104 protein-coding genes, 1 pseudogene and 1 other annotated feature are annotated in these 115,343 nt (G+C 43.5%); of the genes and pseudogenes, 27 read left to right on the top strand and 78 right to left on the bottom strand.

What is annotated here, in order from left to right; all coding sequences use genetic code 11:
* Positions 1-88: 88 nt before the first annotated feature.
* The 3 genes from AC3EBE_RS21900 to AC3EBE_RS21890 form a co-directional block, all read right to left on the bottom strand.
* Positions 89-223 carry a hypothetical protein gene (locus AC3EBE_RS21900; protein ID WP_488597144.1) on the bottom strand — a complete coding sequence of 45 codons (135 nt, stop codon included), beginning with the start codon at positions 221-223 and terminating at the stop codon, positions 89-91.
* Positions 224-256: 33 nt separating this feature from the next.
* Entirely contained in the window at positions 257-652 is a 396-nt protein-coding gene (gene spxA, locus AC3EBE_RS21895) for a transcriptional regulator SpxA (protein ID WP_207498861.1), read from the bottom strand.
* A 510-nt stretch (positions 653-1,162) separates the two neighbouring features.
* Positions 1,163-1,732: a GNAT family N-acetyltransferase gene (locus tag AC3EBE_RS21890; protein WP_488597143.1), complete on the bottom strand. Its 570-nt coding sequence runs from the start codon at positions 1,730-1,732 to the stop codon at positions 1,163-1,165.
* Between the two features lie 209 nt (positions 1,733-1,941).
* On the opposite strand from AC3EBE_RS21890, the gene AC3EBE_RS21885 reads away from it, so the two are divergent.
* Complete coding sequence (locus AC3EBE_RS21885; RefSeq protein WP_488597142.1) at positions 1,942-2,124, top strand: hypothetical protein; 183 nt, start codon at positions 1,942-1,944, stop codon at positions 2,122-2,124.
* Between the two features lie 114 nt (positions 2,125-2,238).
* On the opposite strand, the gene AC3EBE_RS21880 is transcribed toward AC3EBE_RS21885, so the two are convergent.
* The 6 genes from AC3EBE_RS21880 to AC3EBE_RS21855 form a co-directional block, all read right to left on the bottom strand.
* The gene (locus tag AC3EBE_RS21880; RefSeq protein ID WP_488597141.1) at positions 2,239-3,465 is read right to left on the bottom strand and encodes a putative glycoside hydrolase; all 1,227 of its coding nucleotides are present in this window, start codon (positions 3,463-3,465) and stop codon (positions 2,239-2,241) included.
* Between the two features lie 188 nt (positions 3,466-3,653).
* Positions 3,654-4,595, bottom strand: coding sequence for an ABC transporter ATP-binding protein (locus AC3EBE_RS21875; RefSeq protein WP_488597140.1), 942 nt, complete (start codon positions 4,593-4,595; stop codon positions 3,654-3,656).
* Between the two features lie 22 nt (positions 4,596-4,617).
* Positions 4,618-5,652 carry an ABC transporter ATP-binding protein gene (locus AC3EBE_RS21870; RefSeq protein ID WP_488597139.1) on the bottom strand — a complete coding sequence of 345 codons (1,035 nt, stop codon included), beginning with the start codon at positions 5,650-5,652 and terminating at the stop codon, positions 4,618-4,620.
* Positions 5,653-5,670: 18 nt separating this feature from the next.
* Positions 5,671-6,699, bottom strand: coding sequence for an oligopeptide ABC transporter permease (gene opp3C / locus AC3EBE_RS21865; protein ID WP_488597138.1), 1,029 nt, complete (start codon positions 6,697-6,699; stop codon positions 5,671-5,673).
* The gene (gene opp3b, locus AC3EBE_RS21860) at positions 6,699-7,628 is read right to left on the bottom strand and encodes an oligopeptide ABC transporter permease (protein WP_488597137.1); all 930 of its coding nucleotides are present in this window, start codon (positions 7,626-7,628) and stop codon (positions 6,699-6,701) included. Before opp3b ends, opp3C begins: the two co-directional genes overlap by 1 nt.
* Before the next feature lie 139 nt (positions 7,629-7,767).
* Positions 7,768-9,468, bottom strand: a complete 1,701-nt coding sequence (locus AC3EBE_RS21855) for a peptide ABC transporter substrate-binding protein (protein WP_488597136.1) — start codon at positions 9,466-9,468, stop codon at positions 7,768-7,770.
* A 365-nt stretch (positions 9,469-9,833) separates the two neighbouring features.
* Between AC3EBE_RS21855 and AC3EBE_RS21850 the strand changes: the two genes are divergently transcribed.
* Together AC3EBE_RS21850 and trpS are read left to right on the top strand one after the other, a co-directional pair.
* Entirely contained in the window at positions 9,834-10,106 is a 273-nt protein-coding gene (locus AC3EBE_RS21850; RefSeq protein WP_488597135.1) for a DUF3899 domain-containing protein, read from the top strand.
* A 74-nt stretch (positions 10,107-10,180) separates the two neighbouring features.
* Positions 10,181-10,404, top strand: a binding site (T-box leader).
* Positions 10,405-10,464: 60 nt separating this feature from the next.
* Positions 10,465-11,457 carry a tryptophan--tRNA ligase gene (gene trpS / locus AC3EBE_RS21845; RefSeq protein ID WP_488597134.1) on the top strand — a complete coding sequence of 331 codons (993 nt, stop codon included), beginning with the start codon at positions 10,465-10,467 and terminating at the stop codon, positions 11,455-11,457.
* A 511-nt stretch (positions 11,458-11,968) separates the two neighbouring features.
* Here the strand turns inward: trpS and AC3EBE_RS21840 are convergent.
* The 15 genes from AC3EBE_RS21840 to AC3EBE_RS21770 form a co-directional block, all read right to left on the bottom strand.
* Positions 11,969-12,715: a DUF3603 family protein gene (locus AC3EBE_RS21840; protein ID WP_488597133.1), complete on the bottom strand. Its 747-nt coding sequence runs from the start codon at positions 12,713-12,715 to the stop codon at positions 11,969-11,971.
* Positions 12,716-12,796: 81 nt separating this feature from the next.
* A complete protein-coding gene (locus AC3EBE_RS21835) occupies positions 12,797-13,012 on the bottom strand; it encodes a YuzI family membrane protein (protein WP_488597132.1) in 216 nt (71 codons plus the stop codon).
* Positions 13,013-13,697: 685 nt separating this feature from the next.
* A complete protein-coding gene (gene opp4C, locus AC3EBE_RS21830) occupies positions 13,698-14,606 on the bottom strand; it encodes an oligopeptide ABC transporter permease (protein ID WP_488597131.1) in 909 nt (302 codons plus the stop codon).
* An 11-nt stretch (positions 14,607-14,617) separates the two neighbouring features.
* Complete coding sequence (gene opp4B / locus AC3EBE_RS21825) at positions 14,618-15,583, bottom strand: oligopeptide ABC transporter permease (protein ID WP_488597130.1); 966 nt, start codon at positions 15,581-15,583, stop codon at positions 14,618-14,620.
* Between the two features lie 33 nt (positions 15,584-15,616).
* Entirely contained in the window at positions 15,617-17,332 is a 1,716-nt protein-coding gene (opp4A, locus tag AC3EBE_RS21820; RefSeq protein WP_488597129.1) for an oligopeptide ABC transporter substrate-binding protein, read from the bottom strand.
* A 46-nt stretch (positions 17,333-17,378) separates the two neighbouring features.
* Positions 17,379-18,365, bottom strand: a complete 987-nt coding sequence (locus AC3EBE_RS21815) for an ABC transporter ATP-binding protein (RefSeq protein WP_488597128.1) — start codon at positions 18,363-18,365, stop codon at positions 17,379-17,381.
* Entirely contained in the window at positions 18,365-19,387 is a 1,023-nt protein-coding gene (locus AC3EBE_RS21810) for an ABC transporter ATP-binding protein (RefSeq protein WP_488597127.1), read from the bottom strand. Before AC3EBE_RS21810 ends, AC3EBE_RS21815 begins: the two co-directional genes overlap by 1 nt.
* A 180-nt stretch (positions 19,388-19,567) precedes the next feature.
* Entirely contained in the window at positions 19,568-20,281 is a 714-nt protein-coding gene (locus AC3EBE_RS21805) for a DUF2268 domain-containing putative Zn-dependent protease (RefSeq protein WP_488597126.1), read from the bottom strand.
* 273 nt (positions 20,282-20,554) lie between these two features.
* The gene (gene opp4C / locus AC3EBE_RS21800) at positions 20,555-21,469 is read right to left on the bottom strand and encodes an oligopeptide ABC transporter permease (RefSeq protein ID WP_488597125.1); all 915 of its coding nucleotides are present in this window, start codon (positions 21,467-21,469) and stop codon (positions 20,555-20,557) included.
* Positions 21,470-21,481: 12 nt separating this feature from the next.
* On the bottom strand, positions 21,482-22,432 hold the full coding sequence (locus AC3EBE_RS21795) for an ABC transporter permease (protein WP_488597124.1): 951 nt from the start codon (positions 22,430-22,432) through the stop codon (positions 21,482-21,484).
* Between the two features lie 264 nt (positions 22,433-22,696).
* The gene (locus AC3EBE_RS21790) at positions 22,697-24,358 is read right to left on the bottom strand and encodes a peptide-binding protein (protein ID WP_488597123.1); all 1,662 of its coding nucleotides are present in this window, start codon (positions 24,356-24,358) and stop codon (positions 22,697-22,699) included.
* Positions 24,359-24,586: 228 nt separating this feature from the next.
* Positions 24,587-25,609 carry an ABC transporter ATP-binding protein gene (locus tag AC3EBE_RS21785; protein WP_488597122.1) on the bottom strand — a complete coding sequence of 341 codons (1,023 nt, stop codon included), beginning with the start codon at positions 25,607-25,609 and terminating at the stop codon, positions 24,587-24,589.
* A complete protein-coding gene (locus AC3EBE_RS21780; RefSeq protein ID WP_488597121.1) occupies positions 25,606-26,589 on the bottom strand; it encodes an ABC transporter ATP-binding protein in 984 nt (327 codons plus the stop codon). The genes AC3EBE_RS21785 and AC3EBE_RS21780 overlap by 4 nt, the downstream gene beginning before the upstream one ends.
* A gap of 225 nt (positions 26,590-26,814) precedes the next feature.
* Positions 26,815-28,056, bottom strand: a complete 1,242-nt coding sequence (gene fabF, locus AC3EBE_RS21775; RefSeq protein ID WP_488597120.1) for a beta-ketoacyl-ACP synthase II — start codon at positions 28,054-28,056, stop codon at positions 26,815-26,817.
* 106 nt (positions 28,057-28,162) lie between these two features.
* Positions 28,163-29,095, bottom strand: coding sequence for a beta-ketoacyl-ACP synthase III (locus AC3EBE_RS21770; RefSeq protein WP_488597119.1), 933 nt, complete (start codon positions 29,093-29,095; stop codon positions 28,163-28,165).
* A gap of 540 nt (positions 29,096-29,635) precedes the next feature.
* On the opposite strand from AC3EBE_RS21770, the gene AC3EBE_RS21765 reads away from it, so the two are divergent.
* Positions 29,636-29,950: a hypothetical protein gene (locus AC3EBE_RS21765; protein WP_488597118.1), complete on the top strand. Its 315-nt coding sequence runs from the start codon at positions 29,636-29,638 to the stop codon at positions 29,948-29,950.
* 28 nt (positions 29,951-29,978) lie between these two features.
* Here AC3EBE_RS21765 and AC3EBE_RS21760 read toward each other — a convergent pair whose 3' ends face one another.
* The 4 genes from AC3EBE_RS21760 to AC3EBE_RS21745 all read right to left on the bottom strand — a co-directional run bounded on the left by AC3EBE_RS21760 (position 29,979) and on the right by AC3EBE_RS21745 (position 32,868).
* Positions 29,979-30,167, bottom strand: coding sequence for a ComZ family protein (locus AC3EBE_RS21760; RefSeq protein ID WP_488597117.1), 189 nt, complete (start codon positions 30,165-30,167; stop codon positions 29,979-29,981).
* A 14-nt stretch (positions 30,168-30,181) separates the two neighbouring features.
* A complete protein-coding gene (locus AC3EBE_RS21755) occupies positions 30,182-31,132 on the bottom strand; it encodes a BMP family ABC transporter substrate-binding protein (RefSeq protein WP_488597116.1) in 951 nt (316 codons plus the stop codon).
* A gap of 136 nt (positions 31,133-31,268) precedes the next feature.
* On the bottom strand, positions 31,269-32,063 hold the full coding sequence (locus AC3EBE_RS21750) for a hypothetical protein (RefSeq protein WP_488597115.1): 795 nt from the start codon (positions 32,061-32,063) through the stop codon (positions 31,269-31,271).
* A gap of 67 nt (positions 32,064-32,130) precedes the next feature.
* On the bottom strand, positions 32,131-32,868 hold the full coding sequence (locus AC3EBE_RS21745) for an alpha/beta fold hydrolase (protein WP_488597114.1): 738 nt from the start codon (positions 32,866-32,868) through the stop codon (positions 32,131-32,133).
* Positions 32,869-33,094: 226 nt separating this feature from the next.
* Between AC3EBE_RS21745 and AC3EBE_RS21740 the strand changes: the two genes are divergently transcribed.
* Positions 33,095-33,286 carry a YjzD family protein gene (locus AC3EBE_RS21740; RefSeq protein ID WP_488597113.1) on the top strand — a complete coding sequence of 64 codons (192 nt, stop codon included), beginning with the start codon at positions 33,095-33,097 and terminating at the stop codon, positions 33,284-33,286.
* A gap of 68 nt (positions 33,287-33,354) precedes the next feature.
* Here AC3EBE_RS21740 and clpB read toward each other — a convergent pair whose 3' ends face one another.
* Entirely contained in the window at positions 33,355-35,961 is a 2,607-nt protein-coding gene (clpB, locus tag AC3EBE_RS21735; protein ID WP_488597112.1) for an ATP-dependent chaperone ClpB, read from the bottom strand.
* Positions 35,962-36,075: 114 nt separating this feature from the next.
* A complete protein-coding gene (locus AC3EBE_RS21730) occupies positions 36,076-36,255 on the bottom strand; it encodes a YjzC family protein (RefSeq protein WP_488597111.1) in 180 nt (59 codons plus the stop codon).
* 155 nt (positions 36,256-36,410) lie between these two features.
* Here AC3EBE_RS21730 and AC3EBE_RS21725 point away from each other — a divergent pair, with 155 nt between their 5' ends.
* On the top strand, positions 36,411-37,223 hold the full coding sequence (locus AC3EBE_RS21725; RefSeq protein ID WP_488597110.1) for an undecaprenyl-diphosphate phosphatase: 813 nt from the start codon (positions 36,411-36,413) through the stop codon (positions 37,221-37,223).
* 96 nt (positions 37,224-37,319) lie between these two features.
* Here AC3EBE_RS21725 and argF read toward each other — a convergent pair whose 3' ends face one another.
* The 7 genes from argF to argC form a co-directional block, all read right to left on the bottom strand.
* A complete protein-coding gene (gene argF, locus AC3EBE_RS21720; RefSeq protein WP_488597109.1) occupies positions 37,320-38,276 on the bottom strand; it encodes an ornithine carbamoyltransferase in 957 nt (318 codons plus the stop codon).
* Entirely contained in the window at positions 38,273-41,371 is a 3,099-nt protein-coding gene (carB, locus tag AC3EBE_RS21715; protein WP_488597108.1) for a carbamoyl-phosphate synthase (glutamine-hydrolyzing) large subunit, read from the bottom strand. The genes argF and carB overlap by 4 nt, the downstream gene beginning before the upstream one ends.
* Positions 41,364-42,443, bottom strand: coding sequence for a carbamoyl phosphate synthase small subunit (locus AC3EBE_RS21710; protein ID WP_488597107.1), 1,080 nt, complete (start codon positions 42,441-42,443; stop codon positions 41,364-41,366). The genes carB and AC3EBE_RS21710 overlap by 8 nt, the downstream gene beginning before the upstream one ends.
* A 74-nt stretch (positions 42,444-42,517) precedes the next feature.
* Positions 42,518-43,672: an acetylornithine transaminase gene (gene argD, locus AC3EBE_RS21705; RefSeq protein ID WP_488597106.1), complete on the bottom strand. Its 1,155-nt coding sequence runs from the start codon at positions 43,670-43,672 to the stop codon at positions 42,518-42,520.
* Complete coding sequence (argB, locus tag AC3EBE_RS21700; protein ID WP_488597231.1) at positions 43,669-44,433, bottom strand: acetylglutamate kinase; 765 nt, start codon at positions 44,431-44,433, stop codon at positions 43,669-43,671. Before argB ends, argD begins: the two co-directional genes overlap by 4 nt.
* Positions 44,434-44,455: 22 nt before the next feature.
* On the bottom strand, positions 44,456-45,691 hold the full coding sequence (gene argJ / locus AC3EBE_RS21695) for a bifunctional ornithine acetyltransferase/N-acetylglutamate synthase (protein WP_488597105.1): 1,236 nt from the start codon (positions 45,689-45,691) through the stop codon (positions 44,456-44,458).
* 11 nt (positions 45,692-45,702) lie between these two features.
* Positions 45,703-46,737 (bottom strand): N-acetyl-gamma-glutamyl-phosphate reductase, encoded by a 1,035-nt coding sequence (gene argC, locus AC3EBE_RS21690; RefSeq protein ID WP_488597230.1) that lies wholly within the window; start codon positions 46,735-46,737, stop codon positions 45,703-45,705.
* Positions 46,738-46,962: 225 nt separating this feature from the next.
* Between argC and AC3EBE_RS21685 the strand changes: the two genes are divergently transcribed.
* Positions 46,963-47,655 carry a Crp/Fnr family transcriptional regulator gene (locus AC3EBE_RS21685; protein ID WP_488597104.1) on the top strand — a complete coding sequence of 231 codons (693 nt, stop codon included), beginning with the start codon at positions 46,963-46,965 and terminating at the stop codon, positions 47,653-47,655.
* Positions 47,656-47,692: 37 nt separating this feature from the next.
* Here AC3EBE_RS21685 and AC3EBE_RS21680 read toward each other — a convergent pair whose 3' ends face one another.
* The 4 genes from AC3EBE_RS21680 to AC3EBE_RS21665 form a co-directional block, all read right to left on the bottom strand.
* Positions 47,693-48,406, bottom strand: a complete 714-nt coding sequence (locus tag AC3EBE_RS21680; RefSeq protein WP_488597103.1) for a YwiC-like family protein — start codon at positions 48,404-48,406, stop codon at positions 47,693-47,695.
* A gap of 159 nt (positions 48,407-48,565) precedes the next feature.
* Positions 48,566-48,994 carry a hypothetical protein gene (locus AC3EBE_RS21675; protein ID WP_488597102.1) on the bottom strand — a complete coding sequence of 143 codons (429 nt, stop codon included), beginning with the start codon at positions 48,992-48,994 and terminating at the stop codon, positions 48,566-48,568.
* A 160-nt stretch (positions 48,995-49,154) separates the two neighbouring features.
* A complete protein-coding gene (gene mobB / locus AC3EBE_RS21670; protein ID WP_488597101.1) occupies positions 49,155-49,694 on the bottom strand; it encodes a molybdopterin-guanine dinucleotide biosynthesis protein B in 540 nt (179 codons plus the stop codon).
* Positions 49,682-50,947, bottom strand: coding sequence for a molybdopterin molybdotransferase MoeA (locus AC3EBE_RS21665; protein WP_488597100.1), 1,266 nt, complete (start codon positions 50,945-50,947; stop codon positions 49,682-49,684). Before AC3EBE_RS21665 ends, mobB begins: the two co-directional genes overlap by 13 nt.
* A 276-nt stretch (positions 50,948-51,223) precedes the next feature.
* On the opposite strand from AC3EBE_RS21665, the gene ric reads away from it, so the two are divergent.
* A complete protein-coding gene (gene ric, locus AC3EBE_RS21660; RefSeq protein ID WP_488597099.1) occupies positions 51,224-51,922 on the top strand; it encodes an iron-sulfur cluster repair di-iron protein in 699 nt (232 codons plus the stop codon).
* Between the two features lie 108 nt (positions 51,923-52,030).
* On the opposite strand, the gene cls is transcribed toward ric, so the two are convergent.
* From cls to AC3EBE_RS21645, 3 genes are all read right to left on the bottom strand, one after another.
* A complete protein-coding gene (gene cls, locus AC3EBE_RS21655; protein ID WP_488597098.1) occupies positions 52,031-53,542 on the bottom strand; it encodes a cardiolipin synthase in 1,512 nt (503 codons plus the stop codon).
* Between the two features lie 208 nt (positions 53,543-53,750).
* A complete protein-coding gene (gene moaA, locus AC3EBE_RS21650; protein ID WP_488597097.1) occupies positions 53,751-54,767 on the bottom strand; it encodes a GTP 3',8-cyclase MoaA in 1,017 nt (338 codons plus the stop codon).
* A gap of 315 nt (positions 54,768-55,082) precedes the next feature.
* Positions 55,083-56,582: a nitrate/nitrite transporter gene (locus AC3EBE_RS21645; RefSeq protein WP_488597096.1), complete on the bottom strand. Its 1,500-nt coding sequence runs from the start codon at positions 56,580-56,582 to the stop codon at positions 55,083-55,085.
* Between the two features lie 375 nt (positions 56,583-56,957).
* Here AC3EBE_RS21645 and AC3EBE_RS21640 point away from each other — a divergent pair, with 375 nt between their 5' ends.
* Positions 56,958-57,656, top strand: a complete 699-nt coding sequence (locus tag AC3EBE_RS21640) for a Crp/Fnr family transcriptional regulator (RefSeq protein ID WP_488597095.1) — start codon at positions 56,958-56,960, stop codon at positions 57,654-57,656.
* 80 nt (positions 57,657-57,736) lie between these two features.
* Here AC3EBE_RS21640 and AC3EBE_RS21635 read toward each other — a convergent pair whose 3' ends face one another.
* The 3 genes from AC3EBE_RS21635 to AC3EBE_RS21625 form a co-directional block, all read right to left on the bottom strand.
* Complete coding sequence (locus AC3EBE_RS21635; protein ID WP_488597229.1) at positions 57,737-58,858, bottom strand: TIGR04053 family radical SAM/SPASM domain-containing protein; 1,122 nt, start codon at positions 58,856-58,858, stop codon at positions 57,737-57,739.
* Between the two features lie 334 nt (positions 58,859-59,192).
* The gene (locus tag AC3EBE_RS21630; RefSeq protein ID WP_488597094.1) at positions 59,193-59,504 is read right to left on the bottom strand and encodes a metal-sulfur cluster assembly factor; all 312 of its coding nucleotides are present in this window, start codon (positions 59,502-59,504) and stop codon (positions 59,193-59,195) included.
* Positions 59,505-59,578: 74 nt separating this feature from the next.
* Positions 59,579-60,346: a prolyl oligopeptidase family serine peptidase gene (locus AC3EBE_RS21625; protein ID WP_488597093.1), complete on the bottom strand. Its 768-nt coding sequence runs from the start codon at positions 60,344-60,346 to the stop codon at positions 59,579-59,581.
* Between the two features lie 229 nt (positions 60,347-60,575).
* Between AC3EBE_RS21625 and AC3EBE_RS21620 the strand changes: the two genes are divergently transcribed.
* The 3 genes from AC3EBE_RS21620 (at position 60,576) to AC3EBE_RS21610 (ending at position 62,037) form a co-directional block, all read left to right on the top strand.
* Positions 60,576-61,394, top strand: a complete 819-nt coding sequence (locus AC3EBE_RS21620; protein WP_488597092.1) for a Cof-type HAD-IIB family hydrolase — start codon at positions 60,576-60,578, stop codon at positions 61,392-61,394.
* A gap of 298 nt (positions 61,395-61,692) precedes the next feature.
* Positions 61,693-61,845, top strand: a complete 153-nt coding sequence (locus AC3EBE_RS21615; RefSeq protein WP_488597091.1) for a hypothetical protein — start codon at positions 61,693-61,695, stop codon at positions 61,843-61,845.
* Positions 61,846-62,037, top strand: coding sequence for a DUF3813 domain-containing protein (locus AC3EBE_RS21610; RefSeq protein ID WP_488597090.1), 192 nt, complete (start codon positions 61,846-61,848; stop codon positions 62,035-62,037).
* Between the two features lie 39 nt (positions 62,038-62,076).
* Here the strand turns inward: AC3EBE_RS21610 and AC3EBE_RS21605 are convergent, their stop codons facing one another.
* Entirely contained in the window at positions 62,077-62,868 is a 792-nt protein-coding gene (locus AC3EBE_RS21605) for a BsuPI-related putative proteinase inhibitor (protein ID WP_488597089.1), read from the bottom strand.
* Positions 62,869-62,890: 22 nt separating this feature from the next.
* Positions 62,891-63,733: a YitT family protein gene (locus AC3EBE_RS21600; RefSeq protein ID WP_488597088.1), complete on the bottom strand. Its 843-nt coding sequence runs from the start codon at positions 63,731-63,733 to the stop codon at positions 62,891-62,893.
* A gap of 130 nt (positions 63,734-63,863) precedes the next feature.
* On the opposite strand from AC3EBE_RS21600, the gene AC3EBE_RS21595 reads away from it, so the two are divergent.
* The gene (locus tag AC3EBE_RS21595; RefSeq protein WP_488597087.1) at positions 63,864-64,724 is read left to right on the top strand and encodes a DegV family protein; all 861 of its coding nucleotides are present in this window, start codon (positions 63,864-63,866) and stop codon (positions 64,722-64,724) included.
* 72 nt (positions 64,725-64,796) lie between these two features.
* Positions 64,797-64,928, top strand: coding sequence for a DUF3941 domain-containing protein (locus tag AC3EBE_RS21590; RefSeq protein WP_125478228.1), 132 nt, complete (start codon positions 64,797-64,799; stop codon positions 64,926-64,928).
* 28 nt (positions 64,929-64,956) lie between these two features.
* On the opposite strand, the gene AC3EBE_RS21585 is transcribed toward AC3EBE_RS21590, so the two are convergent.
* On the bottom strand, positions 64,957-65,820 hold the full coding sequence (locus AC3EBE_RS21585) for a CvfB family protein (protein WP_488597086.1): 864 nt from the start codon (positions 65,818-65,820) through the stop codon (positions 64,957-64,959).
* A 175-nt stretch (positions 65,821-65,995) separates the two neighbouring features.
* Here AC3EBE_RS21585 and AC3EBE_RS21580 point away from each other — a divergent pair, with 175 nt between their 5' ends.
* The 3 genes from AC3EBE_RS21580 to AC3EBE_RS21570 all read left to right on the top strand — a co-directional run bounded on the left by AC3EBE_RS21580 (position 65,996) and on the right by AC3EBE_RS21570 (position 70,056).
* A complete protein-coding gene (locus AC3EBE_RS21580) occupies positions 65,996-66,487 on the top strand; it encodes a YajQ family cyclic di-GMP-binding protein (RefSeq protein ID WP_488597085.1) in 492 nt (163 codons plus the stop codon).
* 271 nt (positions 66,488-66,758) lie between these two features.
* Positions 66,759-68,408 (top strand): CoA-disulfide reductase, encoded by a 1,650-nt coding sequence (locus tag AC3EBE_RS21575; protein ID WP_488597084.1) that lies wholly within the window; start codon positions 66,759-66,761, stop codon positions 68,406-68,408.
* A 781-nt stretch (positions 68,409-69,189) separates the two neighbouring features.
* Positions 69,190-70,056 (top strand): SDR family oxidoreductase, encoded by an 867-nt coding sequence (locus AC3EBE_RS21570; protein ID WP_488597083.1) that lies wholly within the window; start codon positions 69,190-69,192, stop codon positions 70,054-70,056.
* Positions 70,057-70,103: 47 nt separating this feature from the next.
* Here the strand turns inward: AC3EBE_RS21570 and AC3EBE_RS21565 are convergent, their stop codons facing one another.
* The 5 genes from AC3EBE_RS21565 to AC3EBE_RS21545 form a co-directional block, all read right to left on the bottom strand.
* Positions 70,104-71,147 carry a LacI family DNA-binding transcriptional regulator gene (locus AC3EBE_RS21565; protein WP_488597082.1) on the bottom strand — a complete coding sequence of 348 codons (1,044 nt, stop codon included), beginning with the start codon at positions 71,145-71,147 and terminating at the stop codon, positions 70,104-70,106.
* Between the two features lie 157 nt (positions 71,148-71,304).
* Complete coding sequence (locus AC3EBE_RS21560) at positions 71,305-72,837, bottom strand: alpha-amylase family glycosyl hydrolase (protein ID WP_488597081.1); 1,533 nt, start codon at positions 72,835-72,837, stop codon at positions 71,305-71,307.
* A gap of 71 nt (positions 72,838-72,908) precedes the next feature.
* The gene (locus tag AC3EBE_RS21555; protein WP_488597080.1) at positions 72,909-73,751 is read right to left on the bottom strand and encodes a sugar ABC transporter permease; all 843 of its coding nucleotides are present in this window, start codon (positions 73,749-73,751) and stop codon (positions 72,909-72,911) included.
* A gap of 1 nt (position 73,752) precedes the next feature.
* Complete coding sequence (locus AC3EBE_RS21550; RefSeq protein ID WP_488597079.1) at positions 73,753-75,036, bottom strand: ABC transporter permease subunit; 1,284 nt, start codon at positions 75,034-75,036, stop codon at positions 73,753-73,755.
* Between the two features lie 378 nt (positions 75,037-75,414).
* Entirely contained in the window at positions 75,415-76,692 is a 1,278-nt protein-coding gene (locus AC3EBE_RS21545; protein ID WP_488597078.1) for a sugar ABC transporter substrate-binding protein, read from the bottom strand.
* Between the two features lie 407 nt (positions 76,693-77,099).
* Between AC3EBE_RS21545 and AC3EBE_RS21540 the strand changes: the two genes are divergently transcribed.
* Both AC3EBE_RS21540 and AC3EBE_RS21535 read left to right on the top strand, forming a co-directional pair.
* Entirely contained in the window at positions 77,100-78,860 is a 1,761-nt protein-coding gene (locus AC3EBE_RS21540) for an alpha-glycosidase (protein WP_488597077.1), read from the top strand.
* Positions 78,861-79,062: 202 nt separating this feature from the next.
* Positions 79,063-80,421 (top strand): MATE family efflux transporter, encoded by a 1,359-nt coding sequence (locus AC3EBE_RS21535; RefSeq protein WP_488597076.1) that lies wholly within the window; start codon positions 79,063-79,065, stop codon positions 80,419-80,421.
* A 218-nt stretch (positions 80,422-80,639) separates the two neighbouring features.
* Here the strand turns inward: AC3EBE_RS21535 and asnB are convergent, their stop codons facing one another.
* Positions 80,640-82,487 (bottom strand): asparagine synthase (glutamine-hydrolyzing), encoded by a 1,848-nt coding sequence (gene asnB / locus AC3EBE_RS21530; protein ID WP_488597075.1) that lies wholly within the window; start codon positions 82,485-82,487, stop codon positions 80,640-80,642.
* Between the two features lie 283 nt (positions 82,488-82,770).
* Between asnB and AC3EBE_RS21525 the strand changes: the two genes are divergently transcribed.
* The gene (locus AC3EBE_RS21525; protein WP_488597074.1) at positions 82,771-83,331 is read left to right on the top strand and encodes a DUF2777 domain-containing protein; all 561 of its coding nucleotides are present in this window, start codon (positions 82,771-82,773) and stop codon (positions 83,329-83,331) included.
* Positions 83,332-83,431: 100 nt separating this feature from the next.
* On the opposite strand, the gene AC3EBE_RS21520 is transcribed toward AC3EBE_RS21525, so the two are convergent.
* From AC3EBE_RS21520 to AC3EBE_RS21495, 6 genes are all read right to left on the bottom strand, one after another.
* On the bottom strand, positions 83,432-85,474 hold the full coding sequence (locus tag AC3EBE_RS21520; protein ID WP_488597073.1) for a putative bifunctional diguanylate cyclase/phosphodiesterase: 2,043 nt from the start codon (positions 85,472-85,474) through the stop codon (positions 83,432-83,434).
* Between the two features lie 126 nt (positions 85,475-85,600).
* Positions 85,601-85,957, bottom strand: coding sequence for a YisL family protein (locus AC3EBE_RS21515; protein ID WP_488597072.1), 357 nt, complete (start codon positions 85,955-85,957; stop codon positions 85,601-85,603).
* Between the two features lie 141 nt (positions 85,958-86,098).
* A complete protein-coding gene (locus tag AC3EBE_RS21510; protein WP_488597071.1) occupies positions 86,099-87,007 on the bottom strand; it encodes a fumarylacetoacetate hydrolase family protein in 909 nt (302 codons plus the stop codon).
* 14 nt (positions 87,008-87,021) lie between these two features.
* Positions 87,022-87,540, bottom strand: a complete 519-nt coding sequence (locus AC3EBE_RS21505; RefSeq protein WP_488597070.1) for a DNA topology modulation protein — start codon at positions 87,538-87,540, stop codon at positions 87,022-87,024.
* Positions 87,537-88,724 carry a DUF418 domain-containing protein gene (locus tag AC3EBE_RS21500; RefSeq protein ID WP_488597069.1) on the bottom strand — a complete coding sequence of 396 codons (1,188 nt, stop codon included), beginning with the start codon at positions 88,722-88,724 and terminating at the stop codon, positions 87,537-87,539. Before AC3EBE_RS21500 ends, AC3EBE_RS21505 begins: the two co-directional genes overlap by 4 nt.
* Before the next feature lie 217 nt (positions 88,725-88,941).
* Positions 88,942-90,534 (bottom strand): long-chain-fatty-acid--CoA ligase, encoded by a 1,593-nt coding sequence (locus AC3EBE_RS21495; protein ID WP_488597068.1) that lies wholly within the window; start codon positions 90,532-90,534, stop codon positions 88,942-88,944.
* Positions 90,535-90,818: 284 nt separating this feature from the next.
* Here AC3EBE_RS21495 and AC3EBE_RS21490 point away from each other — a divergent pair, with 284 nt between their 5' ends.
* The 6 genes from AC3EBE_RS21490 to AC3EBE_RS21465 are packed head-to-tail and all read left to right on the top strand — an operon-like array spanning position 90,819 to position 92,773.
* Complete coding sequence (locus AC3EBE_RS21490) at positions 90,819-91,040, top strand: spore germination protein (protein ID WP_488597067.1); 222 nt, start codon at positions 90,819-90,821, stop codon at positions 91,038-91,040.
* Positions 91,041-91,054: 14 nt separating this feature from the next.
* The gene (locus AC3EBE_RS21485; protein ID WP_488597066.1) at positions 91,055-91,288 is read left to right on the top strand and encodes a spore germination protein GerPB; all 234 of its coding nucleotides are present in this window, start codon (positions 91,055-91,057) and stop codon (positions 91,286-91,288) included.
* A gap of 40 nt (positions 91,289-91,328) precedes the next feature.
* Positions 91,329-91,949: a spore germination protein GerPC gene (gene gerPC / locus AC3EBE_RS21480; RefSeq protein WP_488597065.1), complete on the top strand. Its 621-nt coding sequence runs from the start codon at positions 91,329-91,331 to the stop codon at positions 91,947-91,949.
* Positions 91,946-92,122, top strand: coding sequence for a spore gernimation protein GerPD (locus tag AC3EBE_RS21475; protein WP_488597064.1), 177 nt, complete (start codon positions 91,946-91,948; stop codon positions 92,120-92,122). The genes gerPC and AC3EBE_RS21475 overlap by 4 nt, the downstream gene beginning before the upstream one ends.
* Positions 92,123-92,127: 5 nt before the next feature.
* Positions 92,128-92,511, top strand: a complete 384-nt coding sequence (locus tag AC3EBE_RS21470) for a spore germination protein GerPE (RefSeq protein WP_488597063.1) — start codon at positions 92,128-92,130, stop codon at positions 92,509-92,511.
* Between the two features lie 43 nt (positions 92,512-92,554).
* Positions 92,555-92,773, top strand: coding sequence for a spore germination protein (locus tag AC3EBE_RS21465; protein WP_488597062.1), 219 nt, complete (start codon positions 92,555-92,557; stop codon positions 92,771-92,773).
* Here the strand turns inward: AC3EBE_RS21465 and AC3EBE_RS21460 are convergent.
* The 3 genes from AC3EBE_RS21460 to addB form a co-directional block, all read right to left on the bottom strand.
* On the bottom strand, positions 92,770-93,081 hold the full coding sequence (locus AC3EBE_RS21460; RefSeq protein ID WP_488597061.1) for an HNH endonuclease: 312 nt from the start codon (positions 93,079-93,081) through the stop codon (positions 92,770-92,772). The two genes, AC3EBE_RS21465 and AC3EBE_RS21460, sit on opposite strands and share 4 nt — an antisense overlap.
* A 99-nt stretch (positions 93,082-93,180) precedes the next feature.
* Positions 93,181-96,969 carry a helicase-exonuclease AddAB subunit AddA gene (gene addA, locus AC3EBE_RS21455; RefSeq protein WP_488597060.1) on the bottom strand — a complete coding sequence of 1,263 codons (3,789 nt, stop codon included), beginning with the start codon at positions 96,967-96,969 and terminating at the stop codon, positions 93,181-93,183.
* A complete protein-coding gene (gene addB, locus AC3EBE_RS21450) occupies positions 96,962-100,537 on the bottom strand; it encodes a helicase-exonuclease AddAB subunit AddB (protein ID WP_488597059.1) in 3,576 nt (1,191 codons plus the stop codon). The genes addA and addB overlap by 8 nt, the downstream gene beginning before the upstream one ends.
* Positions 100,538-100,787: 250 nt before the next feature.
* On the opposite strand from addB, the gene AC3EBE_RS21445 reads away from it, so the two are divergent.
* Positions 100,788-101,945, top strand: coding sequence for an MFS transporter (locus AC3EBE_RS21445; RefSeq protein ID WP_488597058.1), 1,158 nt, complete (start codon positions 100,788-100,790; stop codon positions 101,943-101,945).
* A gap of 226 nt (positions 101,946-102,171) precedes the next feature.
* On the opposite strand, the gene AC3EBE_RS21440 is transcribed toward AC3EBE_RS21445, so the two are convergent.
* The 13 genes and pseudogenes from AC3EBE_RS21440 to AC3EBE_RS21380 all read right to left on the bottom strand — a co-directional run bounded on the left by AC3EBE_RS21440 (position 102,172) and on the right by AC3EBE_RS21380 (position 114,942).
* Positions 102,172-103,692: a class I adenylate-forming enzyme family protein gene (locus AC3EBE_RS21440; protein ID WP_488597057.1), complete on the bottom strand. Its 1,521-nt coding sequence runs from the start codon at positions 103,690-103,692 to the stop codon at positions 102,172-102,174.
* Positions 103,693-103,956: 264 nt separating this feature from the next.
* Positions 103,957-105,921: a lipoteichoic acid synthase gene (gene ltaS / locus AC3EBE_RS21435; RefSeq protein WP_488597056.1), complete on the bottom strand. Its 1,965-nt coding sequence runs from the start codon at positions 105,919-105,921 to the stop codon at positions 103,957-103,959.
* A gap of 330 nt (positions 105,922-106,251) precedes the next feature.
* Positions 106,252-106,383, bottom strand: a pseudogene (locus AC3EBE_RS21430) (acetaldehyde dehydrogenase (acetylating)); the annotation flags it as partial.
* Positions 106,384-106,448: 65 nt separating this feature from the next.
* On the bottom strand, positions 106,449-106,775 hold the full coding sequence (locus tag AC3EBE_RS21425; RefSeq protein ID WP_488597055.1) for a hydrolase: 327 nt from the start codon (positions 106,773-106,775) through the stop codon (positions 106,449-106,451).
* A gap of 463 nt (positions 106,776-107,238) precedes the next feature.
* Positions 107,239-107,979, bottom strand: coding sequence for a 3-oxoacyl-ACP reductase FabG (gene fabG, locus AC3EBE_RS21420; protein WP_488597054.1), 741 nt, complete (start codon positions 107,977-107,979; stop codon positions 107,239-107,241).
* Between the two features lie 12 nt (positions 107,980-107,991).
* The gene (phaZ, locus tag AC3EBE_RS21415) at positions 107,992-108,903 is read right to left on the bottom strand and encodes an intracellular short-chain-length polyhydroxyalkanoate depolymerase (RefSeq protein WP_488597053.1); all 912 of its coding nucleotides are present in this window, start codon (positions 108,901-108,903) and stop codon (positions 107,992-107,994) included.
* Positions 108,903-109,919, bottom strand: a complete 1,017-nt coding sequence (locus AC3EBE_RS21410) for a 3-oxoacyl-ACP synthase (protein ID WP_488597052.1) — start codon at positions 109,917-109,919, stop codon at positions 108,903-108,905. The genes phaZ and AC3EBE_RS21410 overlap by 1 nt, the downstream gene beginning before the upstream one ends.
* 156 nt (positions 109,920-110,075) lie before the next feature.
* Positions 110,076-110,258 carry a hypothetical protein gene (locus AC3EBE_RS21405; RefSeq protein ID WP_488597051.1) on the bottom strand — a complete coding sequence of 61 codons (183 nt, stop codon included), beginning with the start codon at positions 110,256-110,258 and terminating at the stop codon, positions 110,076-110,078.
* Positions 110,255-111,265, bottom strand: a complete 1,011-nt coding sequence (locus AC3EBE_RS21400; protein ID WP_488597050.1) for a branched-chain amino acid ABC transporter permease — start codon at positions 111,263-111,265, stop codon at positions 110,255-110,257. Before AC3EBE_RS21400 ends, AC3EBE_RS21405 begins: the two co-directional genes overlap by 4 nt.
* Before the next feature lie 7 nt (positions 111,266-111,272).
* Positions 111,273-112,133, bottom strand: coding sequence for a branched-chain amino acid ABC transporter permease (locus AC3EBE_RS21395; protein WP_488597049.1), 861 nt, complete (start codon positions 112,131-112,133; stop codon positions 111,273-111,275).
* A gap of 18 nt (positions 112,134-112,151) precedes the next feature.
* Complete coding sequence (locus tag AC3EBE_RS21390; protein WP_488597048.1) at positions 112,152-112,859, bottom strand: ABC transporter ATP-binding protein; 708 nt, start codon at positions 112,857-112,859, stop codon at positions 112,152-112,154.
* The gene (locus AC3EBE_RS21385) at positions 112,837-113,610 is read right to left on the bottom strand and encodes an ABC transporter ATP-binding protein (RefSeq protein WP_488597047.1); all 774 of its coding nucleotides are present in this window, start codon (positions 113,608-113,610) and stop codon (positions 112,837-112,839) included. Before AC3EBE_RS21385 ends, AC3EBE_RS21390 begins: the two co-directional genes overlap by 23 nt.
* 84 nt (positions 113,611-113,694) lie before the next feature.
* Positions 113,695-114,942, bottom strand: a complete 1,248-nt coding sequence (locus tag AC3EBE_RS21380) for a substrate-binding domain-containing protein (RefSeq protein WP_488597046.1) — start codon at positions 114,940-114,942, stop codon at positions 113,695-113,697.
* Positions 114,943-115,343 lie beyond the last annotated feature (401 nt).

Raw genomic sequence — 115,343 nt, 5'->3', positions numbered from 1 at the left:
TTTTCGGGCCATTTCTTCCGGGGTCTCACCTGTCCCGCTTCATCCCGAAGTCTACGCGCCTGGAACGAAGAGCAACAGGGTTTAAAAATCAACATCCTGTTTTAATAAAGCCATTTGTAAACAAAGCTTTATTTTGACATTTCCAGACGCCTAGTATTTTCCATGAAGTTCCGGCAAGCCAAACTGCCTGCTTTTCATATATATTATTCTTACCTAAAGGCATAATAAAAAGCTCCCTAAAATAGGGAGCCCTGTTTTAATTGACAAGTCGCTGAGCTTCACGAAGCTGGAAAGTTCGTACTTTCCTAGGAAGGAATCGGCGAATTTCATCTTCATTATATCCAACCTGCAGGCGCTTTTCATCAATGATAATTGGCCGGCGCAGCAGACCTGGGTTTTCCTTGATTAATTCAAACAATTCTTGCAGCGGCATCGTTTCGAGATTTACATCAAGTTTTTGAAATGTTTTAGAACGTGTAGAAATGATCTCGTCTGTACCGTCTTCTGTCATTCGCAGAATTTCTTTTATTTCGTCAATCGATAAAGGCTCTGAGAAGATATTTCTTTCAGTATAAGGAATTTCATGTTCTTCAAGCCAGGACTTTGCTTTTCTGCAAGAAGTACAACTTGGTGAAGTGTATAAAGTGACCATTGGTTAATTCACACTCCCTTGGATTTACTTATATATTATTTGCTTGAAAAAGCGTATGTTTTCTTAAATAATAATAAGTATAATTTTGTAATTCATATTGTTAATTATACACCAATGCTACGATAAAAGGTATCCCTTTTAAAAAAATCTTGCGGGCAACTATGTAAGGTTTTTGTCCTCTATAATATATAACGAATCAAAATGCAAAAAGTTTCATTCATTTTATATTTTTTTCATCACCCTTGCCATAGCGTTATATAAAAATATTCGTATAATTCATCCGAATTTTGTCGGTAATTTGTAATTTATTATTATTTACCCGTTTCATAACCCTATAAACATTTATTAATAAATTTTTTAAATTCTCATTTGGATTATGAAAATGAAAACGCAACCAATGCATACTGAGCTTGGTTGCGAATCTTTGAGCTGCTTATTTGAATGTTGCCGCTTTGGATTTGTTTAACAGGAATGCCGATAACCGACATTGAATATAACAAGACCATTGGGTTAAATATCCGACAGCATATCGTCCCTTTTCTCTTCAAGAGTTAAAACTTCCTCAACAGGCTGATAGGATTCTCCATAGAATTTTCTATCCTTATATGTGTGGATCATGTTATAGGTTTTTTTCATTGCTTCGTACACAAGTTCTTCAGGTGCATGATCTGGCGCCCAGTACAGGATTTCCATTTCATTGATTTGCTTTGTCGCAAGTGAACGTCTGCGGTATCCGATTGTCCGGGCATGTTCAAACCCTTCACGTTTATAGAATTTGAGTCGTTTTTCTGTATCAGTATCTTCATAATTAATTGGCTCTACTTCAAGAATGATCGGCTTTCCTTTTTCCTTTAGCTTTTCAATCAATTTATGGCCAAGTCCCTGGCCGCGAGTTTCTTTAGCAACAAAGAGATAGTCGATAAACACAAAATCATCTGTCTCAACATACATCAATACATGTCCAGGTCCTTCATCCTTATGATAAATCTCAGACCTTTCTTTTAAAAGGGTCTCCATGTGTTCTCTGGATTTCATTTCTTCAATAGGGAAATATTGATTCAGTTTTTCATACCAATGCATTGCTTATCTCCTTTTCGATTTTTTTATCACCCGATAAGCACCCAGCTTTTCTTATATAAAACATGATAAAGACACTTCTCCTATTTTTTCTTTATAAAGTTCTTTTAATACACCGACAATTCTTTTAAAATATAGATGTATGGGGATCATGTATTTATATTTATCACCTTCATAGACATGAATGGTGAAAAAAAAGGTGGAGGTTTATCATGGGCGATTACATACTGGACTTAACGATCGTAACTCTGCTAGTGGTGGGAATAACTGCGACTATTGGTGTCATCACGAATGGAATTGGCACTAAATTCTTTGGCCGCAAAAACAGAACAGAATTTGTAGATCAGTCTGCCCGTATGCAAACAGGGTGGAAGAACGTAGGCGGCAAAAAGTAAAACGTTTTCCATGTAATATTATACATATCTAAACAGACATATCCTAATGATATGAAAAAAGGCGTGAAATGAGTTACTCATTTCACGCCTTTTTTTAATCATCCGCTTTTAATTTCAAGGAGTATAATCTACATTTTGTGTATATCGGTTACTTGCGTTCCAAAGAAGGTATTCGTTTATGCCTTGATCCTTCAATGCGCGGATTTGTTCCTCTACTTCTTTCTTGCCATACTTCAGGTAATTTCCACTGCCCAGCCAGGATGCGGTGAAATCCTGAAGCCATGGCCGTGAGACAGGGGGAGTCTTTAACTGCTCCAGCTTTGTCTTCTCAAGCTTTGCATATTCAGAAACCAGCCTGTACGGTTCTGTATCCGGCTTGGCAATGCCAAAATAGGATGTCCAATGACTAGGGTAAATCATGGAGGAAATCACATCGACATGTTCTGATATTTTCGAGAAATTTTGTCCAATACCCGGTGCTTCGGGCAATGTAGCAGTGTAGCCAAAAATATCGACAGAAACTTTTACACCATATGGCTTTAATTGTTCGCGGGCATACGAGACAAAATCAGTAACAGCCTTTACGCGTTTCTGAACATTGTCCATTTGTACATCCTTGTAATCACCCATAGAATATATCAATGAGGCATCTCTGTTTTCAAAGCCTTCGGGAAATCGTACATAATCAAATTGTATTTCCTGGAACCCCATTTTTGCTGCTTCTATCGCAATTTGGACATTGTAATCCCAAACTTCTTTTACGAATGGGTTTACAAAGGATTCCCCCCTGCCATTCTTCCAAACAGTGTTTCCTTCTTTATAAGACCACTCGGGCTTTTGATTCGCAAGAGCTGTATCCTTGAAAACTACTACTCTGGCAATTGGGTAAATCTGCTTCTGTTCCAGTGTCTTTAAAAGCTTTTGCGGATCCTTGATATAAGGCTTTCCAATATCTTTAAAAGCAGATTTTTCATCAGGTTTATATTTAAGATATCCATGATCGTCTTTTATATCGATTACCATTGCATTTAAGTCTGTCTCATCTATAAGCTTTGTCAGCTGTCTGAATTTTTCTCCTCCGGCTGAATGGCCCGTTACATAAATCCCTCTAACAGCATCTGGATACTCAAAATGGTATCCTGACTCAAATTTGAATCTAGGCATTTGCTCAGGTATTTCACGGACCAAAGACGAATGCACCCTTACCGGCAAATCCTCTGAACCATGAGCTTTCTCTTCTGCGTATGCTGCCGGATTTAATGGTGAAAAAGAGGCAGCAACTAAGGCTGCGGCTGTTATTTTTTTGAGCTGCACCGACCATCTCTCCTTATACCTTGACATGTCATTTCTAATTATATGAAACTTGGAATCCTATCTATGAATCTATTTTACCCACTTTCGACATATTTAGATATAATAGAATTATTTTTCTCTGCTGGAATTTAATTCCTAATCTATTTCCTGTTGTTTAACCATGATTTTGTCCAGCCTAAACAAAAAAACGATCTCAAGTAATGAGATCGTTAAGTTTATTTTACATATTGCTGCTGATACTGTTTCAATTCTTTCTCTGAACAATATACATAATGTCCAGGAGCAACTTCCCTCATCTTAACTTCTTCGTTATCAGCATATTGATGGACGTTCGGGTCGTAGGATTTACGACGGCGAGTCCTCTCTGATTCCGGATCCGGAAGAGGAATTGCTGATAATAATGATTGAGTGTAAGGATGCAGTGGATTGTTGTATAGATCATCAGCTGGTGCAAGTTCTACCAGCTTACCGAAGTACATGACCCCAATCCTGTCACTGATATATTTAACCATTGAAAGATCGTGTGCGATAAACAAGTATGTTAACCCTTTTTCACGCTGCAATGTCTTCATCAGATTGACAACCTGAGCCTGAATGGAAACATCAAGTGCTGAAATAGGTTCGTCTGCAATAATAAATTCTGGCTGTACAGCAAGTGCACGGGCAATTCCGATACGCTGTCTTTGTCCGCCGGAAAACTCGTGTGGGTAGCGGTTGGCATGCTCTCTATTTAAGCCAACAGTTTCAAGCAGTGAATAGACTTTTTCCATTCTTTCCTGCTTGCTTTTAGCCAGCCCATGGATGTCGATACCTTCTGCGATGACATCAGAAACTTTCATCCTTGGATTTAGTGATGCATATGGGTCCTGGAAGATCATTTGCATGCTTCTGTTGAATTTCTTCAGGTCTTTTTTGCTTTTCTTTCCGTGAACGCTCTCACCTTTGTAAAGTACTTCACCATCTGTTGCATCATATAATCTGATAATCGTTCTGCCTGTTGTTGACTTACCGCAGCCAGATTCTCCAACCAGGCCTAGTGTCTCCCCTTTATAAATATCAAAAGAGACTCCGTCAATAGCTCTGACTTCGTTTGCCTGCCCCATATTGAAGTATTGCTTCAGGTTTTTGATTTCAAGAAGCTTTTCTCTATTTTCCATTATGCCAGTCCTCCTCTTACCGTTATTTCACGCCTGTGAATTTACGCATTCTGCTCTTCACCGCTGCTGGCGGTTCTACCTTAGGAGCATCCGGATGCAACAGCCACGTAGCAGCATAATGTGTGTCAGAAACTTTGAACATTGGAGGCTGTTCTTCTAAGTCGATTTGCATTGCATATTCGTTACGCGGAGCAAATGCATCTCCTTTTGGCGGGTTCAATAGGTTTGGCGGTGTGCCAGGTATAGCATAAAGATCTTCTTCCTTCGCATCCAGGCTTGGCATTGAACTGATCAAACCCCATGTGTATGGATGCTGTGGATTGTAGAATACTTCATCAACTGTACCAATTTCGACGATCTTACCACCGTACATTACTGCCACACGGTCAGCAACGTTTGCAACAACGCCAAGGTCATGCGTGATAAATATAATGGATGTGTCGATTTTATTCTGCAGGTCCTTCATCAATTCAAGGATTTGGGCCTGGATTGTCACATCCAAAGCAGTTGTCGGCTCATCTGCAATCAATACCTTAGGATTACATGCCAATGCAATCGCAATAACAACCCTTTGTCTCATACCGCCTGAAAACTGGTGCGGATACTGATTGATGCGAATCTCCGGTTTTGGAATACCTACAAGCTTAAGCAATTGCAAAGCACGTTCTTTAGCAGCTGATTTGCTCATATTTTGATGCTTGATCAGCGGTTCCATGATTTGCTTTCCAACTTGCATTGTTGGGTTTAAGGATGTCATCGGATCCTGGAAAATCATCGAAATGTCTTTTCCACGAATTTTTTGCATTTGTCTGTCTGTCAGCTTAGTCAAGTCCTTGCCGTCAAATAGAATCTGTCCGCTTTTAATTTCCGAGTTTCCAGGAGGTAATAATCTCATGATTGCTTTAGTTGTTACTGATTTTCCAGAACCCGACTCACCTACGATCGCCAGGGTCTCTCCCTTTTTAAGTTCGAAATTCACACCGCGAATCGCCTTTACTTCCCCCGCGAATGTATGGAAAGAGATGTTTAAATCTTTAACCTCTAAAATATTTTCCATAATTATTCACCTACCCTTTTAATCGCGCATTTTTGGATCAAGCGCATCTCGTAATCCGTCTGCCAGCATGTTAAAGGTAATCATGATGATACTAATGACAATTGCTGGAATTATCATTTCGTGAGGATATAATCTCAACACTTTGAAGCCTTCATCAATCAATGTACCAAGAGATGCTAATGGATCCTGTAAACCAAGTCCGATAAAGCTCAAGAAAGCTTCGAAAAATACTGCGTTCGGAATGGTGAACATAGTGTTGATGATAATAACACCTGCAAGGTTTGGCAGCAAATGTTTTGAAATGATTTTGCCATTGCTGTTACCTAATGTTTTGGAAGCCAGAACAAATTCCTGTTCTTTAAGCTTCAGTACCTGTGCACGAACAACACGGGCCATACCAACCCAACCTGTAATCGTAAGCGCTACTGTGATGGAGATAATACCTGGCTTAAGCAATAGAATCATCAGAATTACCACAATCATCAGTGGGATGCCAACAAGAATTTCTGTGATCCTCTGCATGACGTTATCAAGCTTTCCGCCATAGTAACCAGAAATTGCGCCATATGCTACCCCAATGATCATATCAATCAGTGCAGCAAGGAAAGCAATATATAAAGAGATTTGTGTACCTTTCCAAACTCGGGTAAATTGGTCGCGGCCAAGTGCATCAGTACCGAACCAATAATACTCATCAACCTTCTTCTGTTCATACATGTTAATTTCTTTTCCTGCCCTATTGACAACAACACCGTCAAATGGAAGCCAGCTAATATTTTCAAGGACTGGAATTCTTGGCGGAAGGTGATTATGCCTTACATTCTGCGTATCAAATTCTTTACCGCTGATTAATGGCCCAATAAATGCCATGATGATGATGAGGGCCATGACAATCAAACTTACCAATGCTCCCTTGTTCTTGCGGACGCGCATCCAGGCATCCTGCCAAAAGGTCAAGCTCGGCTTATTAATTTCCTCACCTTTAGACGCATCAATTTCTGCAGGTCTAAAACGTTCTTTTGGAATTTTTGCTTCAAACTCAGCCATTACTTCTTACCTCCTGACAGCCTGATGCGTGGATCAATGATTCCATAAAGAATATCCACTACAAGGATGATGAAAACGAATAATGCTGCAAATAAAATGGTTGTTCCCATGATAACAGGGTAATCATTAACTGTAATCGATTTTACAAATTGTTCACCGAGACCAGGAATCGCAAAAATTTTCTCGATAACAAGAGAACCAGTCATCAATGAAATTGCTAATGGTCCGAGAACAGTCACCAGTGGAATCAGTGCGTTCCTCAATGCATGTTTGAATGCAATCTCAAAGAAGCTCGCTCCCTTTGCTTTCGCCAACGTAATATAATCAGAACTTAGTACTTCGATCATTTCAGTTCTCATAAATCGGGCTGCGATTGCGATTGGCAGCATGGATAAAGCAATGGTTGGCAGGATTGTATATTCAAATCCTCTCCAGAATAGTACCGGGAACCAGCCCAGCTTAACAGCCATATAATATTGAAGCACACCGGCGAATACAAAGTTAGGAATAGACTTACCGAGTACCGCTACAAAGGTAGAGCTATAATCCACCCAGGTATTTTGTCTCAAAGCAGCAAATATACCGAGCAGAACTCCGATTAACGTACCTACGACCATCGCCTGTGCACCTAATTGCATGGACGGACCAAGACGTTTAATCATAAGATCTGTTACAGGTGTATTGTTGAATTGGAATGAGATGCCTAGATCTCCTTGCAGCAGATTGCCAATATATTTTGCATATTGGACAGGGACCGGCTGATCCAATCCATACTTCGCTTTCATTATTTGCAATTGTGCAGGCGGCAATTTAGCTGCACTTGCAAATGGCGTACCCGGAATGATTTTCATTAGGAAAAAAGTAAGGGACGCGATAATGAATAGGGTTAAAAACATATAAAAAAACCTTTTAAGCAAGTATTTTCCCATATGTGTGCACCTCCTATATTATTTCAATTTTCCCTATTGTTCGACAAATGCCGTACAGGGAAAAAGAGAGTATATCTAGATATACTCTCTTTCTATCATCAGAATTATTACACTCTGAAATAAGAAACTGCTTCAGTTATTATTCACCTTCAATAGTTACCCATTGGAATGAGTAGTCAGGACCATAGTTATAGATCGCAAGACCTTTAACGTTTGGATTCAATAGGATGTTAGCAGCACGCTGGTAAACTGGAGCTAGACCGAAGTCTTCGCCAAGCATGATTCTTTCAGCTTCTTGCTGTGCTTCCCACTGAGCTTTTTCATCAGTTGCAAGTTTGCCTTGAGCATCCTTGATCAACTGATCGTATTTAGGGTTAGAGTAACCCATTCTGTTGCTTCCGCCGTTAGTGATCCAAAGGTCTGTGAATGATAATGCGTTACCATAGTCAGGACCCCATCCAGCGAATTGAAGATCGTAATCCATAGCGTTGTCACGCTCTAGACGTACTGCGAAAGGAACGCTTTCAAGCTTAACAGTTAAGCCAGGAAGGTTTGTTTCTAATTGGTTTTTGATGTAAGCATCAGTTTTCTTAGCTGCTTCAGTGTCTCCACCAAGGTAGCGAAGTTCTAACTTATCTACGCCAAGCTCCTTAAGACCAGCTTCCCAAGCTTTCTTAGCTTCTTCAGCATTGAAAGTTACGATGTCGCCGTTCTTTTCACGGAAATCTTCGCCATCAAGAGTTACGAAATCTTTTGGTACGAAATAGTTTGCAGCAACAGAACCGTTGTTCAGGATGCTAGCAGCAAGGTCTTCTTTGTTGAAGCCCATTGCGATTGCCTTACGGATGTTTACGTTAGCAAGAGCCTTGTTCTTTTGGTTCATCTTGATCCAGAATACAGTTGGCTCCATCCAGCTAAGCATACGATCGTCGCCTTCGTATTGAGGAACGATATCAGAAGAAAGCAATCCAGTCATGTCTGTTTCGCCAGCTTCGAATGCGTTTACAGCTGAGTTAGAATCTTTAACTACGTTTACAGTGATTTTTTCAAGTTTAACGCTGTCAGCATTGTAGTAGTTTTCGTTCTTTTCAAGTACCCACTCAGTAGCATCAGTTCCATCCCACTTAGTCATCTTGAAAGGACCGTTGTAAAGTAAGTTTTCAGCATTGCTTGCGAAAGCTTCGCCTTTTTCTTCAACAAACTTCTGGTTTTGCGGATAGAATGTTGGGAAAGCGAATAGGTCAGCCCAGTAAACAACTGGCTTGTCAAGTGTTACTTCCAAAGTCTTTTCGTCAATAGCTTTAACACCTAGTGTGTTAAGATCGTAAGGCTTGCCAGCAGCACCAGCTTCAGTGATTTCTGCAGCACCCTTGATTTTGCCACCCATCATGTACGGGCCGTATGGAGAAGCAGTCTTAGGATCGATTGCGCGCTGCCAAGCAAACACGAAATCTTGAGCTGTTACAGGCTCTCCGTTAGACCATTTTGAATCGCGAAGTTTGAAAGTATATACTGTCTTGTCTTCGCTGATTGTTGGTTCGCCATCAGCAAGAGCTGGAACTGGCTTGTGGTCTTGACCTAGACGGTATAGACCCTCACCTACGTTATTTATGTAAGTGAATGATGTAGATCCTTCAGCAAGAACAGTGTCCATTGTAGGGATCTCAGAAGAATCAAGCATTCTTAATTCTTGTGGTACGTTAGCAGCAGTGTCTTCGCCTTTAGTGCCATTGTCATCTTTAGGCGTTTCTCCAGCATCATTATTTCCGCTGCATGCAGTCAGAAATAGAGAGAATACTAGAGTAAGAACTAAAAGCAATGAAAATTTTGACTTTTTCAAAGTTATGCCCCCTCTTTTTTGTTGTTTTCTGAAAACTTTTTACATTCCCTATTATACATAGATTGAAATAAATGTTCAATATTTTTACGTGAAAAATTTACAACTTTGAAACAATAGTAATAAATTTCCTTAAGAATGTATGGTATAATGGTGACTTATAAGCCTTTAAGGCTTATTTATAAGCATTATTTTTTGTAATATTCAGGTGTTTTTTTTAGAATATTTTTGAAAATACCTTTTCTAAAATAATAATTTAGGGGAGAATTGGTAAAATGAGTAAGAGTGTTGGGAAAATTTTTTTGGGGTTTATAGCTTCTCAAATCATAGTTTTAGTAATTTCTCTTGCCTTTTCTCGAGAAATTTCATTGTTAAACTATATAAATATTTCTTTTTATATTGCAAGCTTTCTGCTTTTCACCTCATTGCTAGTTTTTACAGTCAACTCCGGATTCTTTGATGCGATTTCCTATTCCTTCCGAACAGTTTTCGCCGGTAAGGACGAGGAAGGCAAAAAGAAAGCATTTGATGAAGTTACTCCTCTTTCTGAACTGATTACATTCAACACGCACCCTTTTCTGATTGTAGGATTGCTTGACTTCATTGGCATGCTGGGAGCCCTTTATTATTATTATCTGTAAAATCTTAGCCAGTGTCTCTTGCATCCTGGCAGCGATTTGTTTATAATCATTTTTAATAAAATGGAAAATTGCATTCAAAGGCAATGACAAAGAATAGTACATCTGTTTAAGGCTTTCAGAGAGTTTGTGGGTGGTGAGAACAAACAGCCTGGCATTTGGAATGGACTTTTGAGCCCCTGTTTCGAACTTAAGTAGATCCAGGCGTATCCCTGCGTTAAAGGCAGCCATGCATCATGCATGGGCAGAGTGACTCAGCAGTGAGTAATTAGGGTGGCAACACGGACCATTCGTCCCTACAATTTCGTAGGGGCGGATGGTCTTTTTTATATACTTTTTTAAATAACAGGAGGAAAAATCAATGCAAACAATCTTTTCCGGCATCCAGCCAAGCGGGACTATTACCCTTGGTAATTATATTGGGGCCATGAAACAATTTACAGAATTACAGGATGAATACAGCTGCTACTTCTGTATTGTTGACCAGCATGCAATCACTGTCCCGCAGGAAAAGCAGCAGCTTAGAAAGAACATTAAGAGCCTTGCTGCTCTTTATATTGCCTCAGGAATTGACCCTGAAAAAGTAACACTTTTCATCCAATCAGAAGTTCCTGCCCATGCACAGGCTGGATGGATGATGCAATGTGTCGCTTATATTGGCGAACTGGAAAGAATGACTCAGTTCAAAGATAAATCTACTGGAAAAGAAGCTGTGTCTGCGGGACTTTTAACGTATCCTCCGCTAATGGCTGCGGACATACTGCTTTATGGAACCGATCTTGTACCTGTCGGCGAAGATCAGAAACAGCATTTGGAGCTTACCAGGGATCTCGCTGAACGCTTCAACAAAAAATACAACGAGATTTTTACTATCCCTGAGGTTCGGATCGCCAAGGTTGGGGCCAGAGTCATGTCCCTGCAGGATCCATTAAAGAAAATGAGCAAATCCGACCCGAATACAAAAGGATTCATCTCTATGCTCGATGAACCAAAGCAAATTGAAAAGAAAATTAAAAGTGCCGTCACTGACTCAGAAGGAATCGTGAAGTACGACAAAGAAAACAAGCCGGGTATTTCCAACTTGCTCTCCATTTACTCTATCCTCTCCGGAAGATCAGTTGCGGAACTGGAAGCCGAGTATGAAGGCAAAGGCTATGGGGATTTCAAGGGGGATCTCGCAAAGGTCGTTGTCGATGTAATTGAGCCGATCCAGAAAAGGTATTATGAATTGATCGATTCTCCTGAACTGGATGATATTCTTGACCGCGGTGCTGAAAAAGCGAACCGTGTCGCCGGCAAAATGCTTGGCAAAATGGAGAATGCGATGGGCTTAGGCCGAAAGAAAAGAAAGTAAATCCGTGAGGAGCTGAATTGGTTTCAGCTCCTTTTTTAAAGCGGAATCCCTTTCATACATTTATTAATGGGCATAATAAAAGAGATTATATAAAACAGCTCCTAGTTTGTTAATTTGCGTACAGCCTTTCTTTTTAGTTTTTAGGCTCTGGTATTTCATGGGTACATAAAATAGACGGACAATTTCCGTTTATTTTGTAAAACATCGTGATTTCAAGCGAAATAAGTGAAGTGTTTCCGCTTATATGATTAAAGTCTTTCATTATTAGGCACATTTAGAGGCAGTAACCGGATTATATCCGCTTATTTCAACCTCCTGTACCATTTTATAAATGATTGGCGGAATTTCTCCGGTTATTTTGGCTTCATGAGCACCACCTAAAACATTAACCTGAATAATACTACTGGATGGCAACTCACACTTTCTACTATAGTATTCGTAACAGACAAAGGCAGCGAGAGGATCTCGCTGCCCTTTGTTGAAAAACTGAGAGCTGATCAATCTCAGCTCCTTAGTTAACTTTAGGTCCATGCTCCATTTCCCATAGCTTTTCGAAAAATGCCTGGCCCTTTATTAAGTTTTCGCAGAATTTTTCATGTTTGTTTGACCATCCAAACTTTGTTTCTTCAAATAGCTGCTCCCAAACTTCATCAAAAGATAACCGCTGGATTTCTTCATAAAGTTCTGGTTTCCACTCAGTGAACCAGTAGCGCACTTCAGCGACGTTTTTAGAGGAATTAAGCTGGTCCATTGCCATGAACAATAGCTGCTTCAGCTGCCGTTCCTTCCTTGTAAGGCCCTTCATCAGGTCAGGAGAAGGTGACAATATGTGAAAATCCTTAAGTGCAGTCTGGTCATTGAAGCCATAGTGAATCGTTTCCTGGTTTTCAATCATTTCATACACCAGTTGTTCCTGCCTTGGAATCAGCCTGCTCTTCCTGATCGGGATATTGTATCCAATCGTGTCAACCGCCAGGATGCCTGTGCCATCTGAGACGACAAAGCAGTAATCAAGTTGAGTACGCTCATGATTTTTTCTTAAATATGCCTTTCGATAAATGTCATCCAGAAGCTGTTGAGGCAATTCTGATAAATCATTTTCGATATAATTAAATAGCACATGATCAATTTTCAGAAGCGGCACCTGGTCTAGAAGCTCAACTCCATCATCCTTCCGCCATTCGTGAAAATGGCAGACATTATAGCCGTTTTCTTCCCCTTCGAACCAGTTTACCCAGACATCATGAAGATACAACATGATTTATAACCCCTCACTTCAAGAAACTGTTTGTCCATCAGTATGGGCAGCACTAAGTAAAATTATTCCTTAAAAGGAAGATCAATTTTCTTCATTGTTATGTGGCCAATAGATACTAAGCCAGATGATACAGATGCCTGCTGGCAGGAGATAGCATTCTACTCTCTTAGAAATAAAGGAAAAGTATTCGCTGAAACCGTGACCTGCAGTAACCATATTTAAATATGCAATTGTGCTTATGCCACCAGATACAGCGATCCCAAAACCGATCACTAATACGGATAATCTAAACAGCATAAGGTTTGCTCTCTTCATCGTACAACTTATACACTGCCATCACCCCGGCCTGTCCATTTATATATATCTATATGTAAGAGGTTGGGTGAGCAGTACTGTGTATCTTTTATTAAGGCTCTTTTCTAATACTTTGTTGCTATTGTATATGCTTTTGAGAATCTCCTTCTAAATGGTTTTTAAAGAAGGCTTTGCAATAAAAGCTGTTGATTTCCGTTCCAGGCGCTTCGCTTTCCTTTGAAAAATTATAAAAAAGCCCAATTGCCGTCTTTTTCCAGAGCAAATTTTTCTTGGGGCGTGCGGTGAGCCTCCTCGCCGCTTTGCTCCTGCGGGGTAAAATGGCCCCTTCATTCCGGGCCATTTCTACCTAGGTCTCACCTGTCCCGCTTCATCCCGAAGGAGTCTGCGCGCCTGGAACGAAGAGCAACAGGATCTTAATTCAACATTGGTGCAAGCAATAATCTTTGCGAAAACAGCCCTTATTATAATGGTGTTTCAGGATATTACTCACTCAACAACAGAAATTAAAACTCAAGGATTCAGTAAAGATAAGAATCGAAGGTTGCAAGGCACAAAAAAAGGAAGAGTTACAACCTCTCCCCGTTAATTAATGAATAAATCACTCACCAAAAACATGGCGATCACCTTCAATCCAAAATAAAAAATCTACCTGTGTTTGGTAGATTTTTTAACGACGAGATCTTGGGTTTAGTGCATCCTTTAATCCTTCACCAATGAAGTTGATGGAAAGGATAGTCAATGTGATTGCAAGAGCTGGCGGAATCCAAATCCATGGTTTTCCTTGTAATACGTCTGGTTCATTTGCGAATGAAAGCATATTTCCCCAGCTTGGGATTTCAGCAGGTACACCGAAGCCCAGATAGCTTAACGCTGACTCCGACACAATCATACCAGCAAACAGGATCGTAGCTTGAACAATGATTGTTGAGAGTACGTTTGGCAATAAATGCTTGACGATTACTTTGAAAGGTGAGCAGCCAATTGAAATGGCAGCGAGAATGTATTCATTCTCTTTCTCTGCCAGGATCTTGCTTCGCACGATCCTCGCAACTCCTCCCCAACTAAGCAAGCTGATAACCATGATAAGGACAACAAGTCCGTTTAACTTACCATAGAAAATTGTACCTAACACGATAACAAATACAAGGAATGGGAAGTTAAGTACGAAATCTGTAAATCTCATTAACATGCTGTCTACTATGCCGCCGAAATAACCGGCCACTGAACCGACAACTGTCCCAAACAAAATGACGAAGAATGTACAGCTTAAACCAACAAGCAAGGAAATCCTGCCGCCGTAAAGAAGTCTCGTGAATACATCACGTCCGCTTTTGTCTGTTCCAAGCCAATGTTCAGAGGATGGTGGCAGTGACATTGAGCCAATATTGATTTTAGTAATATCAATTGTAGTTATATATGGAGCCAAAAATGAAATGATCGAAACGAAGATCAAAAAGATCAAGCTTGTCATCGCCAATTTGTTTGCCACAAATTTTTTGCGAGCGATGGCCCATGGAGACAAGCCTTTTTCTGGCTTCAGGTTAATCTGTGTATTTTTTGCTGTTGAAATTTCCATAGCCATCCTCCTTAATCAAGCCTGATCCTTGGATCAACGATTCCATAAAGTATATCTGCAACTAAGTTACCGAAAAGGGTCAAGAATGAGAACATCATCGTCAATGTCATCAGCACCGGATAATCTCTTTGAGATACCGAGTTCAGGAATAGTTGTCCAATTCCTGGGTATGTGAAAATTGTTTCAGTGATGATTGCTCCGCCTACCAGTGCCACGATATCGAATCCAAGGAAGGTAATCAGCGGGATCATTGAATTTCTTAAAATATGCTGATTGTAAATCTTACTTTCTGCAGTTCCTTTTGCTCTTGCTGTACGGACAAAGTCTTTTCGGCTGTTTTCTATAATGTCATTACGCAAAAACTGCGTATAGCTTGCAGTGCTCAATAATCCTAATACAATTGCAGGCAAGAATACGTGATGCAGCCTGCTGAACCAGTAAGCAGAAGTTCCTTCTGTAACGGAAATATCAACCGATCCGTTAGAAGGGAACCAGCCTAGAGTGAATGAGAAGAAATAAATTGCGAACACACCTGCAACGAATGCCGGCAGTGCCAGTCCTATATAGTTTGCTGTACTTATGGCATTATCACCAAGTGTATATGGCTTCCTGCCTGAGTAGATACCCATTGCGAATGCAAGGAGATAGGTTATCACAATACTTGAGAATCCTAGAAAAATAGTATTAGGCAAACGTTCTGCAATGATTTCGCTGGCAGGAATCTTATATCGGGTCGATTTTCCGAAATCACCCTGCATGAAATTCCCGATCCATCTGAAATATTGTTCGTGAATTGGATCATTATATCCGAGCTTCTCCCGCATCTCTTCTATGTATGCCGGATCCGTATTATTCGGATCGATTTCCCCACTGAGTGAGTCCCCTGGCATAAGTTTCGCCAGGGAAAACACTACAATAGAGATAAGGAAAAGCATAGGAATCATGCCGATGATGCGTCTTAGAGTGTACTTAAGCATATGCATTCTCCTTAACTGAATAAGTGGGTCTTATTATTGCTTGATCCACCATTCGTGAGATGAGTTAGCACCAGATACGTCAAATTTGACTCCTTGGACACGCTTAGAAACAGCCATAACTTCTTCTAGTTCAGCGATTGGAAGGGCTGGTACTTCTTCGTTCATGATCTTCTGCCAGTCAGCGTAAAGCTGCTTACGCTTGTCTGTGTCCGTTCCAACAACTTCGATATCTACAGCATCTTGAAGAAGCTGTTCAGCTTTTTCGTTTACGAAACGTGGGTAGTTCCATACAGATTCAACACCCCAAAGTGGTAGTGGATCTGGGTCAGCGCCAGTTCCCCAGCCGCCGTAGAATACTTCAAGAGCAGGATCGTCTTTTTCGATTTGATCGTAGTAAAGGTTTACGTCAGTCATTTGAAGCTCAGATTTCAAGCCAACTTCTTCCCAGTACTGAGTCAAAGCTTTTGCACGAGCTTCGAAAGTAGGGTTTCCTGTTGCATAGTGCGAGAATTTAACTACGAATTTTTCACCCTTAGGGTCTTCACGGAATCCGTCGCCGTCCTTGTCAACATAACCAGCTTTGTCTAATAGTTCTTTAGCTTTTTCTGGGTCATAAGAATATTGAACAGGCATATCTTTGTTATCAGCTGCAATCCAGTGAGCACTTGGAACTGGGCGATCTAGTGGCTTACCAAGGCCGCTGAAGAACGCTTTAACCCACTCATCACGGTTGATTGCATAAAGCATAGCTTGACGAAGTTCCTTGCTTGCATATTTTTCTTTGTCCATTACGTTTTTCTTGCCATCGTATTTACCTAATTTGAAACCAACATAGTAGTAAGATAAGCCAGGGAATCTTACAACATCTACATTATCAAGAGCTTCGATTTCTGGAAGAACTGTTGGGTGGAATGGAGTCATGTCAAGAGTTCCATTCTTAAGTTCTCCAGTAGTAAGAGAGCTGTCGATAACTTTAACAATAATCTTTTCAAGATGAGGCTTGCCTCTCCAGTAGTCTTCATTTCTAGTAAGCTCTACTGATTCACCAGGGACAACTTTAGTTACTTTGAATGGACCAGTTCCTACAGGCTTAGTGCGGACTTGCTCGGAAGCAGCCATATCCTTAGGAGCGATTCCTTCGAATTCTTTTCTTGAAAGCGGGTAAGACCAAACGTTTTCAAGGTTGTTAACGCGTGCTTTGTCGAAAGTGATTTTCAATGTGTAGTCATCTACAACTTCAAGACCAGAGATCTTGTCAGCTTTCTTTTCATTGAATTCTTTAACACCTACGATAGTGTTAACGTTAGACCAGCGCTGGTGTTCTCCACCAAGTGTAGCGATTGTTTCGATTGCGAATACCCAGTCATTAACTGTAAGTTCTTCGCCATTGTGCCATTTAACGCCTTTTTCGAATGTGAATGTGAAAGTCTTGTTATCATCAGTAGTCCAGCTAGCGATACCTGGTACTGCTTTAAGGTTTTCATCATAATCGATTAATGCGTCATCGAAGAAAGCGATGATGTCATCGTCTCCATCAGCATCGTAGAAGTTCCAGTTTAGAAGGCCTTTGAATTCAGAATCTAAAGCATAAACAAGTGTTCCGCCATCCTGTGGCTCGCCTTCTGCGGCTGTTTCTTTGTCATCATTTTTTGGATCTGTAGAAGTTTTCTTCTCTCCTCCGCTGCATGCAGCAAGGAACGTTGATAAAACCAAAACTAGCATAGCTAGCCAAAGCAATGGTTTCTTCATGATTTTCCCCCCGATTTTTGTTTTTATTTTTCAAAAAATTATTGCCCTAGTAAAGGTGGCAAGCAACCCGATGTCCTGGCTTCACCTCCTTTAAAGCTGGCTTTACTTGAGAACACTCTGCCATCGCAGCTGGACAGCGGGGATGGAATGGGCAGCCTGTTGGAGGGTTCATTGGACTTGGAACATCTCCCTCAAGTACGATCCTTTCCTTTTTCCTGCGCGGGTCCGGCATCGGAATAGCGGAAATCAAAGCCTGGGTATATGGGTGGAGCGGTTCAGCATACATGCTGCTGCGATCAGCAATTTCAACCATATTGCCGAGATACATTACACCGATCCGGTCACTCATATGCTTAACGACACTTAGGTCATGAGCGATGAATAAAAAGGTCAAATCAAATTCTTGTTGGAGCTTTTTCAATAGGTTCAAAACCTGTGACTGGACGGATACATCCAGTGCGGAAACTGGTTCATCTGCTATGATCAGCTTTGGTCTCAGCGCCAGGGCGCGGGCAATTCCGATCCTTTGCCGCTGTCCTCCGGAAAATTCATGTGCATATTTAAAGTAAGCATCCTCAGGAAGACCAACCTTTGTAAGCAAATCCATTACTTCATCTTTTAATTCCTTGCTGCTCAACTTTTTAAAGTTCTTTATTGGTTCAGCGACAATATCGCCTACCATTTGCATTGGATTCAAAGAAGCATATGGATCCTGGAACACCATTTGGATATCCTGGCGGATTTCCTGCAGTGATTTCCCTCTCAGTTTTGTGATGTCTTTTCCTTCAAAAAGAACTTCCCCATCCGTGGCATTCAGAAGACGGATGATTGTTCTTCCTGTAGTCGATTTTCCGCAGCCGGACTCACCAACCAAACCTAATGTCTCACCCTTTTTAATATCGAATGATACATCATCGACTGCCTTCACATGTCCGATTGTCCGTCGGAAGAACCCGCCTTTAACAGGATAATAGGTTTTGAGATTCTTGATCTCCAGCAGATTCTCTTTTTCTAGTAAAGTTGTATTGCTCATTATGCCTTAACTCCTTCTTTTGGCATACTTGCTTCATATAGAATGCACGCCACGTCATGTCCAGTTTCGACTTCTCCGAGCTGCGGAGTAATGCTTGTACACTCTGGCATTGCCTTAGGGCAGCGGTTTGCAAATCTGCAGCCGGTTGCCGGCATGTTTTTCAGTGATGGGACAATCCCCTTGATTGAGCTGAGCTCTTCTTTGTCTTCATCCATTTTCGGGATGGCACCCATCATCAATTCTGTATATGGATGCTTAGGGTTATAGAAGAGAGTTTCTACATCTGCACGCTCAACGATCCTGCCGGCGTACATTACGATTACTTCATCGCACATCTCTGCAACAACACCAAGGTCATGTGTGATTAGTATAACGGACATATCGTTTACTTCCTGGATGCTCTTAAGCAAGTCAAGTATCTGGGCTTGTACTGTTACGTCCAATGCTGTTGTAGGCTCGTCCGCAATCAGGAGCTTTGGCTGGTTGGCGATTGCCATCGCAATCATGACCCTCTGTCTCATACCGCCTGAAAGCTGGTGTGGATATTCATCAACAATCTTTTCCGGCCGTGAAATCCCCACGCTCTTCAGAAGTGCAACACTCTTTTGCCTTGCTTCAGCCTTGGTGATCTTCGAGTGGTTAAACAATACTTCCTGAAGCTGGAATCCAATCGTAAATACCGGATTCATCGATGTCATTGGCTCCTGGAAAATCATCGATATGTCTTTTCCGCGAATCTTGTTCATTTCCTTTTGAGACTTCTTTTCAAGATGCGACCCCTCAAAAACGATCTCTCCGGACCTGATCTTGCCAATCCCGTTCGGAAGGAGCTGCATAATCGAAAGGCTCATTACTGATTTTCCGCACCCTGATTCACCAACAATCCCGACAACCTGCCGCGGTTTGACAGCAAACGATACCTTGTCTACAGCGTTGTAGTATTCGCCGTCGATTGAAAAAGCTGTTTCAAGGTTTCTCACCTCTAGCAAAGGTGCTTCTTTATGTATTGAATAGTTGCTCATTAGGACACCTTCTCACATTTTTAAATTATATAATATTCTGCAAATTCAATATATTTTAATAAAATGTTATTACAGATTTATTACATTTGCAATACTTTTTTTTCAATTGGGAAATTTATTATTTTTGAAAAATTTTAAAAAACCCCGTAAATACAGGGTTTTCTCAGTTAATAACAGATATTAAAATTTTAGCAATTTTGTAAATACCTTGGAAGGAATTTTGAATGATGCTTTTTCAGTAAAATTTTCACGCTGCTTATATTGTTTTACCATTTCAAACCCCATTGCATACCCCAGCAGTCTTGGCCGGTTGCCTAACCCGAACAGCAGCTGGTCATGCATTTTGTCTTTTCTTGTAATGAACAGCTTTTCTGAAAGACCATTATCCCAATATCCAGCAAGCGTTTCTGTCGAATATCGCCTGCTCCACTCTCCTGTGTATTGTTCACCGCAGTTCATCAGCACGGCATGCTCTGCTAATCCTTCTAAAATGATGGAATCGAGCAAAGTGTATTCTGAAGGATCCTTTTGCTGGCGTTGCATTCTGCAAACATGATGATATTCATGGACGAACAACGCTTCAATCTCCTTTTCATCCTCTATAGGAGTTAGAAATAGGAAAAGCTTATCCCTGAAGGAAACACCCGATTTCCCTTTCCCTTCCTTCATTAGTCTGGCATTCCCTTCGTTCATAGGAAATATGAAGATCGGGATATCCGGGCCATCCCACTTTTTTTTATATTTCAAAAATATATTTTCTATCTTATTCCATTGCTGCCGTCCCAAAAGTTCTTCGAAATTCTTTTTGCTGCGCCTGCTTGGCTTGTACATGCCGAATTCTAATAAATAATCATATATTTTCTGAGGATTTGCTTCTCCTTGGAAGTAATCCACAAGCAGCTCGCATATTTTCTTAGGATTGTCTATAAAGCTTCCAAGCCATTTATCCGTCCTGATTACCCCATGCGAAGCCCTCCCGAGTTATTTTTTACAGTCAGTTTATGTTCAATCGCTGTGTATGTTCAAACTTAGAATCATTAAAATTAAATTTTTCCCAACCTGACTTCTTTCATAGCTCCTTTTTCCTATCCATACAATTCTCATATTCAGATCTTTGATAATAACCCGGGAATTGAAAACAGAAAAAAGCCAGGCTTCACCTGGCTTCTACTCAGTAATTTTTGGATCAAGGGCATCTCTTAGGCCGTCACCTACAAAGTTAAAGCAAATTACCGTAAGGAGAATCATTAAACCTGGGCCAAGAGGGTACCACCAGGACTTTAACATGATGGTAAAATTCTGGGCATCCTGCAGCATGTTGCCCCAGCTTGCGTGTGGGGGCTGTATCCCCAAACCTAAATAGCTAAGACCCGATTCAGCCAGAATGACGTATCCCACAGAGAGAGTAGCAGAAACGATGATCGGCCCCATAGCATTTGGCAAAATATGCGAGAAAATAATCGTAGGTGTTTTCGTTCCAATGGTTTTGGATGCAAGAACGAATTCCCGCGATCTTAAAGATAAGAACTCACCTCTAACAAGCCGCGCAGTTGTGGTCCAGCCAAGCAATGCAAAAATAAGGATTAGTTTATCAATACCTGGTTTAAAAATTGTTACTAAAGTAATTAACAAAAAGATTGATGGAATTGACAGGATGATATCTACAAATCTCATGATTAATGCATCAACAATTCCTCCCAGGTAACCGGCAACTGCTCCGAGGAAGGTACCAATTGTAATCGATCCGAGTACGGAGGCAAAACCGACAAGCAATGATACTCTTGCTCCATATAAAAGCCTTGAGAAAGTATCCCTGCCAAAGCGGTCTGTCCCGAGCCAATGATCGCTGCTTGGCGGGAGCAGCTTTTCAAGCAGGTTTTGCTTTGTTGGTGAATATGGTGCGATCACTGGTGCAAATAGTGCGGCTGTAATGATGATGAGCAGGAATACTCCCCCAATTACAGCTAGTTTGTTCTTAAAAAACTTCCTGGCAATAATTCCGAGCATTGTATCCCTTTGGGTCTTAATTCCATGCAGTTCGACATTCCCAGAGGTGGTTCCAGCTAAATTTGATTGTGCCATGTTTACCTCCCCTTAATACTCAATCCTAGGATCAAAAATCGCATATAAAATATCGGCAACCAGGTTTCCTATTACGACGAAGACAGCCGATATCACGGTCAGCCCCATAATGACTGGATAGTCACGCTGAAAAGCTGAATCAACGAAAAGCAAACCGATTCCTGGCCACGTGAATATCTTTTCGACTATTACTGCTCCGCCAATGAAAGACGGGATCATCAGCCCAAAAATCGTGATGACTGGTATCAAACCATTTCGCAAGCCGTGCTTGTAAATAACTTTTTTCTCCTTGAAGCCCTTCGCCCTCGCTGTCCTGATATAGTCCTGCTTTATGACTTCAAGCATGCTGGAGCGTGTATAGCGTGTTAAGCCGGCCATATCAGCTGCGGCCAGGACGAAGGCGGGCATGATTAAGTGATGGATACGGTCCCATAAGCTGAATGGCGCATTAAGTGTAGCAACCCCGCCTGTGGGAAACCAATTGACCTGAACGGCAAAAACCATGATCAAGATCAGCCCAAGGAAGAAGTTTGGCGTGGCCACTCCAAGGAATGAAGTGACTGTCACTGTATAATCAAGCTTTGAGTATGGCCTTGTTGCAGAAATGACACCAAATGGAATTGAAATCAACAATGCCAGAATGGTGGATACTACCATCAATAAAATAGTATTCGGCATCCTGTTCATGATCATTTCCATTACCGGCACACCTTTACGGATCAGGGATGTACCAAAATCACCCTGCAGCATGGCCCCCAGCCACTTAAAATATTGAATATGGATGGGATCGTTCAGACCATACCGATCCATGAATTTCGCTTTGTCCGCAGGACTGATAGTCGGATCCATCAGCAGGCTTGCCGGATCACCAGGAGCCATTTTCATGATGGCAAAGGAGACTACGGTAATCCCAAGCAGCAGAGGGATGGCCATCAATATGCGGCGAAGAATATAAGAAAGCATGGCAATTCTCCTTTTTAAATAAGGCTTTTTTCGTGCAGTATTTTATTTGTGAAATTCTACGTTTTTCGTGAAGAAATACTGGAAGGGTCGCTTCAATGAAGTTCCTCGATTAAGAACTAACTTGTCTACATTCTCTTATGGACGATCCAAACCAATAAGCTAATTAGGCCAATCCTCTTTATATTAATGACTAAAACAGTCTTGTTTTCATAAGGAAGAAAGGGAAGAGCATCCTTCCCTTTCCATTAATACAGGCTGCTGGGATTATTTCTTTAACCACCATTTGTAAATCTCATAGAAATCATCTCTTGCGTTAAATACATAGCCTTCGAGATTCGCAGGCATTACACGGTGCACGTTAGGATAGTACAGGAACGAATACGGCTGGTCTTCTGCGATGATTTTATAGATATCGGCATAAGCCTTCTTGTATTCTTCTTGATCCATGATCTGTTTTGCTTCTTCCATCAGCTTATCCGCCTCAGGATTTGAATACCAGACAAAGTTCAGCCCTTCTGCCTGCTGGCTTGAATGGAAAATATCATACTGGTCAGGGAATGTTGATAACGCCCAGCCAAGCACAAGCGCGTCGTAGTTCCAGTTAGGTGCAGAAATCTGTTCAATAAATGCGCTCCATTCGACGATTTCTGGTTTTGCCTCAATACCGACCTCTTTCAGCTGTTCCTGAAGGACGACAACAATATCTTCACGGACTTTGTTACCCTGGTTGGTTTTTACCGTGAAACTGAACTTCTTGCCATCTTTATCAAGGATTCCATCACCGTCTGTATCCTTCCAGCCTGCTTCAGCAAGCAAGGACTTTGCTTTTTCAACATCGTATCCGAATTTTGGCACATCATCATTATATGCCCAGGAAAGCGGGCTTTCTGGTACGTGGGCAACCTCGCCGTCACCGTTCATTACAGATGAAACAATCGCTTCTCTGTCAATTGCATGTGTGATCGCCTGGCGGACTTTCTTGTCTTTGAAAAGGTCATTCTTTTGGTTATAGCCAAGGTATGTGTAAGAAAGCCCTAATCCGGATTCAACTTTCACACCCGGGAATGATTTTACCGTTTCGATATCTGTTCCAGGTACGCCGGCTGCAAAGTGGATGTCGCCTGCCTGGATTTGCGCGATCATAGCATCCATATCAGGAACGATTTTATAAGTAATAGTGTCTAGATAAGGACGACCCTTGAAGTAGTCATCGAATGCCTCAACCTTTACATACTCCCCATCCTTCCACTCAACGAATTTGAATGGGCCAGTACCGATTGGGCTCTTTGTATTGAATTCATGCTCGCCTAGCTTAGCAACAGGAACATCCTTAAGAATATGCTCTGGGAGGATGTAGTAGCTTAATGAAACCGGGTAGAATGATGCATCCTTCTTGCTAAGTTTGAATTCTACTGTATAATCATCAATTTTTGTCACTGATTCCAATGCTTCAAACGCTGATCCTCGCTCGCCATTATAATCTGGATTCTTAGGGATGCTGAAAGTGAAGACTACATCATCAGCCGTAAATTCTTCCCCATCATGCCATTTAATGCCTTTTTTCAATTTCGCTGTATATTTAAGTCCATCATCCGATGCCTGGATATCCTCTGCCATGCTCAGTGTTGGGTTGAATTCCGTATCAGACGATACTAGGCCGTCATAGATAAACCCTTCAATATCAGAGCTTGAAGTATCCGTAGAATACAATGGGTTAAAAATAGTCGGCGCTCCTGTAGAACCAATGATTAAATCTCCGCCCTGCTGCGGTTCATCCGCTACCTGCTCATCCTTTGTGCCATCCTTGCCATCCGAGCCTTTTGCATCATCTGCTGGCTTATCGCCATTGTTGTTGCAGGCAGTCAGGAAGAGTGAGAGAATCAGGGTAAAACAGATTAACAACCACGAAGCTTTTTTAAATTTCACATTATTTCCCCCTTTAAATTTAACTCCATTTTTCATTGTGACCTTTGTTAACTTTCCTGTGATTTTTGCTGCGGGCCGGCCCCTCCTCGGAATTATGTACCAAGGATTCCTTTTACTCGCTTCTCTCTGGTGACATCCGACTCCCCTGCGAATCAACAGAGGGTCAAAATCATCATTAAGTTATACAAAGAAAATACAGTCCGACTATCTCCTCCTTTCAAGGCTGCCTTATTTATAAAGATGGCAGGCTACAAAATGATTTTCTTTGACTTCACTGAAGTCCGGGTTCACTTGCTTGCACAGGTCAAATGCTGCAGGACACCTTGTATGGAAGACACAACCTTTTGGCGGGTTTGCCGGACTTGGAAGCTCTCCTTTTAAAAGGATGCGCTCCCGGTTTTGGGCCCCTTTTTTCCGCGGTACTGGAACAGCCGAAAGCAGGGCTTGCGTATATGGATGCAGCGGCTCGGCATAGAGCTCTTTTTTGGCTGCCAGTTCCATCATTTTGCCAAGATACATAACACCGACTCGGTCACTGATGTGCCTTACAACACTTAAGTCATGTGAGATGAAGATATAGGTTAATCCAAATTCCTCCTGCAGGTCTTCCATCAGGTTGATGATCTGGGCTTGTATCGAAACATCCAGGGCGGATACTGCTTCATCGGCAATGATGAGTTCCGGATTCAAAGCCAATGCTCTGGCGATTCCGATCCTTTGCCTCTGGCCCCCGGAAAATTCATGCGGATACCGATTGATAAAGGATGCATTCAGCCCTACCTTCTCAAGAAGCGCTTCGACTTTTTCATCTCGTTCTCTGTTTTTATATTGATGGTGGGTATCGAGAGGTTCACGGATGATGGCTCTCAATGTTTTTCTCGGATTAAGTGAGGCAAAGGGATCCTGGAAGATCATCTGGATATTCTTACGGACATCTTTCCTCAGTTCTCCTTCAGAAAGATGTGAAATGTCCCTCCCGTTAAACAGGATTTTTCCATCAGTAGGTTCATAGAGTCGGATGATTGTTCTCCCTACGGTTGATTTTCCGCATCCTGATTCTCCGACAATCCCTAAAGTCTCTCCCTTTTTCACCTTCAAATCTATTCCGTCAACTGCCTTAATATGACCAACCGTCTTCTGAAGCAGCCCGGCTTTAATAGGAAAGTGCTTCTTTACTCCTGTAAGTTCCAGCAATGTTTCAGTGGTTGCGAGTTTTATATTTCCAGATACTGTCTCATTCGTCGTAATCATTTTGCCGCCCCCTTGCCTTCATGTAAAAAACACCTTACTGAGCGGCCGCCCTCTGTCATCAGGAGCTGTGGCAGCTCAGAATGGCATCGGTCAAAAGCGTGTGGGCAACGGGGAGCAAAACGGCAGCCCTGAGGCAAATTTTCAGGTGATGGCACATTGCCTTCAATCGACACAAGGCGATTATGATCCTCATCAATAGATGGAATGGAACCCATCAGCCCTGATGTATACGGGTGGAGCGGTTCATCAAACAAATCTTCGACCATTGCTTCTTCGACTACCTGGCCGGCATACATGACAATAACTCGATCTGCTACCTCTGATACAACCCCAAGATCATGAGTAATGATCAGGATGGAGGTATTAAATTTATTGCTGAGATCCTTCATCAAATCCAATATCTGCGCCTGAATGGTCACATCCAGGGCGGTTGTCGGCTCGTCCGCAATCAGCAGCTTTGGGTTGCAGCTCATTGCCATCGCAATCATGACGCGCTGACGCATCCCACCGGACAGCCGATGAGGATAGTCATTGACAATTTCTTTTGCCCTAGAAAATCCCACGAGTTCCAGCATCTCTATCGCTTTTTTCTTTGCGGCTAACTTGCTCAGATTTTGATGGTAGGTCAAAACCTCCGCAATTTGCTCACCAACCGTCAGAACCGGATTGAGTGAAGTCATGGGCTCCTGGAAAATCATTGAAATATCATTCCCGCGGATCCTGCACATCTCGTCTTCACTCAGTTTGACAAGGTCTTTCCCTTCAAAATTAACCTGCCCGTCCACGATTTCTCCTGGTGGACTTGGAATCAGGCGCATGATTGATAGGGAAGTAATACTCTTTCCTGATCCGGATTCTCCTACAAGAGCAACTGTTTCTCCTTTGTTGATGGTTAAATCCACACCGTCCACTGCCGGGATGATTGCTTTATTTCTCTTAAAATAGGTTTTAAGATTCTTTAGTTCCAACAACACCGTCACGACTCTTGACCACCGCCTATCTAACTTGTTTGAATTGGAAGTCTTAAAATCATAGATAAATATTCTAATAATTATTAATTATTAAAATTTGTTACAATTTATTACTCTTTCATTACTTTTTTAATAGGAAATTATGAAGTGGGGGATATTTGCCCTTGAGGTATAGGCTTTTCGTCGCAGAAGTTATTTTGAGGAAAAAGAAAAAGACGGGGAAGTCCCCGCCTTTTATGCTTCGTATTTTCGGAAAGCGATGGTTGCATTGTGTCCGCCAAAGCCAAGTGAGTTGCTGATGGCAGCGCTGACCTGGTTTCTGCGCGCTTCATTCGGTACATAATCCAGGTCACAATCTGGATCTGGAGTTTCTAGATTGATGGTAGGTGGAAGAACCCCTTCCTTCAAAGCCAGCACCGTAAAGATCGCCTCGATGCCGCCTGCTGCGCCAAGGAGGTGGCCGGTCATCGATTTCGTAGAACTTACGGCAAGCTTATATGCGTGCTCGCCAAATACATTTTTGATTGCCATCGTTTCAAATTTATCATTATATTCCGTGCTTGTTCCGTGGGCATTGATATAACCTACCTCTTCTGGAGAAAGACCGGCATCATCAAGAGCCATTTTCATCGCTCTCGCTCCGCCTTCGCCTTCAGGAGCAGGTGCTGTGATGTGATAAGCATCTCCAGTTGCACCATAGCCTACGATTTCAGCATAAATTTTTGCGCCTCTTGCCAGTGCGTGCTCAAGTTCTTCTAGCACAACGATGCCTGCTCCTTCACCCATGACAAAACCATCACGGTTCTTATCGAATGGCCTGCTTGCCTTCTGTGGGTCCTGGTTTGTTGATAAAGCAGTATTCGCACAGAAACCGGCGAATGACATTTTTGTGATTGACGCTTCAGCTCCTCCAGTGACCATTGCGTCCGCGTCGCCGCGCTGGATTACCTTGAAGGCATCGCCAATCGAGTTTGTTCCTGTAGCACAGGCAGTTACTGTACATGAATTAAAGCCTCTTGCCCCGAGGGTAATTGATACCTGGCCAGTTGCCATATCTGGGATCATCATTGGAACAAAGAATGGACTGACTCTGCGGTATCCTCGGTTCATGAAGGTTTCATGCTGCTGTTCGAATGTTTCCATCCCGCCAATTCCCGAACCTATCCATACGCCCACTCTTGGAGCATTTTCATCGGTAATTTCGAGACCCGCATCCTTCACAGCCATTAAGGAGGCCGCGACAGCATAATGAGTGAAGCGGTCCATCTTCCTTGCATCTTTTTTATCAATAAAATTCTCCACATTGAATTCCTTCACTTCCGCGGCTACTTTTGCCGGGAAATCATCGGCATTCAGCCTTGTTACAGGGCCAATACCAGAAACACCTTCTATTATATTTTTCCACGTAGTTTCCGCATCATTTCCAAGCGGGGTGACTGCCCCGATCCCAGTCACTACAACTCTGCGTTTCTCCATCCTTCATGCATCTCCTTTAGCTAGGCTCTGTCCTTGTATAGAGCTCATGATTTTGCCAGCATACTTTTAGTATGCCTGCATTGTAAAAGAACTTCCTCCGCTATCCTTATTGACCCCAGCGCATCGCAATTGCGCCCCATGTAAGACCTCCGCCAAAACCAACCATGACGACAAGATCCCCATCCTTTATTTTTCCTGCATCCAGTTCCTCTGCAAGTGAAATTGGAATCGATGCTGCTGACGTATTTCCGTATTTATGGACTGTTTTTGACATTTTTTCCACCGGCAGTTCGAGTCTTTGGCGAGCTGCCTCCATAATCCTGATATTGGCCTGGTGTGGAATCAGGAAGTCAACATCCTCTTTCGACAGTCCGGCCTTTTCAAGGACATTAATACTGCTTTCTCCCATCTGGCGTACTGCGAATTTGAAAACTTCCCGGCCGTTCATGACGATATAGTCTTCCTGGTAGAGATACTTTCCGCCTGAACCATCAGAGCCTAGCTCAAACGAAAGGACACCCTTTCCTTCTCCTACAGGCCCCATTACCACAGCTCCTGCGCCATCTCCAAACAGGACGGCCGTATTCCTGTCCTGCCAATCGGTGATTTTTGAAAGCTTTTCAACACCTACTATTAAAACATGCTTATAAGTACCTGCTTCAATAAATTGCTTCGCTGTTACCATACCATACATAAAACCGGCGCAAGCTGCACTTAAGTCCATTGCAGCTGCCTTCCTGGCTCCAAGCTGGTCCTGGAGCATGCAGGAAACCGTTGGGAAAGGCTGGTCAGGTGTCACTGTTGCTACCAAAATCAAATCCAAATCCTCAGCTGTAATTCCTGCCTTGTCAATTGCCTCTACTGCTGCGCGATAGGCCATGTCAGAAGTATCCATGTCATCCCCGGCAATTCTTCTTGCTTCAATCCCTGTTCTTGTCCGGATCCACTCATCCGAAGTGTCCATCCTTTTTTCAAGATCAAGGTTTGTCACAATATTTTCTGGCAAGTAGCGTCCAACCCCTGTTATCCCTGCATTCATGGGACCCATCTCCTTTTATTCTGGAATCTGTCTATTCTTTAAAATATTTGTCTTTATTAAAGCTTTCTTAATTTTAATACCCTGTTGATTGTAGTGGAAGGCACGTAGACTCCTCCGAAAATGCTAACGCATTTCCATCGTGCGTGGGCCAGTTCAAGGAAGCTTTTCAGAGTCCTGCGGGCGCAGCTGGCAAGATGAGACCCCGCAGGAGCAAAGCGACGAGGAGGCTCATCACCAGCCCCGAGAAGAATTTGCTCTTGAAAAAGCCGGCAGTTGGGCTTTTTCATAATTCTTCAGCGGAAAGCGAAGTGCCTGGAACGAAAATCAACAGCCTTGTTTGAAAAAACAAAAATTATTATCAATTATTATGACTTGGTACTAATTTTATCAGAAAAGGTTTGCATTCTGCAACTGTAAAATATGAAATCCGCTTCTGCCCTAGTCCATGCAACCATATCGTACATACACTATCAATGAGAACGATGCCGATTGGCCGGGCGAAGGAGAAATAAAAACTTATAAAAGTAAGGCGGGATTCAAATGGAGGATGGAAAAAACAGGGATGCATTTGATTTTATGTTAAATAGGAGTGACAAACCCCACAGGGAGCATCCCGATTTAGAAAATGACCACAGTCACGGTGACTTGGATTCATTCATATTTGGAAAAAGCAGGGGAGCCGCAAATCCAGACAATAAGCACGAAGGGAATGGTGAGAGCTTGCTGGGACAGCTGGATTGGGGTGAACTTCTCTACCATATAGATACCCTAATAGAGTCATCCAGGGAATTTAAGCCCCTCTTTTCAAAGGTTATGCCTTACCTTGAAAATTTCCTGGACAAAAAGAAAAGCTGAGGCACCCGGGCCTCAGCTTCTATAATCCCTATTCTTTGGCAGCATCTGCTTTTCCAAGCTCATATGCTTCATTCATCACCTTGGTAAACAGGCTGAAGAACGGCTGAAGATTGTCCATTGTCAGCTCAATACCCGCTGCTTGCAGCTGCTGCTGCGCTTCTGGAAGATATTTCATTGCTATTTGCATGAATTCCATTGTTTTATCGTTGTTTTGCATGATCATTAGCTCCTTTATTGATTTGGTAATTTTCCAGATTCCTTGTAGTCATTGATCATTTTACTCAATTTTTCACGGTAGTCAGCATCGACTTTCGGGCTGAATTTCCCAAGGGATATAACACCATCCTGGAAATCAAAAAATAAATTCCCTTCTTTCAGCTCACCATTATTGAATTTTTGGGCAGTCAGTTCATATAAGTCATCCACATGCTGGACAGTACTTGTCAGGACTGTGGACTCTCCATAATCAGACTGATCGGAAATATATCCTATGACATAGAGGCCCTTGTCCTTTACTTTTTCAATCAGCGGGACATTGAATCCATCTCCAGCAGGATAAATGACATCAGCACCATCTGAAAGCACTTCGTCCAAATCCTTTAGAGCCTTATCTTTATCATCCCAGTGGCCCACATAACGGATATCCACCTTCGTATCCTTGTTTTCAAATATCGCCCCATCATAAAAGCCTTCCACTTCAGGCTGCCATTCATACGCTGCTACGACTCCAACTTTTCCGGTCTCCGACATGTGGCTTGCTACCATCCCGCCAAAAAAACCCATCGCGTAGGCTTCAAAATTCAGACTGGTAGTATTATCATTTCTGGCATCGCCGTTAAAGCTGATAAAATGGATATCAGGATACTGGTCTGAAATTTTATTAAAATAGGCAGCATATTCATTCCCGTGCCCATAGATCAAGTTGACTCCCTGGCGGTCAAACTCTTTTACCGCTTCCCTCACTAGCTCCTCGGAATTCATCCCTTCCTTGAAAAAAACATCCACATTCAGGGATGATTGAATTTGAAGCAGCCCTCTGTATCCCTTTGTTCCCCACACCTGGTCATTAATTGTTTCAGGCACCAGCAGGCCTACTTTTTCAACCTTTCCCGCCGAAAGAGGTTGTCCACACCCTCCCAACAAAAACAGGCTAAACAATATGAGCCCGAAACGTTTAAGCATCCGATGCATCTCCTTTATGCGCTGCTGTGTTTATATTGTCAGCAATCGCTAAAATAAAAATGGAACCGATTGAAAGAATCTTTTTCCATTTTACTCTGTGGCGTATAGCTTTGAAAAGTAATTTCCTAAAATTCCTTCAAACCCGGCTTTCCAGAATCCGGCTGTATTGTTCTTTTTGCTTAAACAAGCCTTTGCTGATTTCTTCATTTCCATCGATCTTCAACATCTTTATAGACTCCCGCAGCTCATGGACTCCTGAGAACGCTCCCCTATATTTAAGGGCTGATTTCCCAAGCAATTCCTCGACACATTTCTGCCACCGTTGCTCTGTCCCGCTCGATAATAAAAAGCGGCCAGGCTGCTCGGATTCTGCCAGATTTACAATGGAACGAATAGCATCATCTATATAAATAGCATCAGCCGTCCATTCCCATTTTTCCGCCTCCGGGATCCCTCCGCCAATTTCGAGGGAATTTAAAACACGCTGAAAGAAAAAATCTTCTGGCTGCCATGGTCCGTAAATAGTCGGCAGGTAAATTTCGGTTACATCATTAATTTTACTTTCAGGAAAACGTTTATCAGTATGTTGTTTTGCCAGGTATGCTGGCAGGATCAGGACTGTACGCATATTTTCCAATGATCCTGGCAGTTGAAAAAGCATTTCATCCCCAAATCTGCTTTTTTGATCCTGAAAGTACTCAAAAAGAGAAACGAAAGCGACTTCTGCTCCTGAAGAGCAATTCCATTCTTTATAGGGAACCTCTATAAAATTTGCGTTCCTGCCAATCTCCATGCGTTTTTCTTCTGCATAATAATCCTTCGACATATTTGAAAGGTCAATGCCTTCAATTTCGATTCCACGATCAAGCAAGTGCTTGCACAAACCATAGCCAATATAGTCATATACTCCGAGAATTGCCGCCCTTTCCATATTAATTCCCCCTTGCAAATACTCTCTTGTATCCTATGAACTTGCGATGAAAAATATTTGCGGCGAATCAAAGGACATGCTCATGTTTTGCGAAGAAATGAATTGTCTGGTCTCCAACTTGCTGCTTTTTTTCTGGAAGGATATAGCTTATCGTAACAGGGTAATCCTCTTTCTCCCATGATTCCGAAAGTTCCTTTATGATTTTGGACTGTTTATAGGACCTGCTTCCTGTTAATACATGGATGACTTTAACCGGTACATCCCGCTTGAGCATAGCCTCTGTTTCATCCGTTAAAAAAGCTTCTATAATTTGTTCCATTTTCATTTCATATGCATTTTCCAATTCAGCAACGAGTTTTTTATAAAAAAACTTGTTCTCCTTCTCCTGTTCGAGATGGGTGCTTAAGGAGAAAATCGGATTTAGTAAAACCAGTGATCTGATTTTGCAATCAGGCTGGGATAACAGCCTCAAGGCAACAAGCGCGCCCATACCTTCTGCCACTACATGGAATGAACCATTCAAAATCTCATTCCGGATGATATGGCTGCAAAGCCTCATGGCCAGGTCCACGGCTTTCCGGCTTCCCCAATGCCTGCCATATAAATTCGAGTAAAAAATTGTATAGCCACCAGATTTCCATTTGCTCAACAATGAACGTTTTCCTTCATTCTGAGTCCAGAAGCTGCCTTTGCTGTTAACAAAATGCCTTTCATCTCCAATGACGAGGATACCGAAACCGTTTGGTTTTTCAGGATAATGAATCATATTCCACTCGGTATCCAGTATAAAGTTCCGGCTCTCCATATTACCAACTCCTTCCTACAGATTATTCATATTACTGTATGTTATTTATTAAGAAATGAACGGGGCTTTGCCCATTTTTCTCTCTTTTAAGTCCAGCCGCAAACAAGGGAGAAAAAATACAGAGGAATTTGCTGAAAACGCTTTTCAATTTATTTAAAATTCATTTATAATTGATATGGCTTATGTTAAGATGATAAAAGATTTAAAAAGGCAAGAGGTGAAAATTATGCGCTATTTTTGGACCTTTTTCTGGACCTTCCTTTTAGTACAAATGCTAAATTACGTAGCTGGTTCTATGATGGGAGTAAAATTTGATTTGAACACCGGTACGATCATTGCGATTGTTGCGACCATCCTTATCCTTGTTCTTCCTGCAATCCTGCCGAATGAGCCTGAGGGAAAGCACGGTCTTCACTAAGTTTATTACATAAAAAAGTCATCCATCAGGATGACTTTTTTTCATGTTATTTCAAGATTGAACAAGAGTTAAGCTCCATCTATCCTTAGCTGTATTTCACCATTTTCCGCTGTTATTGCCACAGAACTTCTCTCCTTGATGCTTCCTGCAATAATTTCTTTTGCCAGTTTTGTTTCAACACTTCTTTGAATGAAGCGTTTTAACGGGCGCGCACCATATACCGGATCAAAGCCGTGTTCTGCAAGATACTCTTTTGCCTGGTCACTGATTGACAGCTGGATTTGCTGATCAGCAAGTCTTTCCTGCAGGGTCTTGATCAATTTCTCTACTATTAGTTTAATTTCCTTCAGAGCAAGCGGCTTAAACAGGATGATTTCATCGACACGGTTTAAAAACTCCGGACGGAAATGCCCTCTCAGCTGGTTCATGACAAGTTCTCTCGTTTCGGTGGATATTTCATCAGCTCCATTCTGACGGTCAAGAAGGAAATGTGAGCCAATATTTGATGTCATAATGATAACCGTATTCTTAAAGTCAACGACCCTGCCCTGGGAGTCAGTCACACGGCCATCGTCGAGCATTTGCAGGAGGATATTGAATACCTCTGGATGGGCCTTTTCGATTTCGTCCAGCAGGATAACTGAGTATGGATTCCTTCTCGCTGCCTCAGTCAGCTGTCCGCCTTCTTCATAACCCACGTATCCCGGAGGGGCCCCAATCAGTCGTGATACTGCGTGTTTTTCCATATACTCGGACATATCAATGCGGATGATATGCTCTTCACTGTCAAATAGTGATTGAGCAAGAGTCTTGGCCAGCTCTGTTTTCCCTACTCCAGTCGGACCTAAGAAAATGAATGAACCAATCGGCCTATTGGGATCTTTAATTCCTGCCCTGGCTCTTAATACTGCATCTGAAACGAGTGATACTGCTTCTTCCTGCCCTACTACTCGTTCATGAAGAATGCTTTCAAGCTTAAGCAGCTTTTCCCTCTCACCTTCTACCAGCTTCATGACTGGTATGCCTGTCCATCGGGCAACGATCGAAGCAATTTCATCCTCTGTCACTTCTTCCCTCAGAAGCCTGTCACCGGAATTCGAACTTACTTCCATTTCGAGTTCCTTGAGTTCTTTCTCAAGAGCTGGAATGCTTCCATGCCTTAATTCAGCTGCCTTGTTCAAATCATAATCATTCTCGGCTTTTTCAAGTTCTCTGCGCAGCTTTTCCAATTGTTCACGCTTTTCCTGTACCTTTTGGATGCCTTCCTTTTCCTTCAGCCATCGACCCTTCATTTCATTGGCATTTTCCCTGAGGTTCGCCAATTCCTCCCGCAATGCCTCAAGACGCTCACGGCTGGCATCATCTTTTTCCTTTGTAAGTGCAGCCTCTTCAATTTCAAGCTGCATGACTCTTCTTGTAACCTCGTCAAGCTCTGAAGGCATCGAATCAATTTCTGTCCTGATCATCGCACACGCTTCATCAACTAAATCAATTGCCTTATCCGGGAGGAATCTGTCTGTGATATAACGGTCAGACAAAGTCGCAGCTGCTACCAGTGCCCTGTCGTGGATATTTACTCCATGATGGACCTCAAACCTTTCCTTTAATCCCCTTAAAATAGAAACGGTATCCTCAACATCAGGTTCCTGTACAAGTACCTGCTGAAATCTGCGCTCTAGCGCAGGATCCTTTTCAATGTACTTGCGATGCTCATCAAGGGTCGTAGCACCGATGCAATGCAGCTCCCCACGGGCAAGCATCGGTTTCAGCATATTGCCTGCATCCATAGCTCCTTCTGTCTTGCCAGCCCCGACAATTGTGTGCAATTCATCAATGAACAGAAGGATTCTTCCGTCACTCTTCTTTACCTCATTTAACACTGCCTGAAGACGCTCCTCGAACTCGCCGCGAAATTTCGCGCCTGCAATCAGAGCACTCATATCAAGAGCGAAAATCGTTTTGTCCTTCAGGCCTTCGGGAACATCCCTGCGGACAATCCTTTGCGCGAGCCCTTCAACAATAGCCGTCTTCCCGACTCCTGGCTCACCGATCAAAACAGGATTATTCTTGGTTTTCCTGGACAGGATGCGGATGACATTCCTGATTTCACTGTCCCTTCCGATAACAGGATCGACCTTGCCAGCCTTCACCTCTTCCACAAGGTCGCGTCCATATTTCTTCAATACCTCATAAGTTGCTTCCGGGTTTTGTGAAGTCACTCTTTGGTTCCCCCTAACTTCCTTGATTCTTGTTAATAAATGTTCCCTTGTTAAGCCGAGCTGTTTCAGCACTGCTCCTGATACAGATTGAGTAGTCTCCAGCACAGCAAGCAAAATATGTTCGACTGACATATACTCGTCCTCAAAAGGTTCCATTTCCTTTTCAGCCCGTGCCAAAACCCTTTGGAGAGAGGATGTTATATATAATTTCCCTTGTTCAGCGCCACTTCCCATGACTTGTGGTTTTTTTGATAGGGATTTAGTTAATTCTTCCTTAATATAGTCAATGCTTAAACCTAAACCGGAAAGCAGCGTACTTGCCAGATTATTTTCCTGTCCTAATAACGCAACAAAAAGATGGGCATCATCCACTTCCTGATGATCATGTTGAACAGCCAGGCTTTGCGCGGACATAAAACCTTTCTGCAGGCTTTCCGTCATTTTATTCAAATCCAACGCAATCACTCCTTTGACCATTTTTGACCTTTACTATTATTATATAAAAAATTCCAAATAAGTAAAGCCATCCGTATTGGATGGCTTCATGTCAAAGTATTTGCGATTGCCGGATCATGGTTTTCTTGCATATGACCACAGACGATTATGATTCGATGTTTCCGGGAATCTGTCTCCAGCATTCAGCTTTAGTTTTTGCGGATTATTGACATTGCTGCCAGTCTCCCCTATTTCAATGTAAAAACCATTATTTGGAGCTTTTTGACCAGGGCGGAATTGTCGATTCTGTCCCATTTTGCCTTCCTCCTTTATAAGTATTCCGGCTTTCTTATTATCTGCTCAACTCAGCAAACTATTTAATAAAACATTTGGAAAGATGTTTATCCTTTCATAAAGCAGCGTTTTCCGTTAAATTAGTATGTGTTGACAAGATTGTTTGGAGGTAAAAAATGGATACACTTTACGATTTGCTGAAGTACATATTTTTAGGCCTTTTCCAGGGAATTACAGAGCCTATACCTGTATCATCCAGCGGCCATCTTGAAATTGCCGAGCATTTCTTTGGATTGGAAATAGAGGGAATGAGCTTCGCCCTGCTGGTAAACACCGCTTCACTATTCGCCGTCCTGCTGGTTTACAAAGATGATATAATGCGTTTAATTGTTAATGGTTTAACGTATATTAAGAGCAGAAGCCCGGAAGCGAAAAAGGATTTCATGTTCATCATCTATCTCATTATCGGTACCATTCCGGCAGGTGTAATTGGTGTATTGTTTGGCGATTTTATCGAGGAGAATCTGGCTTCGATCAAAACAGTCGGCATCACTCTTATTGTGACTGGTTTTGCTTTATGGATGATAAGGAACATGAGGGGCAGAAAAAGCGATGGGGAGTTGAGCTATCGGGATGCCCTCATTGTCGGCCTGGCCCAGGCGATTGCATTAATCCCCGGAATAAGCCGTTCAGGCGCCACGATTGTTGCGGCAATGAGCCTTGGCATGAAGCAGGAAACAGCATTAAGATACTCATTCCTGTTGTATATTCCGGTTAGTGCCGGCGGAATGATCCTCGGATTTTCCGATATCCTGAAAGACCCTTATCTTAGGGAATTGGCACTGCCATATCTTTTAGCGTTTGTTTCTTCTTTGATTGCATCTTATTTCTCTTTAAAATGGTTCATGAATATTATGGCGCGCGGCAACCTGAAATATTTTGCTGTTTATTGTTTTATTGTCGGGGCGCTGGTTCTCATCTTTTCATAATAAAAACCGGCTGTCGCAATGCACAGCCGGTTTTCTAATGCTTATTACTTGGCTCAGTAATAATAAGCCATAACAGTTCCTATTTATGAAATCTTCCTAATCCTTAAGCAGCTCAACCAATAGTGCTTTTTGTGCGTGCAGGCGATTGCCGGCCTGTTCGAATACAACAGAATGACCGCCATCAATCACGCCTGCTGTTACTTCCTCTCCTCGATGGGCAGGCAGGCAGTGCATGAAGAGACAGCCCTCTTTCGCGTGTGTGAGGAGGTCTTCGTTAACTTGAAAATCACTGAAATCCTTGAGTCTCTGCTCATTTTCACTTTCCTGGCCCATGCTGGTCCATACATCCGTATAAATGATATCCGCATTCTTGACAGCTTCAATAGGCGAATTGGTTATAGTGAGCTTTGCTCCGCTCTCCTTCGCGAATGCTGAACATTTTTCTGTCACAGCCATATCCGGGAAATATCCCTCTGGTGCAGCAATAGCAATATCAAGGCCTATTTTGGTCCCGGCGACCATCAGGGAATGCGCCATATTATTGCCGTCTCCGATATAGGCTAATTTAAGTCCGTTTAATTTACCCTTCTTTTCATAAATTGTCTGCAAATCAGCAAGCGCCTGGCAAGGGTGGTATAAATCAGTCAGCCCATTAATGACTGGCACTGTTGCATGCTCTGCCAGTTCCTCTACTGAAGCATGGGAAAAGGTCCTGATCATAATTCCGTCCACATATTGGGAAAGAACACGGGCTGTATCAGCGATTGTTTCTCCACGGCCAAGCTGAAGGTCGCTGCCATTGAGATATAGAGCGCTGCCGCCAAGCTGGATCATCCCCGCTTCAAAGGAAACCCTCGTTCTAGTTGACGATTTTTCAAAAATCATGCCTAATATTTTACCTTTTAGCGGCTGGTCAAATTTTTTATTTAATGTATTTTTTTTTAATTCCACAGCTTTTTCTATGAGTCCCGTAATTTCATCGGGTTCCAAATCTGCCAGGGTCAAAAGGTCCTTTCCTTTTAAATTAAGCTCTAGCTGCTGCAATGCGGTCATTTCGCCAACACTCCCTTGCTCATATTTTCGTGCCATGCAGACAATGATTTAACATCCCACTCCTCGATGGATGTACTTTTTATCAATGCTTCCAATGTTTCCTTTTGCGTCAATATGATCTTTCGGTTCTTTACTGCCCATTCTCTAGCGTCTCTGTCTCTAGCTGTATTGCCAGGACAAAACAATGCCGCTACCTTTCCAGGGTCATCGATATATTCGTAATTAACAAACGTTATTCCAATGGAGCTGGCCTGTTCTGCTAGTTCACATTCCTCTGTATAAGCGATTATGCCATTGAATGCCTTCCCTCCGATTGAATGGAAGCTTTTTGCCAGAGTTTCTTCGAGTTTTGATCCAATACTGATACCCTCACCAGTTGAAATCATCTGCGGTCCGGTTTTTGCATCAAGGCCTTTTAATGCAAAGTTTGAAAAGACTGGATGTTTCACACAAAGAATTGGGCTGTCAGTATCGAGGATCAGTTCATCCTTCGACAATGAATATTTCCCGAGCAATATTTTTGTCGCTTTTTCTACCAATTCAACACCCGCTACCTTGCTAACAATCGGCATTGTCCTGCTTGACCGAGGGTTGATTTCAAGCAAAAATACCTGTTGCTCCTTAACAATGAATTGAATGTTCATCAGCCCTTGGTAATTGATGGCCTGCACGATTTTTCTTGCATAGGCAACCATCTTCTCTTTTACTTCTGATGAAAAGCTCTGAGCAGGAATGATGCAGAAACTGTCGCCAGAGTGCACACCAGTTTTTTCAATATGCTCAATGATGGCAGGTATCAGAACATGCTTTCCATCGGAAGCAATATCGAGCTCGGCTTCACTTGCCCGCAAATATTGATCGACAAGGATTGGATACTGGATTTCATCTTTATCCAGGAGTGAGTTGAGCTGTTCGGAATTATCAATTACGACCATGTTCAAGCCGCCAATCACATATGAAGGTCTAATTAGGACAGGATATCCCAATTCTTCAATCACCTTCAATAACTCCTGTTTGTCTGATGCCATTTCTCCCTGAACACGTGGAATATCGAGCTGGTCAAGCAGCTGATAGAATTGATCCCGGTCTTCAAACAAGTCAATGGTTGACGAGCTGGTTCCAAGCAGCTTGATACCGGCTTTTTCAAGATCCTTTGCCAAGTTCAATGCCGTTTGGCCTCCAAGCTGGACAATGACCTCTTCTATGCCTTCATGATCGATCACGTTCAGGATATCTTCGATTGTCAGTGGTTCAAAATACAATCTGTCGGAAATGGCAAAATCCGTACTGACTGTTTCCGGATTATTGTTGATCATAATCGTTTCAACCTCTTCGTCCTTCAAAGCAAAGACACCATGAACGGAACAATAATCAAATTCAATCCCCTGGCCAATACTGATCGGGCCGCTGCCAATAACAAGGACCTTCCGCTTTCCATTCGGTCCTGGTGCTTCGTTATGCCCGAAATAACTGGAGTAGAAATAATTGGAGGCTGACTCGAATTCGGCGGCACATGTATCGACCATTTTGTAAACAGGGATAATACCATGTTTTTTGCGCAGACTGCGGACTTCCTCTTCTTTAACCTTCCACGTTTCAGCAAGATACTTATCGCTGAAGCCCTTTTCCTTTATCAAACTTAGGTCGCGAGCAGTAACTGTTGAGAGCTCTTGCGCTTCAATCAATTGTTCCATATAAATGAGATTTTTGAATTTCGCAAGGAAGAATAAGTCAATCTTCGTCTTGTCATGCATGATTTGAATATCTTCATTCCTTCTGATTAGCTCAAGCAGAGCAAAAATCCTCTGGTCTGTTTGTCTCGCAGCGAGTTCATATAGCTGGCCGATTGAATAATTTGAAATAGCTGGCATCTTTAAATCAAGTGCCTTCAGGTTTAGTGATCTGACAGCTTTTAAAAATGCACGTTCAAAGCTGCGATCCATTGCCATTGCTTCACCGGTTGCTTTCATTTGCGTCCCTAATGTTCTGTCGATTTGCGGAAATTGTTCAAACGGCCATTTCGGCAGCTTCACGACTACATAATCAAGCGCTGGTTCATAGCTTGCAAACGTATTTCCCGTAACAGGATTCTTAAGCTCAGCAAGGCTGTAGCCTACAGCAAGCTTTGCTGCCATCCTCGCAATTGGATAGCCTGTAGCTTTTGATGCAAGCGCTGATGATCGGCTGACCCTTGGATTGACTTCAATCAAGTAATAATTTTTGCTATCAGGATCCAGGGCAAACTGGATATTGCAGCCCCCTACGATCCCCAGGGCGGAAATGATTTTAACTGCCGCTGTTCTTAGCATTTGATACTCTCTGTCGGTGAGCGTTTGTGAAGGAGCCACAACTATGGAGTCACCGGTATGGATGCCGACTGGATCGATATTTTCCATATTGCACACAGCAATACAGGTTCCATCAGCATCCCGCATCATTTCGTATTCGATTTCCTTGAAACCGGCTATACTCCTTTCAATCAGGCATTGATTAATTGGACTTTCATTCAATCCGCCTTTTACAAGCTGAATCAATTCCTCCATACACTTGGCGATGCCACCGCCAGTGCCCCCAAGTGTATATGCAGGGCGGATGATCAATGGAAAGCCGATACGGCTTGCGAAGGCAGTCGCTTCTTCCAGCTGGGTTACAATTTCACTTTCTGGAACAGGTTCCTTTAATTCATGCATCAGACTCCGGAACGCTTCCCTGTCTTCCCCTTGTTTGATGCTCTTGACAGATGTCCCCAGTACCTTAACATTATATTTTTCGAGGATACCTTGTTCACTCAGCTTAAAAATCAGGTTCAGTCCTGCCTGGCCGCCAACTGTACCAAGGATTCCATCAGGCCTTTCAAGCTTGAGGATCTTTTCGACACCTTCCACGGTCATCGGTTCAAAGTAGACTTCGTCGACAAAAACATGGTCGGTCATGACTGTTGCTGGATTGTTATTTAAAAGGATGACCCTATACCCTTCCTCCTTAAGAGCGATGCAAGCCTGGGTTCCGGCGTAATCAAATTCTGCCGCCTGGCCAATGATAATGGGTCCTGATCCGATAACTAATATTGATTTGATACTTTTATCCTTAGGCATAGCTGACTTCTCTCCGCTTATTGTATTTGACTGTCTGGATGAATTCTTCAAAAATGAATGTGCTGTCTTCCGGCCCCGGACTAGCCTCTGGATGAAATTGTACAGTCAGAAGCGGCAGTCTCTCATGGTAAAGGCCCTCGATCGATTGATCATTTTTATTATAAAAGCGCACCTTCAGTCCAGTATCATGAAGGCTGTTTGGTTCTACTGCGTAACTATGGTTTTGCGAGCTCATGAAGACCCGTTTGCCAGCCACATCATAAATCGGCTGATTTGCACCGCGATGGCCAAAGAGCATTTTCTTTGTATTACCGCCAAGGGCCAAAGCAGTCAGCTGGTGACCCAGACAGATACCTAGAACAGGATAATGCTCAATCACTTTTTTAATTCCTTCCAGATAAGCCGATAACTCCTTGGGGTCCCCGGGTCCATTTGATAATAGAACTCCATCTGGCTTAAATTCGGCAATTTTTTTGAAGCTATAATCATAGGGCACGATTGTCACGAGGCAATTATGACTTACAAGATAATCGGCAATCGATTTTTTAAAGCCATAATCAATCAGGACGATATGTGTATCCCCCTGGCCGATTGTTCTTGGACTCTTGGCGGAAACCTCCTTCACCTTCAGGCTTTCAAGTGTGTCACAGCTGAAATCAATTCCTGCTTCAGCAGATAACATTGCAGGCATCGTTCCATTTTGACGTATGCTCTTGACAAGCTCCCTTGTATCAATATGCTCAAGGACGGGAATCTCCCATTTCTTTAAATAATCAATAAAGGAATGCTCTGCTTCGTAATGATAGGCCGAGTCTGCTGCCTCATATACGATTACCGCTGCAGCATGTGGTTTTTTACTCTCAAAGTCCTCTGCGTTAATTCCATAGTTCCCAATCAGTGGATAAGTAAAAACGATGATTTGATTTTTGTAGGAAGGATCTGTTAGAACCTCCTGATAGCCTGTCATTCCAGTAAAAAAAACAATTTCTCCGGCAATGCCGGCTTCTGTCAGAGTCCCATGCAGCCTTCCCTGAAATGTTTTGCCGTCCGCCAGATGCAGATATCCTTCCATTCGACACCTCTCCATTTTGAATAATTATTTATATAATCTAATTTTTATGCATTGACTATTAAAAAAAATAAGCACTATACCGTAACAGAAACTTTTCTCAAGGCTTCTTCAATTATATTAACAGCCTTTTCGATCTCATTTTCGGTAACATTCAATGGCGGAAGCAGCCTAATGACATTTTCGCCGGCAGGAAGGGCAATCAGTCCCGCTTCTCTTAAGGAAACCAATATCGGCTGCACAGCAATCGTCACTTCGATTCCTGCCATCATTCCCAGCCCGCGGATATCCCTTACGTATTCATGGCTGTTAAGCTTTTGATGCAGCAGTTCAAATAAGTACTTACCTTTGGCCGCTGTTTCATTTAAAAATGATTCATTGAATATAATATCCATTGTTGCTGCTGCGGCAGCTGTACTGACTGGATTGCCGCCAAAGGTAGAACCATGGCTGCCAGGACCAAAGAATTCCTTCAACTCAGCTTTGCCAACTGCTGCTCCAATCGGCAGCCCGCTGCCCAGACCCTTAGCTGAGGTGATGATATCCGGCTGAATACCATAATGCTGGAATGCAAATGGCTTTCCAGTACGGCCTATTCCTGTCTGGATTTCATCGATAATTAGCAGAGAACCATTTTCCATGCAGGCTGCCTCGACATTTTTAATGAATTCAGTTTCTGCAACATGGATTCCGCCCTCGCCCTGGATTATTTCAATCAAAACAGCTGCAGTATCAGCACCTATTTCCTGCAGAAATGCCTCTGAATCATTGAAGGGGAGATGGATAAAGGTCTCCAGCATGCTTCCGTACCCTTGCTTGATTTTATCCTGCCCTGTTGCGGCCATTCCAGCGAATGTCCTTCCATGGAAAGACTGCAAAAATGATATGATTTTCGTCCTTCCGGTAGCTTTTCGGGCGAGCTTAATAGCAGCCTCATTTGCCTCCGCTCCGCTATTGGCGAAAAACACATGGTCCATGCCAGCTGCCTCGGCAAGCTTTGTAGCAGCATCCTCTTGAATGCTTTGCGGAAACAGATTCGAAACATGCCAAAATAACTCAAGCTGTTCCTTCACAGCTTTCTCAACTTTTTCAGGACGGTGCCCGAGATTGCAAACACCTATACCAGAGGTGAAATCGAGATATTCACGCCCGTCTTTTCCATAAAGGACTGCACCAGCAGCTTTTACAGGCTCGATTTCCCAGCGCTGATATGTGGGGAATAAAGAACTCATTTTGTTATCCTTTCTGCAGCTGCTATAGACGTTCCAAGCCAGCTGCCCTGTTTATAGAATCGCTTTTTTCCGGAAATGATCATTGCGGTTTCCATCCCTGCAGAAATTGCAGCCAATGCTGACTTCACCTTTGGCACCATTCCGCCATAAATATTTCCATCAGCAATATAATCTTCCACATCCTGGTCCGTCAGCTGACTGACAATTTCACCATCTATCAAAATACCATCTACATTTGTGACAAAAGAACATCGTTCCGCCTTCAGGGCTTTAGCAATTGCCGCCGCTGCATAGTCCCCGTTGATGTTCAGCCTTCCACCATCTTCTGCCACAGCAATTGGCGTCATGACGGGAATGTATCCGTTATTGATGGCCATGAAAATCAGTTCAGTCCTGACAGTAGTTATAGTGCCAACAAAACCTAGATTATCCTGATCAAGATAGGTCCCCTGCAGGCATCCTCCGTCACTGCCATTAATGCCAAGGACATTAAATCCTTTTCTGCTAAGTATTCCGCACAGCTGGCGATTGGTTTGCCCTGATAGGACCATTTCTGCAACTTCCATCGTTTTCTCACAAGTAACCCTCAAGCCATCGATGAATCTTGTCGGTATTTTATACAAGTCCAGCAATCTGTTGATGGCTGGTCCACCGCCATGGACAATAACAGGATGATAGCCGTTATCGATTAAATCTGTCAGGCTATCAAAAAAGTCGTCTGTAAGTTCCTCGAGTACACTCCCGCCACACTTAATGACCACAATCTTCAATTGATTCGCCCCTTTATGTCCGATAGCTTGCATTGATTTTCACATAATCATATGAGAGATCACAGCCCCATGCCATACCATGCCCTGTTCCCAGATGCAGGTCTACAAATATCTGCACCTTGTCTCCCATCAGATACACCTTCGCCTGTTCCTCGTCAAAGGAGATTGGCGTACTTCCCTTTAGCATTTGGATGGATCCAAGCGCAATATCTACTGTTTTCGGATTCACGACAGCCTGGCTCTGGCCAATTGCGCCAATGATTCTTCCCCAATTTGCATCTGCTCCATATACTGCTGTTTTCACAAGGTTCGATCCGGCGATTTTCTTGGCAATGATGCCGGCTTCCTTATTCGACATAGCCCCGTCAACACATACCTCAATTAACTTTGTTGCTCCTTCGCCATCCTTTGCTATTTGCTTCGCAAGGCTGGCACAGCTTTCTTTCAGCAAATCCAGAAATACTGGCCATTCTGGATGGTCTGGATTCAGCGCCTTATTTCCTGCAGCACCATTTGCCATTACAAGCACCATATCGTTTGTGGAAACATCGCCATCAACCGTTATTTGATTGAAGGTAGTGTTCGTAACCTCCTTCAATGCAGCTGATAAATGTCCACTTTCAATCACAGCATCTGTTGTCAAAAAGCCAAGCATCGTCGCCATGTTAGGATGGATCATACCGGATCCTTTTGCTGCTCCTCCCATTACTACGGTACAGCCGTCAATTTCTGCAGTAAAACAGCTCTGCTTCATGACTGTATCTGTCGTAAGAATGGCTGTCTGAAAGGCTTCTGCCTGCTCACTCATATTCCCCAAAACAAGTTTGGAAATTCCAGCTTCAATTTTGTCCATTTGCAAATATTCACCGATAACGCCGGTAGAAGCAACTGCGACATGATGCTCGGGTATACCCAGTTTTGCAGCTGCCAATGACCTCATTTTTAATGCGTCCTGATAGCCTTGTTCACCCGTACACGCATTGGCGCAAGCACTATTGACAACTAGAGCCTGCAGGATTCCTTCCTGCCCGATGCTTTCCTGCGTAACCAGCAATGGTGCAGCCTGAAAGTGGCTTGTAGTGTATACAGCCGCACAGCTTCCTGGAGTTTCACTGAAAATCATTCCCAAGTCCAATTTGTTATAGCGAAGACCCGCATGGACTCCGCCTGTCTGGAAGCCTTTTGGATTCAGGATACCGCCATCAGGGATTTCTTTTATCTGCTTATGATCTTGTATTGCCTGGTACATGTTTTCCTCCTTTATGGATACAGGGGAATCAATTCAAGTCCAGCTGTTTCCTCGAAGCCAAACATAATATTGGCGTTCTGGACAGCCTGCCCTGCAGCCCCTTTCATAAGATTGTCAATAACGGACACGATGGTCAGCCTCCCGGTCCTCGGGTCAGCATGCATACCTATATCGCAATAATTCGAGCCTTTCACTTCTTTTACAGAAGGGAAAATCCCCTGTTTCCTTACTCTTATGAATGTCTGGTTGTGATATGCCTGTTCATATATTTCTAGCAGTCTTGAAGTCTCCATTTCTTCTTTTAACTGGACATACATAGTGGCCATGATTCCACGAGTAATAGGGAGCAAATGGGTACTGAATGTGATATTTACCTGGTCTTCATTCCAGATTCCAAGCTGCTGTTCAATTTCCGGGATGTGCTGATGCTCATTTACTTTATATATTTTAAAGTTCTCATTGATCTCTGCGTACATTGTTCCGAGCGACGGTGATCGGCCTGCCCCTGAAACCCCGGACTTGGCATCAATGATGATGCTTCCTGGATCAATCAATTTTTCAGTCATCAGCGGCGCAAGGCCGAGAAGTGCTGCCGTCGGATAACAGCCCGGGTTCGCTAAAATATCAGCATCGGCTATTCTCTCACGGTTCCATTCACTTAATCCATAAACTGCACTTTCAAGAATCTCATCTGAAACCGGCTCGTTCCCATACCATGCTTTATATAAATCTGGTTTTTTCAGCCTTAAATCTCCGGATAAATCAATCACCTTAATATTTTTTTGTAAAAAGCTTTTAACAAGATTGCCAGAAACCTTTGTGGGAGTCGCCAGAAAGACAACATCTGCTTCATCTGCAATCCTGTCTGTATCAATTTGCACAAGCCGCTGATCCACAATACCGGTCAGATGGGGAAATTCCTCTGATAATGGCTTCTCATCTCTGGTGGTATGTATCGAATGGATCTTTAAATAAGGATGTCTGGCAAGGAGGCGAATCAGCTCACCCCCTCCATATCCTGTTGTACCGATGATTGCTGACTTCACCATTCTCCTCCTCTCTTAAATGTATAAATAATCATTTGAATTTATAATTATTAATAATGTTCTTCTTATTATAAGAACTCATTTTTCAAAACGCAACAGAAATATTAACAATATGTGAACAATTCACAATTTTATTGAAGAATTAATATGCTTTACAATATACTAATATTAATATTTTATACGGTAAGGAGTATGATTCCGCCGTATTAAGGTGGGAGAAACAAGATGCAGGCTGCTTTTTCTTTGTCATCAAACCTGAATAGACTGTTCGAAAGAATCCACAGATTAAGAATGATTGAAAAAGGGGCATACCTTTTCGAGGAAGGAAATCCCGCAAATGAACTGTATATTATTCAAAGCGGAAAATTCCAGCTCAGCAAGATGGTTCCTGATGGGCGTGAGTTGACGATCAGGATGTGCTCTACTGGTGAATTGGTTGGAGAATTATCATTATTCAGCTCTGCCTCAAAACACATCCAAAATGCCCTGGCATCAGAGGGCGGTACTGTTGCAGTAATCCAAAAGGACAAACTTGAAACCGAAATCGCCAAAGACCACGGTTTGGCACTGGAAGTAGTCAAGTGGCTTTCCCTGCAGCACCGCAAATCGCATACAAGATTCCGGGACCTTGTCCTTCACGGTAAAAAAGGTGCGTTATACTCAACGCTGATTCGTTTAGTGAACAGTTACGGAATAATGACAGGGGACGGAATAAAAATCAATGTGTCACTCACTAATCAGGAGCTTGCCAACTTCTGCGGAACGTCGCGCGAGGTCGTCAACAGGCTGCTGAGTGAACTGAGAAAGAATAACATTATTTCAATCGACAAAGGCTACATCACTGTCCTGGAACTGAACCAGCTTAAAAGAGAGATTGATTGTGAAAACTGTCCGATTGAAATTTGTAATATAGAATAAAAAACGAAGCCCTAAGAATTGCTAAGGGCTTCGTTTTTTATATTGCTGAAATCATGATCATGAAGAATATGGCGGCATTCATGATCTCATAAACTCCAACCTTCATGACAGACAGCGGTCTTCCATAAAAGGCAATAGCCCTGATAAGGCTGGGAATCATGGCAGCTGCTAACGCTATTCCCCCAAAGCTGAGCCATAAAATCGGCACCAGCAGGTGGTAGCCCCAGGAAATCCATTTGAAATTGACGTTCTTTTTTTCCCGGATCATCGTCTTTACATAAAAGGTACTGCCGGTGAAAAATAAGACAGAGGCTGCAAATACTATGATTGCTCCCTGGTTGATTGTGCCAGCTGGCAAAAAGCTGCTGGCAAGTCCTGCTATCGCAAAAACGATAATGGCACTGAAATCATTCAATATTGCCCGATCCTTGTTCTTTGAAGAAAAATATGCGTTCAATATAAAGAAGGGAATCATCGAAAAGCCAAAATAGACAATTGTTGGCTGTGTAAATAATGGAACCATCAAAAATGCTATCGCAGGCACCATATAGATCAGCGCCCATTTACGATAAAATTCAAGCTTTTTCCCTTTGAACACCAGTAAAAGCGGATATGTCGCCAAATATAATAAAAGCCAGCCAATAAAAAACGGGATATGCTGCCAGATCAATTCGCTTGAAGCTGCTCCAAGCCAGAATGGAATGATCAACATTGCCCAGGCACCGTGCTGTTTTGGCATGAATAATTTCATGTTCTACACTCCCTTATTTCTGTTCCTGCCTTCACTATAAAACAGCTGCTAAGGATATTAAGTGAAACACATCACATTTTGCAGACATGAAAATGAACCGACACGGAACTGTCAAAACTGCTGAGTGATAAAACGGGAAAAAGCTGAACCATAATAGATTCAGCTTCTTTTTTCAAAATGAAGTTTCAGGTAAAGCTTTTTCACATATAGATGCGGCTTTACCAGATAATATATTTCTTTCGTAAAAGCCATACTCAGCAAAAACATAAAAACAACGATGAAGTGGACCTTCGAAAGAGTGGATATATTCATGACAAGCTCCATATCAGGCTGCAGCTGAGCAAGACTGATCAGCAAGCGCAATAGCAGCAGCGGCTCATTTGAAATGCTGCTTGACAGGACGATGGCAATACCTGTCGCAGTACTTAAAAACATAAGGGCTTTCACTGTGCAGGCTAGGTATCGGCCAAACTTCGACTCTGCACCATCGTCCTCCGCTGAATCATATTGCCACACAAGTCCCATTCCGACAATGGCAGCTACTGAATATGGATAGACAACCCATAAAAAGATTTGAACCAGTTCCATCTTTCTCACCTCAAACAAAAGTCCCAAACATTTGCCCCACTAACATTTTAACTGTGGGAATGCCATGTGACAGTGACAAAAGTCGCCGAATTTGTCCAAAATAAGAAGATTTTATTGGTAAATCAATCAATCCTTTGCAGGTTTTCCCCTAATACCACCATTAACTATTGCCTGCCTTCAGCTGCCTTACAATATAGTTGGTTATCCATGTCAGACCGACTTCGTCTGCATTGCAGTAAACCGGAACTGCGCTTTCGTTAAGCCTATCAGCTAATACAGACTCACGGCAAAAGATGATCTTGACTCCATCCAGGGTTTGCAGGAGTTCCACATCAGCTTCATTGCGAATGATTACTGCTTTATCGTAAGATTTCTTCTTATATCCTTCTATCAATATCACATCGGGAGCAAAAAAGGTAAGAAGTCCGATTTCTTCCTCAAGGGACCATCCCTTTTGCTCAGCCTGTATGATGATTCGGCCTTCTCCTGCTACGAGTGAAGCAGCTGCTCCAGCCGATACATGCTGTACCGAATCCTTCCTATCCGAAACCTCAGGCTTCCCTCCGTGTCCATGGTGCTTAATCGTCGCGACCTTGAGGCCAAGAGCTGACAACCGCTCTATCAATTTTAGGATAAGCGTTGTCTTGCCGCTATTCTGAAACCCTGCTACCTGGAATATAACCGGCTTTACCAAGGCCATTCACTGCCAGTATGATCTTCGAGCATCAGGACCTCAACTTCCATTCCCTGTTCAAACCCTCTAGTGCCTCCAGGCAGGATCATGAGTGAGTTTGCTCCGGCAAGGCTCATAATGATATTCGATTTATCAAGACCGCTTGGAGTGACAATCAGCCTGCCATCCTGAATCGTCAATGCACTCCTCACAAAGCGGGTAAACGGATTCGCTTTAGGAAAGTTCGCATCAAGTATCGCCTTTTCTTTTCTGAGGTGCGGCTGTTCTGTGAAAAGCATTGTCCTGATAATCGGACGGGCAAACAGTTCAAAGCCGACATAGCAAGCAGAAGGATTGCCAGACAGACCAAATAAAAGCTTTCCGCCAAGCTCGGCAACGGTTGTTACACTGCCTGGCCTCATCGCTACTTTGTTAAAGAGAACCTCCGCGCCAAGCTTTGCATAAATTTCTGGCAGATAATCATAATCCCCTACCGATACACCGCCAGTAGTGATGAATAAATCAACTTCCTCAATCGCCCTGCTGACTGCCTCAAAGCATGTATCAAAATCATCAGGCAGCTGCCCAAAGTACTTTACTTCAGCTCCCGCCCTGAGGATTTGCGCAGAAATCATGTATGAGTTGCTGTTTCTTATTTTTCCAGGTTCCAATGGCTCATCTACATCAAGCAGCTCGGTGCCGGTTGCATAGAGGCCAATGACAGGCTTCTTAGCTACGGGCACTTTGGCATAGCCGAAAGTGGCCAGCATTGCCTGGATTCCCGGATTGATGAAGGTACCCTTTTTTACAAGCACCTCTCCTTCCTTTGCGTCTTCGCCTCGGTACGAGACATTTTCCCCTTTTTTGTGTTTCTTCTTTGTTTCCATATATTTTTTTCCATCACGTTCAATTTCCTTCGCCAACTCGAACATGACAACAGAGTCAGCCCCCTCTGGCATTTGGGCGCCCGTCATGATTCTGACTGCCTGGTTTGGCCCAAGCACCTTCTGTGTCAGCATCCCAGCACCAATATGGTCAATAACCTCAAATTCAACTCCATTGGATTGTGAAGCCTCCTGAGTATCAATAGACCGAATGGCATATCCATCGTAAGGAGCCCTGTCAAAATGCGGCACGTCACTTGTAGCCTTCAGGTCTTCCGAGAGATACCTTCCATAACTTTCATTTATTGAAACATATTCAGTCGAGCCATCTTTCTTATGTTCCATGACTCTCTTCACTGCTTCTCCAATCGCAATAGGATTTCTTTTCTCTAACATGAAATCAGCTCCTGTTTCAGATAAAACCTTATTTTGACTGCCCGGCCTAGAATCCAATTAGAAAAAAGGCGAACCAGCTTTTTTGAAATAAATACCCTTTTCATTATAAGAGTAATGGAAAAGTGAAGACATAACAAACCTCACATATTCTCTCATAAAATTCTCCTTAATAATGTAGATATTTTGTGAAGTGTGATGCACGTCACCAAGCCGCCAATCCATTTCCTTTATGATGAATATGTAACCAATATGATTAAGTATATGGAGGTTTTTTATATGAAAATGCCTTTTAATGAAACATCTTTAGTTAAGGATATAGTCAATTCCTTTCCTCAATCCAGTGATTTATTCAAGAAGAACCGCCTAGATTTCTGCTGCGGAGGCAACCGGCCGTTATCAGAAGCTGCAGCAGAACAGAATGTGGATATTCCTGCCCTGATGGCAGAGCTGGCAGAACTTTTCAAAAAACTCAATGGTACACCCGACAGCATGGAAGTTTGGACTGAAACCGATTCAAAAGAACTCATTGACCATATTAAAAATAAATATCATCGTGAGCTTGAAGAGGAATTGTCCTTGCTGAGTCCTTATGTGACTAAAGTTTCAAAAGTCCACGGAGACCGGCATCAAGAACTGCTCCGGGTTTATGAGCTTTATTATGAATTAAAGAAAGAACTGCTTGAGCATACCGCAAAAGAAGAAGCAACCGTATTCCCGCTCTTGCTGGAGCTTGATGGAGCCGATCCTGAAAAAAGAACTGCGATCATAGCTGAAATCACTGAGCTTGAAAAAGAACATGACCATGCAGGTGCCATTCTTAAAGAACTGCGGGAAATCACTGCTGATTTCATTCCGCCTATGGATGCCTGCGGAACTTACAGGCTGGTATACAAGCGGCTGGAAGCCCTTGAAGCACACACTTTCATGCACGTCCATCTCGAAAACAATATTTTATTCCCAAGGTATATTGCCTGATTCCGCTGAAAGACCTCATCCAGACTGGATGAGGTCTTTCTTCTAACCCAGGAAAGGTTAGATGTTCTTTCCTGTGAAAAAAGCTCGCTATTGCCTTAAGTGTCACCATTATAAAACTCCAGAGAACAGGCGGGCGAATGATTCCTTCGACCTTTCTACCAGCCCTCGTTTATGGTATTGAACCGGACTGATTTTTTCTGAGTCGTGCATATCCTCTTCATAATGCGCGACCAGGTCGCGGATCGAGCTCGTTCCAAACAGGAACACATTCACTTCGAAATTCAGGTGGAAGCTCCTCAAATCCATGTTGGCAGTCCCGATCGAGGCAATATTCCCATCCACGATAATCACCTTTTGGTGAAGGAAGCCTTTTTTATATGAGTAAATCTCAGCCCCGTTCCTCAAAAGCTCTGAAAAGTAAGAACGGCTGGCATACTGTGTCAGGTAGCTGTCATTGATTTCCGGCACCATGATCCTGACTTCGATTCCTTTGGCAGCCGCCACTCTCAATGCCGTCCGGATCGCTTCATCCGGGACAAAATAAGGGGTTGCGATCCATATGGACTTAGTAGCGCAGGACATCATTGTATAATAAAAGTCACTCATAATCCCTTGCTGTGTATCGGGCCCGCTTGCCACCACCTGGATAGCGCCATCCAGTTCACCATCATCATTATGCTTCTTAACAGCCTTATGGTCCTCAAGAACTTTTTCGCCGCTGACATATTCCCAGTCAAGCAGGAACACATTGTGGAGAGTATAGACCGCTTCACCAGTCAGCATCATATGGGTATCGCGCCAGAAGCCGATGCTGTCATCTTCGCCCAGGTATTCAATGCCAACATTCAAGCCGCCAACAAAGCCTATTTCTCCATCGATGATAACAATTTTCCTATGGTTGCGGAAATTGAACTTTTGATTAAAGAAACCATATTTAAGCGGGGAAAATGGACGGGCCTTGATGCCTGCGTCATGCATCCGCTTCAGTTCTTTAGCAGCAAATTTGAGGCTTCCTGCAGCATCAAACATTAACAGTACTTCGACGCCCTGCTGAGCCTTTTCAATTAAAATCTCTATGATTTCTTTGCCAAGGCGGTCTGACCGGAAGATATAATATTCGATATGGATGAATTTCTCTGCCTGTCTCAATTTCTTTTTGATTTCTGAAAAGGTCTCATTCCCGTTTTTCAGGATCTTCGCTTTTGAACCTGTTGTAATCGGAGTCATTGACGCTTTTTTTGCATACTGGGCGAAGCATTGCTGATTGTCAGTCAGAAAAGATAGATCCCTGGATTCTTCCTGCCGCATCAATCTTTCCCATTGATCGCGGTCCTTCGTTCGTTTGCTTTTGTATAGGTATCCCTTCAAATACAGCTGCCCTGAAAACAGGTAAAAGAAATAACCGGCCACTGGAAAAAGGATCATGACATACATCCACATAAGGGTATGCTGGGCCGACCGGTTTTCAAGCATCAAGGAATATAAGCTGACAAAAATAATAAGTGCATAAACTGTAATTGCGACACCTTTAACCACCTGGCCATATCCTGTGAACAATACGATATAAACACAGGCTATCAAAATAAATACAAATAAAAATTCAATTCCTCTTTTCAGCATTCAGTCAATCTCCAAATCTTCGATAAGATATATTAGAGTTGTTTTATACCCAAAATCCACCTGTCCGGAAACATAGTATGTCCAGAAACGGAATGGCTGAAGCATGACCTCACATAATACCTCTTGCTTGCTCGTCTCTTTTAGCTGAAGTGCTGTTCATGAGAGCTGTTCACTGGAACGAAAAAAGACCCCCGAAGGAGTCTTTTTATTAACCGCCAATATAGGACATTTCTATTTTCTTTCTGGTTGCAGCTGTTTCTTCTGTCCGTTCGTCTGAATACCTGTCAGTACGGTGGTTCCAGATATCTGTTATTCTTGCCCTTAGCTCATCGTCAGTGGCACCGGCGCGCATGAAATCGCGGATATCATGTCCATTCCCATTGAACAGGCAAGTAAAGATCTGGCCATTGGCAGACAGCCGGGATCTTGTACAGCTTGAGCAGAATGATTCAGATACTGATGAGATAAAACCGACATTAATGTCCGTGCCCTTGTAGCGATACTTCTTTGCTACCTCGCCAAAATAGTCTGGATCTACCTTCTCAAGTTCATAATGCTCACTGATGATATTGTAGATTTCCTTTTTCGTGATCACATCGTCCATCTTCCAGCCGTTTGTGCTGCCCACATCCATATATTCAATGTACCTTAGCTCCAGGCCTTCATTTTTGCAGAATTCTGCCATTGGCAGGATTTCAGAATCATTAAGCCCTTTTTTAATAACGGTGTTGATCTTAACCCCAAGGCCAGCTTTTTTTGCAGCATTGATTCCTTCCATAACTGGGCCAACGCCAACATTGCGTCCATTGATTTCACCGAAAAGCTCATCCTTCAAGCTGTCCAGGCTGACATTCACCCTCTTCAACCCGGCATCCTTCAGCTGCTCTGCATATTTTGGAAGCAGTACTCCATTGGTAGTCAAGGCAATATCTTTTAATCCCGCAATGCTGTTCAGTTTTTTCACAAGCAGCGGCAAGTCCTTACGAAGCAATGGTTCACCGCCAGTAAGCCTGATTTTTTCGACACCCAGCTCAATGAACAAGATTGCAAGCCTTTCAATCTCCTCATAGGTCAATAGTTCGCTTTTCGGCAAAAAGGCAAAATCCGGGCCAAATTTTTCTGCAGGCATACAGTACTGGCAGCGGAAGTTGCATCGGTCTATAACAGAAATACGCAAATCGCGAAGCGGTCTATTTAATTGGTCTTTAATTATGTTTTTCGTCATATATGTCAACTCCAATGAGAGGTGATGATATTGATTGTAACAGCAGCCTCGTCCCTTTACTGTTAATATTCTCACATTAACATCAATTGTCCTCTATTTAAATAGTAGATTTACCCTTATATCTATATTACAACATAAAAACTGCGTGGATAGTGTTTTTTCCCTTAAATGTCATCATGTTGTCAATTTATTGCTATGAAAACTTCTCCAGTTCTGTGGTGCTTCGCGCCTTTCTCTTCAATCAACAGGCGTTTAAGCAATTATAGAGTGAAAACATAAAAACTGCATCAGAACTTGATGCAGTCATTGTATAGTTTATTTACTTTTTCCAGTCAACTCGCTGAACATGCCGACAAAGTTCTTTATTTCACCTGCTTCATTTTTCACAGGACTGATGGTCAGCCATTCAGGATAAATCTTGCCATTCTTTTTCTTATTCCAAATCTCTCCCTGCCAGAAACCATTCAGCTTAATGGCATTCCACATTTCCTTATAAAAATCTTCCCCGTGTTTGCCGGAACGAAGGACACGCGGATTTTTCCCGATGATTTCTTCAGGGGAGTATCCAGTTACTGTCGTGAAGGCTGGATTCACCTGCTCGATATTCCCTCTGACATCGGTAATCATGATGCCTTCTACTGTATGGTCAATGATGTTTTTAGCAAGGCTTAATTTATCCTGATAATACATCCAGAACACAATGATCAGGCTGGCTAGCGCAACCTGGGAAAGAGCCATGAAACCAATTGCGTAGTGGCCAGTCAGGTTGAACAGGAATGCCAGCATCAGCGGCGGGAAGAAGCCCCCTAGACCACCCATGGCAGAGACGATCCCGTTGACAATACCAGCCTGTTTTGAAAAATAAAGCGGAACCAGCTTGAAAACCGTACCGTTGCCGATACCAGCACAGATGGCGACTGCCAGACAGCCAATTGTATAAAGAGTCAGAGATGGCATGAATGAAAGCAGGATTCCTGCAACTGTCATCCCTCCGAAAACAAACATCAGGATGATGAAGGAATTGAACTTATCACCAAGCCAGCCGCCGATCGGCCTGAAAAAGGTAGCAAGTGCGATGAATCCGGCAGTCCTTAAACCAGCATCTACTTTTTCAAGATCAAAATGTGACACAAGGAAGTTTGGCAGATAAATTGTAAATGCAACAAATGAACCAAAAGTCAGGAAGTAGAATAAGCTCAGCGCCCATAGTTTCTGGTTTTTATAGACACTCTTAATCTGTTCTCCTAAAGGTGTTACAACCTTTGGCTCCTTCTTATCGCCAAGAATGAAGTTCATTAACGCGAATGCGAGCAGCAGGATCAAATACAATTTCACAGTGGACTGCCAGCCGAGCTGGGATGCAATTACCGGTGCAGAGAAAGTGGAAATCGCAGTTCCAAGGTTACCTACTCCATAGATACCATTAACAAATCCATGACGTTCCTTTGGATAATACTTTGGAAGAGAAGTTACTCCAACCGAGAAAACCGCTCCTCCAATACCGACGAACAAACCGCCAATCAATAAATCTGTGTAGCTATTAGCCATGCTTATATAAAATACAGGCAAAAGCAGTAAAATGAAACTGATGAAGAATAATTTCCTCGCACCATATTTATTGGTCCAATATCCGATTGGAATCCTTAATATTGATCCTAATACTACTGGAACCGCTGTTGCCATTGCGATCTGGTTTGCCGACATCTGAATATCCTCTTTAATGAATGGCATTAAGGATGACAGGATGACCCACACCATAAAACCTGCGATAAGGCTGAGCGTTTGCAGCGGCAGCTGAATTTTTTGTGTCTTCATGATTTTCTCCCCTTTTAATTTATGCAAATTCCTTTTTGGCTAAAAACGGACATAGAAGCTTTCTATGGGTAAATCGTAAAAAATTCAGAGGCTTTTAGATGTGACGAACTTCACACCTGTTTCGTTGTTCAATAAACCGTCACAGAAGTCCGCCAACCCGCGATTTAAGCGGCTAATTTTACCGTTATAATAAAGACGAGTGCTATTTGTTTCTGAATTGTGAACGGAATAGCTGGATAATGTGTCGACATTTTGACAATTCCCGTTTTGATATTTAGTTAACACTATGACGATGTTATTATTTTGACAATAACTCAAAAAGTCACGTGAGAAGACCGTTAAAAAGGCTTTTAATAAACGAAAAGGGTGAAGATCATGCCAAACACAAATAAAGCGACTCATTCTATTGAAATAAAGGAATTGCTTCAGTTTGCCGACCGGACCATACAGGCGAAGAAAGGAACCTATCTCTTCCAGGAAGGGATGGAGGCTGAAGAGCTTTATTTGATTCTGGGAGGCAAGGTCCAAATCAGCAAGGTCACCCAGGATGGCCGTGAGCTCGCATTAAGGATCTGCGGAGAAAATGATATTTGCGGAGAGCTGACACTATTCACAGATGCTCCAAAATATTTGTTAAGCGCTTTGATCCTTGAAGATGCAAAGATTGCCGCCATCAGAAAAGATGTCATTGAAAAAGAAATTTTCCAGAATCCCTCTCTGGCATTTGAATTCATGAAATGGATGAGTGATCATTTCCGCAAAACCCAGACAAAGTTCCGGGACCTGGTATTGAACGGAAAGAAAGGCGCCCTTTTTTCAACATTGATCCGTATGACCAACAGCTATGGGATCCAAAAGGATAACGGTATCCTGATCGACCTCCCCCTTACCAACCAGGAGCTGGCCAACTTCTGCGGGACTTCAAGGGAAAGCACAAACAGGATTTTGAATGACCTGAAGCGTGAAAATGTGATTTCCATCAAAAAAGGGAAAATCCTTATTCATGATGTAGATTTCTTGCGCCAGGAAATCGGCTGCGAAAATTGTCCAGCAGTATTCTGCAGTATTGATTAAGCAAAGTGAATAAATCAAAAACGAGTGAAGCCATTGCTTCACTCGTTTTTTCATGTTCTGCCAACTCTCTTTCCTGCTGGTCAGTTCTGCTTTTGTTTTCTCAATGCTTTCGGAATATAGACACAGAAAGGTTCACTTTCTAGGTAGTCACCAGTCATGGCATATGCACGTGATCTTGATCCGCCGCAAACATGCCTGAATTCACATACCCCGCATTTACCTTTATATTCATCCGGATTCCTCAGTGATTTGAACACAGGTGACTCTCTGTAAATTTCAGCAAGCGGCTGCTCACGGACATTACCTGCCTTAACAGGAAGCAGGCCGCTCGGGTAGACGTCCCCAATATGGGAAATAAACACAAATCCATTCCCATCGTTTACTCCTTTTGGCGCTCTTCCAAGACCATCGATTGACCCAGTCAAGCCTTCCTTTGTTAAAGCTGTGAGGTAATCGATTTCTTCGGAATGGTCTTTTGCTTCCCGCATTTTCTGCTGGATGACGACCCTGCGGTAGTGCTGGGCAGCAGTCGTTTTAATATCAAATTTCACTTTTTTGCTTAACTCGTACAGCCAGGTAAATACCTTTTCATGCTCAACAGGCGATATCATATCCTTTTCCTGTCCACGTCCAGTAGGAACAAGGAAGAATACGCTCCACAGCACACATTCGAGTTCTTCGATCACTTTTGCCATTTCTTCTAAATAATCGATATTATATCGAGAAATGACCGTATTGATCTGGATCGGGATTTCAAGTTCATGCAAATACTTTATCCGTTCGATTGTAAGGTCAAATGAGCCTGCTGTTCCGCGGAAATGGTCATGAATTTCAGCAGTCGGTCCATCAAGGCTGAAGGCCCAGCGCGACAGGCCGACCTCCTTCGCCTTTTCAATCGCTTCCTTCGTGACATTTGGTGTTGCACTTGGTGTCATGGAAACACGAACACCTTTTTTTACTGCATAAGAAGCTATATCGAATACATCCTCCCTCATCAGCGGGTCTCCGCCTGTGAAAACAAGCATCGGATTATTCATTTCGTATATTTGGTCAATCAGCGCTTTCCCTTCTTCAAAAGAAAGCTCACGCGGGTCACGTCTGTATTGGGCTTCCGCACGGCAGTGCAGGCATTTTAATTGGCAGGCTCTTGTCAATTCCCAAATCACAATGAATGGGTCCTTATTAAAATCTCTGGCAAACATCATTGGCCCCTCCTTAAATACTGCTTATAAAAGAAGTATAAGGATATTTACAACTTGATTAAGTGAACTACCTCACACAAAAAGCGGCAAAATTGATGATTTGTATGACAATTTTGTGACTGACAAATGGAGAAGCCTCTTAAGGACAGCTTCCTTTCCGCTTTCTTGCAACCTGTCCTTTTGATAGCCTATACGGACAGCTTCCCCTTCAACCCTTGGCAGCCTGTCCTTTTGGAAGCCTCCACTTATGGCCCTGCTTTCCTGCCCCTGATATCAACAGTGAAAAAAGCAGCAGGGGGACACCCTGCTGCTTCTGCCATAAATTCATTTAAGCCTAATCTCTAACGCCAAGTGCGATTTTAGCATATCGGGACATCATGTCTTTTGACCATGGCGGGTTAAAGACGATGTTAACTTCTGTATCTTTTACTTCGGGAAGGTCGGATAGTGCAAGTTTTACCTGGTCTACGATTGTGCCTGCAAGAGGGCAACCCATTGAAGTCAAAGTCATCGTGACAGTTGCAAGACCTTCTTCGTTTAAGTCCACATCATATACAAGACCCAAATTAACGATATCGACGCCAAGTTCAGGGTCAACGACCATTTCAAGCGCACCCATAATGCTTTCTTTCAAATCTTCATCCATTGGTGGTCACTCCTTTGTATTGCTTGTTTATTTCATCATAACAATGATTGCAAACCTTTTAAAGCAGAAAGGCATCAGACATGTTTTTCGAACCAGTTTGCTGCAGCTATGACTGCCGCATTCGAAACCGCATGCCCTGCTTTCTCATCAGTAATGAAATGGAACAAATCCTCTGCACCTTCATATTTTAACCTGTTTTGCTCGTAAAAATGATAGGCACCGGAGTAAGGCACAACCTGATCAAGTTTGCCATGCCAGAATAGCACCGGCCGGTTGTTTAATTTTTCAGGCTGAAGAGTCAGATCGTATTGTTTCAGCTCATTTAATAAAGAAGTGATTTCCTCCTTGGACAGCTCCAGTTTCACATTGCGTTTTTCAATTTCATTCAGCTGCCATAATGCCAACTGTTCATACGAAGGATCCCCCATTAAACTGACAGCGGCCTTGATCCAGTCATATTTCGCAAGTGCACCAAGCGTGGTGATGGCACCCATGGATGTTCCGGCCACACCTATGCGATCTGGGTCAGCAAGCCCTTCACCAACTAATATATCTCTGATTGTTCCTGTTTCAGCAATCGAATTGAGGACAATCTCCCAGAAGTGGAAACCAAGCTGGGATTCGGATAGACCTTCAGCTCGCTCTCCATGATATTTTGCTTCCGGCATTATGACCCGGAAGCCTTTTTCTGCAAATAGATATGCAGGGTGCATATTTCGTTCCTTTGTGCTTGTAAAGCCATGCAAAAAGATGACCAAAGGCATCCTTTCTGAAAATTGATTTTGTTTTACAACATGGAGAACGGGAATATGATTTAAGCGTTTCTTCTCAACAACAATCAACGTTAACCCTCCTGGAGCTCTTAGCGGAAAATCCCGAATCGGAATTTACCGCACTGAAATGTTCTAATAATGATTTTTTTACACTTTATATGTAAAATGGTTAGCATAGTAGTTATGATACAATTACAAAAAACATCCAATATATGTATTGTAGAACTCTTGAGGAAAAAGAGCCAATCATATGCATATCATGTAAACAAGCAAAAAATAGATTAAAGAAGGAGTATTTATGGCAGAAAAACATTTAATCGCATTAGATTTAGACGGTACATTGCTTACAGATGATAAAACAATTTCAGAAAAGAATAAACGCGTACTTAAAAAAGCCCGGGATGAAGGACATATTGTCATGATCGCGACTGGCAGGCCATTCCGTTCCAGCGAAATGTACTATCATGAGCTTGAATTGGATACACCGATAGTCAACTTTAACGGAGCTTTCGTCCACCATCCGCTTGATGCAAAATGGGGAGTCCACCATTCTCCTCTGTCAATCGATGTAGCCAAGGATATCGTAGAAGCTTTGGATGACTTTAAATACCACAACATCATTGCCGAAGTAATTGACGACGTTTATGTTCATTATCATGATGAAAAATTAATGGATATTTTCAATCTTGGCAATCCGAAGATCACAACAGGCGACCTTAGAAGGTATTTGAAGACATCGCCGACAAGTATGCTGATCCATTCTGATGAAGATGATGTCAAAAAAATCCGCGCCCACCTGTCCGAAGTTCACGCAGAAGTCATCGATCATCGCAGCTGGGCGGCTCCATTCCATGTCGTAGAAATCGTTAAATACGGACTGAATAAAGCCGTCGGTCTAAAGAGGGCATCTGATTACTTCCAAATCCCGCCTGAAAGAATCATTGCTTTTGGCGATGAAGATAATGATTTAGATATGCTTGAATATGCAGGCCGGGGAATTGCTATGGGCAATGCCATTGACGTTGTAAAAAATATCGCTAATGACATCACGCTGACTAATGAAGAAGATGGAATCGGCGTTTATCTGAATGATCTGCTTAACTTAAAAGCATTGTGATAGTGTATCCAGGACAGGGAGATTCCTCTCTTTCTTTTTAATTCTGTCATTATAATTTCATAGTTATTTTTTGCCTTCACTTCTACCATATGGCTTTAATCCTGTGAATTAGTGGCCTTAGTGCTTCTGCCTCGCAATAATCCTTTGACTGACTGGCTAGTGAGCAGCTTTTTCAAAGGAAAACCAAAAAAAGCCTTTTAGTGTGCTTAAGATTGATTCCTCGCCTAAAGGGCATACTACTAACGAAGCGGCTTTAAAAGCCAGTTTCAAAATTCGCTCGTATATGGAGGGGTAAACGATGGGTAAAAGCAACAAATCCAAACGTTTTGTTCAGCAAAGTGCAGATTCTGTATCCCAGCATAGTCAACGAATCCCTTACCACACCACGTATGCCGAGGCTGAAGCTCAAAAAATGGCCAATGTCAGAGAATCCTCTTTAGGAGGAATCTAAATGGGAAACAGGCTTTTTCAGGAAGCTCGAAAAGCAGTTCAATTAGCTAAAACTGCACAGCCTAGCGAACAGGGAGCGGCCATCAGCACAGCTAAAAATGCTCTTTCATCAGCATATGCCAATACAACTATTGCTGAGAAGGAGCAGCTTCGGTCATTTCAGGACGAGCTGAATTCAATTGAGAATAAGTAAAAGGAAGGCTGGCTCATCGGATGATGGCCAGCCTTCCCTCTATTTGAGGCTATTAAAGTTCTCAAGCAGCACCGGATAGGTATGGATAATCGAGCCATCATTACCCAATTCATACAAATTCAGCATCAGCGCGCCATTTTCAGGCAGCTTGCCTGCCGGGATGGAAATATCAAAAGAGAAAGGCTTCCACTCCCGATCTTTGGCCCCAAGATTCACCTCAGTCTGTGGGATTTGCTGATTATGGCCATCCTCGACTGAATAATAGAACTTCCCATTTTGCGGTCTTGCTTTTCCGGTAATATGGTAATTACCAGTGCTTCCTTCAGACTTAACAGCTTTGAAAACAGGGTTTTCGCCAGGAATATAAGTTGTTTTTATATCCTTAAGCTTGGATTTTTCGACCACATCTTTGCCATTCACACTTACGGCCTTTAATTCAGCGGTGACCGTGTATTCCCCCTCATCCACTCGAATGCCTTGGGATGAATAGTCCCATGTTTCTCTCCACTTTATGCTTTCCTGCGGCTTCAGGGTGATTTTTTCAAACACCTGGGCAAAGGCCATTCCCTCTGAAAATTGATAAACCTTCTTTTTCTTGGCATCAGTGACGATGATTTCATATTTCTGTGAGGTAGGAAATTCGAATGTAAGCGGTGAATTCTCATTATTGATGAGATACAGCTCGAATTCGGCCTGTTCCGGACCAGCAAGGGGATTTACATAAAAGCTGAAATCCGGCTGTGATGATACAGACTGCTTATCCTCACCAATCGCCAGTGCGGGTGCAACAGCCATTAACATTAAAATAATCAGCAAGCTTATTTTTTTCATATATGTTAGCCCCTTTCTATTTCTATTCCTTTCGGAAGAATCCAAAAATACCTGCTGTCTCCACGATATTTGTAAATGCCTGAGGGTCAACATCCTTTAAAATTCTTTCAAGATCGTATAGCTCATATCGGGTAATGACAATGATGAGCATATCCCTTGGCTCTCCGGAAAAAGCTCCCTTCGCCGGAAGGAGTGTGATGCCGCGCACCAATTTATCATGGATAGCCACCTTCAATTCATCCGATTTCTTGGTAATGATCATGGCTGTCAGCTTTTCATGGCGTGTATGGATCGCGTCAATCACCCGTGTTGATACATATAGTGCCACAAGAGTATAAAGGGCATTTTCCCAGCCGAAAATATATCCTGCTGTCAGTATAATGATGCCATTCAATGTAAAAAAGTATGTACCTACCGGCCTGTCCTTCATTCTTGATAGCACCATTGCGATGATATCCATCCCGCCTGTCGATGCCCCCCATTTCAAGGTGAGTCCGACACCAAGCGCTGCAATAACACCACCAAAAACCGCATTCAGTAAAATATCACTTGAAACTTCTTTTACAGGAATTATTTCAAGGAAAAAAGATGAAAGTACTACAGATATAAAGCTATACAAGGTGAACGATTTGCCTACCTTCATCCAGCCAAGAATCGTTACGGGAATGTTCAATAGCAATAATAAAATCCCTGTTGATATAGTAAATGGCGCATATTGGCCAAGTATGCTTGAAACCAGCTGGGCAATCCCGGTAAACCCGCTCGCATAAACATTTGCAGGTATCAAAAAAAAGTTCAGTGAAAGAGCATTCAGGAATGCACCAATTACCACGATGATGATTTTCTTCGTTTCTAACCAGACCATGTAAATCCCCCTTCTATTTTCTATTCTTCCTCTACCCCTATTTTGCCGAAAATCACTACATTTAATTGTCTTTTTGCGATATTACCGATAAACTATTAACATAATAAGGTTGAAAGCAGGTGTAAGTAGTATGTCAGTAAAAATTATGGCTGACAGTGCATGTGATTTGCCATTGGACTTCTACGAAGAAAATGGCGTGATTTTATTTCCGTTGAAGGTTCAAATTGATGGCACAGAATACGAGGACCTGAAAACGATCCAGCCAAAAGAGGTATATGATGCGATCCGCGCTGGAAATCTTCCTAAAACCTCACAGGCATCCCCTGCTGGTTTTAAAGAGGTATTTACTGAATTAGCCAAGAATAAGCAAGACGGAATATACATAGCATTCTCTTCGCAATTATCCGGGACATATCAGACAGCTGTGATGATTGCGGAACAGGTAAAAGAAGAATTTCCAGATTTCAGCCTGTCAATTATAGACACTAAATGTGCGTCACTCGGACAAGGCCTGGTTGTGAAGGAAGCCGCGAGGATGGCACAGGAAAATTTGTCTAAGGAAGAAATTTTAAAGGATATCGAATTCCGCAGCCAGCATATGGAGCATCTATTTTCCGTTGATGATCTCGACCATCTTGCAAAAGGCGGCCGAGTATCCAAAGCCTCTGCCTTTGTAGGCGGACTATTGAACATCAAGCCTCTTTTGAATGTTGAAGACGGCAAGCTAGTCCCTATCGAAAAGCTCCGCGGCAAAAAGAAGCTCCTGCGCAGGATCATCGAAGTGATGAAGGAACGCGGCCAGTGCTTCGAACAGCAAACAGTCGGGATCAGCCATGCAGATGATCTGGAAACTGCAGAAGAAATGAAAAAACTGATCATGGAAGAACTTCATGCAAAAGAAGTTCTCATCACTCCGATTGGTGCAGCTGTTGGTTCACACACTGGAGCTGGAACGATCGCTATTTTCTTTTTAAATGAATTGAATTCATAAACTTTCACTTACATACTCCTTTCGGGTTTTAGGAAAAATAATATTGATCCTATTCCGAAAGGAGTTTTCTTTATGCCACATACATCAGATAACGATAAAAAAGCAAAGGACAATAATGCCCTTCGCCATGAAAAAAATATGATGCGGGAGAAAAACCGCAAAGCCGGAAAAAACGAGTACTCAAAGAAAACCGACCATCTTTGATAAAAACAAAAATAGAGCCCCCTCGGCTCTATTTTTGTTTTAAATAAGTCCAATTATTTTCCTGATAAATTTTATCTTCTTTCATTAGACGCCCCAAAGCACGCTTGAATGAACCCTTGCTCATCCCGAAGCGCTCCTGGATATCCTCCGCCATGCTCTTGTCATGATAGGGCATGGCGCCATTTCTTAATTCAAGATAGTTCATGATTTTTTCGGAATCTTCATCCAATGCTTCCTGTTTGCGTGGCAGCATCGAGATATTCACCGAGCCATCTTCTTTCACATCGACGATACGCCCTTCAACCTTTTCGCCAATACGCGGCTCTGTGCGGCGCTGTGATTCATGGATGAAGCCCTTGAACCCCTCAGCCGTAATGATCCAGCTTCCGACACGTGCAGTACGATAGATATAGCCGTGCACATTCTTGTTAAAATCTTTCCTGGTCGCCTTGATAGAGATTTCCTGAATCACCGGGTCAGTAGCCATCCGTGCGTAAATCATATTATTGCGGTTCACACGCAAGGTGATGTAAAGCAAGTCCCCTTTTTTCGGCCAAACAGACTTCATTACCGGCAAATCCTCCTCACCAAGCAATATATCCTTGCTGATGCCGATATCAAGGAAAATGCCGACTCCCGGCTTCTCATCAACGACAGATACCCACCCATATTGCCCAACCGTTACTTTCGGTATTGTCGTAGTAGCTGTCATCCTTCCCCTTGAATCCACAAAAAGAAATGCTTCAACTTTGTCGCCTTCTTCAAAAGTCCGGTCCGTATCATTCGAGTGCAGCAGGACATCTTCCTCACCATCTGTCAAAAAGTATCCATAGTCCGCAATCCTTGCAACAGTCAATTCAACAATTTGACCCGTATATTCATTCAAGGACATAAAATTCCTCCTATATGTAAAAATTAATTTTTTCATGAGTAAATTTCATAAAAAATAAAGTTTAAAGCTGTTCTTCGCTTCTAATGAAAGTATACCCTAAATTACGCAAAATTGTTTGAACTGCTATATTTTACTATAATGAACCCATAAATAAAATGTTTTTCTGGAGGTAGCCATGTCTAAAGATAGTTCATTTGATATTGTATCCAAAGTTGAGATGTCTGAAGTAACAAATGCGATCAGCCTTGCCATGAAGGAAATCCAAAACCGTTATGACTTTAAAGGAAGCAAAAGTGATATTTCACTTGATAAAGAAGAACTGGTCCTCATCTCAGATGATGAATATAAGCTTGACCAGCTGAAAGATGTTCTATTCAGCAAAATGTTCAAACGCGGAATCCCTGTCAAGAACCTCGACTATGGCAAAGTGGAACGTGCCAGTGGCGGAACTGTCCGCCAAAGGGCAAAGCTGGTCCAGGGAATCGATAAGGAAAATGCCAAGAAAATAAATACACTCATCAAAAATAGCGGACTCAAGGTGAAGAGCCAGGTTCAGGATGATCAAGTTCGCGTAACCGGTAAAAACCGTGATGATTTGCAAAAGATCATTGCTGCCATTAAAGAAGCAGATCTTACGGTTGATGTACAATTCGTGAATTATCGTTAAAAATGTGCAAAAACTAAATACGAAAAGGAAAGCGGACATTGTTAAATCATGTCCGCTTTTGCTTTGGGTAAAGTCATAAATCATCCACATCTCACCAAGAGTTTTAACCTGTTTACAAGGTACAATTAGGAATAATAACAATATTAGAGTTCACTTATTAAACATTCACAAATCCTTCACAAAGTTCTATTGGATTTACCCTATTTACGAGTTAATATACCAGTAGGGGTATTAATAACTTAACTTTTTTTACCGAAAGGATGACAATAAAATGGGCAAAAAAATCGTTATTGTAGGCGGAGTAGCAGGCGGAGCAACTACAGCAACTAAACTGAGAAGATTAGATGAGCAAGCTGAAATTGTACTATTTGAAAGAGGAGAATTCATTTCCTTCGCAAACTGTGGTTTGCCATATCATATAAGCGGTGTTATCGAAGACCGTAATAAATTGCTGCTTCAGACTGTAGAAGGCATGAACGCACGCTACAATCTGGACATCCGCAATTTTTCCGAAGTGACAGGAATCAATCGTGAAGATAAGACAGTTTCAATCAAACATGTCCAAACTGGCGAAGAATACACTGAAAGCTACGATGTTCTTGTTCTTTCACCTGGAGCAAAACCTATCGTTCCGCCAATAGAAGGCCTGAAGAGTGAAAATGTATTCACATTAAGAAATATTCCAGACATGGATAAAATCAAACACTACCTTGAAGACAAAAAACCTAAAAATGCTGTAGTGATCGGCGGCGGTTTCATCGGGCTTGAGATGGCAGAGAACTTAATCCATGCAGGCGTGAAAGTGACGCTTGTCGAAAAGCTGCCTCAAGTTATGGGACCAGTAGACCCAGAAATGGCGGCAATCGTCGAAGATGAGTTAAGGAAGAATGGCGTGGAATTAATCCTTGGTGATGGTATTACCGACGTACAGGAAAATGGCACAAAGGTGGTCCTTGAAAGCGGCAAGGTGCTTGATGCAGAATTGATCATCCTGTCCATTGGTGTGCGTCCAGAAAACACGCTCGCTCTGGAAGCTGGGTTAGAGCTCGGTGAACGAGGCGGTATCAAGGTAAATGAATATCTTCAGACATCCGATGAAGCGATCTATGCAATGGGTGATGCGATCGAGGTCACTGACTACATCAATGGCCAGCCAACTATGATTCCATTAGCATGGCCAGCTAATCGCCAGGCACATATTGTCGGACACCATATCAATGGCCGCAAGATTGCATACCCTGGTACATTAGGTACATCTATTGTAAAAGTATTTGAACTAACAGCTGCTACTACAGGCAACAGTGAAAAGCTCTTAAGAAGGCTTGGAATCCCTTATGAGGTTGTTCATATCCATCCTATGTCACATGCGGGCTATTACCCAGGTGCAGAGCAAATGTCACTTAAGGTGATATTCGATAGAGAAACAGGCAAAATCTACGGTGCTCAGGCGGTAGGTAAAGATGGCGTTGATAAGCGTATTGATGTCATTGCAACAGCAATCAAAGGCGGTTTGACTGTTTATGATTTACAGGAGCTTGAACTTGCATATGCACCCCCATTCTCATCTGCTAAAGACCCAGTGAATATGGCTGGCTACGTAGCATCCAATATTGTTGACGGTACTATTGAAACTGTACAGCATTATGAAGTAGATGAATTGATCAAGGATGGTGCGGTGATGATCGACGTCCGCACTGAGAAGGAGCATGCAGCCGGGAAAATTGAGGGCTCCAAGAATATCCCACTTGATGACCTGCGCGGCCGCCTTGATGAGCTGCCAAAGGATGAAACAATCCTGATCACTTGCCAGGTTGGCTTAAGAGGCTACCTAGCATCACGCATCCTGCAGCAAAACGGCTTTAAGGTTAAAAATCTTACAGGCGGTTATAAGACATATTCCGTTTATAAAAATAAACTATAATATTGAAGGGCGGCTCCTGTTATGGAGCCGTTTTTGTTATTTTTGGCTTACTGCTTTAGCTTTTCTTTATAAATTTTATTATAAAGAAAAGCTATTAGGACCTTCTAGCCTTAACAATTCTCTATTGGTGGTCCTAATAAAGGTCATTAGGGCCTTCCTGCATCTAAATCTCTAGATGGATGGCTCTAATAAAGGCGATTAGGACCTTCCTCCAGCGAAATCCCACGATGGATGGTTCTAATAAAGGCTATTAGAACCTTCCTCCTCCAAAATCACAAGATGGATGGCTCTAATAAAGGCTATTAGAACCTTCCTCCACCTAAATTCCCCTCTGGATGGCTCTAATAAAAGCTATTAGGACCTTCCTCCACCAAAATCTCTCATTGGAAGGCTCTAATAAAGGCTATTAGGACCTTCCTTCACCAAAATCTCTCGTTGGATGGCTCTAATAAGAGCTATTAGGACCTTCCTCCAGCGAAATCTCTCGTTGGATGGCTCTAATAAAGGTCATTAGGACCATTCCCCACCGAAATCCCTCGTTGGATGGCTCTAATAAAGGCTATTAGAACCTTCCTTCACCAAAATCCCTCGATGGATGGCTCTAATAAAAAGCTATCAGAACCTCCTTCCCTCTTATATTCAATTTTTATTTTTTCCTTATCGATCAGAGATTCGCATTGCCACAAAAACGAACTGCCTCAAGAATATATTTCCATGTTTTTTCTCTTGTTTTTAAAGGAATTTAATTAATGTGAATCTAAAGTCAGGAGATGAAGTAATTATGCCAAATGAAAATAACAAGCAGGGCTTTCCGCCACAGCATCAGGATCATCAGCCAGGTACTGAGCCGGAGATGAAGCCTGAGCCGATTTCTGTTGATGAAAATTATAAGGGTTCTGGAAAGTTATCAGGCAAGGTTGCCTTAATTACTGGAGGCGACAGCGGCATCGGTAAATCCGTGGCGATTTATTTTGCCAAGGAAGGTGCCGATGTGGCTATTGTCTACTTGGAGGAAAGCGAGGATGCCCAGACCACCAGGGAGCTCATAGAGGCTGAGGGCCGCAAATGCCTGCTGATTGCAGGTGATGTCGGAAGCGAATTATTCTGTAATGAAGCAGCCAAAAAGACTATTGATGAATTTGGAAAGATAGACATTCTTGTCAACAATGCAGCGGAGCAGCATCCACAGAAGAGCCTGCTGGACATCTCTGCTGATCAGCTTGAGAAAACGTTCCGGACTAATGTTTTCTCTATGTTCCATTTGACGAAAGCGGTTCTTCCACACTTAAAAAAAGGAAGCACCATCATCAATACGTCATCAATCACAGCGTATAAAGGCAATGAGAAGCTGATTGATTATTCTTCAACTAAAGGTGCGATTGTGACCTTTACTCGTTCTCTGGCCATGTCACTGGCAAAGCAGGGAATCCGGGTAAACAGTGTTGCTCCAGGTCCAATCTGGACACCGCTCATACCTTCCACATTCTCAGCTGAAGAAGTAGCCAAGTTCGGGACTAATGCCCCAATGGGACGGGCAGGTCAGCCGCATGAACTGGCACCGGCGTATGTTTATCTGGCGAGCGATGACTCCTCTTATGTCAACGGCCAGACCATTCATGTCAATGGCGGTACAATCGTCAATGGTTAACTCTAATAGAAAAAAAAGCAAAGCATCGCTGCTTTGCTTTTTCTTGTTTATACAGATACTTGCTTATGATCCTTAGGTTCCCCGCATGAGAATCTCTTAACAATCTTGAATGGGATGATGATTCGTTTATTTGGCTCATCCGGATTCTCGATTTTCTGAATAAGGCTTTTTGCTGCCTGGTAACCCAGGTCAAAAATATTTATATCGACTGATGTCAATGGCGGTCGGGCCATTTCGGCAATCAGTACATTATTGAAGCTGACGATTGATATATCTTCTGGTACGGCGATTCCCATTTCATCCAATTTATTCAGCACCCCTAAAGCCATAAGGTCATCCGCTACGACCATGGCTGTTGGCGGATTCTCAAGTGAAAGGAGTTCCTTGACGGCATCCTGTCCGCTTTCACGGAGGAATTCATCATTGACGATATAATCATCGACCAGTGAAAGGCCTGAATTTCTCAATGCTTTTTCATAGCCAAGCAAACGTTCAACTGTAACTACCAGGTCAAGATTCCCCCCGATAAAACCAATGCGGTCATGTCCCAGCTGGATCAGGTGCTCGGTTACTTCCTTACCGGCCTTGAAATTGTCATTATCAACATAGCTGATATTGTCGTCGTCCTTGAACGGCTTTCCAATGACTACAAATGGGAAATCCCTTTCCCTCAGATAAGCTATGACTTTGTCCTCTACCTTTGAATACAACAGGACAACGCCATCCACCCTGCCGCCCTGAACCATCGCGACAACTCCATCAAAAATTTCATCCTCTGTCTTTCCTGTCGTCATGTGAAGCGCGTATTGCTTGGAATGTGCACCTTCACTTAAACCGGTTAGGACAGTGGGAAAGAATGGGTTTTGGAATACTGCATCGGTCGAGCTTGGCATTACAAGGCCGATAGCCCTTGTTGATTGGCTTGCAAGGCTTCTGGCGATAAAGTTTGGATGATACCCAAGCTGGTCCATTACCTCCCTGACTCTTTCCTTTGTTTTTTCGCTTATTCTCGGACTGTTGGCGATAACACGAGAGACAGTTGAAGGCGCGACATTAGCAACCCTTGCAACATCTTTTATAGTGACAGCCATAAGTTCCCCTCCCTCTAGCCAGAAAAATTCTTATCTTTATTATAAATGAATTGCTAAGGTTTTTTCCGTCTTTTTTTGTTTGTTCTTTGTTTCCCCAGTGACATCAACGGTGGTAAGTTATGGAGACATACTCCTCCCCATTCAGGGCATGCACCGATTAAGAATTTTTCAGTCTTGCCCTCTTTACAAGCGCGAAAATAAAGATGAAGAAGGCCGCATAAACTGCGCCCATTGCAGCTAAATACGGAATGTTCAAGCCTGTTTTTTCAGCCAAAACGTAAATTTCAGCCTTTTCCCGTTCAAGTGCAAGATTATATTCGCCATCTTTGCTTCGAACCAAATCATCAGCAAGCAGACCTCTCAGCTCCATGTCGTCCTTGAGCTGCTCTGCAGTCAAAGTGACCTTCTGTGTGTTCGAGGTGTTATTGATGGCAATGACGGATGTCTCCCCTTTATAAGTCCTCTTGAACACGGCCATGCCTTTCTTTTCGTAAAGCTTTTCAAAATCACCGCGAGTCAGGGATGGAAGATCATTGCGCAGCTCGCCGATTTTTGTAATATAATCGATCAGTTCTTTGTCTGCCCTGAAGCTCATTTGTCGGCGGTTATCAGGATCCTCTCCGCCATCCATGGCAATTTCACTTCCATAGTAGACAATAGGAATACCGGGAGCAGTGTACATGTATGTTAAAGCAAGCTTCCATCTTGTGCCCGGATGCTGCCTGTTCTGGACTGCATTCCTCGTAAAACGGACGGTATCATGATTGTCCATGAAATTCCCCATCAATTCGGGATTTTCATAAATTGCCTCATTTCTTTTTGCAGTCGTATAAAGCCAGTCCAATGTTTGGTCAGGTTTCTCGAATGCCGTACGCAAATTGTCATTAAGCGGATAATCGACAAAACCATCGATACCAGCCTTATCATATTTAGCAATGTAATTTGGATCCTCGGACCAAACCTCGCCGATTAGGTAAAAATCATCTTTTACACTTTTTACTTCCTTCGAAAACTCGCTCCAGAAATCGACTGGGACATGCCTGACTGTATCCAGCCTGTAACCGTCAATATCTGTTTCCTCAATCCACCATTTTGCAGCATCAAGAAGATATTTTCTCGTTTCAGGATTTTCCTGTGCTAAATCGGGGAGCCCATAAAGCCAGTTGTTTTCAAGCTCCTCCTGGTTGTTCCAGTCCATGATATCCTGCTTCTCATGGAACCAGTCCTTTTTAGCAGGATCATTCACCCACTCATGTTCCGGCGCGACATGGTTCACGACAAAATCCAGGATGATTTTAATGTCACGCTTGTGCGCTTCTTTGACAAGCTCTTTGAATTTGTCAACGCTTCCAAAATGCTCTTCTGTCTTATAAAAATCCTTGATCCAATATCCATGGTACCCCATATCCACATTGTCAAAGACCGGCGTCAGCCAGATGGCTGTGAAACCCATATCCTTTATGTAATCCAGCTCGTCTATGATTCCCTGGAAGTCACCGCCGTGATACGCCTTCGGATCCTGGGTGTCAACATTAAAGTCATTGCTATTGTCACCGTTATTGAAACGGTCCACCATCAGGAAATAAATTGTTTCATCCTGCCATTTGCGTCCTTCTTTTTCAACTGCACCTGCCGGGAGGGCGTAAAAAAGAAGAAACGGAATCAAGATGAAGATGAGTCTTTTTTTCATCTCCGCTCCTCCTCATAATTTAAGCAAAGGCCAAATCTGGCCTTTGCTTAAAAAGTGTTTGCCCTAATAGATTATCCTTTTGTTCCACCAGCCGTCAATCCTGATACAAAGTACTTCTGGAATGACAGGAACAAGATTGCGATCGGTACAGCAATCAGAACAGCACCTGCTGCGAATGTTGTAAATTCAGCTCCAAATTGTTTTGCGACCATGTCGTAAAGGCCGACAGCCAGCGTATATTTGCTTTCTGTCCTTAACAATACCCTAGCGAGAATGAAATCGCCGAATGGAGCGATGAAAGCGAATAGAGCTACAACTGCGATAATTGGAGTCGCAAGCGGCATGACGATTTGGAAGAAAATTCGCAAGTGGCCGGCTCCATCCATTTTCGCAGATTCATCAAGCTCTTTCGGAATCGTGTCAAGATAGCCCTTCATAAGCCAGGTATTCATCGGAATGGCTCCGCCAACATATACAAGAATCAAACCTAAATGAGTATCCAATAAGCCAGTAAGCAAGGCAAGGATGAAAATCGCGATCAATGCTGCAAAGTTAGGAATCATCTGCAGAATCAGGAAAGTCATCAAGCTGTTCTTGCGTCCAATGAAACGGTAGCGGGAGAAAGAGTACGCTGTCAAGCTGACAAGGATGACTGTGAACAGCATTGTCAGAACACTTACCTTCAAAGAATTCCAGTACCAATATAAATAGTTGCTCTGGCTGGTATCGAAAAGTTCTTTATAATGCGAAAGCGTCGCATTTTTAGGAATGATGTTCGATCCAGATAAACTTTGCCCCGGGTTGAAGGATGAACCAACAATCCACAGGAGCGGATAAATAATGATCGCAAACATAAACAAAATCACAAGATACGTTAGTGTCAGTCTGATATATTTCTGTCGTTTTATACTCATATTACATCATATCCTCTTCTTGGAATGATTTCGTTCTCTTGAACTGCCATAAAGCTACACCGATTACGATCAGTGATAACAGCATCGTGATAGCGGCGGCTTTAGAATATTGTGCAGATGTCATTGTGAGGCTGTAAATCCACGAAATCAGGATATCTGTTCCTCCAGCGTTAGCACCAGGCACTGCTGGTCCACCGCCATTAAAGAGATAAATAATATTAAAGTTGTTGAAGTTAAAAGTATATTGTGTGATCAGGATTGGTGCAGTAGCGAAAAGCACAAGCGGCAATGTAATGCTCTTGAACTTCTGGAAATTCGTTGCGCCGTCAACAGTTGCTGCTTCATATAATTCTTCAGGAATGGATTGAAGCACCCCGGTGGTCATTGCGAAAATGAATGGGAAGCCAAGCCATGTCTGGATCATGATCAGTGCAATCTTTGTATACATTGCTTCTGTCATCCACGGAATCGGATCTATGCCGAAAAATCCAAGGATATCACGGTTAATCGCACCGAATGATTCATTGAACATGCCAGCGAATACCAGGATGGATACAAATGCTGGAACTGCCCAAGGAAGGATGAACACAGTACGGATAATCGCTTTACCTTTAACATCCTTCTGGTTTACAAGGATGGCCAGGAACATACCAAGCGCAACCTGGAATGTGGTAGCCACGAATGTCCAGATGATTGTCCAGGATAGTACTGTGAAGAAAGTTTGACGCCATGATTCCAACTGGAACAGGTCGAAGAAGTTCTTAAGTCCTACCCAATCTACCAGCTTTGCAGGCGGAGAGTGGTAAAGGTCGTAGTTAGTAAATGCAAGCAAGACAACAAAAATGATTGGGAATACAACTACGAAGATAAGCAACAGGAATCCAGGTGACATGATCAAGTATGGGAAACCGTTGTCTACCAGGTTATTATATTGCTCTTTCAGGGAACTTAAGCGGACGCCCATATCCCTTTTCAAACCATTCTTGTACGCATCATTCAAGTTAAATAGATAGAAGCCGATTCCAAAAAGCAGAACGATGACTGCAAGAATCCCTTCTACCAGCAGGAAAATCGAGTGGTCACGCGGTGTCTGTTCCCCTAGTGTGAAAAGCCCCCATAATCCCATGTTCAGCAGGTCAGAGAAAACGCCAAAGAATGCACCTGTTAAAACGAGAAAAGCGATCCCTTTTAAATATTGTTTGTTGTACAGCTGTCCAAGCCCTGGAATGATCGAAAGGGCTGTTGCAATTCTGCGGTGGTTGGTTTGATAGGATTTCTCTTTCATCCTATATTCCCCTTTCTCTTTCTATGTTTTTAGCTATGTTAAACATTTTGTTTATGGAGTGATGCAAGCTCAGACGCTCTCCTCAGCCATTTAAACCATTGTCCTTTTTAACATAACCTTTTTAAAAGCATCAGATGCTTTATGAGAACGAATACATTTTATTATATGCAAGGCTTTCTATCCGTTTTCACTCTCATGAAGCATCTGATTTAGTATAAATCTATTTTAGCGCAAACGTTTGCTCAATGAAAGAGTTTTTTAGCGCACTTTTCGTAAACTTTGTGACTTTTTATATTTATATAACATGTAACATAAATTGGCAGCTTCTTCTGTAAAATACAGCAGTACCTCCCGCGGGAGGTACTGCTATATACTAGATTATTTAGAGTGGTTTTGCTTGATGTTTTGCTCGATTTGCTTAACCGCTCCATCAAGTGCAGCTTTAGGCTCAGCTTTGCCAGTTACAACTGTTTGCAATGCGCTTGCCATTGGTGCCCAAACTTCGCCCATTTCTGGGATGTTCGGCATTGGAACTGCGTCTTGAGTTTGAAGAGCTACAGCTTTAGCGCCTTCGTTTTCAGCTAGAGCTGGATCGTCAACTAGTGCTACGTTTGTAGGTACTTCACCAGTTTGTTCGAAACGATATTTAGCATTTTCATCGTTTGTGATGAATTCAAGGAATTTAGTAGCCCACTCTTGATTCTTAGAGTAAGAAGAAACATGCCATCCTTTAACACCCATGAAAGTCTTCATTGGAGTGCCATCAGCAAATTTAGGGAATGGAGCAACACCGAAATCGATGCCAGCATCTTTCATGCCGCCGAATGCCCATGGTCCGTTCATAACAGAAGCAACTTTACCTTCATTGAAAAGTCCGTCCATAGCAGATCCGCCATTTTCACCAACGATACCGTTAGGGAAAAGCTTCTCAGCATACCACTTCTGGATGTACTCAGTACCTTTTACAGCACCTTCATTGCTTAAGCCAAGATCTTGAGGGTTAAGAGCGCCGTCTTTTTCCCCAAATACATATCCGCCGTTACCAGCGATTGGAGCGTGTGCAAAGTAGAAGTTATCCCAAAGAGCAAGGAAACCATATTTGCCGTCTTTAGTGTTAGCTTTAGCGAATTCGTATAAATCTTCCATAGTTGCAGGAACTTCAGTCATAAGAGCTTTATTGTAGATGAAAACTGGAGTTTCAGCAGACTTTGGAAGTCCGTATAATTTACCGTCGAAAGTCTGTGCAGCAATTGAAGACTCAGAGTAAGTCTTTTTAACATCGTCGCTTACTTTCAGCTCAGCGATGTGACCTTGAACTGCAAGTTCACCGATCTGGTCATGTGGAAGCGTGATGATGTCGGGACCAGTACCAGCAGGACCGTCTAGACGTAATTGTTCTTTCATTTTTGTAGCCATTTCTACTTCTTTGAACTCGATTTTGATACCGTTTTCTTTTTCGAAATCAGCAGCTACCTTTTCAAGCCAGCCAGACTTATCTTTATCTTCCCAAACTACAAGCTTCTCTGGTTTAGAAGCATCTTCTGTTTTCTTCTCGCCATTGTCAGAACCTGTATTCTCTTCTTCTTTAGGTCCACAAGCAGCAAGTGCGCCAATCATCAAGATCAGCATCATGAAAATCGACAGTGCTTTTTTCATGTGTATACCCCTCCTAAAAATGTTTATACTTTTTTAATTGCGCAGAACGCTCAGTTACTGTGCAAACGTTTGTAATCTTGTTTGCAAGTCTATGAAAACGATTGCACAACCTAATTCTTATTATAAAGACTAAAATGAGTTTGACAACTAGTTTTTTTAATTTTTTTTACGGGTGAGTGTATTTCGTTAATTTTTTGTGAAACCGCTTTTTTATAATTGACATTTGTGAATTCGTGTTCTACCCTTGTTTTAATTATTAGGCTGTTAATCAGAATATCGATCTTTTGCTAAAGGGAAAGTTCATCTGCAAAGACTGCAAGCGGCGTTTTTTGTTGTATCATGCGCCGGCCTGCCGGAAAGATACCCTTCTTTTTACAGCCGATCATAAATGAAAGGAATGGTACTCCATGCTGAAAGAAGCGATTTACCACCGTCCTAAAGATAATTATGCATACGCTTGCACAAATGATGAGTTACATATTCGAATCCGCACTAAAAAAGATGATATAAAAGAAGCTGCACTGCTTAACGGTGATCCTTATGATTGGGCAGATGGAAAATGGATAACTAATACTGTGCCAATGATCAAGAGCGGCTCGGATCAGCTTTTTGATTACTGGTTTGTTGCCATAAAGCCTCCATACAAGAGAATGCGCTACGGTTTTATATTAAATGACGGGATTGAAACTGTTTGCCTTACTGAAAAGGGATTCTATCAGGAACCGCCATTGGATGATACCGGCTACTATTTCGCCTTCCCTTACTTGAATAATATCGATGTATTCCGTGCTCCTTCGTGGGTCAAAGATACTGTTTGGTATCAGATATTCCCTGAGCGTTTCGGCAATGGCGATCCTTCCATTGATCCTGAGGGTACATTGCCATGGGGCAGCGAGCCTCCTGCAAGGGATAACTTTTTCGGGGGAGACCTTGAGGGCGTGATCCAGCATATTGATTACCTTGCGAACCTTGGCATCTCAGGCATTTATTTCACGCCTATTTTCAAGGCTCATTCCAATCATAAATACGACACAATTGATTATATGGAATTAGATCCGCAATTCGGTGACAAGGATACATTGAAGCGTTTGATAAAGGTATGCCATGAGCATGGAATCAAAGTAATGCTTGATGCTGTTTTCAATCACAGCGGGTTCTACTTCCCTCAGTTCCAGGACGTTTTGGAAAAAGGAGAGCAATCCCCTTATAAAGATTGGTTCCATACACGCGAGTTCCCGCTTGTGATGGAGCCTCGCCCAAATTATGATACATTCGCTTTTGAAAAATCGATGCCAAAGCTGAATACAGAAAATCCTGAGGTTATTGAATACTTATTGGAAGTCGGACGATATTGGGTTCGCGAATTTGATATTGACGGCTGGAGACTCGATGTTGCCAATGAGGTCGATCACTCGTTCTGGAGAAAGTTCCGCTCAGAGGTGAAGGCAATTAAGCCTGATCTGTACATCCTTGGCGAAATCTGGCATGATTCCATGCCATGGCTGCGCGGTGATCAATTCGATGCTGTAATGAATTACCCATTCACAACAAATATCCTGAACTTGTTTGCACGCAATACAATTGCCGTAAAGCAATTCATTGAAAATATGACAACAGTGAATCACATGTATCCGAAGAATGTAAACGAAGTCAATTTCAACTTAATTGGCAGCCATGATACTCCTCGAATTCTGACTGAATGCGGCGGGGATGCAGATAAGGTGAAGCAAATCTTTACCGTACTGCTGTCATATATCGGCACTCCTTGCATTTATTATGGCGATGAAATAGGCATGAGCGGCGCAATGGATCCAGGCTGCCGCGAATGCATGAAGTGGAACGAAGAAGAACAGAACAAGGACATGTTCGGACATGTCCAGAAGATGATCCAGCTTCGCAAGCAATACCCTCTTTTGTCAAACGAAGGGGAATTGCATTTCATCCCTTCTGATTATCATGAATCCTGCTTTGCTTACACAAAATCAAATGGTACTGAAACCATCCTGGTTGTAGTGAATATGAGCAGCGAGGAAGTAAATTATCATCTTCCTTTCAACCTGAAAGGAAGGAAGATAACAAATATCTACACAGGCGAAGAGTTTGCTGCTGAAAGTGATGATTTGGCTGCAGCAATCGCCGGAAATGGCTTTGCATTATTCAAGTTTTAATTTATGTAGTTATAGCCCCTATTCCACAATAATGGAAAAGGGGTTGTTTTTTTGCGACAGAAAAAAAGGGAAAGCAAAGAATTTTATCTCTCTGTGATTTCCGGGAAAATTCACCTGCCAAAAATATTCAAAAGATAAAATACTTCAATTTACTGGCATTGTCTGTATAATAAAGGAATTACAACATGGAGATGCATGTATTATGAAAAAAACTGCTAAATTATCATTATTTGCCATTACATGGCCGCTTTTCATTGAAACAATGCTTTATATGCTGATGGGAAATGCAGATACACTTATGCTATCCCAGTATTCGGACAATTCGGTTGCGGCTGTAGGAGTTTCCAATCAGATTCTTTCGATGGTCATTGTTATGTTCGGATTTATTGCCACAGGTACAGCCATCCTTGTTGCCCAGAATCTTGGGGCAAAACGTGAGGAACAGGCAGGCGAGGTTTCCGTTGTCTCGATCGGGGCAAATCTTATCTTTGGATTGCTGCTTAGCGCGATTGTCTTTTTTTTCAGCGAACAATTGCTGAATATTATGGATTTGCCGGCAGAGTTATTTGATGAAGCAAATGCCTATCTAAAAATTGTCGGCGGTTTTTCGTTTGTCCAATCGCTGATCATGACTGTTGGCAGCATTGTCCGAAGCTACGGATATACCCGGGATATCATGTATGTCACGATCGGAATGAATCTTCTCAATGTGGTGGGGAATTATTTGTTCATCTTCGGGCCCTTTGGGATTCCAGTCCTGGGGGTGGAAGGGGTTGCTATCTCAACCACAGTAAGCAGAATCATTGGTTTAGTTGCTGCATTTTATGTGATGAAGCATCGGATACCGGGCAATTTGCCTATGTCACTGCTTTTCCGGTTTCCTAAGGTGCATTTGAAGAACCTGCTCAACATTGGAATTCCTTCCGCTGGAGAGCATCTGAGCTACAACGGATCGCAAATGCTGATCACCTACTTTATCGCAACCCTGGGAACACAGGCATTAACTGCAAAGGTATATACGCAAAATCTGATGATGTTCGTATTCCTTTTCAGCATCGCAATAAGCCAGGGAACACAAATTTTGATAGGCCATATGGTTGGAGCAAGAGAAATCAATGATGCCTATAAACGAGCCTTGAAAAGCCTTAAGCTTGCGATCATTATTTCCATCGCCGCGGCAGGGGTCGTATCCATTTTCGCAAAGGGGCTTCTCGGCATCTTTACTGATAATATGAGTATCATAGAGTTGGGCGCAACATTAGTTCTATTGACGATCATCCTTGAACCAGGCCGTTCCTTCAACCTCGTTCTAATCAGCTCCCTCAGGGCGGCTGGAGATGTAAAATTCCCTGTGTATATGGGTATCCTCTCAATGTGGGGTGTCAGTGTAACTCTGTCTTATTTTCTAGGAATCTATCTTGGCATGGGATTAGTCGGGATCTGGATTGCGTTCATCGCCGATGAATGGCTCCGCGGCCTCTTTATGCTCTGGCGCTGGCGTTCCAAAGTGTGGGTTAAGAAATCCTTCATACCTGAAGCAAAGCCTGTCCATGCAGAATGATGTTTAAAGCAAGCCCTAAGCGAAGGGCTTGCTTTTTTATTATAGGTCTCGGGAATTTTTCGATTCCATTGGTTACCTGTTTTGGACTGCTGCCGTACATTCATGAGCCAATGGGCTTTTAATGATGGCCTTTTTCTATAGCCCGATTTTGGTCACCAACCGGCTTCATCGGCTCCCTGTTTCCAGCAGGCCTCCTGATATTAAACACTCTCGATTTTTTAATCCACAATATTAATATTGTAATCTCTGAACCAGATATGGATTTGTGCAAGCTGTGCCAGGAGCTGCGGGCCTGTCATCAGCTGGCCGAACCATGGTACTTTGAAGGATGCTCCTTTCGTTTCGATCATTTCCGTCAATGTGGCCCTGTCGAAAAATTCGTGCAGAGCACTATTGGAATCGGCCATGAACTCTGATAGCATGCCTTGGACAGCCTGGGTATAAGCTGGGTGATGTGTCTTTGGATATGGGCTTTTCTTTCGGTATAAAACTTCATCAGGCAGAACGCCCTCCAATGCTTTACGTAAAATCCCCTTCTCCCTGTTGCCGTGCATTTTCATTTCCCATGGGATGTTCCATACATACTCGACAAGGCGGTGGTCAGCGAACGGAACCCTGACTTCCAGGCTGGCTCCCATGCTCATCCTGTCTTTACGGTCGAGCAGAGTGGTCATAAACCAAACAATATTTAAATAGAACAGCTGGCGCCGCTTTGCTTCATCAGGGCTTTCTCCCTCAAGTACCGGTACTTCTGCAATCGTCTGGCTGAACTTCTCCATCATATAGTCTTCTAGGTTCAGTTTCTTTTTCCAATGTCCCCTCAGCATGTTTTGGCGTTCAGATATGGATCGCATCCACGGAAATCCGCTGCGGTTTAAATCATCGGCCCTATGAAACCATGGATATCCGCCAAAGATTTCATCGGCACATTCACCTGAAAGGCCTACAGTAAAGTCCTTTTTGATTTCTCGGCAAAACCATAGAAGCGATGAATCTATATCCGCCATGCCTGGCAGGTCGCGTACATGGACAGCCTCAGTTAAATAGCCGGCAAGATCCTGCTGGGAGATAATGCTGTTATGGTGGGTGGTCCCGAATGTGTCAGTCATTTTATTGATCCAGTATGCATCAGCATTGGGCTGGAATTCATTCTCTTTAAAATACTTTTCATTGCCTTCATAATCAATTGAGTAGGTGTGCAGGCTGCCCTTCCCCTCCGCTTTATAATGGTTTGCAGCAATTGCTGTAATCGCACTGGAATCCAAACCACCTGAGAGAAAGGTGCACAGAGGCACATCTGACACCAGCTGCCTTGTTACAGCATCGGTGAATAGCCCGCGGACCTTTTCGGATGTTTCCTCAAGACTGTCTGTATGGATTTCGCTTTTTACGTTCCAATATCTCCATGTCTTAAGCCCGTTTTTTGAAAAAATAAGGCCATGGCCCGGCCTCAGCTCCTTCATATTTTTAAATACACCCGCACCAGGTGAACGTGATGGACCGAGCCCAAACACCTCGCAAAGTCCCTCCCTGTCTAGCTCAGCCTTTACATCAGGATGAGCAAGTAAAGCCTTTTGCTCAGAAGCAAACAAAAGACCCGATGCTGTTTCGATGAAAAACAGCGGCTTGACCCCAAGGCGATCCCGTCCAATGAACAATCTTTCCTCCTGCTGGTCCCAAACCGCAAATGCGAAAATGCCGTTCAAATGTTCAAGGCATTCTTCTTTCCATTCCATGAAAGAAGTCAGCAAAACCTCTGTATCAGAATGGCCATTAAAAGAATATCCTTTTAATAGCAGTGTTTTTCGAAGGTCTTCTGTATTGTACAGCTCACCGTTATAGCAAATGGTATAGCGGTTTTCCCCTTGGGTCCTGGTCATTGGCTGTTTGCCGCCTTCAGGGTCTACGACCACCAATCTTTTATGGCCGAGCGCGGCATATGCTGAAGTCCATATATTTGTATCGTCGGGACCTCTTTTACTTAAAGTTTCCGCCATTTTGGCCATGATTTCACGTTCATGTTCCAAGTTTTTCTTATAATCAACCCAGCCGGTAATTCCACACATATTTATCATCCTTTCAGCGGAACTTTCCTGTTTTTAACTTTTTAAAATTCCAAAAACCACCTGATCGCTTAAGCATTACTCATCTTATGCATTAACATTCCATCTGGTTAATTGACCTATCTTTACAAATCTTGTTATAAATTCGCCAAAATCTGTCTACAAAGATGGTAGCGATATAATGGATCACATTAGCCATTTCCAATGGATCCATTTGAAAGAATACAGAGCTGCATTTCTCCCAACATGCGGCCTTAACATCTCGGATAAAATAACGGAGGAACCAATGAACCGACAGCAACGAACCAATTTAATCGAATTTCAGCCCAGGGCCTTTAACTCCGGGACAGTTGAATATATCAATTCACAATGGGTGTTTTTTGATGAGGAAACAGAAGAGGCAGCACTTGTCGATGAATTTATCCATCAGGAGGTTGAGGTACTGAGGAACAACAAGTGGTGCAGGGGTTTCCTTCTGGATAACGGATGTATCCAGACCGGGAATGAAAAGCTGCATCTACAGGACCAGGAACTGCTCAGAGTCCGCAAGCAGCTTGTTTATGCCCTGGAACGGCTGTTGGATGAGTTAAATGATGAAGCATTCATCCAATTTATCAATACTTTGAATTCACTTAATTTTTCAGTGCATGATTGTATTTACTGCTATAATCACCTGACATTCCTTGACCATGAAAGCGGAATGTCTGGCGTCAATTTTTTAATCTTTGATAATGAAGAACTGATTTGCAGTGTCCAGCATCATTTCGATTATCATGACAAACATAATGACCGGTTTGAGCTGACAATGAGCAATGGAAAAAGGGCTGTAATCGAGAGGATCTCATAAAACGTTTAAGCAGAATCCTCCCGAAACAAAGATAATGAACACAATGATAATGAAAAACATGAGAAAAGCCTGCACAATGCCAGTGCAGGCTTTTCTATTTCTAAACAGTATAAACAGCATGTTCGAATGTCCTGAAGCCTTCTGCAAATTCTTTGGATTCAAGCGGCTTCTGGATATAATAGCCCTGTGCATAGTGGCAATTCAAATCCTTCAGGATATTGATCTGCTCGTCCGTTTCCACACCCTCTGCAACAATCTTCACATCAAGCCCCTGCCCCATGGTGATAATAGCTTTGACGATTGCAATATCAGATGGGTCATCATGAAGGTTATTGATGAAGGATTGGTCAATTTTAAGTGTGTCGATTGGCAGATTCCGCAAATAGCTTAGTGAGGAATATCCTGTTCCAAAATCATCAATTGAAACTCTGACACCTAAATCCTGCAAGCCCTTCATTACTGAAATGCTGTAGGCGATATCTTTCAGCATCGCACTCTCTGTCAATTCAAGTGAAAGGAATTCCGGATCAAGCTGCGAGATTTCGAGAGCTTTGATCACCTGACCGATGAAGCCATGCTGCTGGAATTGATGAGCAGAGACATTCACCGAGACACCCAGCTTCGGATTGCCCGCCTTTTGCCATTCCTTTGTCTGGATACACGCGGTTGTGAGTACCCAGGCGCCAATTTCATCAATCAAGCCGGTTTCTTCTGCAAGCGGAATGAATTGTGCCGGCGACACCAGCCCAAGATGAGGATGCTGCCATCGTATTAACGCTTCGGTGCAGGCAATCTCGCCTGTCCTTAAGTCCATCAATGGCTGATAGCAAAGATAAAACTCATTCTTCTTCAATGCCTTCCTCAAATAGCTTTCCAGTTCCAGGCGAATCATGGCCTGGTCATTCATTCCCGTAGAGAAATAGGTAATTTTATTCCCGCCCTGATTTTTCGAACGATTCATGGCAATATCAGCATTCTTTAAAAGAATGTGCTCCACCAGCCCGTCTTCAGGAAATGAGCTGATGCCAATGCTCGCAGTCACAATGAACTCCTGTTCCTGGTAATAGAGGGGCTTTGAGATCAGGTTCTGCAGCTCCCTCGCTACCCTCGTCGTCTGTTCGACGCTCACATTCCTGGTCAGGAGCATAGTGAATTTATCTCCGCTGAACCTGCCAAGGAAAGCGCTTTTTGGCATGCTTGTCTGGATTCTTTCAGCCAATTCCTTCAGGATGAAATCTCCCGCATAGTGGCCAAGGCTATCGTTTATGATTTTAAACCGGTCAATGTCGATGACAAGGACAGCCAGATTCTCTTTCTTTTTCTTTGCTGCCTTGATCATATCCTCCAGCTGTTCTGTGAATCTCATCCTGTTCGGCAAGCCGGTATCATGGTCATAATATGCCAGCTGAATAATCTTCTCTTCTGTCCTTTTCTGGCTTGTGATGTCCCTGCCGATCCCGTAAATTCCTGCGCATTCTCCATTCACGGTTATCGGGATATTTTTTATTTGAAAAATCTGTGTCTCGCCGCTCTTGACCTTGATTTGGAGTGTATAAGTCTGGTCTTTTCCTCTGAGCGCCTGTATAAAATGCAACCTGGCACGGGATAGATCCTCCTTGCTGATGAAATCCAGCGCTGGTTTGCCAATCAGCTCTTCTTCAGTGAAACCAAAGGTTTTTAAAAAAGCCTGGTTCACACTCGTAAAGTTTCCTCTTAAGTCCGTCGAATAGACGAAATCGCCATTGTTGTCAAACAGTGAACGGTAATATTGCTCAGAAATCTTCAGGCTTTCATTCAAGTGGAGTATATCTTGCTGTGAGGTTTCTACTAAGGTGGTAAGTGCATTGATGGTGTACTGGTTTTGAGTCTGTAAAATTACATCCAGTTCTTGTTTGCTGAATTCAGTGAAGGCAATGATCATCTGTTTATTTGAAATTGATTGTTCCTCATCCTGGCAAAGCAATACGGCAGCATGCGGAAGCTTTTTCTTTATCTCATTTTGTATTTCCGCCAGATCCTTTTCATTTTCCTGCTTGAAAATAATCTGCACTAGCATATGAGGGCTGTCCTGGAATGAGTTGCTTTCTATATAGCTATTAAGTTGGTCTCTATTCTGATATACGCTGCATTGGGTCTTAGCCATCGCCATCTCCAAATATTATATTTCTCCAATATCCCTATCTCCTAAAATACCACATTTTTCTGGACGAAGATATGACAAAAAAAGAAAAAGCTGCCACATAGTGACAGCTTTTCCGGTGAAGATTCATTAGAACATGTCTGTTCCAAGCGGAAGCGAGAATCCTAAATATAAAACCAGCAGTACGGCAACAATGAACTGGATCCATAGAATCGATGCTTTTTCGTTCTTTCTCGTACGGATCAAGATCATTTCCAGCATCGAAATGACCCAGAGTCCAACCGCTGCTTTCAGTACGTACATTATACTGATGCTTGTAATGCTGAACAGGAGCATGAAGCCAGTTAAAAGAATCAGCAGGTAGAAGACTCTTAAAATCATCTGGACAATTTTCGCGCCTTTTTCTTTCCCGCTTTTATGTAACCCGAGTGCAACAAAAAATAAGATAAGCGCCAGGAACCACGCTGTCATATGGGCATGTATCATTTACACGTCCTCCTATCGTCAAATTCTAACATATCATACCATATTCTAATCGAAAATCATAAATATAAAGGTGCGATGAGTTATTTAACCATAAGAGATTTCCATCGTCATCCAAAGATCCAGGTACCTTGCCATGAACCCTTATCCCTCAACCGAATTTCGAAGTTTCCCGATTCCTTCGACACAGATTTCTACTGTATCTCCAGCGGCCAGGAACTTAGGTGGCTTGAATCCTTTCCCAACGCCAGCAGGTGTACCAGTCGCAATGATATCGCCCGGCTCCAGCGTCATCCCCTGTGACAGAACTGAAATAATCTCCTCGATTGGGAAGATGAAATTTTCCGTATTGGAATCCTGCCTGATTTCCCCGTTTACCTCAGTCCTGATATCCAGCTTGTTCGGGTTTTCAATAGCCGATTTATGGACAATCCACGGACCCATCGGACATGTAGTATCGAGACTTTTCCCAATGAAAAACTGCTTGTGCCTCGCCTGGAGATCCCGTGCAGTTACATCATTTACAATCGTATAGCCGAATACATAATCCAGGGCCTCCTCCTTTGTGATTTCCTTCCCTTTCTTCCCGATGACAACCGCCAGCTCCCCTTCGTAATCCAGCTGCTGCGTCACATTCTTATGCTCCATGATTGCCCTACCATGGCCAATCACTGTCGTAGGCGCCTTCGTAAATACCATGACATGTTCAGGAATATCTTCCTTGCTTCCCATTTCAATTGCATGCTCTGCATAATTTTTCCCGACGCAAAAGATGTTCTTCAGAGGTCTTGGAATCGGCGCGAGGAAAGAAACCGTTTCCAGGGAAAGACTGAACTCCTCATCTCTGCCATTGTCGCTTACCCAGCTGCTGGTGCGCAACACTTCCTCAATAAAGCGTTCTCCGCTCTCAATCCCAGCCTGCATCGTTTCCGGTAAAACCGATTCCCCATTCATTTTTTCTGAAGCTTTCGCCAGCTGTAAAACAGTTTTTTCCTCTTGATCCACAAGCCCAATAAAAGCTTCATTATCTTTGTAAAAAGTACCTAGTTTCACGTTAACCCCTCCAGTTATGTATGTTCAGATAAGCCCAAAAGAAATGCTTCTGTTTCGCTTGGGGATGTAAAATGAAAAATCTCCTTCCCCTGCTGGCGATAGTTCTTCAGCATATGAATTATTCCCGGTGCTTTTTTCCGTTTATATTCCGCCACCCATTTCACGAACTCCCAATCGAGCTTTTCGGGACAGCCTTCGTTCATATCCGGTCTGGCCTTGCCATGATACATGATCCTTCTTTTGAATATCCCATACAGGCATCGGGTTGTGGAATAGTCCAGAAAAATAATCGTATCAGAAGCCTCAGCCCTCATCTCCATCGTACCCCCGAAATTGCCATCCATGATCCATGACTCATTCCTGATGATGTTCTCAATGACTTGTTTCCACTCACTCCGTTCGGTCTGCTTCCAGCCGGGCTTCCAATAGAGTGCATCCAGATGATGAACCTGTATGCCGAGCACAGCGCTTAGCTTCCGTGCAAAAGTAGATTTGCCAGCACCGCCGCTGCCTATGATGATGATTTTGTTCATATGGCCTCATCCTTCTTAAAACGCTGTTTTTTCATGTATGTGCCAGTCCTCCACAGCCATTCTACCGGCCCATAAAAAAAAAGCTTTATCCACCACAAGCTAAGTGCCAGCTGGAACGAGTAGATTCCTAGTGCAAGGATTGTTCCAGCAAAGATCGAAATTTCACCATAGTATCCAAGACCATAGCTATAAAAAATCATTGTTGATATGACGGATTGGAATAGATAATTACTGATCGAAAGCCTGCCGGCTGCCTCAAGTGGCGCAAACAAGCGATCGAAGCTTCTATTCTCGGACAATAGGGCAATGATCAGGGCATAACTCATTGCCAGCAGCACTCCGCCAAAGGCATCCTGTCCATAGTCTGTAACCAGCGTTCTGCCAATCAGATAAGGAATGGCCTTTATCAGGAGCCCAATCAAACCAAGGATAATGGCAGCCATGGCAAGCTTCTTTCTTTTTAAATCAACATTCTGAAACAATTCCAGCTTTGCCGCTCCGGCACCAATCATGAACAATGGCAGGATTGTGATTGTATAGTAAAGCAGCCCAACAACACCATTATTGGCATTCCACTCTTGTATTCTCTGCCCGGTCACTTCCGCAAAGCTGCCAGATTGATAGACTGCCAGCGCCTCTTCTGCTGCTTCTTTATTGTACATTGAAAATGGCTCTCCAGATTCTGACAGCATTGCGAGTGCAAGCAATCCCAGCAGGAGAACGTTTGGTATGATATATACCACCAATCCGCCAATCAGGAGCTTCCTTGCACTCCAGCTGATGAAGAACAAAAAGACGAAGCCGGTGACTGCATATGTGATCAGGATATCTCCCTCCCAGACCAGGAAGGCATGGATAATCCCGAACACTATTAAAATTGATAGCCTTCTTAATGCGAGAGGCTTGAAGTTTAACCCTTTTTGAATTGTCCGTTCTCTCAGGATTACCAGCCCATATCCGAACAGCATGGCAAACAGCGGATAGAAGCTTGCCTGGACAAACAAATCAATGAATCTGTAAGCACCGATATTCAATGGGCCTTCCCACCAGGTTTCTGGATCGATATGAAAATAAGGTGAATGAAAGGAAATCATGTTCACCAAAAATATCCCTAATAGTGAAAAACCCCGCATGCGATCAATCGAGAAAATTCTGTTCCCTGCCGTGCTTTTGTTTATCTCCATAATTCCCCTCATTTCCTGCAGCAGAGTACATCTATTCTATGTATAGCATACAAAATCCTGCCTGCCAAAAAGAAAAGCGCATGTGCCTTGCTTAATTCCCACAGGCCTTTGAATATGAATCAAGCCACTGCAGCAGATGAGGTGTGAACGGTGCACTGGACATATCCATAAAAAATTTAAGGACTGCCCGTTAAAGAGAGCAGCCCGCAAGTGATTCTTAATTTACAAACTTGCCTGTCTTTCCTCTTGTTTCCCAATATTCATTACGAAGGTGGACCTTCTGGATTTTTCCGGAAGCTGTCTTTGGAAGTTCTTTTACAAAGGTGACTCCAGTAATTGCTTTAAAGTGGGCCAGCTTTTCGCGTGAGAAATGAACTAGCTCCTGTTCTGTGACTTCCGCATTCTCCCTCAGCACGATATAGGCATGAGGTGTTTCACCCCATTTTTCATGAGGTACCGCAATGACCGCAGCCTCCAATACTGCAGGATGGTCATAAAGGGCTCCTTCAACCTCGATTGAGGAGATGTTTTCCCCGCCGCTGATGATAACATCTTTCTTCCTGTCAACGATATCAATATTTCCATAGAAATCGACTGTAGCCATATCGCCGGTATGGAGCCAGCCATTCCGGACCGTTTCCATCGTAGCTTCTTCATTTTTCCAATAACCCTTCATGACTCCATTGCTTCTTGTGATGACCTCACCGATCTCGGTTCCATCATGGGCTACTTCTTCTCCAAAGTCGTTCACCACTTTTACCTCGCAGGCAATCATCGGTATACCGGCCTTTGCCTTCATTCTGTATTGCTCGTTCTTGGGCAGATGCTTCAAGTGTGATCTCACTGCTGAAATAGTACTTAACGGAGATGATTCAGTCATGCCGTACACCTGGATAAAGTCCCAGCCTAGTTCTTCCTCAACCCTGGTCACAAAGGCTGGCGGCGGTGCAGAACCAGCAATGACCACACGTACTTTCTGGCTGGCAGCAGGTTTATTTTTTTCGCAGTATTGCAGCAGTGAGTTCAGGACGGTAGGAGCCATATGCATGACGCTTACCCCATGCTTTTCCAGTGCATTCATGATCGTCTCAGGAGTGGTTTTCCGCAGGCATACCTGGGATGAGCCGTTTGCCGTATAGTAAAAAGGCGATCCCCACCCATTAACGTGGAACATTGGCAGGACATGGAGCAATACATCCTCATCACTGACCTTTAGATGATGCATGGTGCTAAGCGCATGAAGATAATTATTTCGGTGGGTAAGCATGACACCCTTTGGATTGCCGGTCGTCCCGCTTGTATACAGGAGGCTGCACACATCGTTTTCATCAAGATCCTCACGTTTGAAGGTTTCTGAAGAATGCTGTGCCAGCCAATCATCATATCCTTGCTCGCCAATGCTGTCTTCCTTGTAATGGACAATAATTTGCTCCACAGTTTGAAGCTGGTCCTTGATTGGGACAATCAGATGGTAAAGGTCCTGGTCGACAAAAAGCACCTTAGATTCGCTATGGTTCAAAATAAACAGGTAATCTTCAGGTTTCAGACGAATATTCAGGGGAACCATGACCCCGCCAATCTGAAATACCCCATAGAAGCCTTCAAGCATTTCGATTGAGTTAGGAGCAAGGTAAGCAATCCTGTCCCCTTTCCCGGCTCCAAGCTTTCTCAAGCCGTCAGAAAGCCTGTTTACCCTCTGGTTCAAATCAGAATATGTAAGCACCCGGTCCTCTGAATAGATTGCTTCCTTTTCCCCGTAAAGCGAAACTGCCCGATCTAAAAACTGGTTTAACAGCAATGGAACGTTCATACTCTGGCCTCCTGAGAATAAATTAATAATTCTAACTATATCAATATCTTACCATATTACTCTTCCTGTTATATAACCTTTTATCCTGTTCTATAACATTGACAAAATAGAATCTGGGCGTTTTAATCACAATCTCGGCTTAGGCACATACCATATAGCAAAACGGGAGACTTATGAGGATACCGCCGGCTGTTCCCACTCCCACTTGCAGCGCTTAAAGCTGCAAGCGAATTTTCTAGCGGATACCCGGCGGTAAAACAAAACCAAGCAGAAGGGTGTTGCTCATGCCGGCAATAGTAGGAGTCGTACAGGTCATCTCCCTGGGCAGCAGCGCTGTTTTCCATATTGGCGATGTATATAGGATCAGTCCAGTTTCCAATGCCAAAACTTTCTCGGGGGCGGGTTCATTCAATACGGGCGATGGATTGAACGTCTACAATAACCAGAGCTCAACGAATACCTATGATCAGGATGGCGTCGATCAGGGAAATTACTTTAATGTATAATGCGGGTGATATGAATGAATTTCTATATTCAGCAATCGATTCATATAAATTTATTAAAGATTGATGGCATAACCAATTCATCCGTCCTGCAGATCGGGAGTGCGGGACTGATCAAGCCTGTATCCTATCTGTACAATACCGGTGGATTTTTGGAGCCTGCTCCACAAGCTTTGCATCCAAGCCAGGGCCAGGTTATTTCTAATACTTTAGAAGCGCCAGCAGTCCCCCTGCAGGGTCCATCGCGGTAGGCATATTTAAAAAAATCTGGTTTGAGACGAGGTGATACGTTTGGATTCTGATTTTTTGCAATATCTCAAAAAGCTGCATCTGTTTGTGGAGCATCAAAGCAAGAAAATAGCCAAGATGGAGAAACTGATTGCGGAGCTGCAGACTGAAGTTGCCAGCCTGAAGGACCGCCCTCCGGTCCAAATTGGGAATATTGAATATAAGTTTGACCAGCTAAAAGTGGAAACACTGGAAGGAACGCTGAATATCGGACTTAACCCAACTGATTTGAATGGGATTGAGGATTTTGCAGTAGACCAGAAATCACTGAACGTTCCCATCCCGCCAAAACAGTCATTCAAACGGAAAATCGAACTGGAAACGGCTCTTTATCAGTATTTAGAAACAGATTTGGAGCAAATTTACCGGGAGGCACAAACGAACCTGGGAATTAATGTAGATGAATCGTATTTTAGTTTTATTAAAGAAGATATTAAGAAACAGCTTTCGGGAAGGGTGGACCATCACCTGAAAGAGCTTGCATCGGCAGGCAGGGGTGATGAAATGGACCCTGATATCAATACTCAAATCATCGACCGGCTGAAGCAGGAAATTCAAAATGGGGTATTCCTATTCCTTAAGAATTTACCTGACACCGTGAAGGAAGGACAATCAAACGAATGAATTTCCAAGTCTATAACCGAGATATATGTGTAGGTGACATAAGAGTAATAGGTGTATCAAGCTCATCCCTGCTGATGGTGGGAGATGCCCAAACAATCCAGCTGGCGGCAACCTTCGATACTCCGGCAGAATCGCTGATCATCGGACCGTTCGTCCCGCTATCTCCGGAGTAACCCCTATGCTGCAAAGAACAGCATGTGTAGACAGGATTGAAATAGACTCGATCATCTTCTCTTCCGTCCTGCAAATAGGAGACTCCCAGCAGATCCAGGCATTTTCCAGGGCCCTCGCTGTCCAAAGGGAGGCTGAAACGTTTTACAGTAATGAAGGGAACTTTTCCACTTTCCCTATTTTCTCAGAGAAAATTCCATTTCTGCCCATCAATGAAATCATTGAATTTTCGACTGAAAATATAAATCCCATCATCAAAGTTGGGAATATTGACATACTTGGTGTCTCTTCTTCAGCCATCGTCCACCTTGGCAACACCTGCCATGTTTCTATGGAGGCACGGGTCAAACATATCAGGCAATTGCTGCCGCGTGAAGAACAAAAAGATTAATTCATGCATATTTTTAATAAAACAATGAAAAAGGATGTTTTAAATGCCAGCTATCATAGGACCGGTTCAAATCGTAACCGTTGGCGGCGGTACTGTGCAGTTTGGCGACACGTTGTTCATCTCGCCAAAAAGCAATTCCAAGACAACCGCTGGCCAGGGGGGATTCAATACAGGTGGATTCATTGTTGCAAATAACGGTTTAAGTGCAAGTAATGTGGTTGATGCAAACCTGATTGACCAGCCGACCGTGGGGAATAATTAGCGCTTTTTACGTTTCCGCACATTAGACTTTGTAATTTTGGGCAGCCTTGTCGGAGGCTGCTTTTTTATCCACTGGATAAATTTGTGAAGTTCAGGATTCATTTTCAACAGCGGGATGGTATGCAGATTTGCCGCCAGTTCCTCATTAGTGAACAATGCATGGATTTGCTTGTGGCAGGGTATGCATAGCTCAGCTGTTGGCATGAATGTCCCGCCCATTTCCTTTGGAGTCAAATGGTGGACTGTTACCTCGACATCTTCCCTTCCACACAGCTCGCAGGTGCCAGCCTGGTTTTGTTTTTTTGCCATTAAAGATCCACCTTTCAAAAAGCCCTTAATGTATTCAGCCTTTTTATACAAAAAACCGGTCTGGATTATTTTGCTCTCCGGACCGGTTTTCTTATTACTCTATTCTCCTTCAAGCTCTAAAAGATGCCCGCCATCGAAGAAGTATAGATACTTCTCATCAACTGGATGCTTCCAGACTTGTTCAATTGCTTTTGAATATAAACTGATTTGGATGCGGTATCGTTCTTCCAATATTGGCCTGGCCTGTTCAAAGCCGCCTTTATACCGGTCATGGATGCCATCTGTTTTGAAATCGAGCAGGACAGTACCTTTTTCATCCTCGAACACGCAATCGACTACCCCCTGGATGAAAATCGGCTCGTTTTCTCCCTGCCAGTCAGGATATACCTCCATTGCAGGCAGAGACAGATAGAATGGAACCTCCCGGCTGACTTTATTTGCAGAAAGCAGCCTTTTGCCGATGTCAGTTTCAAAGAAGGCAAGGATCCATTTCTTCTCGATTGCATCGCGCTGTTCGGGAAAAAGCAGCTCACTTTCGACCATTTTCTCGAGCTGGAGATCAAGTGAGAGCTCAGTCACCGGCTGGGAAAGGTCGATATGCTGCATGACCATATGCATGGCCGTTCCGCGTTCTGCTGGAGTCAATTTCTTTTCCTGCATGAACCGCGGCCTGTTGAGAATCGGCTTTGTAAAGCGGCGGATCATCTGGGTCCCGCTTTCTTCATCCCTTGTCTCATGATTCCTTTTCAATTCTGTAACGGATTGCTTGGACCGGTGTGTCGCAGCTTCCTTAAAATGATAATCCCATGAAAGCTGAGAGCGGACTGCTTCAGATAACTTGGAGTCCATATTGACCGGCTTGCCTGCTGCTACAAAATCCATCAGGCTTTCATGCTCATCGGATTGCTCATCTGAATATGCCGCGACATCCTCCGCGGAAATGATATCGATTTTCCAGCGGGATGGATGGCAATTTATTTCTTCGGCAAGGTCATGATGCAAGGCAGCATTTTCTCCTCTCACCGAGTCGCAATCCTGATGTCGTATCACTGCTGGACCAATCCAGTCGAGATAACCAGAAGCAGACGCACGTAAATATTCATCGAGCAGCCAATCCGGGTGCCCTGCCTCATCCTGCCATTTACTGATCGTTTTTTCAGCATCCTTCACCGAGCCGATCAAATAAAGCTTTTCCTTGGCCCGTGTAAGAGCCACATACAGTACCCTCATTTCTTCCGCCAGCATCTCCATCTTATGCTTGCGCTTGAAGGCAAGCTGCGGAAGCGATGGATAGGATATTCGCTTTTCAGGATTGATATACTTTGCAGCAAAACCAAACTCTTTATCCAGCATGTAAAATTTCTTCAAGTCCATCGTATTGAAGTTCCTTGCCAACCCGGCGACAAAGACAACCGGGAATTCAAGCCCCTTGCTGCTGTGGATCGTCATGATCCTGACTACATCCTCCTGCTCGCCAAGTGCCCGTGCTGCGCCAAGGTCATCGCCGCGTTCGCGCATCCTGTCAATGAAGCGAAGGAAGCGGAACAGGCCGCGGAAGCTGGTTGCTTCATATTGGCGGGCGCGGTCATACAGCGCGCGAAGATTGGCCTGGCGCTGCTTCCCTCCTGGCATGCCTCCTGCAAAATCATAAAATCTTGTTTCTCTATACAGCTGCCAGATCAGGTCAGAAACAGACCCTTGCCGGGCGGAAGTTCTCCATTTTTTCAGCCCCTCGAAGAATCGGCTTGTTTTCTCATGGAGTCCTTCATGTCCGGCTGCTGGCCTTTTCATGCAGAACTCAGTCAGCGCTTCATAAAATGAGCCTCGCTTCTGGCTGATCCTGATGATCGCCAGCTCCTCTTCATCCAATCCTACAATAGGTGATCTCAGCACCGCCGCAAGCGGGATATCCTGGAACGGGTTATCAATTACCTTGAGAAGCGAAAGCATGATCGCCACTTCTGTTGCCTGGAAATAGCCTGTCGAGAGATTCGCATAAATAGGGATGCCCTGCTGTTTGAACTCCTCCATGATTTGCGGAGCCCAGGTCATCGAACGGAGCAAAATGACGATATCGCGGTAATTTACCGGTTTCGATGTCTTCGTCTTTGGATTATAGACACCGCGGCGTTCTTCGACCATGGATTTTATATGACTGGCCATCAGCCTCGCTTCCAGCTGTGATTGTTCGAGATCATCAGCATCGAATTCGGCGGCAGACGGGTCAGCCTCCTCGGCAGTTTCCCTTTCAGTATGGGCCCCCGCCCCTTTATCAATCAGCAGCAGCTCAACCGGGAATTCCTCATCCTCAGGATATGGAGCACCCTTTTTCAGCTCGGCATTCTCGTCATAATGAATCTCTCCAACCGTTACTCCCATGATCTGCTTGAAAAGATAGTTGGTGGCATCAAGTACTTCACCACGGCTGCGGAAATTCCTGGCCAGATCGATTTTCAGTCCTGTTTCATCCCCTTCAGCCGTAAACCGATTGTATTTTCCCAGGAACAAATTCGGTTCGGCCAGGCGAAATCGATAAATCGACTGCTTAACATCTCCTACCATGAATAAGTTTCCGGATTCCTCTCCATCGGAGGTGACAAGCTGCAGGATGGCTTCCTGGACCATATTTGTATCCTGGTATTCGTCGACAAGCACCTCTTTGAACTTGCGCCGATATGCAAGGGCAGCTTCAGATGGCATGGCACCTTCGGCAGGTTCCTCAGGCTGTGCTGTCAGGATATCAAGCGTATAATGCTCCAGGTCGGAGAAATCCACAAGTCCCCGCTCCTGCTTAACTTCCTCAAAACGGCGAGAAAACTCCTTAACAAGCTCAATCAAGACTGCAATCAGAGGTTTCATTTCCTGCATATCTTTCAGGAAGCTTTCAGGCCTCCGCGAAAATAGCTCGCTCGCCAGGTCCTGGACGATCTTTTTCGCTCTGTCCCTCAGCTTGGCAGCTTTATCAACCAGCTGCTGATCGAAGTCATCACCTTTACACGTTTTGGCGCGGTCGAATTTTGCAAGCTGGATTCCTTCATAAAGACTCGTCCAGGATTGTTTCTTTGCTTCCAGCAAGGTGTTGACGACATGAAGATCGGCAGTAAAGTTATCAGCTCTTGGCGCCGGTCCTCCTGGCATCCTGGCGATATCCAGTCCCTGCTCAAGCATCTTTTTAGCCCCCAGCAGCTGCAGTTCTATATCCGCCATCAAAACCTTCATGAATGGCAATTCCTCGATTGCCGCTTCGCCTGCAGTATCATACATGGCAACTATTGAATCAAAATAGTCTGATGGATTCGGATTCGATCTCGCAAAATCGAACAGGTCCACGATGATATCCTTCAGTCCCTCGTCACTGCGGTCATTCGTGAATGCATCGACCAAATTGAAGAATCGCTGATTGTCAGCTTTTCCGTATTCCTCTTCAAAAAGCTCTTCGATCACTTCATCCCTTAACAGCTGTCCCTCGGTCTCATCGGCAATCCTGAAGCCGGGGTCGACATCAATCAAGTAATAATATTTCCTGATGACATCAAGGCAGAAGGAGTGGAGAGTTGAAATGGATGCCCGGTTCAACAGGCTAAGCTGTTTCTTCAAATGAACTGAATCCGGGCTGGCATCGATTGCCTTCTCCAAAGCCTCACCGATTCTGTGGCGCATTTCGGCTGCTGATGCATTCGTAAACGTTACGACAAGAAGCTCATCGACATTTATCGGATTTATTTCCGATATGACTTTTTTTATGATTCTCTCTACAAGTACAGCCGTTTTTCCTGATCCTGCAGCGGCTGCAACGAGGATATCCTGTCCTGAAGCCATGATCGCCTTCCATTGGTCCTCCGTCCAGGTAGCACCCTCGGGCACTGGCGGTATATTGATTTTAGCCAAGATCCTCTTCCTCCTCCCTAAGCGATAAAAGAATATCCTGCTTCTTTATTCCTTCCAATCGATCCGCGGTTTTCGGTAATCCGTCATCTGCCTTCAGACTTTCATCATGCCTCAAAGCCTCAAGCAAATCTTCCTTCTTGATGACCGGAAGCTTCCTGAAATCATTAGATTCAACAGCCTGGTCAAACTGGCATACAGGCTTGAACGAACAGAAGGTACACGGAGCTCGATCCTTGAGCTTATATGGCGAAACATCCACAATGCCGCTGACAATCCTGTTCCCTGTTTCCACATACTTGTGGCGGACGAATTGCCTTAGATGATCAAAGTCTTCCTTGCTGGCAACCTTGGAGCTTTTCATCAGGCTTCCATCCTTCTTGAAGCCGGCAGAAATAATTTGTGAGCTGCCTGTATCAATGCTTTTATCCATCAGCCTGATGACATTTTCATCGTTAAGCAGCAGGCCATTCATCTTGAAGCGCTTCAGGATCTCCTCTTCGATTTCATCAAGTGTCAGCATTTTCGATGCATTGACAATCGGGTTATGGACATGGAAGTACAACACTCCTGCCGGGTCTGCAGGCTTTCCAACCAATAAAGGTGAATGTGTGATGATGATGTCCAGATAGGTGAGCATCTGCAATGCCACTCCATAGTAAACCTCTGTCAAATTGACATCCTTCACACTGGATTTATAGTCGACTACCCGCAAATAGACACCATGGTCATCTTCTGCCTTATCAACCCGGTCAATCCGGCCCATCAATTCCATCCTTGTGCCGTTTTTCAAGGAAAATGCCAGTGGCGGAAGTTTTCCCTGTCGGCCAAAGCCAAGCTCCAGCCCGACTGGGGAGAACCCGCTGGCCTTGGCATGCTCACTGAGCACAAGTGATGCCCGGCTGATAATATTTTGGAGCTTTTGCCTGATATAATGGTGCCTGTTTGAGCTGAGCAGGATTTCATTTTGCAGCCTTGGCGCAAGCTTCTGGACTGCATCCCTTGCCAGTTCTTCAGCCTGCGCCCTTGTAAGGCTGGCCCAGCTGAGGTTCTGTTCCATGACCGTTTCAGCGATTTCCTTCAATGCCGCATGGAATAAGTCCCCGATATCTGGAGCCTCCAAACGGAAAATCTGCCTGTCGCGCAGCCTAAGCCCATGCTGGACATAGTGTGAGAACGGACAGCTGTTGAATAGCTCCATCCTTGAGACGCTAGCCTCTATCTGCTCGCCATACAGCTCCTTGCTGACATTTTCCGACAGCTGCTTCGTCCTGTTTTCATAGAACAAACTCGAGAGAACCTTACGTGCAGTATCTGCCCAGCGATGGTCCTTCATATAGTAATCATAAACATCCCACCAGAAATCAAAGACAGGATAGTTCCGCTTCTTAAGCTGCAGCTGTGAAGTCAGGAATGACAGTGCCACGTTTTCTCCTGCCGCATATTCCAACTGTTCTTCTTCTGGCAATTCTGAAGGGTCCGGCAGGAAGAAGAGGGATTTGTGCTCCGGGAAAAGGTCTGTAATTCTTTTTATGAAAGAAGAAGGCATCAGCGCTTTTCCTTCTTCATTCGCGATTGGAAAACTGACAAACAGCAGATCTGAAGGTGTGGCAAATGCTTTATAGGCGATGAAATTTTCATCAAGCAGCTTTGTCCTGCTGCCAGGTGCAAGTTTGATCCCTTTTGATTTCAAGAGTTCCCTGTCATCATCCCCGAAAATTCCTTCCTCGGGCATTTTGGCAGGAAGCACCCCTTCATTTACACCGATGACAAAGGCCACCTTGACATCAGCAAGCCTTGTTTTTTCAATGTCAGCAATCAGCACCTGGTCAATCGCAGGCGGAATCAGTGAAAATTTGAGCGCTTCAAAGCCTGCATCAAGAATGGATACAAATTGCTTCAGGGCAACCTTGCTGTCACCGAGCATCTCAACAAACTGATCAAGCAGGTCAATGACCGCATTCCAGGCTTGCTCATGCTCCCTGGCTTCGACCAGCCTTCCAGCCTGCTCGGCCTCAAGCCTCCAGCGGTCAAGCTTTGCCGGAATATCCAATTCCTCCATGAACAAATAAACAGCTTCGGCAAGCTTCCTGCCAGAATCTGATCTTTTCAGCCTTCTTGCCATCCTTAGGAGCGGCGTTGTAATCATCAGCCTGAGATCATTCAATTCCTGCTCGATTTGCTTTTCGGCATCTGTCTGCACCGCTCCGTCAAACTCAAGGCCTCTGATTCTCCGATATTTCCAGCGCTCTTTTTTCGTCCATTTTTCGCCCTGGATCCCGAAGGCCAAAACATAATTCTCCATGACATCCAACTGTTCGCGCATTTTATTGATATTGGCTTCTGCCGGGAAAAGCAGATCGGTTTTAACCGCCCTGAAAATCGGCTCGTAGCGCCAGTTTCCAAGTACCGTTTCCAGGCTGGAACGAACGAGCTCAATCAATGGATGGTTCAGCATATTTCTTTTTTGGTCGATAAAATAGGGAAGTTCATAGTCATCAAATATCGTTTCCAGTACTTCCCGGTATTCCGTTCCTCTCATAAGAACTGCAATATCCCGGTATCGATAGCCTTTTTCCCGTGCCAGTGCGCGGATTTTACGGGCAACCCCTTCCATCTCCGCTCTTCTGTTCGCTGCCTGGGCAATATGAATGGCAGCCTGTCCAGCGTATTTCACTGCAGGCCTGGAATCGAATTCCCTCTCCAGATGCTGCAATGACTCATCGTGCCAGCGTTTTTGCTCTGTCAGGACAATCTCCTCTTCCAGCTCATAGCCTTTTGATTTGATCATTTCATGAAGGTTCTGGCATGTTTCACCAGTCATCCTGAACAAGTGGAGCTCATCCGGCTGGTCCTCCCTAAAGCTTTTATCAACAGGCAGCGCGATCGTCACTCTTTTGCATGTGCCGATCAGCTGGTCAATAATCATAAGCTCGAGAGGAGTGAAGCTGTAGAACCCATCTATATAAACTTCTGCATTTTTTAAATAATCCGAAGCCGGGACTTTCTCAGCCAGCAGCCTGAAGTAATCCTCGGAGTCGATATACTTTCCAAAAAGCTCATCTTCAAATTGGCGGTAAACGATTTCCAGGTCATGCAGCTTATGTCCAAGCACCTTATCGCCCTCAGAAGATGAAGCAGCCCTTTCTGAAAGTTCCTCCGGCTTGATGGCATAACGCTTGAATTCAATCAGCATCTGTTCCATTTGCTGGATAAAGCCATTTTTGTCAGCAGCTTTTTGAAATATCTTTAGATCCTCTTTTTTGTCCTCGATGATCTTGCGGATCATCATGCTGGTCCCGACACTGTCCAAATGCTGGCGGGTAAATCCTCCTGTTTCCTGCAGAACACGCCAGGCGAGACGTGGGAAACTGTATACCTGTGCCCTGATCATGCCCCCGAGATCGGGATCTGTGGACAATCGATATTCAGACAGGAACGACATTTGCTCAGGCACCAGGTATATGACCGGGTCCCCTTGAGGATCAGCAATCAGCCTGTCCTTGATTTCCCCAATGATCAGCTCGGTCTTCCCGCTTCCTGAACGCCCTAATACTAAACGTACAGACATCTGACTTCCCCTTTCTCCTTCTTGTATAGAAGTCTGTAAAACTGGTAATCTCTTAACTATAGAAAATTGAAAAGGCGCCTATCATTGCGCCTTTGGATGCTCTTCATTCTGCCAAACAATTGTTCTGTATATGAATCCATTATACCTTTTTTCACGGCTGATTTGGAAGCGATAAGCCCGTTAATTTTTGCCATGAACAACCTTCATGCCGCTGGGCTATTGCATATGTTATTGATGGCAGGTGATTACAGTGAAGGCTTTAAGTTTTTTCCAAAAAACGGCCATCCTTCTTACGGTCTGCGCGATTATGGTCGCCAGCAATATTTACACATTGATTCCCATTTATTCCAACATTGCAGACAATTTAACCATTCCTGAGTCCCATGTTGTCCTCGCCGGGGGGCTGTTTACCTTTTTTTATGCATGCGGGCTGCTTTCCTTCGGCCCGATTTCCGATGTAACCGGACGCAGGAAAATCCTTGTTTATGGGCTGCTCGCATCGGCGTTGACGACACTGGCGGTTGGCTTTTCCGCAGGGTCGATGACTCTCTGGCTTACTCGTTCTCTCCAGGGAATGACACTTGCAACCTTTGCCTCTGTTGCCTTTGCCTATTCCTACGACTTGTTTTCTTTCACGCAAAGAACAATTTTGGTTGTACTAATCAATACCGGCTTCCTGATTGCCGGAATCTTCGGCCAGGTTTCCAGTGCTTTTCTGGCAGAGCTCTATTCCTGGAGCACGGTTTATATTTTCTTCTCTGTTGTTTACCTTGTTCTATTTGCAGCTTCCTTCTTTCTGCTAAAAGAAACACCACCCACTGCAAATAAAGGGAAACCGATTCATAAGGTATTTATCGAACTTTTGACAGATTCGCGGCTCGTAAAATGCTATCTCATCACATTTTCACTTCTTTTTGCCATCATTGCTTTTTACGATAGCATAGGCAGATTCTTCTCTGGACCGTCTTCAGATTTAATGATGATTAGACTCGTCGGCTTGATAGGGGCTTTGCTTTCTCTTTTTACCGGCAGGCTTATAGATTGGTGGGGGGAGCTGAAGACCTTAATGGGCGGTCTTGCAATCGGTGTGTTCAGTGCCATGTCGCTGACATTCTTCCATTCTGTGGCTCATTTAATCGTCTTTTCAATTTTTTTCGTTTCCTCGATCTCACTCGTCATACCGACAGCCATCACCCTGATCGGCCATTTCGGCAGCAGCCAGCGGGCAAAGGCACTTTCACTCTATTCATTCGTCCTGCTGACAGGAGCAAGTCTAGCTCCCCTGGCAGCTTCACTGCTTTCGTTTAAAGGTATGATGATTCTTCTCGCACTATTGTTTACAATGAACATCTTCTTGTGCCTATTCATAAAAGATGAAAAGGCATTTCAGTCTGCGAAAGTCAGCTGAAATGCCTTTTTGGTTTTGCTGCGCTGCGGAATTTGACGGAGGCTCCTAATTTTCTTGTTCCGAAATTTCATTCCGGAAACCAGGTCACTTTTTCCGGAAAACCTGGTTTTATTCCGGATTACTTGATTTTATTCCGGAAATCACGTTCTTCTTTCCAGATTTTTTTATTCCGGAGTTCACATTCATTATTCCGGAATATTTAATTTCATTCCGGAAACGCAGTCTATTAAATTACCCGGTTTCGCATGGCCGCTGCAGTTTCCTTCAGCTGCTTCTTATCGATTTTTCCGACATGAGTCTTTGGCATTTGGGTAATGAAATGAATCTTCTTTGGGATCTTATAGCCGCCAAGCTTCAGTCTGCAAAAATCTTTTATATCATTCTCTGTAATAACAGAGTTTTCCTCTGTTACAATGAATGCCGTAACTACTTCGCCCCATTTATCATCCGGCACCCCGATGACCGCTGCCTCCTGGATGCTCTCGTGGGAGCAGAGCCAATGCTCGACCTCAAGGGGATATACATTCTCTCCGCCGGTTATAATCATTTCCTTCTTACGGCCGACGATATAGTAGTATCCATCATCGTCTTTTTTTGCAAGGTCGCCTGTATAAAGCCACCCGTCTCTTAAAGCTTCATCGGTCGCCTCTCTGTTATTCCAGTAACAAGTAAAGGCGTGCCTCCCCTGGATCGCCAGCTCGCCGACCTCTCCTGCTGCAGCTTCACACCCGCTCTCATCGATGATTCTGACTGAATGGAACATCATCGGCTTGCCCACTGACCCTCTTTTCACTTCCGCATCTGCAGGGTCAATATAGAAATTGTTCGGCCCGGCTTCCGTCAGCCCATAGCCTTCCTTGAACGGCTTGCCCTTCTGCTTGAAGGCTTCATAAATTTCGAGCGGACATGGTGCCCCGCCAGATAAAAATACTTTCATATCCTTGAAATCCACGTTCTGGAACAGCTTGGTTTTTACAAGAGAATGGTACATCGTGGGAACGAACAGAACGATTGTGCATTGATGTTTGATTAAATTCCCAATTGCCTTTTCCGGATCAAACTCCCTCGCCAGTACCACCTTGCCTCCTGCCATCAGGATGGGAATCGAAAGCGCATTAATGCCGCCAGTATGGAATAGCGGCAAATATGTCACGGTCTTATCTTCGTTTGTCAGATTCCAGCTGACTATCGTCGAAAGTCCATTCCAAATGATTGCCCGATGGGAGAGGACTGCTCCTTTCGGCCTCCCCGTCGTACCTCCTGTATAGATCATCGCCAGCGGGTCCTCTTCACTGATTCCATCGGTTTTGTTAAATTGCATGGTTTTATGATAATTTATAAGGTTCTCGTAAGAAGTGCCATCGATCACCAGACAGCTACCATCTTTCTTCCAGATTATTGATGCTTCTTTTGTAAAATTAGAATGATATGCCAGCAGCTTTGGTGCTGCATCACGAATGATATACGCAAGTTCATCAACAGACAGCCTCCAGTTCAGCGGCACGAACACAGCGCCGATCTTTCCGCAGGCAAACATTAAATCAAAAAAGCTGATTCCATTCGGCGCCAGGAGCGCAACCCTGTCTCCTTTTTCGACCCCCTGTTTCAGCAGCCATGCCGCTATGGCTTTCGCCCGATCATTGACTTCATCATAAGTCCAGGCATCGTCCGAATCCTCATCGCCAATCGCCGCAGCTGCCGGTGTCATTTTAGCCCTCGTATCAAGCCAATCGAGCTCCCACCTCACCGCAATCTCTCCCTCTCTTTCTTAATGGATTTATTTTAGAGAAAGAGAGTTACAGGTTAGTTACAGTGATGGATTTAGCAGGTTTTTAACCACTGCTGTGATAACAGTTCTTCTTCAATCTTCTTCTATACGGCCTTACTACCGGGATTGGCGTTCCAGGCAATTGCCCACGGGAAACACGCCTGGCACGGATAAAAACAGCTGAGGTTAAGAAAAGCCAAAACAAAAAGAGAGAAGGATGTTTATCCCTCTCTCTTTTTGTGCTTATTCTTTCGTTGATTTTCCTTCAGGTTCTTTGGAGTCTCCTTCAGGACCTAAATATTGATAATCATTTGGATCAATTGGTTTATATCCATGTGGTGTATAGAAACGCAATAAATCTTTGTTGACCACTTCGTCGGACATCTGGAGTTCTGTTGTTACCTTTTCGATGATTGATTGATATTCATCTTGATTTGGCAATAACTCACCTGTAGCAGGATTGTAGAATTTTTCGCCTACCTGTGTAACGTCAGGTGAAACGTAATCCCCATTCCTGAACAATGCCCAATTGCGGTGATCTTTCGATAATAGGTCTGAACCGAACTCCAGGTGATCTTTTGTATCGATTCCCAGTAAATGAAGAACAGTCGGACGCACATCGACTTGCCCGCCGAACTGGTGCTGAACTCCACCTTTTACGCCCGGTACATGAATGAATAATGGAACTTCCTGAAGCCCTGCATTAATTGTTGGTGTAATTTCAGGGACACCCAGAACCTTTTCCATTGCCTTATTATGGTTTTCAGAGATACCATAGTGGTCTCCATAAAGGACAACAACGGTATTATCATACAAACCACTTGCCTTTAAATCGTCAAAGAACTGCTTGATCGCCTCATCCATATAATTAGCTGACTGGAAATATTGATTCACCACTGGATCGCCAAAGTCACCAGCAGGGAATTCCGTATCCTGTGGATCCATTTCAAATGGGAAATGGTTGGACAAGCTAATGAATTTTGTATAGAAAGGCTGCTTCAAGCCTTCAAGCATCGGCATTGATTCCTTGAAGAAAGGTTTATCCTTCAAGCCGTAATTCTTTGTGTCTTCTTCAGTCATACTGTAATATTCGGCATCGAAAAACTTATCATAGCCAAGAGCTTTGTACATAACGTTTCTGTTCCAGAACGTCTTATAGTTTCCATGGAAAACGGCGGATGTATAACCGTTCTGCCCCAAGATGGCAGGAGTCGCCTGATAAGTGTTTTGCGCTTTGTTTACAAAAACGGCGCCTTGGCCTAATGGATAGATGGAGTTTTCCATCAGGAACTCAGCATCAGATGTTTTACCTTGTCCAGTTTGATGATAAAAATTATCAAAGTAGAAGGTGCTGCCATCGTGTGCCAAAGAGTTCAAAAACGGTGTTACTTCTTTTCCATCCGGCATTTTATAATCGATCATGAAGTTTTGGAATGACTCAAGTGATACGTAAATCACGTTCATACCTTTTGCTTTTCCAAAGTACTCTGGGTTTGGTTTTGCATAATTAGCTGTTCTGTAGTTCTCGATATTGGTAATATCACTGTCACTTGCCAATGCCCTCTGGCTCGATGCCTTGGCGTTTTGAATGACGTCATAAACCGTGAAATTATAGGCACCCAAATATTTTACCAGGTAATTCCGGTCAAAAGAGCGGGACAATAATTCAGGACGGTCCTTTTCTGCTAAACCAAGATTAAACAAGAATACTGCGACACTTAACGCAAGGACAACGCGATAAGATTTGCGGCTTTTCGATACTGCTTTTTTAAATAGCGTCAATGCCAGAACAATAAGGATAATCGTATCCGTAAAATAAAAAACATCCATTACGGACATTAAGGAATTCGCGCTATCACCCAGCTGGCCAGCATTTGATTTAGCCTGCATCAGGACTGGAACGGTAATGAAATCATTGAAAAACCGATAATACACGATATTCGCATATAAAAGGAATGACAGCAGAGAACTGATCGCAATCATCCACTTTTTAGCATGCTTTACTGAAAGCAAAGCAAATCCAATAAAAAATAATGCAGAGCTTAGCGGGTTAATCGCCAGCAGAAATTTTTGCAGATTATTATCAATACCTAAATTAAATTCCATTTGATAGGCTGTATAGGTCTTAATCCAAAATAATATAACCGCAACAGCAAAAAATGCTATATTGCTATTTTCTAATTTTTTTCGTAGTTTCACTTTTTCCATACTAATCTCCTCTCACCCAATGATAAGCTTTGGAAAATGCAATAAAAAGTATTATAACATATTTTCAGCTTAATTTTAACATCAAGCCAATTATACAACCTAAATATGAACAAAACATGAACAAACCGGCCTATTGGCAGATAACTTTAATTATTTTTTTATAGAATATCTAAAACCACAAGTAACATCATACACCGAATCAGATAACTACTCAAATTTTGATTGTGAATCTGTAGTTATCATATTACCCTGGCCCCCATTGAATACCTTTTAAGAGTTAATTCGATTTTGAAAATTTTTATGTAGATAGTAGAAAAAAATGATTTGGCAGAGTAAATCCTGGATTCCATTGTCAAAGACTTGATAGCGGCGTTCCTTTGCACGCTTCAGCCCGTCTGATTCTGGGTCGATCCCTATCATTGCGGTCAACTCGATGATGTCGCTGTGTTCTAGCTTATACATAAGGTCCGTCCCGATATTTCCGGAATCCAAAATAAACGCCACAGCACAAGGCCGTGGCAGTTTCGTTACAGATTCAAATGTTGTTCATCCAGGATTCCCATGCTGCGCACATGATTTTTAGCCTCAGCATCGCCAAGCTTATAAATCATCGCATAGATCTCTTTCATGGCGACATCATATTCCGCATGCTCTTTATCAGGCTCATTGAAAGGCAAGTGGGCATTCCCGAAGGTTTCCCAGTCCGCTTTATAGTTATCGACCAGGTATTCACGGAAATGCTTGATTTCCTCTCCAGTGGCAATCAGCCTGAAATGGCCTTCCGGCTCTGCCGGCGTATCCAATACCTCTCCGCTTTCTATGTTAAAATAATACGTTTGTTTTTGCTCCTCCATTTACAGCACCTCAATCTGTTTTTTATACCTTTTACCACCTTTCATGGTTTATTAACCATCTTGAGTGGAGATGGCGCAGAAGAGCAGCGTCTTGATGCTGAAATTTCTGATTACATTAACACTTTTAACTGATGATTCTAATTTTAATACAATTTGGGGCAGTTTTATTTACGGGTGGAGTAGTTTTATCTACGGTTGGGAGAGTTTTATCTACGGTTAGATCAATTTTATTTACGGTTGGGGCAATTTTATCTACGGTTGGAGTAATTTTAATACCACTTGGGAGTTTTAAAACCGGGTGGAGCAGTTTTAATTCCAGTTGGACCAGTATTAATTCCAGTTGGAGCAATTATAATACCAGTTGGACCCGTTTTAATTCCAGTTGGACCCGTTTTAATTCCAGTCCCAAAAATTCAACACTCCCTCCAAACAAAAAAAGCGCATCAGCATGCGCTTTTCCCATTTACATCATAATGCCGCCATCGACATGAAGGGTGGTACCGTTAACATAATTGGATTCATCCGAAGCCAGGAATAAGTAGGCGTTGGCGATGTCTTCCGGCAAGCCTAACCGTCCTAGCGGAACCATCATCTTCATTTGATCCAGCACTTTTTCCGGCACTTTCGCGGTCATACCGGTTTCAATAAAGCCTGGAGCTACCGCGTTTACATTGATTCCTTTGCGCCCGAGCTCCTTCGCCCATGTCTTGGTCATCCCGACTACACCAGCTTTTGTCGCTGCATAGTTCGTCTGGCCGACATTCCCATAAACGCCAGATACGGATGAAGTATTGATAATTTTCCCTGAACCTTGCTGGACCATGGATGGAACGACAGCCTGGGCGCAATTGAATACGCCTGTCAGGTTTACATCAACAACCTTCTGGAAATCCTCTGCCGCCAGCTTATGCAGCATGCCGTCTCTTGTGATTCCAGCATTGTTGACCAGGATATCAATTTTTCCGAACTGACTCAGCACATTTTGAACCAGTGCATCCACACTGCTGCGGTCCGCCACATTCACCTGAAAAAAGGCAGCCTCAAAGCCTTCTTCCGCTAGCTCCGCTGCACGCTGCGTTCCTGTTGCCTCGTCAAAATCAGCCATTGCCACCTTTGCCCCTTCTCTTGCGAAGGTTTTCGCTGCTGCCAGGCCAATTCCGTTTGCAGCACCGGTAATGATTGCTACCTTATCCTTCAATCTCATTCTTACACCTTCCTATTCTGCTAAAAATTCCTCTATGTTCTGCTGAAGCTGATCTAAATCATCTACAAGCGGAGAATGACCGCAATCCTTCAGCTCAACAAACCGGGCACGGCCTCCAAAATCCTCAACGATTTCCTCGGTCATACGCTGGGTGACCACTAGATCACGGTCTCCGCGAAGCACCAGGACCGGGATCTGGATGTCTTTTACCTGATTTGTGCCTTCTGACAAGCCGTTATGAACAGAACTGATATTGAATGTATTAAGGGAATGATAGACCTCTGCCAGATTGCGCTGAGTCAGAATATCGTCTACATACTCTTCATAAAGCTTCTCATCGGGCTGGCGGTCTGTGTAAATAAGCATATTCCACATCGCCTTCAGGAAACCTCTATTTTTCTGGTCATAGGCTGTCTGGACCGCAATTGTTTTGCCAGTATCCTTTTGGACATCCTCATATGAACCGAGCCGGTTATTGACATCAGGCAAGCCTTCAGGACTTGTGCCAAAGAAAGGATAGCCCCTTGTAGAAGCTGATGCCAGAAGGATCAATTTTTCACAATAACCAGGATAATCAGCGGCAAACTGCATGCCAATTGCCCCGCCAGTCGACCAGCCAATAACGGCAAAATCCTTCAGCCCAATCGCATCGACGAATAATTTTACATCATCGGAAAAATCCTTAATGGACATGACTGGTTTATGATAGCTGGACTCTCCAAACCCTCTTAAATCAAGCGCATAAACTTTAAAAGAAGGGTCCAAACTGTCGAGCAGCAAATCCCAATGCTTTGAGGACGTCATGTTTCCATGGATTAACAGTACATTTTCCACGCCGCCTTCGCGTTCCCGATACGCGATGGTTTCCCCATTTTGCAATTCAACTTTTTTCATTTCAACTGCCTGAGCCTCTGTCTTTCCCATTACCATTCACCCTTTCCCCAGCGTATAGTTGTTGCTCCCCATGCATAACCGATTCCAGCACTGACAAGGACAGCGATATCGCCATCCTTTAATTGGCCTGATTCCACTGCCAGTTCCAGAGACAGTATCTGATCAATCTGCCCAATATGTCCATAGTTTTCGAGATAAATAGAGTTCCCCTCCTCGAGGGCGAGCTCTTTCAAGACATAATCATGAGCGGACTTTTTCATATGGAGCATGGCGACGTAGTCAATATCAGATGTTGTAAAGCCGCTCTTTTCCACCGATTTTCTTATTACCTTCAGAAAATTAGCCATTGACTTCTCCTCAAGCCGCTCTTTCATTCCCTGCGGATCAAGGACATCCAGCTGGTAAAGGCCGCGTTCGAGATTTTCGGCAGAAATCGGATTTTTTGTACCTCCAGCAACCACGACCACATCCTCTGAAAAAGAACCATCCGTAACTACCTCTGTTTCATAGAGAAGATTTTCGTCATGGCCTTTTTTAAGTATGATCGCTCCCCCTCCGGCACCAAGGTTATACATGAAACGGGTTCTTGGATTCTGGTAATCGATGAAGTCGCCATTACGGTACCCTCCTGCAAGCATGACCGTATTGATGTCTGGATCCGAGAGCATCATCCCCTTGGCCAGTTTCAGCGCCATTACCGTAGTGCCGCATCTTAGGGCGGTATCGAAGGCCCAGGCGTTCTTCGCCCCAATTTCCTCCTGGAGCTTGATGCCTGCAGTCCATAGCTGATACTCCTTATATTCCTCGCCGATATAAATGACAAGGTCTATATCCAAAGGGTCAATTCCTGACTTTTCAAGTGCGGCCCTCGCTGCCTTTATGCCCATCTCACAGGTATGGTCATTTGGCCCAGGAATAGGTTTCTTCTTGATTCCCATTTTCTCTTCCACAACGGCTTCGGGAATTCCTGCCAGCTTCGCAATTTCCGCACCGGATATATATGAATCGGGAAGATATATTCCCGTACTGACAATTCCAATTTGCATTGTTTTCCCCCTTCAGTCCAAAAAATAGCGGTCATTATTGCCTCTAAGCAACGTACCTTGCATTTTTCAATATCGACCTTACATCGGTGTAACTGCCCTTCGATTTTCCTGATGCTACTTTTCATTTACGTCCGAGCTTGTTTTTGCCTGGTAAAACTATGACTCTTCAACAATCTCTTTTATGAACTGCATGGCCGATTCCACAGATTCGAACATGGCTTCCTTTTCTTCCTGTACATGGGTAACTTTTACCCGCCAGCATTTTTTCCCGCTGTCCATTTCAATGTCCGCAAGCTGGAAGCGGAGCACGAATGATGACACTTGCTTTGTTTCCATCATGAGTCTCCCTGGCTTACCGCTCCTGGTTTAACCGGGACGGAAGCTTTCTTTTTCCTGCCAAACTTCAGCTTTTGCAGGGATCCGACAATGCCCATCGGGAAGAACATGACAGCGAGAATATAGATGATGCCAAAGAATATGATCCATCTTTCAAAAATCCAGTGAACCTTCGCGAGCTCTGTCAGCCAGTGGTGCGAAAATTCAATGATCCCGGCGCCGATGATCGCGCCGACCAGCGTCCCGACCCCGCCGATGATGGTCATCAGCAATGCGTCAAGGGTGATATCCATAGTGAACACGCTGGTATTGACGAACCGGAGGGAAACTGCATATAAAATTCCGGCAATCCCCGCGAGCACTCCAGAAACAACGCTGGCGATGATTTTATATTGGAGTACGCTGTATCCAAGTGACTCTGTGCGCTGTTCATTTTCCCTGATCGCCTGCAGGACTTTTCCAACGGGTGAATTCGTGAATCTCCTGAGCAGGATGAATACTATGACCATGGAGGCAAGGCAGATTAAATAAAAATCGGTACGGTCTTTTAGGAAATCCGGAACCCTGAAAGTAAAGCCATCGTTGCCATATGTGACAGTGCGCCACTTCTCGGCAAGCACAAGGAATAGTCCGGCGAACGCCATTGTCAGCATCGCGTAGAAATGGCTTTTCAGCCTCAACGTCAGCAGCCCGACAATATAGCTGACGACAGCTGTCAATAAAACCGTGACCAGAACAGCAAGCAGGAAGTAGCTTGTTTCCGGCTCGAACCGCTTCATGAACACTCCGACTGTATACGCACCTATACCGAAGAACATTGCATGCCCAAAGGAAACGATACCTGTATAACCGAGCAGGATATCATAGCTCATCGCCAGGACGGCAAAAATGAACACCTGGGAAAGCAGGATCAGCATGCTCCTTGAATCATAAACAAATGGGAGTACCGTTAAAAACACAGCAATGATCAGATAAAGGATATTCATACGGCTTGTAATTATTTTTGTCATTGCATGTTCACCCCCTTGCCCCGAATAAGCCCTGAGGCTTGAAAATCAGCACGACTGCCATCAGCAGCATATTTGCTGCCAGTGCCAGGTCTGGAACAAAATATGCCATGAATGAGCCTGATAACCCAACCAGAATGGCGGCCATCACCGAACCAGAAAAGCTTCCCATTCCGCCAATGACAACAACAATGAAAGCAAGAATCGCAAACTCCATTCCCATGTCCGCATAAATCACACCGGAATATGGACCGAGGAGCATCCCTCCAAGTGCGGCCATGCCTGCTCCAATCATAAATACAAACATGAATACCTTCTGGATATTGATTCCCAGGGACTGGACCATTTCCTTGTTCATTACGCCTGCACGGACCACAAGGCCGATTTTGGTCTTTTTAAGCAGGAATTGAACAGCAAGAAATACGGCAATTCCAACCGCTATTATGAATGCACGGTATTTAATGATAATGACATTTCCGACCTCCCAGCTTCCGGCAAGATAATCCGGTGTGACGGCTGATATCTGGTTAGGTCCCCAGACCACTTTCAGCATTTCAGATAACACCAGCATCAGCCCGAGCGTAATAAGGATTTGCTGGACATGGTTGCCGTAAACAGGCTTAATGATCCAGCGTTCTGTAGCGATTCCAAGAATCATTCCCGTCAGGATGGCCCCTGCGATTCCTGCCAGGAAGCTTCCTGTGGTGGTGTAAATCCAGATTCCGCTGTAGGCTCCCCAGGCAAACAGCCCGCCATGGGCAAAATTAAGCACATCCATCAAGCCGAATATCAAGGTCAAGCCTGCTGCCAGCAGGAAGATGAGCATTCCTGTGGCGAGGCCGTTTATAGATAAATTAATTAGGACTTCCACCTTTTTCTTCCTCCCTTCCTAAGCAATCCCTAGATACTTCCTTCTCATCTCTTCGTCTTCGCGAAGAATTCCCATCGGCCCATTGGAAACCGTCCGGCCATCATCAATGATGTAAAAGCTGTCGCCGATCGTACTCGCCATCATGAAGTTTTGCTCAACGAGAATGATAGTTGTCTTTTCCTTCATTTGCTGTATGCTCTCCATTACTTTCTCAACCACTATTGGTGCAAGCCCTTTGCTTGGCTCATCTATCAGAAGCAGCTCATTATCATTGACATAGGCACGTGCGATGGACAGCATCTGTTTCTGCCCTCCGCTCAGCAGCCCGCCAGGCTTTTTCCAAAATTTCTTCAAATCCGGAAACAAGTCAAGAATATAGTCGAGCCTCTTCCTGGTTTCATCATTGTCCTTTTTTATCGCAACTCTAATATTTTCTTCAACCGTCAAATCTGCAAAAATCCCCTGGTCCTCAGGAACATATCCAATACCTTTATTCGCGATGGTATATGTCGGGAGCCCTTTGATTTCTTCACCTTTATAGTGAATCTGGCCCTTTAATGCCTGGTTCAGCCCCATGATGGTTCTCAGGGTCGTCGTTTTGCCGGCTCCATTCCGTCCGAGCAGGACCGTGACCTCGCCCTTAGGAACTTCGAATGATACACCCTGGAGGATATGGTACTGTCCTATATATGTCTCAACCTGATCAAGCTTTAACAGTGTGCTCACTATGCAAACCTCCTAAATAAGCAGACTGAACTGTTTCATTTTTCATGATCTCCTCCGGGGTGCCATCGGCAAGGAGCGTCCCGTTGAACAGGACCATGATGGAATCTGAGAGATCCATGATCATATCCATTTTGTGTTCAATTAAAATAATGGTCCGGTCACCTCTTTGTTTTATTTTGCGAATGACCTCCAGGATGGCCGGAACCTCCTCCAGTGACATGCCTGCCGTCGGTTCATCAAGGAGGAGGACCTCAGTATTCAAGGCAAGAAGCATGGCAATTTCGAGCTTCCTTTTTTCCCCGTGGGCAAGATTCCTGGCAAGGGCATCCTTTTTGTCCTCAAGGAGCACCAGTCTAAGCCAGTCTGCACTTTCCTCTTCGAATTTTTTAAAAGAACGGAAATGCCTAAGCATTTGATAGCGGACTCCTGCATGCGACTGTACAGCCAGCCGGACATTCTCCATCACGGTCAGATTAGGGAATACATTCGTGATTTGGAACGACCTTCCGATTCCAGCCCTCGTCCTTTTTGTTGGGGACAGCTTCGTGATCTCACTGCCCTTGTATAAAACCTGCCCTTTGGTCGGCAAAAGCTGCCCGCTCAGCAGATTGAAAAAAGTCGTTTTGCCAGCTCCATTTGGACCGATGATTGATTTGAAGTGGTTATGAGGGACTTTAATGCTGACGGAATCGACAGCAGTATGGCCTCCAAATGTAATGCTCAAATCCTTAGTCTCTAAAATTGCTGTCAATCTTTTCACCACCCATAAGTATTTTTCATTTGCAAAGCATAATGAACTCCGGCTTATGTACCGAAGTTCATTATGGTTATTGTATTAGTTGCGGACAGGAGGAGCCGTTTCTTCCGGTGTCAGCTCACGAATCAGGACAGGGACTGGATAATCCACTCCATCCTTCTTCTCAAGCTTGATGGCATATAGTGCCTGAAGTGCCTGGTGGTCTTCCGCACGGAATGTCATCTTGCCTTTTGGAGATTCAAAGCTCATGCCCTCCATTGTTTCAATCAGCTTCTTGGAGTCAGTGTCACCCTCTGTTTTCTTAAGCGCCTCAACAATCGCAATCGCAGCACTCATGCCTCCAGGAGTGAACAAATCAGGAAGCTCGCCGTTGAAACGCTTTTTATGTTCTTCAACAAGCCATTTATTAATGTCATTTTGAGGAAGATCATGATAGTAAACTGTGAAGCCTTCCATGCCTACAAGCGGCTGCATGGTTGCAAGTGCAGCAATATCAGGAGCTCCAGTGGAAATCTTGATGCCTTTTTCCTGGACCTTCATATCGGCAATCTGGTTCCACGGAGAGTTAGCGCCCGCCCAGACTACGAACAGATAATCAGGCTTTTTATCGATAATTTTTTGGATGTTGGATGTAAAATCAGTTGCAGCTGGGTCAGCGTATTCTTCATGGATAATGTCTGCGCCTAATTTTTCCGCTGCTTCTTTAAAAGCAGCCACTCCGTCACGCCCGAATGAGTAATCTGGAGCAAGTGTCGCAATTTTCACGCCTTCCTTTGCAATTGCAGCAGCACCTGCTACAGCATCCTGGGAAGAGTTTCGTGCTGTGCGGAAGATGTATTCATTAAATTCAGAGCCTGTGATGCTGTCCGCTACAGCCGGCTCAACAACCATGATCTTCTCGTATTCTTCCGCTAAAGGAAGCACAGCCAGAGTATCACCAGAACTTGAAGAACCCACAAGGAAGTCAACTTCATCTTCCTCCAATAATTTTGTCGCCTTCTGAACTGCTACCTCTGGTTTTGTTTCAGTATCTTCTACAATGAATTGAATTTTGCGGCCAGCCACTTCATTGGTGCCGTCAGTCGCATATTCCAATCCAAGCTCAAAGCCGCGAAGCGTTTGTTTTCCATATGCCTCCAGGCCGCCAGTCTGCGAAGCAAGCACCCCGATTTTGATTGGTTTCGAATTCTTCGGTTCCTCCTTTTTATCCTTATCAGATGCTCCGCCTGTTTTCTCCGATCCCGATGATCCCGAGCAGGCACTTGCAAACAGCAGGACTAAAATAAGCATAAAAGATAAAGCAAAATTCCGTTTTGACGCTTTCATTCCCTTTCCCCCTTTAAAATGGTTATCCTAAAGCTCGCCAAGCTGTGACTTCATCTTAAAGAAAAGCAGTTACAAATGAGTTACATACATTAGAAAAGCGCAAGCGCCTTGCTAAGCCCCGAAAAGCGCTGACCGACTAAATTCGCCACTTCCTTTGGCAACGTCGGCACTAGGACATCCTGTCCGTCGGAGGGCCGCCCGGTAAAGTCGTTCTTTGACTTTATCGGGCGGACCGAAATCGAAAAGTATAGCCGACTGTTCAGAAACGCAGAAACTGGAGACTCCGACAAAGAAGCGCTTTTTGCTTCTGCGGGCAGAGTTGAAGTTTCGGAGTTTCTAGGAGGCGAAACTAGACAAGCGTCTCGAGGAGTTAGGATCCGCAGCTAGCCAAGCGACTCGAG

The organism is Mesobacillus sp. (assembly GCF_057785455.1).
Note: the sequence above shows the minus strand (reverse complement) of the source record. Positions and strands in the feature narration are given on the sequence as shown.

Bases quoted from the DNA above. Each gene is read 5' to 3' on its own strand.
- AC3EBE_RS21900 (WP_488597144.1), bottom strand. From the start codon at position 223: ATGCCTTTAGGTAAGAATAATATATATGAAAAGCAGGCAGTTTGGCTT.
- spxA (WP_207498861.1), bottom strand. From the start codon at position 652: ATGGTCACTTTATACACTTCACCAAGTTGTACTTCTTGCAGAAAAGCA.
- AC3EBE_RS21890 (WP_488597143.1), bottom strand. From the start codon at position 1,732: ATGCATTGGTATGAAAAACTGAATCAATATTTCCCTATTGAAGAAATG.
- AC3EBE_RS21885 (WP_488597142.1), top strand. From the start codon at position 1,942: ATGGGCGATTACATACTGGACTTAACGATCGTAACTCTGCTAGTGGTG.
- AC3EBE_RS21880 (WP_488597141.1), bottom strand. From the start codon at position 3,465: ATGTCAAGGTATAAGGAGAGATGGTCGGTGCAGCTCAAAAAAATAACA.
- AC3EBE_RS21875 (WP_488597140.1), bottom strand. From the start codon at position 4,595: ATGGAAAATAGAGAAAAGCTTCTTGAAATCAAAAACCTGAAGCAATAC.
- AC3EBE_RS21870 (WP_488597139.1), bottom strand. From the start codon at position 5,652: ATGGAAAATATTTTAGAGGTTAAAGATTTAAACATCTCTTTCCATACA.
- opp3C (WP_488597138.1), bottom strand. From the start codon at position 6,699: ATGGCTGAGTTTGAAGCAAAAATTCCAAAAGAACGTTTTAGACCTGCA.
- opp3b (WP_488597137.1), bottom strand. From the start codon at position 7,628: ATGGGAAAATACTTGCTTAAAAGGTTTTTTTATATGTTTTTAACCCTA.
- trpS (WP_488597134.1), top strand. From the start codon at position 10,465: ATGCAAACAATCTTTTCCGGCATCCAGCCAAGCGGGACTATTACCCTT.
- AC3EBE_RS21840 (WP_488597133.1), bottom strand. From the start codon at position 12,715: ATGTTGTATCTTCATGATGTCTGGGTAAACTGGTTCGAAGGGGAAGAA.
- AC3EBE_RS21835 (WP_488597132.1), bottom strand. From the start codon at position 13,012: ATGCTGTTTAGATTATCCGTATTAGTGATCGGTTTTGGGATCGCTGTA.
- opp4C (WP_488597131.1), bottom strand. From the start codon at position 14,606: ATGGAAATTTCAACAGCAAAAAATACACAGATTAACCTGAAGCCAGAA.
- opp4B (WP_488597130.1), bottom strand. From the start codon at position 15,583: ATGCTTAAGTACACTCTAAGACGCATCATCGGCATGATTCCTATGCTT.
- opp4A (WP_488597129.1), bottom strand. From the start codon at position 17,332: ATGAAGAAACCATTGCTTTGGCTAGCTATGCTAGTTTTGGTTTTATCA.
- AC3EBE_RS21815 (WP_488597128.1), bottom strand. From the start codon at position 18,365: ATGAGCAATACAACTTTACTAGAAAAAGAGAATCTGCTGGAGATCAAG.
- AC3EBE_RS21810 (WP_488597127.1), bottom strand. From the start codon at position 19,387: ATGAGCAACTATTCAATACATAAAGAAGCACCTTTGCTAGAGGTGAGA.
- opp4C (WP_488597125.1), bottom strand. From the start codon at position 21,469: ATGGCACAATCAAATTTAGCTGGAACCACCTCTGGGAATGTCGAACTG.
- AC3EBE_RS21795 (WP_488597124.1), bottom strand. From the start codon at position 22,432: ATGCTTTCTTATATTCTTCGCCGCATATTGATGGCCATCCCTCTGCTG.
- AC3EBE_RS21785 (WP_488597122.1), bottom strand. From the start codon at position 25,609: ATGATTACGACGAATGAGACAGTATCTGGAAATATAAAACTCGCAACC.
- fabF (WP_488597120.1), bottom strand. From the start codon at position 28,056: ATGGAGAAACGCAGAGTTGTAGTGACTGGGATCGGGGCAGTCACCCCG.
- AC3EBE_RS21770 (WP_488597119.1), bottom strand. From the start codon at position 29,095: ATGAATGCAGGGATAACAGGGGTTGGACGCTACTTGCCAGAAAATATT.
- AC3EBE_RS21765 (WP_488597118.1), top strand. From the start codon at position 29,636: ATGGAGGATGGAAAAAACAGGGATGCATTTGATTTTATGTTAAATAGG.
- AC3EBE_RS21760 (WP_488597117.1), bottom strand. From the start codon at position 30,167: ATGCAAAACAACGATAAAACAATGGAATTCATGCAAATAGCAATGAAA.
- AC3EBE_RS21755 (WP_488597116.1), bottom strand. From the start codon at position 31,132: ATGCTTAAACGTTTCGGGCTCATATTGTTTAGCCTGTTTTTGTTGGGA.
- AC3EBE_RS21750 (WP_488597115.1), bottom strand. From the start codon at position 32,063: ATGGAAAGGGCGGCAATTCTCGGAGTATATGACTATATTGGCTATGGT.
- AC3EBE_RS21745 (WP_488597114.1), bottom strand. From the start codon at position 32,868: ATGGAGAGCCGGAACTTTATACTGGATACCGAGTGGAATATGATTCAT.
- AC3EBE_RS21740 (WP_488597113.1), top strand. From the start codon at position 33,095: ATGCGCTATTTTTGGACCTTTTTCTGGACCTTCCTTTTAGTACAAATG.
- AC3EBE_RS21730 (WP_488597111.1), bottom strand. From the start codon at position 36,255: ATGGGACAGAATCGACAATTCCGCCCTGGTCAAAAAGCTCCAAATAAT.
- AC3EBE_RS21725 (WP_488597110.1), top strand. From the start codon at position 36,411: ATGGATACACTTTACGATTTGCTGAAGTACATATTTTTAGGCCTTTTC.
- argF (WP_488597109.1), bottom strand. From the start codon at position 38,276: ATGACCGCATTGCAGCAGCTAGAGCTTAATTTAAAAGGAAAGGACCTT.
- carB (WP_488597108.1), bottom strand. From the start codon at position 41,371: ATGCCTAAGGATAAAAGTATCAAATCAATATTAGTTATCGGATCAGGA.
- AC3EBE_RS21710 (WP_488597107.1), bottom strand. From the start codon at position 42,443: ATGGAAGGATATCTGCATCTGGCGGACGGCAAAACATTTCAGGGAAGG.
- argD (WP_488597106.1), bottom strand. From the start codon at position 43,672: ATGAGTTCTTTATTCCCCACATATCAGCGCTGGGAAATCGAGCCTGTA.
- argJ (WP_488597105.1), bottom strand. From the start codon at position 45,691: ATGTACCAGGCAATACAAGATCATAAGCAGATAAAAGAAATCCCTGAT.
- AC3EBE_RS21685 (WP_488597104.1), top strand. From the start codon at position 46,963: ATGCAGGCTGCTTTTTCTTTGTCATCAAACCTGAATAGACTGTTCGAA.
- AC3EBE_RS21680 (WP_488597103.1), bottom strand. From the start codon at position 48,406: ATGAAATTATTCATGCCAAAACAGCACGGTGCCTGGGCAATGTTGATC.
- AC3EBE_RS21675 (WP_488597102.1), bottom strand. From the start codon at position 48,994: ATGGAACTGGTTCAAATCTTTTTATGGGTTGTCTATCCATATTCAGTA.
- mobB (WP_488597101.1), bottom strand. From the start codon at position 49,694: ATGGCCTTGGTAAAGCCGGTTATATTCCAGGTAGCAGGGTTTCAGAAT.
- AC3EBE_RS21665 (WP_488597100.1), bottom strand. From the start codon at position 50,947: ATGTTAGAGAAAAGAAATCCTATTGCGATTGGAGAAGCAGTGAAGAGA.
- ric (WP_488597099.1), top strand. From the start codon at position 51,224: ATGAAAATGCCTTTTAATGAAACATCTTTAGTTAAGGATATAGTCAAT.
- cls (WP_488597098.1), bottom strand. From the start codon at position 53,542: ATGCTGAAAAGAGGAATTGAATTTTTATTTGTATTTATTTTGATAGCC.
- moaA (WP_488597097.1), bottom strand. From the start codon at position 54,767: ATGACGAAAAACATAATTAAAGACCAATTAAATAGACCGCTTCGCGAT.
- AC3EBE_RS21645 (WP_488597096.1), bottom strand. From the start codon at position 56,582: ATGAAGACACAAAAAATTCAGCTGCCGCTGCAAACGCTCAGCCTTATC.
- AC3EBE_RS21640 (WP_488597095.1), top strand. From the start codon at position 56,958: ATGCCAAACACAAATAAAGCGACTCATTCTATTGAAATAAAGGAATTG.
- AC3EBE_RS21635 (WP_488597229.1), bottom strand. From the start codon at position 58,858: ATGTTTGCCAGAGATTTTAATAAGGACCCATTCATTGTGATTTGGGAA.
- AC3EBE_RS21630 (WP_488597094.1), bottom strand. From the start codon at position 59,504: ATGGATGAAGATTTGAAAGAAAGCATTATGGGTGCGCTTGAAATGGTC.
- AC3EBE_RS21620 (WP_488597092.1), top strand. From the start codon at position 60,576: ATGGCAGAAAAACATTTAATCGCATTAGATTTAGACGGTACATTGCTT.
- AC3EBE_RS21615 (WP_488597091.1), top strand. From the start codon at position 61,693: ATGGGTAAAAGCAACAAATCCAAACGTTTTGTTCAGCAAAGTGCAGAT.
- AC3EBE_RS21610 (WP_488597090.1), top strand. From the start codon at position 61,846: ATGGGAAACAGGCTTTTTCAGGAAGCTCGAAAAGCAGTTCAATTAGCT.
- AC3EBE_RS21605 (WP_488597089.1), bottom strand. From the start codon at position 62,868: ATGAAAAAAATAAGCTTGCTGATTATTTTAATGTTAATGGCTGTTGCA.
- AC3EBE_RS21600 (WP_488597088.1), bottom strand. From the start codon at position 63,733: ATGGTCTGGTTAGAAACGAAGAAAATCATCATCGTGGTAATTGGTGCA.
- AC3EBE_RS21595 (WP_488597087.1), top strand. From the start codon at position 63,864: ATGTCAGTAAAAATTATGGCTGACAGTGCATGTGATTTGCCATTGGAC.
- AC3EBE_RS21590 (WP_125478228.1), top strand. From the start codon at position 64,797: ATGCCACATACATCAGATAACGATAAAAAAGCAAAGGACAATAATGCC.
- AC3EBE_RS21585 (WP_488597086.1), bottom strand. From the start codon at position 65,820: ATGTCCTTGAATGAATATACGGGTCAAATTGTTGAATTGACTGTTGCA.
- AC3EBE_RS21580 (WP_488597085.1), top strand. From the start codon at position 65,996: ATGTCTAAAGATAGTTCATTTGATATTGTATCCAAAGTTGAGATGTCT.
- AC3EBE_RS21575 (WP_488597084.1), top strand. From the start codon at position 66,759: ATGGGCAAAAAAATCGTTATTGTAGGCGGAGTAGCAGGCGGAGCAACT.
- AC3EBE_RS21570 (WP_488597083.1), top strand. From the start codon at position 69,190: ATGCCAAATGAAAATAACAAGCAGGGCTTTCCGCCACAGCATCAGGAT.
- AC3EBE_RS21565 (WP_488597082.1), bottom strand. From the start codon at position 71,147: ATGGCTGTCACTATAAAAGATGTTGCAAGGGTTGCTAATGTCGCGCCT.
- AC3EBE_RS21560 (WP_488597081.1), bottom strand. From the start codon at position 72,837: ATGAAAAAAAGACTCATCTTCATCTTGATTCCGTTTCTTCTTTTTTAC.
- AC3EBE_RS21555 (WP_488597080.1), bottom strand. From the start codon at position 73,751: ATGAGTATAAAACGACAGAAATATATCAGACTGACACTAACGTATCTT.
- AC3EBE_RS21550 (WP_488597079.1), bottom strand. From the start codon at position 75,036: ATGAAAGAGAAATCCTATCAAACCAACCACCGCAGAATTGCAACAGCC.
- AC3EBE_RS21545 (WP_488597078.1), bottom strand. From the start codon at position 76,692: ATGAAAAAAGCACTGTCGATTTTCATGATGCTGATCTTGATGATTGGC.
- AC3EBE_RS21540 (WP_488597077.1), top strand. From the start codon at position 77,100: ATGCTGAAAGAAGCGATTTACCACCGTCCTAAAGATAATTATGCATAC.
- AC3EBE_RS21535 (WP_488597076.1), top strand. From the start codon at position 79,063: ATGAAAAAAACTGCTAAATTATCATTATTTGCCATTACATGGCCGCTT.
- asnB (WP_488597075.1), bottom strand. From the start codon at position 82,487: ATGTGTGGAATTACCGGCTGGGTTGATTATAAGAAAAACTTGGAACAT.
- AC3EBE_RS21525 (WP_488597074.1), top strand. From the start codon at position 82,771: ATGAACCGACAGCAACGAACCAATTTAATCGAATTTCAGCCCAGGGCC.
- AC3EBE_RS21520 (WP_488597073.1), bottom strand. From the start codon at position 85,474: ATGGCTAAGACCCAATGCAGCGTATATCAGAATAGAGACCAACTTAAT.
- AC3EBE_RS21515 (WP_488597072.1), bottom strand. From the start codon at position 85,957: ATGATACATGCCCATATGACAGCGTGGTTCCTGGCGCTTATCTTATTT.
- AC3EBE_RS21505 (WP_488597070.1), bottom strand. From the start codon at position 87,540: ATGAACAAAATCATCATCATAGGCAGCGGCGGTGCTGGCAAATCTACT.
- AC3EBE_RS21500 (WP_488597069.1), bottom strand. From the start codon at position 88,724: ATGGAGATAAACAAAAGCACGGCAGGGAACAGAATTTTCTCGATTGAT.
- AC3EBE_RS21495 (WP_488597068.1), bottom strand. From the start codon at position 90,534: ATGAACGTTCCATTGCTGTTAAACCAGTTTTTAGATCGGGCAGTTTCG.
- AC3EBE_RS21490 (WP_488597067.1), top strand. From the start codon at position 90,819: ATGCCGGCAATAGTAGGAGTCGTACAGGTCATCTCCCTGGGCAGCAGC.
- AC3EBE_RS21485 (WP_488597066.1), top strand. From the start codon at position 91,055: ATGAATTTCTATATTCAGCAATCGATTCATATAAATTTATTAAAGATT.
- AC3EBE_RS21475 (WP_488597064.1), top strand. From the start codon at position 91,946: ATGAATTTCCAAGTCTATAACCGAGATATATGTGTAGGTGACATAAGA.
- AC3EBE_RS21470 (WP_488597063.1), top strand. From the start codon at position 92,128: ATGCTGCAAAGAACAGCATGTGTAGACAGGATTGAAATAGACTCGATC.
- AC3EBE_RS21465 (WP_488597062.1), top strand. From the start codon at position 92,555: ATGCCAGCTATCATAGGACCGGTTCAAATCGTAACCGTTGGCGGCGGT.
- AC3EBE_RS21460 (WP_488597061.1), bottom strand. From the start codon at position 93,081: ATGGCAAAAAAACAAAACCAGGCTGGCACCTGCGAGCTGTGTGGAAGG.
- addB (WP_488597059.1), bottom strand. From the start codon at position 100,537: ATGTCTGTACGTTTAGTATTAGGGCGTTCAGGAAGCGGGAAGACCGAG.
- ltaS (WP_488597056.1), bottom strand. From the start codon at position 105,921: ATGGAAAAAGTGAAACTACGAAAAAAATTAGAAAATAGCAATATAGCA.
- AC3EBE_RS21425 (WP_488597055.1), bottom strand. From the start codon at position 106,775: ATGGAGGAGCAAAAACAAACGTATTATTTTAACATAGAAAGCGGAGAG.
- fabG (WP_488597054.1), bottom strand. From the start codon at position 107,979: ATGAGATTGAAGGATAAGGTAGCAATCATTACCGGTGCTGCAAACGGA.
- phaZ (WP_488597053.1), bottom strand. From the start codon at position 108,903: ATGGGAAAGACAGAGGCTCAGGCAGTTGAAATGAAAAAAGTTGAATTG.
- AC3EBE_RS21410 (WP_488597052.1), bottom strand. From the start codon at position 109,919: ATGCAAATTGGAATTGTCAGTACGGGAATATATCTTCCCGATTCATAT.
- AC3EBE_RS21405 (WP_488597051.1), bottom strand. From the start codon at position 110,258: ATGATGGAAACAAAGCAAGTGTCATCATTCGTGCTCCGCTTCCAGCTT.
- AC3EBE_RS21400 (WP_488597050.1), bottom strand. From the start codon at position 111,265: ATGACAAAAATAATTACAAGCCGTATGAATATCCTTTATCTGATCATT.
- AC3EBE_RS21380 (WP_488597046.1), bottom strand. From the start codon at position 114,942: ATGAAAGCGTCAAAACGGAATTTTGCTTTATCTTTTATGCTTATTTTA.